We start from the raw sequence: 115,343 nt of genomic DNA, 5'->3' as shown, positions 1-115,343 counted from the left end.
GATGAAGTAAGAAAATTAGCTGAACAAACAGAGAAAGCGCTTCAAGGTGTGTCGCTTCTCGTCACTGATATGCAAAGTGAAATCGAAAAAAGCACAAAATTAATCGACCGTACAGGCCAAATTTTCTATGACCAAATAGAAACGGTTAATGAGACGAAGCAAGCTTTTGAAAATATCCAAAAAGCTATTAAAGAAAATAATACGATGATTCAAAAAGTTACTCAATTAACAGAAACAATTATGTCACAAGAACAAACGATTACAACTCATGCACAAAACATTGTTTCAATTAGCCAGGAAACAGCAGCCGGTACAGAGGAAGTAACAGCATCTGTAGAAGAACAACACGCATCTATGGAGCAACTATCAAATATTGCTGAGCAGCTCGACTCCGACGCTATCAACTTGCAAAACGAAATCAATCAATTTAAGGTCAAGTAAATTTAACTAGGCTATCCAAAAAATGAATCATTATTTTTTGGATAGCTTTTAAATAACATACATTATTTTACCATGCATGAAAATTGATAAATTCCTATCTCTAAATATGTTAAATTTAAACTATGCTTCTTTCCACTCTTGGAATGCAAACATTTCCCATGGCTGTAAATAATCGATCAAAAATATTTCTTCTTTACGAATGCGACCGACGACATTCGTCTTACCAGAGTTTGGCATATCTTTTAAAGCAATCTGAAGTTCTCCTTTATATTGTTGATACAAATCATTTTCAATGATGATATCGCCTCGCTTAATGTCACGCGTATTAAATGGTTTAATAGCGTGTTCACGATATTTAACGCGGCTTTGTGTTGAACGAATCATATAATCTGATATATCTCCCCGATAGAAATGAGGCTCTTTAAGAATAATTGTTCGTTCAAGTTCGCTAATACCTTCTACTAATTCGACATTGAAAGTCATCTTTTCGCGATTTATTTTACTTAATAACTTTAATTCATCATCCGAAGCATAGGCGTTACTGATAATAATGTCATCAATTAATTTTGTAGCAAGTAAATGTTTTGCCTGAACATCGATCGGTAAATCACGATGCATTTCTAATGTAGGTAAACCTTCAATAATTGGCCATGGTCCAAATGAAGCAGCAGAAGAAGAAACAAAAGCAGCAGTCCTTAAGCCATTCGTTTTAAATTTACGACTACTTTCAATAAAAAAATCATAAGATAAACCAGAGAAACGATGTGGATAAAAATTGTGACAACCTATCAATTGGCGACGTTTCGGTTGATAATTTAATATATTTTCCAAATAATGAGTTGCTTGGCTCATATTCATTTCAATTTTTAAGTCGAATGGATTAAATGTCATTTGAGCTTCTTCACGACCAGTAAAACCTAAATCTAAACGAATACCATCGACACCTAAGTCATGGAAAAAACTCAAATCATTATAAGATATATTTAACTCGTGAAATATTCTCGGACTTATATCACAAATAACTTCCATATCTAAATCTTTTGCAAAGTGAATCGTCTGTTTAAATTCATGTAAAATTTGTTCTTTATTACCGTCTACTGACAATAAACATGTAAAAATACGCTTAAACCCGTATGCATGAGCTTTTTTAATATAGTCTTGATCTTCTTCTACGAGTGAATGATTAGGATAAATCGATATGCCAAAAACACCCATCACTCTCAATCCTTTCCTTATATTTCTTTTTCTAATCGATACAATTTCTTTAACATTTTCATCATTTGTTCAATGAGTGATATTTCACTCAGCGCTGCCATAAGATGGTCTTGCGCGTGAACCATTAATAATGACATCGGTACTTTTTCACCGTTAATTTCTGCTGAAATGAGCTTTGTTTGTGTATTGTGAGCTGTTACTAATGTTTGATTAGCTTTTTCGAGTTTTTTCTCTGCTTCAGAAAATTCGTATGCATGTGCCAACTCTAGAGCTTCATAGGCAATCGCTTTTGCATCACCACCATAAGAAATAATATTAAAAATTTCCTTTTCAACATCGAACATAGTATGCCCTCCACTTCATTCACAAAAATGACAAATTAAAATATTTTTTCAATATGTTACATTTCATATTGAATAAATATTTCCTTTATTTTATAATACAATTAAAATGTAAGCCCTTTCAAGTTTGAATATAGCTCATATTCATTATCAATGAGAAAGGAGCGATTTTAGGAGGTGAAAGTATGCGTGTCTTATTCGTCTGTTCTGGCGGCATGTCAAGTGCTATTGTTGTCAACGCTTTAAAATCTGAAGCAGAAAAAAACGGTGTTCATTTAACAGTTAAGGCGATTGGTTCTAGTGAAGTTGCTTTTGAATTAGAAAGTCCATGGGATGTCGTCATGGTTGCTCCTCAAATTAGACATCGGTTTGACAAAATTAAAAAAGAAGCGGATGAAAAAAACGTTCCTTGTGGTGCTATTCCACCACAAGCTTATACGCCACTAGGTGGACCTGTCTTATTTGAAACGTTACAAAAGCTCGTTAATTAATTTTATAATTTGAGGGAGGTTCAGTTGATGAGTAAATTCACGGCGTTCCTTGACAAAAAAGTTTCTGGACCGATGGCAAGATTAGCTGAACAACGTCATTTACTTGCCATACGTGATGGGGTTATTTCCGCGTTACCGTTTATCATTGTTGGATCATTCTTTTTAATTATTGCTTTTCCACCTTTACCTGAATCTTGGTCAATAGCCCAATGGGCAGCTGAACATGCTGGAGAAATTTTAATTCCGTACCGTATGACAATGTTTATTATGTCTTTATATATTGCGTTTGGAATTGGTTATAATTTAGCACAATCGTATAAAGTTGATCCCTTATCAGGGGCACAAATTGCTGTCGCATCATTATTACTAACGATTACACCGACTGCATTAGATGAATTAGGTTTTGTTTTACCGATGCAATATCTCGGTGGAAATGGATTATTCGTTACCATTATCGTATCTATCATATCTGTAGAAATCTTTCGAATCTGTAAGCAAAGAAATATTACAATTAAACTTCCAGAGCAAGTTCCCGCATCCGTTGGTCGATCATTTGAAGCACTCATTCCCGTCAGCATTGTAATTTTACTCATGACACTTATTACGGTCGTCTTAGGAATCAGTTTACATGAAATCGTTCAAAATTTAGTTGCCCCACTTGTTAAAGCTGGTGACAGTCTTTTAGGTGTCTTAATACCTGTTTTCTTAATTACTTTTTTCTGGTCATTTGGTATTCACGGTGTCTCGATTGTCGGAACAGTAGCACGGCCGCTTTGGGAAGTATATTTTGCTAATAACGGTGAAGCGGCTGCTAGTGGAGAAGCTTTGCCACATATTGCTCCCGAACCACTTTATCAATGGTTTATTTGGATTGGTGGTTCAGGTGCCACATTAGGGCTTGTCATTGTTATGCTCATATTTGCAAAATCTGATTACTTAAAAAAAGTAGGAAGAGCAGCTGCTGCACCTAGTATTTTTAATATCAATGAACCAGTCATTTTCGGTGTACCAATCGTATTAAACCCGCTCTTAATTATTCCATTTATTTTGACACCATTAATTACAGCAACAATTTCATATATGGCTACATCTATTGGCTTCGTATCAGCAACGTTCGTTAAACCACCGTGGACATTACCAGCACCAATCGGAGCATATTTAGCAACTGGTGGCGATTGGCGTGCGATTATATTAGTCTTTATTAATATGACAATTTCAGCATTCATTTATCTCCCGTTTTTCAAGATTTATGATAGAAAAATGCTTCTCATGGAAGAAGGAGAAGGTGAAACTAAAGTAGAGGCATCATAATTATTTGGCTGACTATTTGCTTGTTTCATGTTCAAATGGCCATTCGGGAATCCCTCGTGATTCCCTCTTTCATATAAGGAGGAGATAACGATGACAGACGATACACCAAAACTTATTCCTAAGATTAGTTTTAAAGGTGTTTTTATTTTTATGATTATTTTATTTACTGGCACACTATTTATCCCTAAATTCTTTCTACTATTGGCCTTATCGATGAGATTAAGTTATTTCTTAGCGGCAGGAATTTCCGCATCAATTGGGCTCATTTTTGTTTTGACTAAAATCGATGCATCAACAGCGGAAAAACACTTTTTTAAAAAGCGAATCATTATTTCAATCATTGTTGGTTTCGTGACAAGTGCCTTAATCACTTTTGTTTTCGGGAGGGATCTTATTGGCTAATTCAAGTATAAAAATAGTAACGATTGGCGGTGGTTCAAGCTATACACCCGAATTTGTTGAAGGTCTCATTAATCGATATGACGAAATACCTGTTCGTGAACTTTGGCTTGTAGATGTAGAGGAAGGAAAAGAGAAGCTAGAGATTGTTGGCAATCTCGCTAGACGCATGGTCGATAAAGCGAATCTCCCCATCGATATTCATTTAACATTCAATCGTCAAGAAGCGTTAAAAGATGCTGATTTTGTCACAACGCAAATGCGTGTTGGCCAATTAGATGCACGCATTAAAGATGAACGTATCCCATTAAAATACGGCATGATCGGTCAAGAAACTAATGGGGCAGGCGGCTTATTTAAAGCATTACGCACCATACCGGTTATGCTTGACATTGCTAATGAGATAACAGTTTTATGTCCAAATGCTTGGCTCATTAATTTTACTAATCCAGCTGGTATGGTCACCGAAGCCGTATTGAAGAACAGTCCACATAAGAAAGTTGTCGGAGTCTGTAATGTACCTATTAATATGAAAATGACGATTGCTCATTTATTAGAAATTCCATTAGACAAACTTGAAATCATCTTTGCCGGGCTCAATCATATGTCATATGGACTAGATGTCATTATAGATGGTGAATCGAGATTAGATCATGTCCTCACTCTATTAGCCGACCCTAAAAAACAACCAACGATGCAAAACATCACCCCTCTTCCCTGGGAAACATCGTTTATTCGTGGCTTACAACTTATTCCTAGTCCATATCATCGTTACTATTATAAGACAAGTACGATTTTACATAAACAACTCACTGAATTTAATAAAGGTATCACTCGTGCCGAAGTCGTTAAGCGGTTAGAAGAAGATTTGTTTAATTTATATAAAAACCCTGATTTAAATATTAAACCGCCCCAACTAGAAAAACGTGGTGGTGCATATTATAGTGATGTGGCCTGTAACTTAATCTCTTCTATTTATAATGACAAAGGTGATATCCAAACTTTAAATGTTGAAAACAATGGAGCCATTTCGAATTTGCCAAACGATACTGTCGTAGAAGTGAATTGTGTCGTTACGAAAAACGGTCCCACTCCATTAGCGGTTGGATCACTTCCTTATACGATTAACGGTTTGGTGCAACAAATCAAATCATTTGAATTAGTAGCAATCGAAGCGGCCGTGACGGGATCATATGAACAAGCTTTACTGGCGCTTTGTTTGAATCCGCTCGTAACCGATGATCAAACGGCAAAATTCATATTAGATGACATGCTCGAGGCTCATCGTGATTATTTACCACAGTTTTTTAACGAGAAATAAGCGACATATATTGTATGAATGATTTTTCATAAGAGCATCGACGCTCCAACGGGATGTCTCATGTCGGTTTTCCTTCATGAGAGGTTGCATTGAAGACTCAACGTGAGGTCTCAGCTAGCTTTTGCACCACGAGAGAACGCATTAAAGCTCCAACGTGAGGTCTCAGCTAATTTTTACACCACGAGAGGGCGCATTGAAGCTCCAACGTGAGGTCTCAGCTAGTTTTTACACCACGAGAGGGCGCATTGAATAATCCCAACGCGCTATCTATCATCTTCTTGAAACAAAAAAGGGTGTCTCGTATAACGACAAGACACCCTTTCGTGATTATTTGTTTTTCGTTTTTCTTTCCTTTGCGCCTTTACTTTCAATTCCTGTTGGTGAAACAGACGTCACTCCATACGTATAGCGCTTATGTGGATCACGGTCTTTATCAATAAAGACAGCTTGTCCATCGTTATCATAGACAACCCCGATAATATGTTCTGGATTTTCATAGTCTCCACGTTTATTGCCTTCAAAGCGATAAACAATATATTTCCGCACATCTTTACGTTTTTTATTATTAATAACGACTTTAACAACGTCATCCGTTTCTTCTAGCATCACAGAAATGGGTTTCTTAGGAACACGGTTACCATTCCAAGGTGTAGCAGGTGTTAACGCTTTTGTATGATAGATTTCGTCTTGTAAAATATCCGCATAACCTAATGCGTTACGAAAGACGTCTTTCATTGAAAAATGCATTTGCCCTCGAGCAACATCATTGAAGCGATTATCTAAAATCTGTTCTGGCAATTCGTATGGATTATCCCACGCCTCATCAAAATTATCGTTCACTTTATAGTCAGCCATCCCGATATATAGATTTACTGGATGAACTTCACTATAAGTAGTCACTTCTCTACTCCACCAATCTAGTAAAATAGAATAGTTAGCTACCATAAATTGTCTAGACCAATAGATTTGTGGCGTTATATAATCAATCGAACCATCTCTTATCCATTGACGTGTATCGGCATATAGATGATCATAATTTGTTTGCCCTGCTTCTGTATCACTGCCTGTTGGGTCATCAGCGATATTTCGCCATACACCAAATGGTGAAATACCAAACTGAACCCAAGACTTCATCTCTTTTATTGCTTGATTAATTTCATAGACGAGCTCATTAACATTATTTCTACGCCAATCTTCAATGTTTGAAAAGCCTTGACCGTATTTATGAAATGTTTTCTCATCTGGAAATTCTTCTCCAGCTATCTTATACGGATAGAAATAATCATCCATATGGACCGCATCAATATCATAGTTCGTTACTAATTCTTTTACCGTTTCGATCAAATATTGTTGAACTTCTGGAATCCCTGGATTGAAATAGTATTGCTGACCGTATTTCACGACCCAATCTGGATGCTTTTTAGCAATATGATCAGACGCCAAATCATCTAAATCTTGACCCGGCATTGTCAACCGATATGGATTAATCCATGCATGGAGTTCCATGCCATGACCATGGGTAATATCTAACATAATTTGTAATGGATCATATCCCGGATCAGTTCCTTGTTCCTTTCCGGTGATATATCTTGACCAAGGTGCTAATTCTGAAGGATATAACGCATCTGATGTTGGTTTCACTTGAAAAATAACAGTGTTAAAATGCATCTCAGCTAGTCGACCGACCGCATCCATTGCCCATTCAGTAAACTCGGCTTCACTCATTCCTGCTGGCATATCAATATTGACAACTGTCGCAATCCATGCAGCACGCATTTCAACTTTTGGCTGTTCTTCATTTTCTGCAAAAACCGGCGTTTCTAGTGACAGACTCAAAACTAACAGCAATACGACACCAACAATTAATAAGCGTTTTATCAATCATATCACCTTCTCCTTAGCTTAATGAGACCGCTTACATTAATAGTTTGAACTTTCCCCCTTTCTCAATCATTTAACTCTCCCTTATTCTATCACAGCACATGCTGTTAATAAATCTATCAAAAGTCTCAATTTTATAAATTTAAAATTTATAAGAATAACTTTTTAACCCCTTTTTTCCTATATTAAAAACGTCTATCAGTTATACTATTTATTAGTCAACTGATAAACGTTCTTCTTTTATATTTAATAGAGAAATGGGTGCCATATCTTCATTAGCTTTAAAATGTTCTTTTGTCTCTTCTATAATCTCGGCACCTTTTTTAACTGGGACGACATCATTTACACCTTCTACAATTGCTTCAAATGTTCTTTCGTCTCCCCATACATCCTTAGCAAAGTCCATGATATTTTCGATTTGCTTTATAACAGGAACGAGCTTTGGTAATGTATGAACTAATTCTAGCATCGCATCAAAATGTTCTTCACTAAGACGCAATTGTGCAATTTTACGTTCTGTGTCCTCAAAAACCATACTTAATGACTTGCTATCAGTTAGTGCTTCAACAACAACTATTTTTGGTTGAATATCTTGAGCCATATCCATTTCTCCTCTCATTGTGACTGTTCATTAATGTTTCTTACTTATAGCTTACATGGTATGGTACTATTTTTATATACGGTAAAACCCCCATTTTATCAGCATTACAGCAAGAAATAACTAATAAATTCACGTTAGAAAAAGGTTTTTTCTCAACCAAAATGATCACTGCTTACACCTTAATAATCAAATTATCAAATTTGTTTTCCTTCTAAAATTTATCTGATAATATATATATAACAACATTAAAGGAGGGAAGTTTTTTTGCTTCTCTAGAACTAATTGACCAAAATAGTCAGAAAGGATTGGTAGTGATGAAGAAAATTTACACATTTATTTTCGTAGTCTTTTTGCTTGTTGTTCCAACATCAACTGCTTTTGCTAATGAATCGAGTAATGAAGTTCAAAACGATCAAGTCATATTTGAAGAAATTGAACAAACAATTGATCTGTTAGATCCTCTTACGAATGAAGTTGAGCTATCAGATATTGAAAAAAGCAATCAAGACATTATTAATAATTTAAAGCAGAATTTAAAAATAAGAATAAAAAATGAAAGTCAAATTGTTTCAAATGCTGTTGCAACAATTGATGTAACAAAAGAAATAAAACAAAACAAGAAACAAATTAAGCAAGAAATAATTAGGATTCGTTCATCACAAATTGATGTATCGGAAGAGGATTTAGCTAAATTAATTAAACTATCAAAGCAAACGATAAACCATATGAAAACAAGCGATTATGTTGCTGGAAGTGTTGGAAAAGAAACAAAAAACATTGTTAAAAATATAGTCAACAAAAACCTTAGTGGTGTTAAGCGAAGCATGAGTCAATTAATTGAAGCACAAAATAATCGGCTACTATTACTAACAACACTTAATCAAGATTTAGAACATCTTTCTTATACTTTACAAGCCATTAAATAATCATCTAAATAAAAACAAGTGGAAGGTCTACACGCCTCTCCACTATTTTTTATTTAAACATTTACTTTCTGTATTATGATTTATCGCTATTCATATTAACGGTTTCTATTTTATAATTTGGTAGAATAAGAATTTCAACCCTTCTGTTTTTGGCTCTATTCTTTTCTGAATTATTGGGGACAATGGGGTGATTGTCGCCATATCCTTTTGAACTGAAATACGCTGGGTCAAGCTTGTCATTCTGTAAAATAACTTTCATAAAATTCACAGCTCGAATCACGCTTAACTCCCAATTTGATTGAAATTCAGCTGTATGTATCGGTCTATCATCTGCATGACCACTTACAACAATTTGATGTGGTGAATGAGTGACTAAAAAATAGGAAATTTCCTTAGCAATTTGAACACCTTTTGCATTTACCTCTGCACTTCCAGATGGAAAGGTGACATCCGTTAAAATCGTAATCATTAAACCTTCACTTGTTAATACCGTGTCAATCGATTTTTCTAGATTATTTTTATGGATATATTGATTAATATCCTGCTGCAATTCCTTCAACTGTTGAAACTCTATTGTACTCTGGCTCTCAGCTTCTCCATTATCTTCCGCGCTATCCTGATTCTCATCATCAGAAGAAGCCTTTTCTTCGTTTTCTGATAAATCGATTGTGTTTATCTTTTCATTTAATGGACCTCCACCATTAGAAAATTCACTTTTAAATACTTGCGCTAATTGTTCGTACTTTTTCGCATCAAGTTCGCTCATAGCAAATAATACAATAAAAAGTGCTAGAAGTAACGTTAATAAGTCTGCATACGGTAGGAGCCAAGATTGGTCAGCTTGATAATTCTGGTTCTTGTTTTTCCGCTTCATCGAAAGCCTCCCTACTAGCTAACAATTCTTTCTCTGATAAATATGTACTCAACTTTTCTCTAACGATCCGTGGTGAGTGTCCATCTGTAATAGACAGAATACCTTCTACCATAATCTCCTTTATCTGAATTTCCCTTTCTGATTTTTCCTTTAATTTATTGGCAAACGGATGCCATAATACATAACCTGTAAAAATTCCTAATAAAGTAGCAACAAAAGCAGCTGAAATAGCTTCCCCTAATACTGACATATCCTCCATGTTTTTTAATGCAGCTATTAAACCAACAACAGCTCCTAATACACCTAAAGTTGGAGCATATGTACCAGCTTGTGAAAAAATAGCAGCACCTTCACGATGACGTTTTTCCATCGCGTTTATTTTTTCTATCAAAAATTCTCTAATGAATTCTGGTGACTTTCCATCAAGGATGAGTTGCAGACCAGACTTTAGAAAAGGATCATCTTGATTTTCAATCTCTTTTTCAAGTGATAATAGCCCCTCCTTGCGAATTTGATTAGCTAAAGTAGCGAATGTATCAATTATCTTGTTCATATCATATTGCGGTTCTTCTGTAAAAACGATTTTTATTAAATGTGGTATCTTTTTAATCGTTCGCATTGGAAAGGAGATTAAAATAGTTGCAACCGTACCTAATAAAATAATTAATATGGCTGCCGGATTTAGTAAAGCTATCATTCCTACCCCTTTCAAAGCCATACCTAAAACGATAGCAAATATCCCCAAAATAATGCCTAATATCGATGCTTTATCCATAACAATCCTCCATAAATCTAGTAAATTAGGTCTTTATACCTATATATAGACTAAAAAAATAGCTTATTTCATCCTTTCTACGTTTAATAGATGGTATTCACTTATATATTCATCATCGGTTAAATAAAACGTATTTAAATAGGAAATATTTCCTATTTATAAATCTTAAACCTCTATGACATACAAGCTATTAAAAGATAATAAAAAAAAGAAGATGGGCTATTTACTCCATCTTCTACTCTAGCTAACACGTTGTAAAGCGTTTATTGTTTCAATTGATATTTATCTACAAAATCAAGCAAAATCTCTTTTAAATTAGGACTTCCTACTTCCTCTAAATCATAATGGACACGTGTATATGGTTTATTAATATCTATAACTCTTGATAAATCAATCGGTGTTCCAATAATGACCGCGTCACAATCAGTTTGATTGATTGTTTGTTCTAAGTCATTTAATTGTTGTTTTCCATACCCCATGGCAGGAAGAACATTTCCGAGATGGACATATTTTTCAAATGTATCAATTAGTGTTCCGACTGAAAATGGACGGGGGTCGACTAACTCCTTTACACCTAAACGTTCAGCAGCTACAGTCCCTGCTCCAATCGTCATTTCACCATGTGTAAGTGTTGGTCCATCTTCAACGACTAACACACGTTTCCCCTTAATCATTTCTGGATGTTCGACTGTAATTTTTGATTCGGCTTTCACAATCACACTATCTGGACGAACTTTTTTAATATTATTTTCCACAATTTGTATGGAAGCTTCATCAGCACTATCAATTTTATTAATAATCGCCACATCCGCTGTACGCAAACTCACTTCTCCTGGGTAATAGGTCAATTCATGACCTGGACGATGTGGATCTAGAACGGTAATTGATAGATCAGGTTCATAGAAAGAGAAATCGTTATTTCCACCATCCCATAAAATGACATCGCACCCATCTGGATCATTTTCCACCGCTTCTAAAATATCAGCATAATCAACTCCAGCATAGACGATGTTCCCACGATCAACATGTGGCTCATATTCTTCCATTTCTTCAATGGTACATTTATGTTTTTTCAAATCCTCAACGGTAGCAAAGCGTTGCACACGCTGGGCAACTAAGTCACCGTATGGCATTGGGTGACGAACGGCAACGACCTTTAATCCTTTCTCTAATAATGTTTCAATAATTTTGCGTGATGTTTGACTTTTACCAGTCCCAGTTCTTACGGCACAAACTGATATGACAGGTTTTTTACTTTTTAACATTGTACTTTTCGGGCCGAGTAACTTAAAATCCGCACCTGCTGCATTGACTATCGCACTAACGCCCATTACTTCTTCATAATGAACATCACTATAGGAAAACACACATTCATCAACATCAAATTCTTTTATTAATGTCGATAATTGGTCCTGTGGATAAATCGGTATTCCTTCAGGATATAATTCACCTGCTAATTCACTCGGATACTTCCTGTCATCTATATCAGGAATTTGTGTCGCTGTAAATGCCACAACCTCATACTCTTTTTTATTACGATAATACGTATTAAAATTATGAAAATCTCTACCTGCTGCACCAATAATGATAACTTTTTTCTTCATGGCTTTCTCTCCTAGCATTCTAGTTTGAAATAAATATCATATTTATTATTATACTATTATTTGTATATTTATACAAATAATAGTATTGATTATGGATGGACTTTATATATAGGATTTGTTGTTCCCCCCCTCATGCTGTCTTAGAGCAAGCTTTAAACGAGAGACTATATTCACACTTCAACGTGCGTCCTCGTAAAGAGTTTCCTTATCGAGAGTACATATTGAAGCGGAAACGTTAAGTCTCATGACGTTCTTCCTTATCGAGAGTGCATGTTGAAGCGGAAACGTCAAGTCTCATGACGTTCTTCCTTATCGAGAGTGTATGTTGAAGCGGAAACGTCAAGTCTCATGACGCTCTTCCTTATCGAGAGTGCATGTTGAAGCGGAAACGTCAAGTCTCATGACGTTCTTCCTTATCGAGAGTGCATGTTGAAGCGGAAACGTCAAGTCTCATGACGCTCTTCCTTATCGAGAGTGTATGTTGAAGCGGAAACGTCAAGTCTCATGACGCTCTTCCTTATCGAGAGTGCATGTTGAAGCGGAAACGTTAAGTCTCATGACGTTCTTCCTTATCGAGAGTGTATGTTGAAGCGGAAACGTTAAGTCTCATGACGTTCTTCCTTATCGAGAGTGCATGTTGAAGCGACAACGGACAATCTTCTCATCGCTTTTTCACTATAAACTACGGGGGGCACTTTGACGATAGTGCTTAAGCTTATTCTAAGTAAAGGAACATCTTTTCTTATCAATAAGTCTTTTCACTTGCTACATGTTGCAATCTATGTCTAACATGAACTAAAGTGTTGCCTAAGCATAAAAAATTTCAGGACAAACAAAATATAGGAGCGTAAAAATCTATGATTACATTTGAACATGTTTCGAAAACTTATCCCGATGGTACAACCGCTGTTCGTTCAATTAATTTAAATATTCAACAAGGCGAGTTTTTCGTTATTATTGGACCTAGTGGGAGTGGTAAAACGACTGTACTAAAAATGATTAATCGATTGATTCCATTAACAGACGGTTCAGTCTATATAAATCAGAAAAATATTAACGACTATGACATCCATGAATTGCGTTGGCAAATTGGTTATGTGCTACAACAAATTGCCTTATTTCCCCATATGACAATTGAGGAAAATATCGCTATCGTCCCCGAACTTAAAAAATGGCCTCGCAAAAAAACAAAGCACAGAGTGGAAGAGCTTTTAAAGATGGTCGGATTAAATCCAGAAGACTATTTACACCGTAAACCTGCTGAACTATCAGGTGGTCAACAACAACGAATTGGCGTTATCAGAGCTTTAGCGGCAAATCCTAATATCGTTCTTATGGATGAGCCGTTTAGTGCATTGGACCCGATTACACGTGAGAAACTTCAAGATGATATTAAACAAATTCAAAAAAGCATTCAGAAAACGACCGTATTTGTCACACATGATATGCAAGAAGCGCTGAAATTAGCCGATCGTATTTGTTTAATGAAAGATGGTGAAATTGTTCAAGTAGGTACACCTGAAGAAATAGTGAATCAACCGGCAAACCAATTTGTTAGAGATTTTGTTGGGGATCAAGCACCAACATTAAAAGGACACGTCCATCTCGATGAACTGCTTCAGCCGATACAACATAACACATACATTAAACAGTACCCTACAATCAACAATCAAGTTGCAACGATAGAAAACATTTTAGAACACTTAAAAACAAATGACCAAGTCATCATTGAAAAGAATGGTGAACTACTAGGCATCATTAACAGACAAGCCATAATCGACCATCTCGCAAAACAACTCCAGAATGGAGGCAACATTTATGAATGAATTTATAAATATATTTAAAGATCGCCAAGACCAGCTGATACAAGCACTATTAGAACATGTCCAGATTTCATTTATCTCGCTTTTTTTCGCTGTTTTGATTGCCATTCCATTGGGGATCTATTTAACAAAGAAGCCGAAAGTTGCCGAATCAATTATAGGAATAACAGCTGTTTTACAGACTATTCCGTCCTTAGCATTACTAGGTCTTTTAATTCCGCTATTTGGAATTGGTAAAGTTCCCGCCATCATTGCCTTAGTCGCTTATGCCTTGTTACCTATTCTTAGAAATACGTATACGGGGATAAATGGAGTCGATGATTCTCTAATAGAAGCGGCACGGGCAATGGGTATGAATCAAAGAAAGCGACTTATAAAAGTTGAACTTCCGTTAGCTTTACCTGTCATTATGGCTGGCATTCGCACAGCGATGGTATTAATTGTCGGTACTGCAACATTAGCAGCACTTATTGGTGCCGGTGGATTAGGTGATATTATCTTATTAGGGATTGACCGTAATAATACAGCACTCATTGTATTAGGTGCAGTTCCAGCTGCTTTATTAGCACTGCTTTTTGATTTTTTATTAAAACGATTTGAACATATGTCTTATAAGAAATCTCTCATTACCTTAAGCTCTGTTGTCGTCATTGCCTTATTCTTCTTGATTACACCATATATTTTTAATAATCAAGATAACGAAATCGTCATCGCAGGTAAACTCGGCTCTGAACCTGAAATACTTATTAATATGTACAAACAGCTGATCGAAAATGATACAGATTTAACGGTGCAGTTAAAACCTGGATTAGGAAAAACCTCTTTCGTTTTCAATGCTTTGAAATCAGGAAGCATTGATATTTATCCTGAATTTACCGGAACAGCCATTGCCGAGTTTTTAAAAGAAACAGCTGATAGTACGGATAGAGAAGATGTTTATCAACAAGCAAAAGACGGGCTAATGGATACATTTCAAATGACTCTTTTAGAACCGATGCAATTTAATAACACATATGCCTTAGCTGTACCTACAAACTTCGCTGAAGCACATGATTTAAGTGCAATCTCTGATTTAAAGAATGTTGAAGCATCGATAAAAGTTGGCTTTACATTAGAATTCTCTGACCGTGAAGATGGTTATCGCGGGATTCAAAAATTGTACGGCATTCATTTTGATAATCTCGTTACGATGGAACCGAAGCTAAGATATAGTGCGATTGAATCAGGCGATATTCAATTAATTGATGCCTACTCCACAGATAGTGAATTAAAGGAATACGAGCTGACTGTGTTGGAAGATGATAAGGAACTTTTTCCACCTTATCAAGGCGCACCATTATTAAGACAAGAAACGATTGAAAAATATCCAGAAATTGAAACTTCTCTTAATAAACTCGCAGGGAAAATAACGGATGATGAGATGAGAGAGATGAACTATCAAGTAAATGTTGAAGGGAAAAGCCCTGAAGAAGTAGCTAGAGACTATTTAATGAAAGAAGGATTATTGAAATAAACGTTTGTAATAAACTTTTCATATATCATACTTAAATAATAGCGATTGATGATAAACTATGAATAGATTTGTTTTTTAATTACAATATATGAGGTGGACAAAATGAAAGCATATTTAGCAAATGGATTATTTAGCATGGGGGATCGCATACTTAATGAATTATTAGCTGAAAAGATAAGAAAATCAATTCCTAATATTCATTTATACGTCCCACAAGAAAATGCTGCAATCAATGATAAAAATAGCTATGCCGATTCGGTCACAATCGCAAAGGCGGATATGGATAAGTTAAAAGAAAGTGATTTTCTAATCGCAGTCATTGATGGTGTTGAGATTGATAGTGGTGTAGCAGCTGAGATTGGTGCATTTTATATGTTAAACAGGCCAATTTTCGCCTTATATACTGATGTCCGCCAGCAAGGACGTCATAACGATAAAAAAATCCAAGCTTTAATAGACGATGGAACAGAGAATCAATTTATGTATCGCAATTTATTTGTTGTTGGCTTAATTAAACAGACAGACGGTGGGATTTATTCCTCTGTTGAAGAGTTAGTTGAGGCTGTTGAAAATTACACGACTAAATAGAAATCAAAAACCAAGAGGATGTTTTCAATCCTCTTGGTCTTATTCAATCTAATGATATTATTTTTTCGCCTTTAGAATATCTTGCCAAATTAATAATGCAATTGGTTGACATTTTTCATTTGTAAATTGTTCTGTTCCAAACATTTTATTAAAGGTATCTTGAATGATTTCAGCTAAATCATTTTCATTTTGGATTCTTGAAAACTCCTTCACAATCATTTCTACCTCAGTATCATACTCATCATCTGGTGCACCAAGATATAATAAATCGAACGGATCCCAGCGATCAATATGACGTTTAACAATATCAGTAGCGATTTTGTTAATCATCATAACCTCCCACAATTGTCTATTTATTTGAATACTAAGTATATCAAACAAATAGTACCAAATATTCGCCTAAACATTCCTTAAGCTTTAAAATCCACTTGCTTTCCTAAAAAGGGATGTGCCACTTGTTGTTGTGTTGAATCTTGCATCATTTTTAATAGTCCTAATGCATTTGTTTCTGCAGTTGACATCGCTGATTTCATCACAGATAGACTCGCTTGTTGGTTAACCTGTGCTTGTTTCATGACAGTAGATAAAGCAGCAATATCCATTGTATCCCACCTTTTATATATGTAGAAATCTATTATTAATTGCAAACATATCTAAAAAAATTGCTTTAATCTAGCGTTGATAAATGAGTATCATTCAAAAACAGTGAACCTAGGTCTGTTTTACGCCTGAAGCTTAAGTGCCACAAAATGTCTGATATGGAAAATTGGATGGTGGTGGAAGTTCAGTATATGGCTCTTGTTCTTCTGTATGTGCATAAGGTTTTGATAAAATGTCTAACAAACGCTCCATGACACTGTAATCTGCTCTTTCCACCGCAGCTTCAATTGCTTCTTCAACGCGATGGTTACGTGGGATAACAGCCGGATTATGTTCTCTCATGAGCTGTTTAGAATGAGCCTTCGAAACTGGCTGTCTCTCTAGTCTTGCTTGCCACTGTTTGTACCACCTAATAAATCCCTCGCTAAGAGAAAGGTCTGTTTCATCTAAGCGATCAAATGTTAAATATCTAAACGTATTCGTATAATCTACCTTATATCGTTCCATTAAGTGAAGAAGGTCCTTTATGAGCGTCTCATCATCATTCTCTTCATTGGATAAGCCTAATTTCTTTCTCATTCCATTCAACCAATACATCTTATACAACTTTTCATATTTATGAAGCGATTGTTGTGCTACGTTAATTGCTTTTTTCTCTTCGTCATCTATGAGTGGTAATAGTGTTTCAGCAAACCTCGCCAAATTCCACACGCCAATTCCTGGCTGATTACGGTAAGCATAACGACCTTTTATGTCAATAGAGCTAAACACAGTCGCTGGATGATATTGATCCATAAATGCACACGGACCATAGTCAATCGTTTCGCCACTTAATGTCATATTATCCGTATTCATAACGCCATGAATAAAGCCGACGAGCTGCCATTTCGCAATTAGTTTCGCTTGACGCTTTATGACTTCTTCAAGGAAAGCTACATATTTGTTCTCACTTTCTTCGACATATGGAAAATGGCGCTTGATCGTATAATGAGCCAATTCCTTTAATTCAGCGACTGGCCTCCAAGCAGCAACATATTGAAACGTACCGACACGTAAATGGCTAGACGCCAAACGAGTTAAAATCGCACCAGGTAATTCTGTTTCTCTTATCACGGTTTCACCCGTCGTTACGACCGCTAAACTTCTAGTTGTTGGAATGCCTAACCCATGCATGGCCTCACTAATAATGTATTCCCTTAACATCGGTCCAAGCGCCGAACGACCATCACCACCACGGGAATACGGAGTTCTCCCTGAACCTTTTAGTTGTATATCAAACCGCTCCCCTGAAGGTGTGATATGTTCACCGATTAAAATCGCACGACCATCTCCTAACATTGTAAAATGACCGAATTGATGTCCTGCATATGCTTGGGCTAAAGGTGATGTGCCTTCTGGAATTCTATTACCTGCAAGGACTGATACACCAACATTACTTTTTAAAGCTTTGACATTTAATCCTAACGATTTTGCTAAAGAATCATTAAAAACTATTAATTTTGGTGAACGTACTGGAACTGGACGTTGTTTAGTGAAAAGTGCCCCTGGTAATTGCGTATAACTATTATCGAAATGCCATCCTATATTAACTTCGCCATTATTATTTTTCATTGGATCACCTTGTTTTTTCATTTATACTCTTAACGAATACGTGATGCACTTAGTTTTTGTTCCTAATCATTTATTATACCATGGATGAATGTTAGGGTGGTTCAACCATTGGGGTTGTCATTTTGCCTGATTTTAAGTATAAAAGGGATGCGTTTTACCCAACACACCCCTTCTAAGCTTAATTTCCTACATTAATAAACAATTTCCCATCTGCCTGTTTCCGTACTTTATCATTCACTCGATTCTTTGCCCGAACTTCGATAATAGCACCTTCTGCATGAGCATTTTTCCTAGCTGTCCAGAATCCAACATAGTTACCGCTTTTCATCTCCATCATCGGTACTTCAACAGGGCCTTCATCAAGATAAATAACAAATGAGGCTCTTAATCCTTGTTCACTATCAAATGATATCTTGACACTTTGACCCTTAATTATTCGTCATACATGTTTACGAGTTGCCTTGATAGCGTATTATTTAATTTTGCAATGTACTCCCACGCACATTGCATAGGAGTTTTATAGTTATTAACTGTTCTTTTTATGTTTTGCCATTTTAAATGGTGCGTAAATCAATGCCCCGACTAAGAACAGGCCGAGATAACCAATTAATGGATAGAAAAATGCAACCAAATCAGTAAATCCGACAAAGCTTGCGATAAATCCAATCGTAGCAACAACAACAATGAAGATGTTTGCAGACTTTGTACGCATTTCTACAAACCGAGCGGTAAACGCATAAAACATACTTACACCCGTATTAAAAATCATTCCGAATAAGACGAATGACATAAAGACTGCTAGACTCGGTGAAATATCGTCAATGATTTTTAGCATCGGCATGTCAAACGCCGCTACAGTATCAACTTTTGAAAAAATCGCCAAATGACTGAGTAAAATAAGTACACCTAAACCGAAACCACCAAGAAATCCACCAATTGAAGCGACCCGCTCATTTTTTTCTGCGCCACCCATAACGAGCGACATCGCCGCACCGACCGCAATATTAAATGATACATAATTAACGGCAGAAATAAACCAGTTTGGTAATGTCGTGTCTACTTCTTTTGCTACAGGATTTAACTGAGCAAAAGATGAGTCCATTGTTAACAAACTGTACACACTTATAATGATAATCGTCAAAATAAGAAATGGCGTGATACTTCCTATCACTGCAATAACACGTTGTATATTTAACATAACTGTTAAGATAATAAGTATCGTCAAAATCAAACTTCCAACAAATGGTGATAAGCCGAATTGCTGATGTAATATCGACCCCGCTCCAGCAATCATAACAACACCAACACTAAATAACGTAAATATGATAACGTAATCGACTATCACACCGATATGCCGACCACTTACCCAGTAAATCACTTCCTTATGAGAGGTTGTTTGTGTTCGACTACCTAATTTCGTCAAAACCATCCCTAAATAAGCAAAGAAAGCGGTTGCAACAATTGCCGCAGCTGTCCCCATATAGCCAAAACTCGTAAAGTATTGTAATATCTCTTGTCCTGATGCAAACCCTGCCCCGACGATGATACCAATAAATGCACTAGCAATTTTCAAAATCCTTAACATATAATCCCCCTAAACCAATAATCTTAATCATCCGACAATTATCAGACAAAATTTTATAAGATGTTATATATTGTATCAGATTTCTAGCTTATGAGGAAATATGTCTATTATTTTACTTTTAAAAAAGCGGGCTATCTTTCTAAATAAAGTCTCTTAAGAATCGAACAGACACGTAATTTTTTCTGAGATGCGATTCTAATATACGTGGAGATCATTCAGTATACTAAAAAAATCTGAGCATTTACTAAAAACGCCCAGATTTTAATATCGCATATATAATCCATAAAAACATGAAGGCTGCTACGATAAAGCCAATCTCTATAACAGGGATATCCCAGAGAAGAGTTGATTGCCGTACTAAGGCTGATCCGATAATGAGACCCGCCATAAAAATACTAAAAGCGAGTAGCACAATGCTAAATGACAGTCGGTTGCTAATACGATCGAGCTTTTTTAATGAACGATCGAGCTCTGGAGACGTGATTTCCATACGAATTTTTCCGTGTTTAATAATCGACTTTAATTGTCTAATAGAAATAGGTAAGTTAGAAATCAACTCTTTATACTCAACAAAGCTCTTATACATGTCTTGAGCTAATGTTTTCGGATGATATTTTTCTATTAACAACTCACGGCCGAATGGTTCCGCCATCTTTACGATGCTTAGTTTTGGATGGAGTTTCTCTACAATTCCTTCTACCATGAGCAATGTTTTTCCTAATAAAGTTAACTCATGTGGTAAATAAATATGATGTTCATATGATACTGAGAATAGATCCTGAATAGCTTCACCTAAATGGATATCACTTATTGGTACATCATAGTATTTTACTCGGAGATGTTCTAAGTCATTATATAATTCACGCATATCTACATTTTCAGGAAGCATTCCCATCTCAGAAATAGCTTTTATAATACCATCTGTTTGCTGGCGCATTAAGGCGATAACAAATGAAGCTAGATGCTCTTTCATTTCTGGTGTCAAGTGGCCGACCATGCCGAAATCCATGAAAATTAACTTTTGATCCTGTTGGACAAGAATATTTCCTGGATGTGGGTCAGCGTGGAAAAAGCCCTCTTTAAAAATTTGCTGGAACATCGCTTCAACAAAATGTTCAGCTATTAATAAACTATCCATTCCTTTTTCACGAAGCGTCTTCACATGATCCAATTTAATTCCTTCAACATATTCCATTGTTAATACTTTATCTGTTGTCTGTTCCCAATAAACGGTTGGCACATGGATATGGTGATTATTTTGAAACATCTTTTTAATTCTTTCACCATTCCGCGCTTCTTGTCTGTAATCCAATTCTTTCATAAGAAATTTTGCGAATTCCTTAATCATCTCTTTCACACGATAGCGAGCAGCGATTTCTAGCCGCATTTCAGCTAATATAGCTAGATCTTGCAGTATTTCTATGTCCGTCTTTATAGTCGCTTGGATGTTGGGACGCTGTATTTTCACAGCGACACGTTCATCTGTATGAAGAGTCGCTTCATGAACTTGTCCGATTGATGCTGCTGCAATTGGCGTTTTATGGAAAGATTTAAAAGACGTATCTATTGAAACACCCAATTCATTTTCTATTATTTCTCGTACATCTTCATAAGGAAATGGCGCAACATCGTCTTGTAATTTTTTTAATTCAATTATAATAGCATCTGGTAAAATATCAGGACGTGTACTTGCAAATTGGCCTAACTTAACAAATGTCGGACCTAACTCTTCTAAAAATAAACGGATACGTTCTCCAGTCGTTTTCTTTTCCCTTTCAAATGGTTCTTTTGTAAACATCCGTTTTGGGAGGGAAACTAAATCGTAAAGCCCTAATTCATCAGCAATATAACCGAAGCCATTTCGTGAAAAGGCTTTGACAATATCACGATAGCGTTGAATATGTCTTATACGTTTTTGAAAAATTGAAATCCCTCCCTTTGTCATTGTGGCTAGCTCATAGTAGCATAATTTCTACCTATAAATTACAGTTATCTTTATTTGGACTCAGTTTCACCTAAAGCTTTTTCCAATTGCTTTACGCGTTGTTTAAGTGCATCAACTTCTTCTTTTGTCGCTAGGTTTAGCTCATCTAATATTTGCTTTAGTTTTTGCTCAATGCGTTCATCTAAATCTTTTTTCGCTTCTTCACCTTTTACGACTAATTCATCAACAAATTCTTTTGACTCTTGCTTAGTCAATTCTCCTTTTTCAACGAGTTCTTCAACTACTTTTTCAGCTTGTTCTTTCGTTGTAATAGCGAGTCCTAATCCTAAAGTTAAACCTTTTTTAATCATATTCTTCATTTTAGTTCGCTCCTTTTGGAATGGAATGTCTTGAGTCTAAAAACATATCGTTTCTACTTTCAGTATAACATTTTACATTTTGTTTTGCCGACTAACAAATGACATATGAGTAACAAATAAAGTCATTATTAGTCATTTATTTGACAGATGGTGAAAGTTTTCGTAGTATTTATTAAACAAAAGCAGATCACTTTCTGCTTTTCGTTTTAAACAAGAGAATAGAGGAGAGATGAGTTAGAGATGAGTATGAATGAGCAAGTAGCTGAGAAAGGTTTTTTTGGTGAGTTTGGTGGGAGCTTCATACCTGAAGGTTTACAAAAAGTGATGACACAGCTTGATGAAGCATTTGAACTATTTAAAGATGATCGTGACTTTCAGGCAGATTTCCAATACTATTTAACAGAATATGTCGGACGTGAAAACCCGCTTACATTTGCTAAAAATCTAACTAAAAAAATCGGTGGCGCTAAAATATATTTAAAACGTGAAGATTTAAATCATACTGGCGCCCATAAAATTAATAATGCGATTGGGCAAATATTATTAGCGAAACGTATGGGGGCCAAGCGAATTATTGCCGAAACAGGTGCAGGACAGCACGGTGTTGCAACAGCGACAGCAGCAGCGATGTTCGATTTACCTTGTACTGTGTATATGGGAAAAGTCGATGCAGAACGTCAAGCATTGAATGTCTTCCGAATGGAATTACTCGGTGCAGAAGTTGTTTCAGTTGATAAAGGTGAAGGTCGTTTAAAAGATGCTGTTGATATTGCGCTCGAAGATTTGGTGCAAAACTATAAAGACACATTTTATTTATTAGGTTCAGCTGTTGGGCCACATCCATATCCGACGATTGTTAAGCATTTTCAATCTGTTATTAGTGACGAAGCTAAACGGCAAATTTTGAAAAAGGAAGGGAAACTTCCGACAGCTGTTGTTGCTTGTACTGGTGGAGGCAGTAATGCAATCGGAGCTTTTGCACATTTTATTGCTGAAAAAGATGTCCGGCTTATCGGTGTCGAACCAGCAGAAGCCGCTTCATTAACAAAAGGGAAAACCGCTGTCTTACACGGATTCAAAAGTTTAACGTTGTTAAACGAAAACGGTGAACCTAGTCCAACTCATTCCATTGCAGCTGGATTAGATTATCCTGGAATCGGTCCAGAGCATAGTTATTTAAAAACAACTGGACGCGCTGAATATGTAACAGTCACAAGTGAAGAAGCATTGAATGCTTTTCACCTATTGTCAAAAACAGAAGGGATTATACCAGCTCTAGAAAGTTCACACGCTATTGCTCACGCGATAAAACTAGCAAAAGAATTAAACAAAAGCGAATGTATTATTGTTAACTTATCTGGCCGCGGTGATAAGGATGTCGCACAAATATTTGATATGATGAAACAAAAATAATAAATACAGTTCAGAAAGCCTTGCAAAGTCTCAATGATGGATTGCAAGGCTTTTATGATGATTTATTTCGGGGTTGAGATTGCGCTGGTGGCGCTCGATTTCTGGGGCGCGGCGCTCGATTCCTGGGCGGCAGTGCTCGATTTTGCGGTCGCAGCGCTCGATTTTTTAAACCAAGCGCGTTATTAAAATAAGTCCTTTATTCAGTCATTAGTCGAAAATCATAGCTTTATTTTGTACACTAATAGATAGGATAAACAATATTTACCTTAAGGAGTAATAGATGGAACAGTTGATTGAACTACTTAACGAACCACTTATTTTAGTTTTTGTCATTTTATTTCTTGGCTCTTGGTTGGGACAAATAAAAATAAAAGGACTCAGCCTAGGAGCAGCTGGTGTTTTACTTGTTGCTATGGTGTTCGGGCATTTTGGCTATGAAGTTTCACCAATTATCCAAAACCTTGGACTCAGTTTGTTCATTGTCGCCATTGGCCTTCAAGCTGGACCTAGTTTTTTCCGGATGATGCGTTCAAAAGGAATGATTTTCGGAATCATCGCCTTAGTCATCGTTACGATTTCAGTTATCACAACGATTATTGTAGCGAAGACCTTTCATATCTCACCTGCTTTGAGTGTTGGCTTAATGACAGGTGCATTAACAAGTACACCTGGCTTAGCAGCTGCACTTCAAGCGACTGGTGATCCACTTGCATCAGTAGGATATGGGATTGCCTATCCTTTCGGCGTATTAGCCGTCGTATTATTTGTTCAGCTTTTACCACGGATAGCAAATATAGATTTGAAAAAAGATTTACAAAAAGCGAAAGATCCGATTAAAACAGAACAATCACCAGAAATGATTAAAGTTATTGTTACCAATTCAAAATTTCATAAAAAAACGTTACGGGAATTGGACTTTAGTAAGAAGTCGATTGTCATTAGTCGGATTATTCGTAATAGACAAACAATGATCGCCCTTAGTGATAGTGTCATATTACTAGGAGATAAACTAGTTGCTGTTGGAGTGCAACCCGAGCTCGATGCCTTTAGTAAGGAAATTGGTAAAAAAGTTGATGTCGATTTAGAGAACCCGGACAACATTCAACTTCAGAAAATAACCGTTGAATCAGATGAATTAATTGGAAAGAGTTTAAAAGAACTAAATCTTCGGCAAACATACGGAGCAACAGTCACCCGCATTGTTCGGAATGGAATCGAAATCAGACAAAATCCGAACATGCCGCTTATTCGTGGAGATGTTCTTACTGTCGTCAGTACAGAGGACCGTTTAAAGGAAATAGAAAAACTCTTCTCGAAGAAAAAATTAACGGTTACAAATGTCCATATTTTTTCTATCAGTACCATTTTATTGCTAGGTATATTAGTTGGAATGATCCCAATCAACATACCAGGTTTCGGCACGATAACATTAGGTATTGCTGGTGGACCTTTGTTCGTCGCCTTAATCATCGGGCATTTCGGTCGCTTAGGTCCCATTCATGTGCGTTATTATGGACCTGCCAATCAAGTCATTCAAGAGTTAGGATTAGTGCTATTTTTAGCTGGAGCGGGAACGACAGCCGGTCAGGGACTCATTGACGTCATTCAAACTGAAGGATTGAAGCTCGTTCTTGCTGGAACGCTCATCACCATCATACCAATTGTTTTCGGTTATCTTATAAGTAAAAAAATCTTTAAATTGAGCGTTGTTCATTCGTTAGGTGCTTTAAGTGGCGGTATGACGAGCACACCTGCATTAGGAGCACTCAATCAGCTAATTGATTCAGAAGATCCAGCGATTGCTTATGCAGCTGCATATCCATTTGCGCTCATTTTTGTTGCCATCGCTGCTCAGTTGATTGTGTTTTTTCTTTAATTAATGATAAAAAAGCCCGAAAGTACGATACTTTCGGGCTTTTCATTTTTGTACACAGAAATTATTTAAGTGCCAGCTCGCCGGCAGCCTTAACTTTCACACGTGTTGCATTTCCTGGTAAATAAGCTAATGGGACATGTTCCATATCAACTATTTCTACTTTTGTTTCATTAGCACCTGCATTAATTGTTTCTTGAATAGCCATTTGTTGTGCCTTTTTTAATATTTCTTCACGATTTTCTTTATTTATTGAAAATATTTTTTCAATTTCTCCACTAATTTGAGAAATAGCTGAACCAATTGCATTAGCAACATGACCATTATTTGGTCTAAACACTTGTGAAGCTCCTTTTAACTCTGTTGGTAATAAAACATTTCCACCACCAACTAAAACGACTGGCATATCTAATGCACTTGTTTTAACCTTATCCACAGCTTCTTCAACCATTTCAATCATAGATTTATAGATATCTTCTAATAATGATTGCTTTAGGTGACTAACAAGCTCCCGGTTACCTAAATCCAAAAGACCTAGACCGACAACTACATCTGTAGCTGTCAATGTATTTCCCCCAAATATCATTGCTTCTTCGTGCAAACGATGTCCTACACTGTCAGGACCAATTGTAAATGAATCTTCATTAATGTGTATAATTGTCCCGCCGCCAAGGCCGATTGAATTTATATCTGGCATACGGAAGTTAGTACGAACTCCGCCTAACTCCACGGCTATTGAAGACTGTCTTGGGAAACCTTTAACAAGCACACCTATATCTGTTGTTGTTCCCCCTACATCTACAATGATTGCATCTGTATTATTTGATAAGAAAGATGCACCACGTAAGCTATTTGTTGGTCCACATGCAACCGTTAAAATAGGGTATTTTAATGTATAAGCTTTTGACATTAATGTCCCATCATTTTGACAGAAAAATACTTTCGCTTTTATACCGTGCTTTTCTAAAGCATTTTCAAAGCCATCCGCTGTTCTTCTAGCAACATCAATAATAGACGCATTTAAAATCGTTGCATTTTCACGCTCTAATAGACCAATACTTCCTATCTCACTTGATAAAGAAATCGAAATGTCATCTCCCATCACTTCTTGTAAAATGTCTTTTGCTCTTATTTCATGTTCTTTATTTACTGGTGAAAAAATAGACGTAATGGCAATAGAATCTACTTTTCCAATTAATTGTTCACCGATTCTTTTGACCTTATCTTCATCAAAAGAAGCAATCTCCGAACCATTAAATTCATGTCCTCCACGAATAATAAACATATTAGATCCTAAGATATCTTTCAAATCTTGTGGTACACCAGCTAACGGTTTGATTGCTGTTCCAGCTGGAGCACCAATTCGAATAATGGCTACATTATTTAAATTTTTTCTCTCTACTATTGCATTTGTGCATTGTGTTGTACCTAACATCGCAAAATTTATTTCTTTAGTGTCTATCGTTGCTTGTTCAACAATTTTTTCTATCGCACGATAAATTCCCGTCTCTATATCATCAGTGGTAGGAGTTTTGACTGAATAAATCACATTCATATCTTCATCCAATAATACACCATCGGTATTAGTACCACCTACATCAATTCCTAAACGGTATACCACTACTGATCATTCCTTTCATTTAATTTTTCAACTGGAATAAAATCATAATCATAACCAAAATATCTTGGACCTGCAACTTCGATTCCTTTTGGCGTACGCCACTTTTCATCACACGGAATACCAATTAATGTCACGCGTGAACCATAACGCATGCCTTCTGTAGTAATTGGTAAGGCAGTTTCTGAATCCAATACAGTTATTAAATCAGGTGTCATACATAAAATATTTGAATCTGTTTTAGCAATTAGATGTTCATTTTGAAAATTTATATAAGCATTCTCACCTTTGTTTGAATCTAAACCACTAATCTTCGCTTGACCTTTAACAAATCCACCATCCGTTTGACGATCAATATCTACTATTTTTCCAGTAAATAATTTAAATCCATTTAGTAATGTCAACACTTCATCTATAGCATTCAATCCATTTGATTTTGCTTCACGAATGGTACGCCCGATTTTTTCTTCTAACGTTAATGTACGGTATATGGCTGATTGCTTTACTTGTCTACCTGTCATTGGATAGATTGCATTCATTACAGATCCACCCATAACCATTGTGGCAGAACGAGCAATCTTTTCGGCCCACAGCCCATCTATTGTATTTAAAACGAGATTATTACCCTTTTCATCTGCTAGAACCAATGGCGTTGTAGATACTCCTTCTAAATAGAAGGTTACCATTTGTAATTCAGGGAACGCTCTACCCATGCCGTCACCATCTACTACAGGTAAACCTATCCTTGCAGCCAAAGCCAAAGGAAGAAGTGAATTGACACCCCCTGCTTCTATTGGCATGGTTGCTTTTATTTTTTTGTTTAGAACTTTTTCTAAAGCTTTAAATGATGCTAATGCTTCTTCACCACTAGGAATTTTTTCTACCATGACAGTCGGAGCTCCCATCATTGCTGATGGAACAACAATATCATCATCTTCCAGTTCGGTAATATCTAATAATGGTATAGGACCAAATTCTTCTATAGCTTGAATGGCCATTATCTTCCCAATATATGGATCGCCTCCACCACCTGTTCCTAATAAAGCTGCGCCAATTGCTATATTTTCTATTTCTTCAATCCCTAAGTATCTCATACAATGATCTCTCCTTTTTCAGCTGTTCTTCTTTGTCCAATTAAACCTCTAATGAACTGAAGTGTAAAAGCAAATAAAAACGCGTCTACACCCGATGCACCTGTTAATGTAAATAAACCAAATCCTGTTGGTGCAGGCGTTGTCATAAATGCAACGATCGATGCTAATGTCCATGTTAGTAGACTAGATAATCTGATTTTAGGTATCTTGTCTATATTATTAAATGAATACTGCTTATGTCGAAAAATGAAATCAGCTGTGTAAACTCCACCAATTGGTGGTATTAAAATACTTAACACATTTAAAAATGGAATAAACTGTGTGTAAATACCTGCAATGGCAAAAGCCGTTCCTATTAAACCAGCAATGATCGTTAAAACATATTTAGAAACACGTCTAAATACGACTGAAAAGCCTAGTGCTGACGAATATAAATTGGTGTTGTTTGTCGTCCATTGCGCTAAAATGAGTACAAGCATACCACCTGTTCCCCAACCAATGCCAATCATTATGGCAACGACATCAACTTCAGATGTTGCTTTTGCAAGGATCGCCGATATAATTAACACAATACTATATCCGACAAAGTAACCTAACATCGATGAAATGACTGCATCTTTTACTGACTTAGCATATCGTGAAATATCTGGTCCAATGATGGCACCAACAGCCAATGAACCAATCACTACTGATATCCCCATTCCAATTGTTAATGGTGTGCTTGTTAGCGGAGCTGTATTTAGTTCAGCATAAGTAAATGAAGAACTTACAACATATACGGAACCTATTAATAGTATGGCGAGTAACGGAACAGCTAAAACACTTAGTTTTTCTATTGCATTATATCCGATGGTTGCTGTTATAGTCATCAATATTCCACCGATAATCATCAACAAAGATGGAGAAATATTTACATTAAATACATCTAAAATAACTTTATTTAAACTTGAGCCAAACAAATCAAGCTGGACACCAAACCAACCAAATAAAGAAATAGCTATAATAACTGATACAGCCATTGAGCCATACCTTCCTAAAGCAAAAGATGAAACTAATGAAGTTGATAAACCTGTTTTCGCACCGACAATACAACAAATGACACTAATAAGAGATAATAAAAATGTACCAATTAACGTGGATACGATTGCTTCATTAAGTGACATTCCACTACCGAGGGCGCCACCTAAAGCGGTGGCAGATAAGGCGATAATACCTGCAATCCAAACTAAAGTTAATTTTACCCAACCTTTTCTTTTATCATCTGGAACTGGTTCTAACTCGTAATCGTCTATTAATTTATTCTTTTCATTATCCAAAGTATTCCCTCCCAAAATTATCTATTATATATTGATTTATTAAATAATGAGCTTGTTCAATATTTTTTTGCAAACACGTTTCATTATAAATAATGACGCCCCAGAAAAGACCATTACCAATAAAGATGAAGTAATCAATTAATTTACGAATATCATGTCTATTTAATTCAGGATGATTCAATATGATTATGTTCAATAATCGTTTTACGAGCCATGTATGATATGAATCCAAATATGCCATAATAGTTTCTTTTATTTTTGGAATTGGAGCAGTAATCATTGTTACATATGCTCGCGTTTCTTCAGTATAAGTCGTATGATGTTTTACAATCGAATCCAATAAGTTACACAACAGATCATTAATTGGTTTAGCTTTAGATGTTTCAAATGTTCTTTTCATACTTGTAAAATGGTTTTCTAAAATATGTTCTAAAGCTGCTTTAAATAATTCCTCTTTATTTTTAAAAAAATAATAAATGGAAGCTGGCTTAATATCAACGTCTTTGGCTATTTTGGCCATCGTAGCACCATGATAGCCATGCTCAGAAAAATTATTAATTGCTGCTAAAATAAGCTTTTCTCGTGTCATATTCTCACCACCTAACTAATGTTTATTAGGTATCATAGCATTAACATTTTCGTTAGTCAATATTTTCTGTGTATTTATTTAATAATGTTATTTTCGATAGTTGATAATAAAATTAATTCATTCTCACAATAGACTTTTATAAAAGTTCGTATAAACACAACTATTACAAGACAGAAACAGTATTTATTACTTCTAAAATAGATTACGATAAAAATTAAACATACAATCATCTACAGAAAAGTTTTAAAAAAGCGTATGAAATCAACATGAATAAATTTGATCTCATACGCTTCTTTTATTTTTATATGGTTCATTCAATTTTTCATTTCATCATAGTAATTGTCTAATTTCATCTTCAAATGTTGTCGGTTCAACTGATGGTTCAAATCGGTTTACAACTGTCCCCTCTTTATCAATTAGAAATTTTGTAAAATTCCACTTTATAGAATCTCCAACTAACCATTCTGGGTATTCATTAGCAAGACGCATTTTTAACAACTTTTCTTCTATATTTGTTTCATCAAAGCCACGGAAAGGTGCTTTTTGTTTTAAATAACGAAATAATGGATCCTCATTTACACCGTTCACATTAATTTTTGCAAACATTGGAAATGATACACCATAGTTTGCTCGGCAAAATTGTGCTGCTTCATCACTCGTTCCAGGTTCTTGTTCAGCAAATTGATTACAAGGGAAACCTAGTATTTCAAAATCTTGTTTGTCGAACGTTAAATATAACTGTTGTAACTGCTCGAACTGATATGTAAATCTACACTTACTTGCGGTATTTACGATTAAAAGAACTTTATCTTTAAACTGTTCTAAAGTCACTTGTTCTCCTTTTAATGTTGTTACTTTAAATTGATATATAGACATAACATCCCCTCTTTATAATAATTACTATGTAATAATTATTATATAGTGATTATTAAGATTATAAAAGTAAATGCTTATATATTAGCGATTAACGTTGTTAAAACTTTTATATGAAGGGATATTTTCTACTTCTTCTGCAAAAGTAATGGCACGAACAATTGCCTCTTCCATTACTTTTACAGCTATACTACCAATTAAATCAATCGAAGCTGATTGTTTATCTGTTCCGAGTGCAAAAATCGTATCACCGTCAAACATCGTATGCGCTGGATAGATTGTTTTAGCGAAAGCATTGTGAGTCATTTGAGCAATCTTTTTCGCTTCTGCTTTTGTGAGTGTCACATTGGCTGCAACAACACCAATTGTCGTATTGGCTCCTGGCTTTGCAAACGTTTCGGGATTTGATTGCATAATAGCAATACTGTCCATAATTTCATTTGTCTCTGGGTTAATAGGACCAGCTAATATCGAACCATTCTTTGGATCACGAATATCACCAACTGCATTCACAGCAACGATCGCGCCAACAACAATCCCATTTTCAAGACGAATCGAGGCACTGCCTAATCCACCTTTCATACAATGCTTCATTCCAAGTATCTTTCCAACGGTCGCACCACATCCAGCACCTACATTACCAAATGGAAAAGAGCCCTTTCTTGCTTGTTTAGCAGCTTGATACCCCATCGCTTTATCGGGGCGAATCTCAGCATCACCTACTGCCAAGTCAAATAGGACAGCACCTGGTACTATCGGGACTTTCGCGACACCGACATCAAAACCTATCCCCTGCTCCTCCAGATATTGCATGACACCATCTGCTGCTTCTAAACCAAATGCACTCCCCCCAGATAAGGTGATTGCATGAACCTTGTCCACTAAATGAATCGGGTCCAGTAAATCGGTTTCACGTGTCCCTGGTGCAGATCCACGTACATCGACACCACAAACAGCCCCTTCCTCAACCACTAAAACGGAGCACCCTGTTAATCCCTTCGTATTTTCCATATGTCCCACTTTAATACCAGGCACATCAGTAATATTTCCGAAAAACATGAACAACACCTCATTTTTATATCATTTTATTTTACAATTTAATAAAATAAATGGCATATATTTTGAAAATATATCGAGAGAAATGAAGATTTGTTTCTCTTTTATATCAATATATTAACAAATTCGTTTCATTTAGTCCTCGCGAATTAAAAAACATGTCATAACCTGTTATAATTAAAGTAGATTTGTATTAAAGGGGCGATTTTTTATGGAAAAAGTAAAGATGAATGTTCAAACAGCATACCGTGGACAACTACTTCGTTCAGGAAAAGTATATGAAGTAGAAAAAGCGACAGCTAAACGCTGGATTGCTGCGAAACTCGCTGAAAAAGTAGAAAAAGAACATTAAGTCAGCCCGTACATATAAATAAAACCGCTAGCCGATGAGGTTAGCGGTTTTTTGATGACTCTCTCTGTTCAATTATACTTTAAAGCTGTCTATCTATTAGCGAAAAAGTCTTCTGCCTTCTCAAGATAAACTTCTTGCTCTGGTGTGAGATCATATTCTTCAACGATAGCATCAACTGGGCAGACAGCGAGACATGCTCCACAGTCAATACATACGTCAGGATCTATATAAAATTGATCAGGTCCTTCTTCAATACAATCTACTGGGCAGACACTAACACATTCTGCAGCTTTTTCATTTTTGCATGGATCTAAAATAACAAAAGCCATCTATGTAATACCTCCCTAATTTCTTAGTTTATGCATACCAATTATTATGATACACGACATACGAGTTGCAAGCAATTAGCTTGCAACTCGTATTGTATCATCATGTCAGTTTAGTCATTTTTCTTTAACTTTGCTAACGCCTCGGCAAAAGGATTATTTTTAAAGCCATCATCTTGTTTCTTTAAATATCGATTGACATCTTTACGTGATACATGATGTTTTTTCGCATGTTGACGGCGTTTATTAAAAGTTGATAACTTCTCACGATGACCACAACGACAATAAAAAGTTCGCCCTTCACCTTCACCACGTAGTTCCATTCGTTTATGACAATTTGGACAGCGTGCATTGGTCGTTTTCGCAATGTTTTTTCGGTGTCCACATGAACGGTCTTGACAGACAAGCATTCGTCCATGTTTATTTTTGACTTCAAGCATGAGCTTTCCGCAATCTGGACATTGTGTACCGGTAATGTTATCGTGTTTAAATGTTGCCTCACTCATTTTTATTTCATGCACAATCTCTTTTGTATATGATTTGATTTCTGAAATAAAAACTCGTTTACGTAATTTTCCTTGAGCAATTTGATTTAATTTCTTTTCCCATTCAGCAGTCAAGGCAGGTGAACGTAAATCTTCTGGCACAAGCTCAAGAAGTTGTTTTCCTTTTAACGTTAGGTAGATATATTTTCCACGTTTCTCCATGAGGGAACTATTGAACAATTTATCAATGATATCAGCTCTTGTTGCAACTGTACCAAGGCCACCCGTTTCATGTAATGTTTTTGCAAGATGCTGATCTTCTTCATCCATAAAACGTGCTGGATTTTCCATCGCTTTTAGTAAGGTACCTTCTGTAAAGCGTTCAGGTGGTTCCGTTTCACCTTGAGCTATTCGAACATCCACATGTTCAACACGGTCACCTTTCTTCATCAATGGAATTGGCTTTTCATCTTCATCATCATCAAACGAACGATCATATAATGATTTCCACCCGTGTTTTTTCACAAAATTTCCTCGAGCAATAAAAGTTTCACCATCTATTTGCCCTATCAATGTTAACTCTACATATTCATATGGATCGGAAAGGACAGATAAAAATCGCTTAATCACAAGGTCATATATTTTTCGTTCCTTCGCATCCAAATCTTCTAAAATGACCGGCTCTTCTGTCGGGATAATGGCATGATGGTCAGTTATTTTTGTATTATCAACGACTGACTTTGGTAATTGCCATTTTTTTCGTTTTAAACGGCTAGCTGTTGCTGCATACTGGTTCACACCACAAGCATCTAATCTTTCATTTATTGTTGGTACAATGTCCGTCGATAGATAGCGTGAATCGGTTCGTGGGTACGTTAGAACTTTATGACGCTCATATAAACGCTGCATAATCGATAATGTTTCTTTCCCTGAAAAATTAAATATCCGATTCGCATCACGTTGTAATTCCGTTAAATCATATAATTGTGGTGCATATTTTTTACGATGTTTTTTATTAACATCTGTCACAATTAACGGTTTGTTTTTTACACGTTCGAGTATGTTTTCTGCTTTTTCTTTTGAAAAAATGCGCGATTGTTTTTGCTTATTTTGCCATGTCCATGTGACTGTGCGACCTGTTACTGCTTTGAGTTCATAAAATACTTTTGGTTTAAATGAACGGATCACTTCTTCACGCATCGCCACCATCGCTAAAGTCGGGGTCTGTACACGACCACTCGATAACTGTGCATTAAATTTTGTCGTCAGTGCGCGTGTCGCGTTTAAGCCGACATACCAATCTGCTTCTGCTCGTGCAACAGCTGATGCATATAAATTCTCGTATTTTTTCCCTCGTTTTAAGTTGTTAAATCCATCGCGTATCGCTTTATCTGTAACTGAAGAAATCCATAATCTTTTTATCGGTTTACAAGCGTGTGCTTTTTCAATAATCCAGCGAGCAACAAGCTCCCCTTCACGCCCTGCATCTGTCGCGATAACAATCTCATTAACGTCTTTACGGTTAAGCTGTGACTTCACTGTATTAAATTGTTTTCCCGTCTGACGAATAACGATTAATTTCATTTTATCTGGAAGCATCGGAAGATCTTCTAACTTCCAAGTTTTATATTTTTTATCGTAAGCTTCTGGCTGAGCTAATGTAACAAGATGTCCTAATGCCCATGTGACAATATATTTTTTTCCTTCAAAATATCCATTGCCCTTTTTGCCACATTTTAAAACGCGCGCAATATCCCGTCCGACAGACGGCTTTTCCGCTAACACAACTGTTTTACTCATAAAAAAATCCTCTCTTTAAGTCGCTCTTTACAGTTTATCATAAATAGCCGAACATAAGCGATTCCGTAAGTTATTTGTAAAATGATTTAGCGTGTGACCCCGTTATTTAGATGGCTCAATAATCCGCCTTACTTTTTTCCATCTTGCCCATACTAATATGACATTTCACCATACACTATAGGTAAATCATTCAATTTCTTAGTATCTTCTAATCTAGACATATTCAATGTTTTTCCCAATCACTGTCACTGCACAAAGATTCTTACCTATGTTACTTAGATAGGTAATCATGACATAGGCGTTCTACAATAAATTTGTTGTAACTTATAATTTTAATATAAAGGATTGGTTATATGTTATATATAATGGGTTTTTTATTTTTAGTTATTGCAGTAAGTATTGATGGATTTGGAGTTGGAATGACATATGGCATGCGCAAAACTAAAGTACCATTAATAGCTATACTCATTATCATGTGTTGCTCTGGTATTACGGTATTTTTCGCTATTTTAGTTGGTGACTTTCTACAGCAAATAATCACTGCTCAATATACTGAATGTATTGGTGGAATAATCTTAATCGGATTAGGACTGTTTTCTCTCTTCCAAATCTATCGTTCAAAAGCTAAACATAAATTCATTTCTTCTTCAGCAGAAAAAGGGACACTCCACGACGTTAAAACAGTACTAACAACACCAGAAAAAGCCGATCTTGACCAATCTGGTAATATATCAGGGGGAGAAGCTCTACTACTAGGATTTGCTTTAGCAATGGATGCTTTCGGAGCTGGAATCGGTGCAGCAATGCTAAATTATCCACCTTTTATGACATCATTATTCATTGCTGTAATGAGTGGACTTTTTCTCTTATTTGGCATTAATGTTGGACATATACTCATTAAAAAACAATATTTTCAAAAATTATCTTTTTTGCCTGCTATTCTTTTGATTACAATTGGATTAACAAATATTTTATTATAATAAAAGAGTGGCCCGTCCCGGTACAGTGCCACTCTTTTTTCATTCATCTTCTGTGTCGTCTTCATACGGATTACCATTCATTTTTACTGTTTTATCGAATTGCCCGATTTCGTATTTATTTCCCCCAACATTAACGACAATATTATAAATTGTACACTTTGCTCGTTTAGCCCCACAATCAAATGCTTCATACCCTAATTCATTTAATGACGTTTTCATCACATCATTAATTTCTGCAAGACTTAATTCAGCAAATTCGTCTTTAGCATTAGCCATGATTGTATAATTCAAATAGTAGTAATCGCCTTCACGCCGTGTATCCTTCATATCAAAACTAATCGTCCCTAAATAAGGAGCTAAACTCGTTTGCTGAATCCGGTCAACTTCTACTTCAACAAGTGATTCATCTGGATCAGTCCCAGTACAAGCTGTTAAAAATATAACAAGAAATATACTACATAAAGCAAACAATACCCGCTTCATATAATCCCCTTCCTCAAGAGCTGCTATCGTTATCTTTCTTTAATATTTGTAACATAGTTATGAGGAAAGTGCCACAGATTTCTACTCCCTAATAAGCGAAAGTTAAGATAAAATGGTTCTTGATAGAGCATGGCTTCACATATCTCGTCATTATTGACATATTTATGAGAAATAGCATTATAGCGCTTTTACCATGCCGCCATCAACAATTAACGCCTGTCCTGTAATATATGTGTTCGCACCAGAAGCTAAGAAAACTACAGCTTTTGCAAATTCATCTGGTTGACCAAATCGGTTGAAAGGAATAAGCGATTCCTTTTCTTGAATGACTTGCTCAACTGATACACCACGACTTTTAGCATTGATTTCATTCAGCTCTTTTATTCTATCGGTCATAATGGTCCCAGGACCAACAGTATTGATGAGAATTTGATACGGACCAAATTCCTGTGAAAGGCTTTTCGTAAGTCCTAAAACACCCGGGCGCATCGTATTGGATAAAAGTAACTGATCAATGCTTTCCTTAATTGATGAAGAACTTAAATTCACTATTCTCCCACTTTGTTGCCTTTTCATAAATGGTAGCACTTCACGAATCGTTCGAACAAAGCTTAATAAATTTAATTCAAACGCATGGTACCAATCATCATCTGTCAGATCTTCAAACATTCCCGCTGGTGGTCCACCTGCATTATTAATTAATACATCAACTGTTCCATATAATGTCACTGCCTTTTGAACCATCCGTTTAATTTGATCGGATTTTTTCATATCGCAAACGATATATTCAATCGAGTCTTTTCCCGTCTGTTCAATGATTTCTGCCTTTGCCTTTTTTAATGCTTCTTCATCACGACTACTCATGAGCACATGTGCCCCATTCTTAACAAATTCCAGAGCCACTGCTTTACCTAAGCCTTTACTAGCCGCTGTTATAATCACTGATTTCCCATGTAAGTTTAAGTCCATTTAAACATCCTCCAGTTATAATATATTTAACAAAAGTGTTAACGTCAGAACACTCATAACCGTCGTTATTAAAGTAATTGTTGAAACAAGATCCGGTTCGGCATCGAATTCTACCGCAAACAATGTCGTTGTTACAGCTGTTGGCATAGCCGAAATAATAATCATGACGGAGCCAAGTAAAGGATCTACTGAAAAAATACGAACGAATAAAAAAGCCAAAAAAGGTGAGATAAACATCTTCAAAATGACAGAAGTTGATACGACTTGCCAATTCATTTCTAAGCCTTTAATGGATGCAAGCTGCATGCCTAAAACAACCATCATCACTGGAATCGAACCATCAGCTAAAAGGCCAATCATTGAATAAATCGATTCAGTTAGTTCGATTTGGCACTTTTGAAATACAAATGCAAAAAGTGCTGCATAAGTTGCTGGCATCTTGAATATTGTTAGTACGGCTTGTCCAATCGAACGTTTCCCACGTGATGCATAATAGACACCAAATGAATTCATCAATAGAGATTGAACAACCATAAAAAAGATCGCATATGGGAAAGCCTCTTCTCCGAGACCAAAATAAATAATCGGAGCACCGTAATTTCCAGCATTCATAAAGGCTGATGCTAACATTGACGCACTCTCTGTTGCTTTTGACCAACCGAATAATGCGGCAAATATTTTATTCAAAATGATCAATACGATTAACAAACATAATGCAAATAGAAATAAAATGATAAATCGCTGATCAAATGTAGATGCATATAAATTTTTAAAAACGAGTGCTGGTAGAAAAATATAAATCGCCATTGTCGAGATTGATTTCACATCTAAAAATCGAGTACGTTGTAACAAATAGCCAAGTATAAACACAATAATCGTTGGTAAAACTGCACTGAAAAACACACCCATGGTGACATCTCCATATTTCAATATATAAATAAGTTTACCATATTTTAGTGAATATGATTACTGTTCAGTCAATTGATCCAAAATAAAAAAGAGCGGTTAATCGCTCTTTTTTTATCCATTATGCTGCTTCTGCACTTGTATACGCATCAACAATTGATGTTAAAATAAAACCAATTGATGAAGAGAACATGAATGCAATGCCCCAGCCACCAAGACCTGCTCCTAAAATTGTCACTTTACCAACAATTGTTGGGATTGTTGCTAAGATGACACCAGTCGCAAAAATAACCATTCCTGGATAATACGGTAGATATTTAGCACGTGATGATGCTTTTAATAGGCCGATTCCAAGTAAGACTAAGACTATTGTCATGACAGCACCAATTAATAGCACTGATTGTACCATCAAATCACCTCATATAATCATATGTAATAGACCTTCTCAATTACATAATTTTATCCTTCCGATCTATAAAAGTCAATTAAAACAATATTAACATAGTGATAAGATGATTTCGTTTATCTGGAATGAATCAAATGATGAATGAATATATTTTAAACAAGCATGTTGTTCATTTAAGAGAAAGGAGAATCAAGACAATAAAAGGAAAGCAAAATATGTGATTGAAAGGAGGCTTTTCATGACAAAAAATTTTATATGGCAAATTATTGGCGCCTTTATCTTAGCACTCATCGTCGGGATTGTGTTCGGGGAAAAAGCAACTTATGTCGAGCCACTTGGAGAACTATTTTTAAGACTTATTAAATTTATTATCGTTCCTCTTATTTTAACGACGATTATTGTTGGTATGTCAAGTACGAATGACTTAAAAAAACTAGGACGCTTAGGTGGAAAGACAATTTCTTATTATTTAATAACGAGTTTTATCGCTATATCAATAGGTATTTTATCTGGAATCGTCTTTTCACCGGGAAGTGGCACAGACATCAAAACGCCTGAAACAAATATTGAATCAACTGATTCGGATGGAATCTTGAATACAATTTTAAACATCATCCCAACAAACCCTCTCGAATCACTTGCTGATGGAGCAATATTGCAAATCATCTTTTTTGCCATTTTTATCGGTCTTGGAATCTCTTTAGTTGGAGAAAAAGCGATACCTGTTCGTAATTTCTTTAACGGCTTTGCTGAGATTATGTATCGAATAACAAGCATTGTCATGACGCTTGTCCCTATTGGGATATTTGGGTTACTCGCACCTGTTGTTGGAAACTATGGTTTGTCTGTTTTATTACCACTGATTAAATTGATCGTTGCCATGTTAATTGCTAGTTTGATCCATATCTTCATTATTTATTCTATAGCTGTCAAAGCACTCGGTAAAATGAATCCATTACATTTCTTCAAAGGTATTTTTCCAGCCGCTTCAGTTGCTTTCAGCACTTGCAGTAGCTCTGGAACACTTCCGATTACGATGAAGAATACCGAAGAGAACTTAGGTGTATCTAAAGAGACTTGTAGCTTTGTTCTTCCTCTTGGAGCGACGATTAACATGGACGGTACAGCCATTTATCAGGGAGTCGCTGTTATGTTTATCGCCCAATACTTCAATACAGAACTTAGCCTCGCTCAGTTATTAACCGTCGCACTTATCGCAACACTAGCTTCAATCGGAACGGCCGGGGTTCCAGGAGCTGGTATGGTAATGCTGACAATGGTCCTTACCGCTGTTCATTTACCACTAGAAGGAATTGCATTAATCGCTGGAATTGATCGGATATTAGATATGATTCGAACGACGATTAATATTGTTGGTGATGCATCAGCAAGTGTTGTTATTGAAGAATCGGAAAGAAAATGGAGCTAATGCATCATTATACTAATCATTAAAATATGTGATGAACCACCTAAAAAGGAAAGCAAGCGAAGAGATAGTTGCCTATCTCTTCGCTTTATTTACGGATCTTCGTAAATATTAACATGTATAACACTTTATCTTACACTAATTGAAGTAAAAGAAACAGATGAACTCATATTGACACCTTCGACTTATGGCTACTATAAGAATAAAGCTGCGAACTTATTCACGATAAAGTTCCGATTATACAAGTCCATACGAATACTGATTGATATCTCTAGACACGATGCTCTTATGACATTCCACATTAGCAGAATAAATGCCAGTAGATGACTCGTTTCCCCGTTCACAAAATCGATACACTTTCGCTTTAATAGGCCTTTAGTTCTATATGATTACAGCCGATAATATATATAGAGCTATTTTTCTTTTGACTCTAAAAGAAGTTTCATTATATTAAATATGCGTTTCAATGAAACACTTCTTTTGGAAATATATCGTACGGGGTGTGCCAACTAATGAAAAATTTATTTAACTTCAAAAAAATACGTTCTAAACTGTTATTAGCTTTTTCAATTGTTCTTATTTTAATTGTTGTTAACGGAATCATTAATTTAAATACCATTAACAAAATGAACAGGGAAACGGAAGACATGGTTAACAAACATCTTCCTTCACTCATAGCAAGTCATGATATGGCATTTAATGTCGCGCAACGCCTAGGTTTTTTAAGAGGCTTTTTATTATATGGTGATGAATCCTATCGGACGCTTTTTAATGATTATACGCAAGAAATTATGGATATTGAACAGAAGTTAAGAGCTGAATTCTCAAATGAAGAACTTGATGAATTATTTGAAGTAGAGAAACAATGGCTCGATTACGCAAATCAAGCTTTTCTTCTATATGATGAAGAGAAAAAAGATGAAGCGATTGATTTATTAGGTGGAGAAGCAACAGAGCTTGCCCGTGAAATCATGAAACGTTTAGAAGGCTTTTCAGAAGTCACACATGAACATATCATATCCGATGGAAAAGCAAGTGTGAAAGAAGGACAAAAATCCTTTATATACATGTCTATTACCTTTATCATTACGATTATTGTCGGCTTTGTTATTGCATCATATGTTTCTAGGCAAATTTCAAACCCAGTTCAAAAAGTTATGGATCGTTTAAAACTTATTGCCAATGGTGACTTAACACATGATGATTTAACCATTACGACACGTGATGAAACGGGTCAATTAATAGAAACGACAAATATCATGAATACTCAATTACGTGAACTGTTGCAAGAAGTGAATCAAGTATCCGAAACAGTAAGTGCCCAAAGTGAGGAATTAATGCAAGCAGCAGATGAAGTAAAATTAGGGACAGAGCAAATTTCCTCTACGATGCAAGAACTCGCTTCTGGTGTTGAAGAACAAGCAAATCATGCGAGTCATGTTTCTTCATTTACACACACGTTTTCCGATCAAGCTAAAGAAGCGAATGAAACAGGTTCTCATATTAAGAAAGCTAGTTCTCATGTTCTAAAATTAACACATGAAGGTCGAGAGTTAATGCAAGGGTCATCAGATCAAATGCAAAAAATAGACCAAATTGTTCATGAGGCTGTCGAACGGATGAGAGGACTTGATTCACAAACAAAGGCGATTACAGAACTCGTTAAAGTAACACAAGATATTGCTGAACAAACAAATTTACTCGCCTTAAATGCTGCGATCGAAGCAGCACGTGCTGGAGAGCATGGGAAAGGTTTTGCCGTTGTGGCTGATGAAGTACGAAAGTTAGCTGAAGGTGTCGCAAGTTCAGTTGCAAATATAACGGGAATCGCTTCTAACATTCAATTAGAATCCGAGAACGTCACAAAATCTCTAGAGAAAAGTTATCAAGAAGTCGAAAACGGAACAAAACAAATTCAACATACACATCAAATGTTTGAACAAATTAATAAAGCCATTACAGAAGTAGCTGATAATATTGAAATGATTTCAGACACATTGGCAAATTTTGCATCACGAACTGAAGAGATGAACAGATCAATTGAAGAAGTGGCATCCATTTCTGAACAATCAGCAGCTGGTGTAGAACAAACATCTGCATCATCCGAAGAAGTAGCTACTTCAATGGAAGAAGTTGCTGGAAGTGCTTCACAGCTTGCAAAGCTAGCTGAGCAATTAAATAATCTTGTCCGACAATTTAAAATATAGTCACTGCCCTTATTTTTCGGTATAATACGAGATATAGGAAGAAACGATTCTTCTCCTTCCTATATCTTTTATATTTTTTTAGGCATTTATCAATTGGTCATGAATGGTGACATAGTTAAAAAAGGGAGGCATTTTATGTTAAAGTTTTCAGAGTATACTTATGAACGACCAAATGTTAAAGCTGAAAAAGAAAAAGCACTTCAGCTCATTCAAGCATTTAAAGAGGCATCATCAGTCGAAGAACAAATGAACGCAGTAGAAGCAATCAATAAAAATCGCAACCGGTTATCAACACTAAGTAACCTTGCATTTGTAAGAGCATCAATTGATACTCATGACGCATTCTACAAAAAAGAGCGTGATTTTTGGGATGCTTTTTCTCCAGAAGTTCAAGAATGGAATACGTTATTTTATAAAGAACTACTACAATCGCCATATCGCAATCAATTAGAAGAAAAATGGGGCACGCAATTATTTAAGCTAGCAGAATATGAATTGAAGTCTTTTTCACCAGATATTATTCCGTTATTACAAGAGGAGAATAAATTAGTATCCGAGTATTCTAAGCTAGTCGCTTCTGCTCAAATCGAATTCCAAGGTGAAGTTTACACATTAGCACAACTTGGGCCATTTTTACAACATGAAGACCGCACAATTCGTAAAGAAGCATTGGATGCTAGAACGAGGTTTTTTGAAAAGCATCGTCATGAATTCGATTCAATATATGACAAGCTTGTTAAATTACGTCATAACATGGCTCAGAAGCTTGGATTCAAGAATTTCGTCGAACTCGGTTATGTACGCATGTCACGGATTGATTATAATAAAGAAATGGTCGCCCGTTTCCGTAAGCAAGTTGAAGAAGTCGTCGTGCCACTTGTCACAAAATTATATGAACGACAAGCAAAACGAATTGGTGTATCCGATTTTAAATTTTATGATGAAAGTTATCATTTTAAAACGGGAAATGCAACTCCAAAAGGATCACCTGAATGGATTATTGAAAACGGAAAGAAAATGTATGAAGAACTTTCTCCTGAAACAGCAGCATTCTTTAATTTTATGCTCGAACGTGAATTGATGGATTTGGTCGCGAAAAAAGGAAAAGAAGCTGGTGGATATTGTACGTTTATCGCTGATTATAACGCACCATTTATTTTTTCAAACTTTAATGGAACATCAGATGATATCGATGTATTAACACATGAAGCTGGACACGCCTTCCAATTTTATTCTAGTCGCGATTTAGGTGTTCCAGAATACTTAATGCCAACTAGTGAATCAGCTGAAATTCATTCCATGAGTATGGAGTTTTTCACATGGCCATGGATGGAGCTGTTTTTCAAAGAGGATACAGAGAAGTATAAATTCTCACATTTAGTCAGTGGACTAACTTTCCTCCCATATGGAGTTGCTGTCGATGAATTTCAACATCTCGTCTATGAAAATCCAGATTGGACGCCCGCGGAAAGAAATGCAGCATGGAGGAAATTAGAAGATAAATATATGCCACATCGTGATTATGATGGTCAGCCATATCTTGAAGCAGGTGGCTTATGGCAACGTCAGGGGCATATTTATCAAGTTCCATTTTACTATATTGACTACACTTTAGCGCAAATTTGTGCTTTTCAGTTTTGGAAAAAATCACGGGAAAATCACGAAGAAGCGTGGAAAGATTATCTTAAGTTATGTCAATTAGGTGGCTCTAAATCATTTCTTGGCCTCGTTGAATCAGCAAGACTTGACTCACCATTTGAAGAAGGAACAGTTGAGTCTATCATTCAGTCAATTGAAGCTTGGTTAGATCAAGTTGAAGATGATAAGCTGTAATAGCTGAAAAAGTGATAGAATAGCACAAACTATCGTAAGCAGTTAGTTTGTGCTGTTTTTTTCATCGGCATAGCAAGCATGCGATCATATCATTTAATAATATAAAGTTAACTGCAAAAAGCGATTGACATTGCAAATCATGGTAAAGCAGTCCAAATACGATTTTTAATTTTCTCTTGTTAAATGTTCGTATAATCTGCAATAAAATCTAGAAAACTCATCCAGACCAAAAGTCTTTCTGAAGCAATTCCGAATACAGAAATAACTCGTACTACTAAAAAAACAGCAAAACATCGCCTGTCATTATGCCATCATATCGTGTAACTGGCTTATATCGACATTGCCACCTGAAATCACTGTGACAATCTTTTTATTTGTTACTTGTAGATGACCAAACATTGCCGCTGCTATTGTCACAGCACTTGAAGGTTCGATCAGTTGCTTCATCCGTTCCATTACGAATAACATCGCTTGCCGAATTTCTTCTTCGCTAACGAGTACAAGATCATCAATATATTTTTGGACAATCGGAAAAGTTAATTCGCCTGGTTGACTCGTTCTTAAACCGTCAGCAATCGTTTTGGTTTGACCAATTGAGGTAATTTCACCATTTTTTAACGAAAGATATGTATCTTTAGCAAGTTCCGGTTCAACACCAATAACTTTTACACTTGGCTTTGTTTCTTTAATAGCTGTTAAAATACCAGAAAGTAATCCACCACCACCTACAGGTACAACGACAAGATCAGCATCTGTTACTTGCTCTAATATTTCTAATCCGATGGTGCCCTGTCCTGCCATGATTAATGGGTCATCATAAGGTGGGATAAAGACCCCTGCTTTTTCTTCTGCTATAGCTTTCGCCCGTGGAATACGTTCTTCTGAAGTAAAGCCACATTTTTCAACATGTCCCCCATAAGCTTTAATCGCTGCTACTTTGCTGCGATTCGCATCTTCTGGGACAACAATCGTAGCAGGAATATGTAATTGACTTGCTGTAAAGGCGACAGCTTGACCATGATTACCTGATGAAGCTGCTGTAACTAAGGTTGCACCTTCTTTTACAGCTTGTTTCACTTTATTCATCGCACCGCGAATTTTAAAAGATCCCGTTTTCTGTAAATGTTCTGCTTTTAAAAACATTTGATTTTCACATGCTTCGGACAGCTTTTTCGAAGTCATGATCGGTGTATGATGAATATCTCTTTGAATGGTCTCATATGCTACTTTAATTTGTTCAAGTTTTAACATCATTAAGCTTCCCCCTTACGTTCATTATGACTGTTTAAACCAGCCTTTCTCTTTATAATGTGACACAGCTTCAATTCGATTGCTCACTTCTAGTTTATCTAAAATAACAGATACATAGTTTCTCACTGTGCCATATGATAGATGGAGTTCATTTGCGATGTCTTTCGTACTTTTCCCTTCAGCAATTAAATGAATCACTTGTTGCTCACGATCTGTTAATGGATTACCTTTATCAAAAGCTAAGTCAATCAGTTCAGGAGCATAAATTTTTCTTCCGTCCATTATTATCCGTATCGAATTGGCAAGTTCTTCACTTGGACTATCCTTTAATAAATAGCCACTTACTCCTGCATGGCGTGCACGTTCGAAGTATCCATTACGTGCAAATGTTGTCAAAATAATAACTTTACAAGAGTTGTCTTTTAAACGATCTGCAGCGTCAAGACCACTCATGACTGGCATTTCTATATCCATAATACAAATATCTGGTTTTAATTGTCTAACTAAACGAAGAGCTTCTTCGCCATTTTTCGCTTGACCGACGACTTCCATATCATCTTCTAAATTAAGAAGCGCAGCTAAAGCCCCACGTAACATCGTTTGATCCTCCGCAATGACGATGCGAATCACATTACCGCCCCCTCTATCGTTATTCTGATTGTTTAATGACATTTGGAATTTGAATCGTTAATTGTGTTCCTTGTTTTGCGTCAATTTTCAAACTTCCATTAACAAATTCTAACCGTTCACGCATCCCTTGAATGCCATTGTTCATATGGTTCAAATTTTCCTCTGTGATTCCTATGCCATCATCTTCTATACACATCAACCATTGTTCTGGAGAATGAACGATTCCAATTTTACAAAACGTAGCTTGACTATGTTTTACAACATTTGTAATCGCCTCTTTTAAACACATCACCAATGTGTTTTCCACAAGAAGTGGTGTATTTTTCAATATAACATCCCCAACAACCTGACACTCAATTCGTGCGGCTTTTAATAATTGCTTAACACCAATCAGCTCTTCTTGAAGCTTTTCTCCCTTCATATTGTATACCATTTCACGGACTTCTTTTAAGGCAATGCGTGCGGTTTGTTGAACATCCGCTATTTCCTCAATTGCTTGTTTTGGATTTTTTGCCACCAAGCGTTTCGCTAAATCGCTTTTTAGTCCAATTAATGATAGCTTCTGCCCTAATGTATCATGTAAATCTCTAGCAATTCGGTGTCTTTCTTCTAAAACGATGAGCTCTGAAATTTTTTCTCGTGCTGATTTTAATTCTTCTTCAAGCCGTTCACGCTTATTACGGTTATACATATTTAATGGTAACAGAATAACGCCTAAAATACTGAAGATAATAAATGGCCATTGCGAAAAGAGAATATCTCTTTGAATAAAAAAACCAACCCCGACAGCAATGATAGTCGTGACAAGATGGATCATATAAAACGTGATAAAACGTCGTTTTTCCTGGATATTTCCGATATAAAAAGCTAGGAATAACGAAAAATAAACATAGCCCAATAATATCGTCATTACAATACTAATCGCCATTTCTACACTAACAGCAACATGGGCAATCCAACCACTTGATAAAAATGATAATCGATAGGCTGTAAAAAACAGAACGACCATCACAATTCCAAAAATAATCCCAGCTGTTGATGCTGTTTTAAAAACAAAATATAATGGGAGAATACAAAAAATGACCCAGACATAAGCACTTAAACCAGTGTTTTTAGGAATAATATGATACCAATTTTGCCTTTTATTTTCCATATCATTCTCCTTTTCTCATATTTTCCATAGTATCAGTATATCACGTGTATATCATACAGAATTAAAAAGCCTCCCAAATAGGAAGGCTTATTTTTCTTGTATACTTGATTTTAAAGGTATGTTTTTTCGCATCGCTTTCAAGTCTTTAAACGTTATAAATGATCGGCTATCTTCATCATATAAGCGAAAACGAATGGCTTGTAAGCTTGACGTCAATGTAATTGTCGTTGCTTTTTGTAATGGTGGAACTGTTTCATGAACATCTTCAAGATAATAATTTGGCACTTTTGGACTAAGATGGTGAACATGGTGAAAACCAATATTTCCAGTTAACCATTGTAATATTTTTGGTAATTTGTAGTATGAACTACCATCAACTGCCGCTTTAACGAAATCCCATTGTGCTTCAGTCGCAAAATAAGAATCTTCAAATTGATGTTGCACATAAAACAGCCAAATGCCTAATGACCCTGCAATTAACATAATCGGCAACTGAATCGCTAAAAATGCTTGCCAACCAATTAACCATATAAGTATTGTATATAATAGGACAATTAACAGATTGATTAAATACGTATTAAAACGCTCACGACGATGCGCACCTTTTCGATTAAAACGGTTTGAAATCAAGTATAAATACAATGGACCTAATCCAAACATAATAAACGGATTGCGATATAAACGATAAGCGATTCGTTTCCATATTGATGCGGATACATATTCATCGACCGTCATAATCCATACGTCCCCTGTACCAAGTTTATCCAAATTACCACTAGTTGCATGGTGAATTGCATGGTTTCGCTTCCATTTCTCAAAAGCAAAATGAGTAAGAACACCTGTGAACGTTCCAACAATTCGATTCCATTTACTACTATTGAAAAATGATCCATGCGTACAATCATGAAAAATAATAAACGTCCGTATTAAAAATCCCGCAGCAATCATTAGAAGCGGTAATGTTAACCAATAAGAAATCACCAAACTTTTATAAGCTAAATACCAGAGAATAATATACGGAACAACAGTGTTCAACAACTGAAAAACACTTGATTTCACATCTGCTTTTGCATAAGGTTGCACACTTTTTCTCAATTGCGCTTGTTTTTGTTTATGTTTCATCTTATGACTTCCTCCTAAACAGATAGTCATTGTTAGTATAGGTAAAATCACAAGATAAAATAAGTCATAAATGTCAGTAGTTCATATGACAAATGTCACATATATTAAGCTTATTCCATTAAAAAATGTCGCACCGGTTTCCCAGCACGACATTCTTTTATGACTATTTAAATACGCGCGCCGCTTCAACTGCCTTAAGCCAACCACGATATAATTTTCCCTTTTCTCTTTCATTCATTTTAGGTTCAAAGATGTGATCGACTTTCCACTGTTCACCTATTTCCTCTTTATCTTTCCAATAACCGACAGCAAGACCTGCTAAATAAGCTGCTCCTAAAGCAGTTGTTTCCTGAACGACTGGTCGTTCCACTTGGACGCCAAGCATATCGCTTTGAAACTGCATGAGAAAATCATTTTGTACCATACCACCATCTACACGTAACGCTTTTAAATGAATATCTGAATCAGCTTTCATCGTATCAAGAACATCTTTTGTTTGATAAGCGATTGCTTCTAATGTCGCACGAATAAAATGTTCCTTCGTTGTTCCACGTGTTAAACCAAACACAGCCCCTCTTGTCTCACTATCCCAATACGGTGTTCCTAACCCGACAAAAGCAGGAACAACATAGACACCTTCAGCCGAGTCGACACGTGTCGCATATGTCTCACTTTCTGATGCCTCTCTAAACATGCGCATCCCGTCTCTTAGCCATTGTACAGCAGAACCAGCAACGAAAATACTGCCTTCTAAAGCATATTCGACTTTTCCATTTAAACCCCAGGCAATGGTCGTTAATAATCCACGTTCAGATGTAACCGCTTTCTCCCCTGTATTCATTAACATAAAGCAACCGGTACCATACGTATTCTTTGCCATTCCACTTTCAAAGCAAGCCTGCCCAAATAAAGCTGCTTGCTGATCACCTGCTATCCCAGCAATTGGAACTCGTTCTCCAAAGAAATGATAATCCACTGTCTCTGCATATATTTCTGAAGACTCGCGAACTTCTGGTAGCATTGATTGAGGCACTTGCAAAATATTTAGTAGTTCATCATCCCATTTTAAGTCATGAATATTAAACATTAATGTTCTAGAGGCATTTGAATAATCGGTGACATGTGCTTTTCCACCAGATAATTTATAAACGAGCCATGTATCGATTGTTCCAAACATTAGATCACCGTTTTCTGCCTTTTCCCTTGCTCCATCAACATGGTCTAAAATCCACTTCACCTTTGACCCAGAAAAATACGGATCCAATAATAACCCAGTCTTTTGCCGAAACGTTTCTTCATAGCCAGCATCACGTAATTGCTGACAAATATGCTCTGTTTGTCGTGACTGCCATACAATCGCATGGTAGATCGGTCTACCTGTATGTTTGTCCCAGACAACTGTCGTCTCTCGTTGATTTGTAATACCGATTGCTGCTACTTGTTTTGCTTCAATATCTGCTATCCGTAAAGCCTCAGCCATACAAGCTAATACCGACGTCCAAATCTCATTCGCATCATGTTCAACCCAACCAGGCTCTGGAAAAATTTGCTCGAATTCTTGTTGAGCTACCGCTTTAATCTCTCCGTGGTGGTTAAACAAAATGGCTCGTGAACTCGTCGTTCCTTGATCCAACGCTAATATATATTGTTCACTCATCTATACTCCCTCCATTGATTTTCGTTCTATCTTGGATTAACCTATTTTATATTATACGCCGATTCACCTTCATGACCAACCCTATTTTTTCATTTGCTTGCTGAAGAACAGTTAATAAATATTTTACTATTACTCTAACCCACCTCAAGTTTATTTTTAATAAACATTCAATATACTGTATGTAGAAAATCATCATACAATAAAAGACCAATCCATGCTGAAACATGGAACAGTCTTCACTAGACCGAACCCCATCAAGATGGACCGCGCGGGTGCGGGATAATTAATAACCCTAAGGTCTGCTAAGCATATAGGGGATTGTTTTTATTGTCATGATTGGACAGACGCCACCAACATTCCAAATGAAATGATTTATAACACTTGGATGTGTATTCTCAAACAGCCACATTCCACAAGTATTTATTCAAAATTGTTCTTATTAACTTAACATATCTGTTTATTTTATAATAATATTAAGGTATACTATATATAGAAAATCATAATATAATAAAAGACCGATCCATGCTGGTACATGGAACGGTCCCCAATAGACCGAACCCCATCAAGAGGGGTGGCGCTAAGAGAAATAATCCCTCAGAGCCTCGCTATAAGCACATGAGGGATTATTTTTTATTGTTATGATTGGACATCATATACGCCACCAGCATCCCAAATGAAACCATTAAGGACAAGGTGAAATACATTGTTTCGTCCATAGGCATCACCCCCTTCTTGGAAACCCAAAAAGGTAAATGGTGCGCCATCCCTCATGTGAAGCCGATCTATTGTAACTTCAGTATACCATAACAACCATTATGATGAAATAATCTTCTAATAATTCCTATGTTTCAGGTAAATGAGGGCCATTTTATATTGTATAAGGAATTGCATAAGATCCGCGGAGTTAACTTTGCTAATCCTTATTTTGCGTGGTATAAGGAGAATAAACTACCTTATTTGTTTCGTAAATTTCATTTCAGACTAGCGCTAATGAAGATATACTTATGCCACACTTAGTCCGGGTAATCATGGAATATGTAAAGAGTTTAGATTGCTACCCAGCATGTTGTTGAAATCATCACACGATTAACGTGGGGTAAAACTCGCTACTCAACACTTAGTTCCAGTAATCACGCTGTTCGTGTGCGGTGCAACACCTAATTTTTTTAAAAATTTCAATAAAAGGCAAATGAAGTAGTGAGTAGAGCATTCTACCAGATGCGGTTGAGCGAAAAAGGAAGTAACCTGAACGGGTAGTGAGCCACACTAGATGTGGATTCAAAAAAAGAGAGCCACGCGATAGTTGGATCTCTTTCTCCATATCATTTTAAAAAGGTGCTCCAGAAAAGGGAGCACCTTTTTATGCCTCATCATTACGAGAGACTAACTTCGTCCTCTACGTTGGGCCATTGTTTCTTCGGCGATTCGGATCATACGCTTTACCATTTCGCCGCCCACTTTTCCGTTCTCACGTGCAGTTGTATCGGCACCTAGCTCAACATTCATTTCATTAGCAATTTCTTCTTTCATGTTGTTGATCGCGTTTTCCGCTCCAGGGACAAGTAATTTATTATTGTTCCTGCGTGCCATTTGTGATCACTCCTTGTGGGATTGAATAGTTTCCTATTCAGCCTTACGATATGGAAAATTTGCATGTTTATACATGGAAAATAAATAAACCTTTTTAGAGACCTGGACGATGATCTAGGAAGTTTTGATAAGCAAATCCACGAACTTCATCTTCTTTGTAATGTTTTAATAGCTCGTTAATAAAATTTTCATATTGACCGGCATGTTCCAACTGGTCAACATAATAACTAATTCCGTCAAAATCAGAACCAAACCCGATTTGCTTCACCCCACCCAATGCACATAAATGGTCGATATGCTTGATCAAATCAGCAATTGTCGCCTCTTTACTATCCTGCTTAATAAACGGCGGATTGAACACAACATGAATAAGACCATTTTTTTCAAACAACGCTTTAATTTGATCATCATATAGATTTCTCGGATGATCGCAAATTGCTCGAGCATTAGAGTGACTTGCGATTGGGTAATCAGCTAACTCAATCATATCCCAAAATCCTTTTACTGTAGAATGTGACACATCTGTAAATACATGATGTGCATTGTTTAATTTAACAACTTCTTTACCGAGTAAAGTTAACCCACCACCACGTGGTTCACCGGCTCCGTCAGCACAAAGGTTAGCGTGATTCCACGTCAGACCAATTGATAAAATACCTTCACGATAAAGCTGTCTTAACTTCACTAAGTCATTACCGAACGGGTCTGCTCCTTCAAGTGTTAATACAGCCCCGATTTGATCATCTTCTAACTTATCGATATCTTCCCATTTTTTAATATGAACCATCTCTGGGTTATTCGCTAAAATCTCGGAATGAAATAAATCAATTTGCTCCAATAAATAGTCCCATTTTTCATATGTCGGGATATTAGGCTCTAAAAATAATGCGAAAAACTGTACCATATAGTTTCCTTGTTTTAAACGGTTAAAATTCGTATCTAACGAAGGACTGTTTTTAAATTGTAATGGCTTCACGCCGTATATCTTTCCCCTTTTAGAAAGTTGTAGTTTATATAAAGCATCACAATGAGCATCAATGATTTTCATATTACTATACACCACCCTTGTCTATCTCTATTAAGAAGTCCATGCTTAATGACGCTTTTGGCATGCATTGATAAACGCTTTGAAAATATTCCATGACGCCTCATCATCCACTGCAATCATATTTTCAGGATGCCACTGTAAACCTAATACAAAATGGTGCTCTTTACTTTCAATCGCTTCGACTATTCCATCACGTGCTGTACCACTTACCTTTAATGGTGAGCGAACAACTCGATTTGCTTGATGGTGACGCGTATTCACACGTAATGTTTCAAGACCGGTAATTTGATGTAGTAAACTACCTTCTGTGACATCAACATAATGGGCGCCATGACTAAGCGGTGCTTTCTGATTATGTTGTAATAAATCACGATCTTGACATTGTGCATAAATATCTTGATACATATCACCACCAACTGTGACATTTAAAATTTGACTCCCACGACAAACCCCAAGAATCGGTTTATCTAATTTAAGCATTTCTTCAATAATCAGTTTCTCAAAATGATCACGCTTAGGAATGACTGTTCCTAAATTCGGATGCGGTTCTTCACCAAAATATGTCGGATCAACATCATATCCGCCTGTCGCTAACAGACCATCAATTTCACCAACTATTTGTGTCACATCACTCATTTCCTCAAAATATGGTAACACAACAGGAATACCACCTGCTTTTAATATCGCTTTAATATTCGCATTGGCTACCTTATAATATGTTTCGTCCACTTCCATCGATGGTGTAATCCCAATAATTGGCTTCATATAAATCTCCCCTATTCTTATTATGAAGTTTAAACATTTCATAACATCATTATCTATTTAAAAATTAAAACTTATAAAAAATTTAACTGGAATTGCGTGACAATTTTACCAATTTTCTCATCTCGCGCATTTAAGACCGCTTCTTCAACATATGGCTCTAACTCGTTTCTAATCGACTCGTCACCAATATCTAATTGCTTTAATACTTCCATCGCCGTGACACGTGTTCCCCTTGCGTTTCCATCTTCTACTTTAATGGCTACACCAAGACCTGTTTCTTTATCTCCAAAGCAATGCACAGCCTCCGCCCCCCCTTTAGCAACAAGTCGCCCTTTAAACACTCGCATTAAATCTGTATCAAACTGGTTTGTACCAGCAACCATTTCCGGATAATCGACCATTGCTTGACAAATTCTGGCTAAACTATGTTGGCGTGACTCGTTTTCGGTATGCCAATTTTCCGGATTAGCTAAACGAGCAAATAATAAAGCGACTTTATCTAGTGGCAAACGATGCACAGGGACACCACATCCATCAACAGATGTAACTATTTTTTCTTTTGAATACCCGCTCACATCTGAAATAACATCGATAATTTGCTGTTGATAAGGGTGCGTTACATCTCGATATGTATCTAATGAAAAACCTTGCTTTTTACAACCTGCTAACATGCCCGCATGTTTCCCCGAACAATTACTAAATAATGGTGTAAGTTTTCCTCCTTTTTTAATAAGCTGTTCGTAACTTTCTTTATGTCTCGGAATATGTATGCCACATTGTAAAGATGTCTCCTGAAGATCAAGCTTTTTTAATACAGTGGCAACCGTATCTCGATGATATCTCTCTCCTATATGACTAGCACAAAATAAAGCCAACTCACGTTCTGTTAAATGATACGCTTCCATTGCACCCGACTCTACAACTGGAACCGTTTGAAGCGCTTTCATTGATGAGCGTGCAAACGTAAGCCGATGTGGATTCCCGTAATAAGCAACCAATTCACCTTTCGCTGACATAACAGCGATATGGATTTGGTGTGTACTTTCAATATAGTCCCCTCGATAAACGAGAACAGGGGCATTTGAATGATTCATGCTGTGCTTCCTCCCCACTCCATTATGTGAAATTTATGTAAATTATACCAATAATCGATTACAAAAAGCAAAACATCTCCTTATAGAAAATATTTTTTTGATATTATCTATGAATTAATAATGCTATCTTAAGTCATATCAGAAGGAAAATGTTTATCTCTGCTACTAACATAGACATATTAAAAGAAACGATTGCCAATCCTTATTCAATAATATTTCTTCATCTTTTATATAAAAAGAATACTACTACATGAAAAAACAGCCAATTACGATCTTGGAAGTTTATAGATTAAAAAGACTTTAAATTACTATAATGGTTAGGTCTATTTATTCCTTAGTCGATCATCCATTCACATCAAAACAAAATTCCCGAGATTCATAATTAGGACTTTCAGCATTTATTAATAGTAAAAACATTACTATAGTGCTAAAATTGTTTATGAAGCATAGTTTTTTAAATACGCTTCATACTAAATAATAAAATTAGCAGAAAGAAGGATAAACATATGTATGATTTTTTTATGCCTAATGTAAACTTTTTCGGACGTGGTGCTGTAAAAGTAACTGGTGAACGGTGTAAAATTCTTGGAGGTAAGAAAGCACTTATCGTAACAGATGGTTTCTTACGTTCTTTACCTGGAGGTCCTGTCGAGAAAGTAACAGAATCATTAGATGAAGCAGGAATTTCATATGCATTTTATGATGAAGTAGAACCAAATCCAAAAGACACAAATGTTAAAGACGGACTAAAAGTATTCCAAGATGAAAATTGTGATTTAATTGTCACTGTCGGTGGCGGTAGTGCACATGACTGTGGAAAAGGAATTGGAATTGCTGCAACACATGAAGGCGATCTTTATGAAAACTATGCTGGAATTGAAACATTATCAAATCCTTTACCCCCAATTGTTTGCGTAAATACAACAGCTGGTACTGCAAGTGAGGTAACACGTCACTGTGTCATTACAAACACAGAAAAGAAAATAAAATTCGTTATCGTTAGCTGGAGAAATACACCGCTCGTATCGATTAATGACCCAGAACTAATGGTTGGTAAACCTGCTGGCTTAACAGCAGCTACTGGTATGGATGCTTTAACACATGCGATTGAATCATATGTATCTCTCGGTGCTAACCCAGTAACTGATTCTATGGCAATCCAAGCAATTAAATTAATTTCAACTAACTTACGACAAGCTGTTGCCTATGGTAAAAACATTGAAGCACGCGAAAACATGGCTCATGCGTCACTATTAGCTGGTATGGCCTTTAACAACGCTGGTTTAGGATATGTACATGCAATGGCTCATCAATTAGGTGGTCTGTATGACATTCCACATGGTGTTGCAAACGCTGTGTTACTTCCACACGTTGAAGAATTCAATATTATCTCTAATCCTAAGAAGTTTGCTGATATTGCAGAATTCATGGGTGAAAATATTGAAGGCTTATCTGTTCGTGAAGCAGCTGATAAAGCAATTGCCGCTATCCGTAAATTATCTGAAGATGTTAACATTCCATCTAATTTAAGAGAATTAGGTGTAAAAGAAGAAGACTTTGAAAAAATGGCAAAACTTGCCCTTGAAGACGGAAACGCAGTAAGTAATCCAATTCAAGGTAATGAACAAGATATTATTAATATTTTTAAAGCGGCATATTAATAGCATAAAATTTATAAAAGGGACATCCTTCTAAATGAAACAAGCAAAGAACCTGACAGTTTTCTTTGCTTGTTTTTTGTATATTGAGCTTATTTTATCGATTAATTTACGAAGAAGTATATCTTATGTGAATCATTATAATTTCTCGTTCACGTTCGTATTTATACTTTAGCCTAATACCTATTGGAGGATTATCTCGTGAGTGTTCATCAGCGTTGCAATGCAAGGTCTCAATTTTAAAACGAGAAGTTAGAGGAAATTAATTTATGCAAGTCTTAACTATGGAATTTATAAGAAAACTTAAGGAGGCTGGACATACTGTAGAGCTACTCGATTTATATAAAGAAGAATTTAATCCAGTTATTTTTGAACAGGATGAGCCCGATTGGAGTCGTGACGGCTATGAATATTCTCCAATTGTTCATCGAGAAATTGATCGTATGAATCGTAACGAAGCTTTAGCCTTTATATTTCCTGTGTTGTGGTATAATATTCAAGCGATGTTGAAAGGTTATATCGACCGGGTTTGGAATTACAATTATGCATACGGAAACAGTAAGCTTCCACATAAAAAAGCACTATGGATTGGCTTAGCTGGTGGCTCTAAAGCACACTTTGCTAAACGTAAATACGATACAATGATCGAACATTATTTAAATGTAGGACTAGCAGGCTATACGGGTATCTCCAATTCAAAAGTTGAAATCATGTATGATACCCTTTCTGAAAAGGCGCTCGATCCAGCACAATTCCCAGAGTTCCAAAAAGAAATACTTGAAAATGCATATAAACTAGGACTTGAGTTTGCCACATTATAAGCAAATCTATTGCATATCGAGATTTCTCGATTTATAATGAGATTAAAATGATATGTGGTGATATAATTGGATCTTATACGTATTTATAAAGCCCTGTCCAATCCAACACGGATACAAATTTTACAGTGGTTAAAAGAACCTGAAAAGCATTTTTCAGAAGTGTATCCAGAAGGTGTATGTGTTAGTGATATTCAAAAAAAAGTCAAGCTATCTCAATCAACCGTTTCGCTTTACTTGTCTATTATACAGGACGCTGGTTTTATTCAATCAACCCGCCAAGGTCAGTGGACCTATTACAAAAGGAACGAAAAACAAATCGAAGAAATCAAACAATGTATGATGGATTTATAATAAAAGATCCACTCATAACCACGAATCATTTTAATAAGGATATCATAAATCGATATTTCTCGATATATAAAAACATGAGGAAAAGGTATCTAATTGATACCTTTTCCTACATATAAAAATAAGGAGAGATAATATGAAAATACTCGTTGTCGGTGCAAATGGAAAAATAGGAAGACATATCGTTCGTCATCTAGCAGAAGAAGAAAACGTTACTGTAAAAGCAATGCTTCGTAAACAGGAACAAATCGAGCAGTTTAAGCATTTAGACGTAGAAACAGTTATAGCAGACTTGGAAGCGGAAGATGGCGTTTTTAAAGCATCTCAAGACGTCGACACAATCATTTTTACAGCTGGTTCAGGCGGCCATACAGGTGCCGATAAAACGATGCTCGTCGATTTAGATGGCGCATTTAAAACGATTGAAGCCGCTGAAAAACACAATATCAAACGCTTTATTATGATTAGTGCCTTACATTCTGATACCCCAAAAAATTGGAAAGAAGGTATGGAACACTATTATACGGCTAAAAAACGCGCTGATGAACGTCTCCGTCATAGTCACTTGAATTATACGATTTTACGTCCAGGTTGGTTAACAAATGATGAACCAACGGGAAAAATTGAAGCGCGCCTTAATTTAGGAAAAGATGGAAGTATCACTCGCCAGGATGTAGCGATGACAGTCGTTAAAACACTACATCTTGAAGAAACATTCTACAAAACGATTGAAATCATTAATGGTGACATTCCGATCGATAAAGCCCTAACAAATATAAATTAACACATATTGGAGTGATTGGTTATGGAAACTTTCCATAACAAGCAAGGATACAAACGAATTTTTAAAGAAAATAAACTAACACTCGGATTATTCATTCCGATTGAAGCGTATTCAGGAAGCATTCCGTCAATGGAAAAACATATTCAAATGGCTCAAAAAGCTGAGGAATTGGGATTTGGAGCTTTATGGGTAAGAGACATCCCACTATTTGATCCCTATTTCGGGGATGTTGGACAAATCTATGATCCATGGATCTATTTAGGCTATTTGACAGCTCATACAAAGAAAATCACACTAGGAACTGGGAGTATTGTTTTTCCATTAAGACATCCGATTCACCTGGCAAAAGCTGCTACATCGATCGATCAACTATCAAAGGGAAGACTTGTTTTAGGCATTGCATCAGGTGACAGACAGGTGGAATTTCCTGCATTTAATATAAATATTCCATCTCGTGGTGAAGCCTTTCGGGAAACCTATTATTATTTTAAGCAATTATTAAACGAGGACTTTCCAATGATTGATAGTCAAGTTGGACAAATTCACCGTAATGCTGGGGTATTACCAAAGCCCTATCATAGCAGCGATATCCCATTGATTATAACGGGATCAAGTCGCCAGCCATTTGACTGGATTGCAGCAAACGGAGATGGTTGGATGTACTATCCAAGAAGTATTCATCAACAATCTTTGTCTGTACAAGCATGGCGTGAAGCAACATCTACATTCAAACCGTTTTTACAATCATTGTATATTGATTTGACAGAAGATCCTGATACGGAGCCATCACCAATCCATCTCGGATTCCGTCTCGGTAGAAAACATCTCATTCATTTCTTAAAGTCATTAGAAAAAATTGGCGTTAACCATGTGATGCTTAACTTAAAATATGGTCAACGCGATGCTGAAAAAGTCATGGAAGAATTGGCTAACGAGGTATTACCACACTTCCCATCCTTCGATTAAAAGATGTTTTAAAAGTGAGATTAAAACGCGGTTAATCTATATAGATTAACCGCGTTTTTCATAGATCAAATAATCGTCCAGCAAGAGCTAAAAAATAGACTTCACAATTTACTCAATCACGATATCATTTAATTCCATTTTAGTGGCGTGAGCAATTGTATCGCCAACTGGACATGTTTTTTCAATAAATGATACGAATTCTTCTACCTTTTCACGAGATGCATCTGTTTTAATATGGATGTCATATTCGATTGATTGAAAGCCTGGGCGAACATCATCAGCTTTATGTAGAAAACCGTCTGTGTCTAATTCTCCAGTTAATTCGACCCAAAAATCTTCAAATTCAATTTCAAATTTCTTAGCAAACATTCTTGCTACAATTGACTGACAAGCTCCTAATGCACATAACATAAGCTCGACTGGATTCATCCCTGTATCAGTTCCACCGAGTTCTTTTGGTTCATCAATTGTCACTTCAAAATGTCTTGATTGTACTTTTACTTGTACGCCTTCTTGTAAATAAGCTTTTGCATGAAATAATGATTTAGCCATCTGACTTGCTCCTCTCTTTTTTGTAAATGGTTTACTTGACAACTTTAGTATACGAGAAAAGCGACTTGATAAATTTGAACGTTTTGTGAAACACTTCACAAAACGTTCATTATTAGCCTCTATTTCAGTCTCATCAATGGTTCAAGGTAGTTTTTGAACAAAAGTTAACAAATTATATGTTAGAGTATGTGAAGTTCGTGTGATAATATGTGAAGTGAACGTAGTGAGTGGAATGTGACATGGGTTCATCAATCTGTCAACAAATAGTCAACGCTCTGTAACACGTTGTGAACGAATTAACCAATTCATCCTTTATACTATAAGTAAGGTGATTTTCACTATGCAGACGTTGTTAACTCCAGTTCACAAATGAAGAAATTACATCATAAAGGGGAGAATAACAAAATGGATCCACTCTGGTTAGCAAGGCTTCAATTTGCTTCAACGACGATTTTCCATTATTTCTTTGTTCCAATGTCAATTGGTCTTGCGTTAATTATCGCTATTATGCAAACGATGTATGTCGTTAAAGATGACGAAAGATATAAACGCATGACTAAATTTTGGGGAACGTTGTTTTTAATTAACTTTGCCGTCGGTGTTGTTACTGGTATTTTACAAGAATTCCAATTTGGTATGAACTGGTCAACATATTCACGATTCGTAGGTGACGTATTTGGCCCGTCGTTAGCTATTGAGGGATTATTAGCGTTTTTTATGGAATCAACTTTCATCGGACTGTGGGTATTCGGCTGGGATCGTTTATCAAAACGCGTCCACTTACTTTCCGTCTGGCTCGTATCAATTGGAACGATCTTATCCGCGTTTTGGATTTTAACAGCTAACTCATTTATGCAGTCCCCTGTTGGATATGAATTTGCTGATGGACGTGCACAAATGGTTAGCTTCAAAGAAATTATATCAAATCCACACTTATGGGTACAGTTTCCACATGTGCTCATCTCTTCTTTTGCAACAGGTGCCTTTCTTATTGCAGGCATCAGTGCATGGAAGATTTCTAAAAAACATGATATCGATATCTTTAAAAAGTCCTTTAAAATATCTATTATCGTAGCAGCTATTTCATCATTATTTATTATCGTAACTGGTCATAACCAAGCACAACATTTAGTTCAAACACAACCAATGAAACTTGCTGCAGCAGAAGCTCTCTGGGAAAACAGTGGCGATCCTGCACCGTTTACTCTGATCGCTAGTATTGATAGTGAAAATCAAAAAAACAACTGGCAACTCGATATCCCATATGCTCTCAGTATCTTGTCATACAATAAGTTTAGTGGGTCTGTCCAAGGGATAAATGAATTACAAAAAGAATATGAAGAAAAATATGGTCCAGGAAATTATGTACCACCAGTGAAGACTTTGTTCTGGAGTTTCCGTGCTATGGCGCTTTCTGGAACATTGATGTTAATTTTAGCCATTTATGGTTGGTTCGCAACAAGAAAAGACCAACTTGAAAAACATACCCGTTTCTTAAAATTAATGGTCTGGTCAATTACATTACCATTTATTGCAAACACAGTTGGATGGTTAATGACGGAATTAGGTCGTCAACCATGGGTTGTCTTTGGCATTATGAAAACCGAAGACGCTGTATCACCAACTGTTACAGCAAACGAAGTACTCTTCTCACTTATTTCATTTAATACGATCTACGCTATTTTAGGTGGCGTGTTAGTATATCTGTTCGTACAACATATTAAAAAGAATGGAGAAGACAAAGAGCAAGCACCTATCACAACTGATCCATTTAGTAAGGAGGGAACCGAAATTGTCTCTTAATGAAATATGGTTTATCTTAATCGCCGTTTTGTTTACAGGTTTCTTTATCTTGGAAGGTTTTGATTTTGGTGTTGGCACTGTCGCTCGATTTTTAGGTAAAAATGATGTAGAAAAACGTGTCTATATCAATACGATTGGACCGTTTTGGGATGCAAATGAGGTGTGGCTCATTACAGCAGGCGGTGCGATGTTTGCCGCATTTCCACATTGGTACGCGACAATGTTTAGTGGGTTTTATATTCCACTCGTACTTATGTTACTTGCTCTTATCATACGTGGTGTAGCCTTTGAATTTAGAAGTAAAGTAACAAATCCTAAATGGCGTCATACGTGGGATTGGGGAATCTTTATCGGTAGCTTTTTACCTCCTATCTTATGGGGAGTCGTACTTGCGAATTTTATGACGGGAATGCCAATCGATGCTGATAAAGAAATGGTCGGAGGATTCCTACAGTTTTTACACCCGTTTGCCTTACTCGGTGGTGTTATGTTCTTACTTGTCACAACACAACATGGGCTGCAATTTCTCACCCTTAAGACAGAAGGGGATTTACAAGAACGTGCACGAAAAGTTGCGAATAAATTAGCACCCATTACACTATTTGTCGTATTACTTTTCGCAATAGTAGGGTATATTAAAACAGATATATTCACATATCATGGGAATTTTTGGGTGATTCTTCCCATCTTAACATGGGTAGCTCTACTGTTTGGCACCATGCTTAACCGTAAGAAAAAAGATGGTCTTGCTTTTACAATGACGAGTTTGACGATTTTATTTTTAAGTGCAAGTATTTTTATCGGGATGTTCCCACGTGTGATGATCAGTTCGATTAATGACATGTATAGCTTAACTGTTCAAACTGCTTCATCAGGTAGCTATACTTTAAAAACGATGCTGATTGCCACAATTATCTTTTTACCATTTGTGTTAGCTTATCAAACATGGAGTTACTACGTCTTTCGTAAACGAGTAACGAAAAAGGATGTCACTTACTAATGAAACGGCAAAAAGGTCTTCCAAATTATCCTGGTAGTAAAATTTCATACATTTTATTAGGAAGCCTATCTATCCTTGAAGCAATAGGTACGATTGCCCAAGCCATTTTCTTGGCTCGGGCAATTACCTATTTATTTAAAGGGCAGGCATTGACTGATGTTATAACAGATTTCTTATTCTTTTTTATTGCCTTCACATTAAAACATTGCATTTCTCTCTTACAACAATATGTAGCGGAAAAATTTGCCGAACGAATCGGTAAAAAATTACGAGCTGAACTTATTCAGACATATGTCAAAAATGGTCGCGGTTTCGTTCAAAGATTAGGCACGGGGCGGTTAGTCACACTAGCGATTGAAGGAATTGACAACTTAAAAAATTATTTAACTTTAGCTATTCCGCGCATCATTCGTACAATGATTGTCCCCCTCCTTATTGTAATATATATTTTTACACTTGATAAAAAGTCAGCCGTCATTCTAATTGTAACGGTACCGATTGTTATCGTGTTCATGATTTTACTCGGCATTGCTGCTCAAAAAATGGCCGATAGTCAGTATGCGACATATCGTGTTTTATCTAATCATTTTATTGATTCATTAAAAGGATTAGAAACATTAAAATATCTTGGGCAAAGCTTAAAACATGAAGCTAAAATCGGTCGTGTCAGTGAACAATACCGTAAAGCAACGATGCGCACCTTACGTGTCGCCTTTTTATCATCATTTGCACTCGATTTTTTCACAAGTTTATCGATTGCTTTCGTTGCTGTTAGTCTCGGTTTTCGATTAATTGATGGTACGACAGATCTATTACCAGCTCTAACGATACTTATATTAGCACCAGAATATTTTTTACCCATTCGTCAAGTCGGTAAAGATTATCATGCAACTTTAGATGGACAAGTGGCGATGGATGAAATGGATACGATCTTATCTCAACCTATTGAAAAAGAACATATAACAAGACCAATGAAATGGGACTCATCAAGTACACTTGAACTTAAACAAGTACGTGTTGAAAAAGATGACCATGTCTTATTAGATAACGTCAGTTTCTCCTGTTCTCATCGTGGAATGATTGGGATTGTTGGAGCCAGTGGTGCTGGTAAATCTACACTTATCCATGTTCTTTCAGGCTTTATTAAACCGACAAATGGCACGATGATGGTCAACAGAGAATTACTACATTCATTTAATCGTGACGATTGGTTAAGTCATATCGCCTATATCCCACAACACCCGTATATTTTTCCGATGTCACTAGCAGATAATATTCGCTTTTATGAACCAGAAGCTACGGATGAACAAGTAACTAAAATAATTGAAGAAATTGGACTTTCATCTTTTGTTCAAGAGCTTCCTAATGGGATTCATGAGAAGATAGGTGAAGGAGCTCGTGAATTAAGTGGCGGACAAGAACAGCGGATTGCCATGGCACGTGCCTTACTTAGTAAAAAGCCTATTTTACTATTAGATGAACCAACTGCACATTTAGATATTGAAACAGAATATGAAATTAAACAATTAATGCTTCATCTTTTTAAAGATAAACTTGTTTTCTTAGCGACACATCGTTCACATTGGATGAAGGATATGGATCATCTCCTTGTCATTAACAATGGGAAGTTAGTTGAACAAGGTTCACATGATGAATTAATTGCTATGAACGGTCATTATGCTGCATTAACGCGGAGGGTGAATTAAGATGCAAGATTGGGTAAAGCCTTATATGAAACAATATAAAGGGAGGATGTTTCTTGCCATATTACTTGGAGCATTAGGAGTTGCTTCTGGAACAATGTTACTCTTTACGTCTGGCTATCTTATTTCCAAATCTGCTCTCCAACCTGAAAATGTCATGCTCGTATATGTTCCAATTGTTGCTGTGAGAGCTTTTAGTATCGGGCAAGCTGCGTTTCCTTATGCAGAAAAACTCGTCAGCCATGATTTAGTTTTACGTATTTTAGCTCATATGCGAAAGCGACTTTATCGTATGGTTGAGCCACAAGCATTGTTTTTACGTTCACGTTATCAAACTGGTGATCTTTTAGGCGTCCTTTCGGATGATATTGAACATTTACAAGACCTTTATTTGCGTTCGATTATTCCGAGTGTCATCGGTGTTTTTATTTATACGATCTTCATTATCGTACTCGGTATATTTGATGTTGCTTTTGCATTTATGATGCTTTTTTTACTCGGGGTGATTGTCTTTTTAATTCCGTGGATTTCATTAATATTAACGCAAAAACATCACCGTAAGATAAAGAAAGTACGCCAAACATTATATAGTCAATTAACAGATGCGATTTTTGGATTAACAGATTGGCAAGCAAGTGGACGTACAACTGACTTATTGCAAGCCCATAAACAAAACGATGCAAAGCTACTTAAAACAGAACGACAAATTCAAAGCTGGGAAAGAATTCGCAATGCACTCATTCAACTCATCATTGGTGTGGCAATCATCTTTATGATTATTTGGGCAAATAAACAAGCTGGGCTACAAACGATTACACCAACATTGATAGCTGCATTTACCTTAATGGTGATGTCTATTACTGATGCGATTGCACCGATATCTGATGCCGTTGAACATCTACCAAGTTACACTGATTCACTTGAACGAATCAAACGTTTTGAAGAAAGCCAGCTGCCACTTATTTTTCCAAAAAATAACACATGGACTCAATCACAAGATACAACGATTGTTCTTGATCATGTTAGTTATCAATACCCAGATACTAAGAAAAAAATCATTGATTCCCTTTCATTAACGATTGCTCCTGGAAAGAGAATCGCCATCTTAGGTAAAAGTGGTACTGGAAAATCAACTTTATTAAAGCTTTTGGCTGGGGTGTTAGAACCCACTCATGGAAAGATCACAATCGGTGGTCATCCTATGCAAAGTGGACTACTCTCGCAAGCAGTATCCGTTTTAAATCAAAAACCACATCTGTTTAATACAACAGTTGAAAATAATATCCGAATTGGTAACCCACATGCAAGTGACAAAGACATACAAGACGTCATCGAACAAGCACAACTCACTGAACTTATTGATTCGTTACCAAATGGATTACAAACATCCGTTGAAGAGTTAGGTAACCGATTCTCAGGTGGCGAAAGACAGCGAATTGCTTTTGCCCGTGTTCTTCTTCAAAACACACCGATTATATTAGTTGATGAAGCTACTATCGGACTTGACCCGCAAACGGAAAGGGAATTGTTGGAAACTGTTTTTAAAGCTACGACGAATAAAACCGTTATTTGGGTTACCCACCATTTAGCTGGTGCACATATGATGGATGAAATACTATTTTTACGTCATGGTAATATTTATATCCATGGTAGCCATACAGAGTTATTATTAACGAATGATTATTATAAAAAACTTTATGCCATGGACATTGGATAACAAAAAAGCACGCCTTCTAGTAAAATGCTCATGTTAACTAGAAGATGTGCTTTTCACTTAAAATGGAAAGAAAAATGGAATTGCGATGATCATTACGACAGTTAGAACGAGTTGCAGAACGAGACCAATTTTGACAAAATCTTTAAACGTATAGCCACCTGCATTCATAACGAGAGCATTCGTTGGAGATGCAACAGGTGTCATAAAGGCCATGCTTGCTGAAATCGCAACAGCTATCACAAACGGATAAGGACTTACACCTAGACTCACTGCTGTCGCCATTGCAATCGGTGCAAATAAAACAGCTGTTGCTGTATTACTAATAAATTGACTTAATGTCATCGTTAATACATAAAATCCTGCTAAAACAGCATACGGACCATAGTCCCCTAATATATTGATGATGGTCTCACTTACAACAAGCACACCACCTGTTTTTTCTAAAGCTGTCGCCACTGGAAGCATGGCTGCAATTAGAAGAACAGATTCCCAATTAATCGCTCGATATGCATCATTTGTCGAACGAACACAGCCTGTTATAATCATTAAAAAAGCCGCTAATAGTACTGAAACAACAGGATCCAACCGTTCAAAAGTCATTAGGGTAAGCATCATTAACATAATTGCAGCAGCAATAGGTGCTTTTCCCTTCGCAATGGCTGATGTTGCTTTTTGTGATACATTTCCAACAACAACGACATCATGAATCATTTCTGATAATATTTCCATATCATCCCATTTACCATAAACAAGTAAAGCATCTCCAGGGCGTAAGCGCTGTTTAGCTGCATCTTTTAATATATAATGTCCACTTCGATTAATAGCAAGTACATTACAACGATATTTTTTACGAAAGTGGAGGTCACGCAATGTTTTATTTTTAAATTCTGATTGTGGAGCAATTAATATTTCAGTTAAGCCGAATTCCCGAGATAAGAAACGCTCTTTTACTTCCGTTCGCTCTGTCAGATCATGTAAATCATATGCATCAATCAACGCCTTAGCTTGACCGAATACGAGGACTCGATCTCCAGGTTGAAATGTTGTATGTGTTTTCGGTACGACAACATGGCTCCCATTACTGAATAGTTGTAATCCGTCAGTTTCTTTCCGTTCAATGGATATAACAGTTACATCAAATCTCCCTGTTAAATCAAGCTCAATTAATGATTTTCCTATAATGGATGATGTATTTGGCACCTCGATTAAATAGAGTAAATGGTTGATATTATAAATACCAACAAGTTCTTGCCCTGTATGCTCATCATAACGATGCTGTTGTATATGCTCATGATTCGGTAACATCCGTTTACCAATCCATGCCATAAATATAATACCTGTTATAAAAGCGACAAGACCAATTGGTGTAAAACCAAAGAAATGAAGCGGTTCATAACCATGTTCTTTTAATAAATCGTTGACGACAAGGTTAGGTGGCGTTCCAATCATCGTTAAAACACCACCTAAACTGCTAGCAAAAGCGAGTGGAATTAGAAATTTGGCTGGGCTAGTCTTTAAACTTACTGCCATACTCATAACTACCGGAAGTAACACAGCAACTGTTCCAGTATTACTCATAAAAGCACTGAAAACACCGACTGTTACCATGATAATGACAAGTAAACGCCCTTCATCTTTTCTACCAAATTTTAATAATTGATTGCCCATCATTTTAGCTAGTCCAGTATTAAAAATACCTGCTCCAACAATAAATAAACCTGCAATCATAACGACGACAGAGTTTGAAAAGCCAGCTAACGCTTCAGTTGGTGTAATAATATCTGTTATGACAAGAATAAGTAAGGCTCCAATAGCAACTAGATCTGAGCGTATTTTTCCATGAATAAATAAACCAGTAGCCAATCCTAAAACAGAAAAGGTTATCAGCATATCTGTATACATTTTTTCCCTGCTTTCTTAATCAATTAACCGTTTTTGTATGTAATACCTACATTATTATATTCGGCTTAACTGAAGAATCATTAAGGATCTAAAATATGTGACTCTTATCACTCAACATGTTACAGTTTAACTATACCATTTTCACAGGATTGTTTTATAGGAGAGAAAAATATGAAACTAATTGCTACAGATTTAGATGGAACGTTATTAAATGAACGTGGTGAAGTAAGTAAGGAAAATGCTCAAGCGATTCATCAAGCATTAGATGCTGGTATTGAGGTCGTGGTGGCAACTGGAAGAGCATATGAAGCTGCAGTTAAAGAACTAGAAGCTGTTGATCTCCATTTGCCAATGATTACGTTAAATGGTGCAGTGATTTTTTCAGAGAAACATGAAATGATCAATCATATCCCACTTGATAAAGATGTCGCACGGCAAATTGCAAAGAACTGTCAGGAAAATGATATTTACTTTGAAGTTTTCACAAATAAAGGTGTCTTTTCAACGAGTCGCGAATATTTCACACAAGTCATCATTGACATCGTTAAAACGTCAAACCCAGACATTTCAACTACAGAAATTAAAGAACGCATTGAAGAGCGCTTTATTGTAGAAAATGTTCAATTTACTACGGACTATGAATCGATTCTTGAACAACCTGATTTTGTTATTTACAAACTACTTGCCTTTTCACCAGATGATACAAAATTAGCTCAAGTAAAAGATGAACTACAACATATTGATTCATTAACCATTACTGCATCTGCCAGTGTCAATCTTGAATTTAATCATCGAGAAGCACAGAAAGGTAGCACATTAAAAGCATTTGCTGAATCTAAAGGTATTGATATGCAAGACGTCATGGCGATTGGCGATAATTATAACGATCTTTCCATGCTAAAAATTGCTGGGTATAGTGTCGCTATGGAAAATGCCAATGACGAGATTAAAGCTCATTGTGATTTTATTACTAAAAGAAATAATGAAAATGGTGTAGCCTATGCAATTCAAAAGATACTAGAGTAGAATGAATTCCAGCATGAACGACTAAGTATGAGCATGAAATGTTACCATTGTTTTCATTTCTTTACCTGAATTGCAATAGATAGATCCCTACTCGTTACAGAATACAGATCCAATAAATCACTACATAAGATTAAAAAAGTAGACCGAAACCAGTTATAATTGGCCTCGGTCTTCTTAATTTATATGCTCTTTAATTACTACTGAGACACACGAACAGTAAAGTCTGCTAATAGACGTGTGCCAAATCCTGTAGCAGAATTTCCATAATAGCCTTTTTCTGTGCTTTCCATAACCCCAGCGATATCAACATGGGCCCATTTTGTATTTTCTGGTACGAAATGACGTAAAAATAATGCTGCAGTAATCGAACCAGCTTCACCTTTGTTACTAATATTACAAATATCGGCATAATCGCTTTTCAAATAGCTTTCATAAGCATCGACGAGTGGCATTGGCCAGTTGAAATCACCGTTTTCATCACCTAGCTCTTTCAACATGACTTGTAATTCGTGTTCACCAAATACACCTGCCATTTTTGAACCTAATGCTGCCCAAATGGCACCTGTTAATGTTGCGATATCAACGACATAATCGGCCTCTAATTCACCTGCACGGATTAAACCATCTGCTAAAATGAGACGGCCTTCTGCATCGGTATTACCGATTTGCACAGTTTTGCCATTTTTATATTTAATGACTTCACCTGGTAAGACGGATGACTGATCAATATTATTTTCAACCATTGGAATAAGACCAACGACATTAACTTTGGCTTCTGATTTAGCAAGCAACTTCAACGCTCCAGAAACTGCAGCTGCCCCACCCATATCCATCCGCATATCACTAAGATTTCGTGAGCCTTTCAAACTAATTCCACCCGTATCAAATGTCACACCTTTTCCAACAAGGGCTACTAACGGTTTGGATGAATCATTACAATACTTTAATTCAACAAAGCGCGGTTCATATTGACTACCTTGTCCAACCGTTAAGACACCATTCATTTCACGTTTTTCAAGTTCAGATTTATCAAATACTGTCACCTCAACGGCTGTATCTTTAAATTCCTCTTGTAGTCGCGTTGGAAATGTTTCTGGATTTAACACATTTGATAATTCATTCATTAAATCTCGGGCAAACGAAGTCGCGTCAGCACGAATCTCTCCCACTTCAACAACTTCATGGCTACTACCGTTAACAGATAAAGTCGGTTTGACGATATCTTTTTTAGATTGATATGTATTGAATGAATAATTTCCTAAGTGCCACCCCTCTACAAAAGCAATAACCACTTGTTCATCTGCTATATTAATATATTCACTTAATACAGATTGCTCAATAACTGCTTCAGTTATCTTCTTTTTACCGAGATCACGCGCAATTGAACCAGCCGTCATACGAACATGTTCTGTCGTTTTTTTCTTTTCATCGACTGCTTTTAAAACAACGAAGACACCTTCAGGAAGTGTTAATAACACATAATCTCCTGATTGATTCGTAACATAATCTTTTAAAACTGGTCGCTTATAAACACGTTCATCCGTTTCCAAAATAATCTGAGCTTTCATTGTAAACTCCTCCCCTTACATGATCATCTTCTAGTATATACTATTTCGTTTTCCGAATAAATAAATTTAGTCTCATAAAATAGATATTTTTTCTATATGATTATGTGCTACAATGGTTGTTGTGAAAAATATTTGCAAAGTCTTTCTTTTACATTTAAAATATGCTTCTGTAGTTCGTTATCAATATGAGCGTTCATAGGAGGGATGAAAGATGGCAAAAACAGTCAGAGATATGGCATTAGTCATCATTGGTTCATTCATATTTGCCTTTGGAATTAATTATTTCGCCATTCCAAACCGCTTGTCCGAGGGCGGTGTTATTGGAATTACGATGATAACTTATTATTTATTTACATGGTCGCCCGGGATTGTAAACTTCGTATTAAACGCCACACTCTTGGCAATTGGTTATAAATATTTTTCTAAACGAACGATGTTTTACACAATTATATCCATCATCTTTTCATCTATATTTCTCCACTATACAGTTGATATTGGAAAAGGAATTAATGATGACACATTATTAGCTGCTCTATTTGCTGGCGTGACAGTCGGGTTTGGTCTTGGCTTAATTTTCCGTGCTGGCGGTACATCAGGTGGTTCTGCCATTCTCGCACAATTAGGAAACCAATTTCTCGGCTGGAGTGTCGGTAAAGGTATGTTAATTATGGATATTCTAGTCATATTCTCATCTGCTTTCATCATTGGACAAGAGAAAGCGATGTACACATTAGTATCGGTATACGTTGGTGCTAAAATTATTGATGTCGTGATAGAAGGGGCAAATACGCGAATTGCTGTCTTAATTATTTCCGCAAAGCCAGAACAAATCTTAACAGAAGTAACGGATAAAATGGCCCGTGGATTAACTGTTTTAGAAGGAAAAGGCGGTTACTCTAAGATGAATAAAGAAGTACTTTACATTGTTATTAATAAGCAAGAAATTGTCCAACTGAAAAAGATAATTGAAGAGATTGATCCAAATGCTTATATTACGACTCATAATGTCCAGGAAATCGGACGTGCCGGTTATAAAGGAGCAAAATAATTATCCCGCGACGATGTAACTGACCTAAACAGTTAGCATCATGCGGGATTTTATTAAGCGATAATAGGCCATTCTTTTTGTTGCGCTACTTTTTCAATATCTGATTTAGGATTAACAACGACTGGATAATGGGCAAATTCAAATAACGGCAAATCACTCTTACTATCTGCATAAGCCCATACCGTATCATCTGTTAACAAGCCTTGTCGTTTTTTATGAAACATCCATTCTCTAACTTTCCTAACCTTTTCATCTCCGTTAACAATTGTACCAATTTCACCTGTACAAATACCGTTAGGATAATATTCAAGTTCTGTACCGATAATGTCAACATCGAGACCAATTTTTTTAACGAAAGCTTTCAGAAATGGTCGCAATGCTCCAGATAAGATAACGACATGATCTCCTTTTTTCTGATGTTTACGCACATGTTCAACTAAGCCATAATGGATATCTTTCTCTCCTAGGTCAACTAACTTTTCAAAAAAACGATCAAGCTCTGCTTCTGTTTTACCTTTAAATGTTTTCGCAAACCCTTTAAAAAACTGATGACGAAACGCATTTTTTCCCTTTGTAACTCCTAAAGCGAGCGCCACTGTCAAATGACGATAAACGGTTGTCCACTCTTTATATGTAAACTCCTTTTGTCCTGCTTGAAACATAACATTAAACGAATTCCCTTGATAAAGGGTCCCATCAAAATCTACGGTGACGACAGCCATTTTTCCACTCCTTTGCATATGATTTCTTGTATTATAAATCATCCTAACAAGATTAAGGCCGAACTGCAATGAAAAAAGTTCGCTATTTTCTGAAATACATTATTAAAAAAGGATGCGCTTCAGCGCACCCCATACAGTTAATCAATTATAGCAATCAAAGTCATCATAGCAAAGATAATCGTCAAATATTGTAAAGATGAACGAAACATCATATTCGCCCATTTCATATCGTCTCTCATAAAAAAACCTTTAATTGCCAGATATAACCACCAAACATTTAACACCGTCGCTATAATGACAAATGGCATTCCGAGAGATGTTAAGAAAAATGGAATGGGAAGTAATGTAATAATCCAAACAAGCATTTGCCTTTTAGTCACTTCAAAGCCTGCGACAACTGGAAGCATGGGCACACCAGCGGCTTTATAATCTTCGTAACGGCGCATGGCGATGGCAAATGTATGCGGAATCTGCCAAATAAATAACAAAATGAACAACATAATTGGAACAATATGATAGACGGATGTAACAGCTGCCCAGCCAATGAGTGGTGTTACTGCTCCGGATACACTGCCAATGATTGTATTTAAAGTATAACGACGTTTCGTCCAAAATGTATATAATACAACGTACGTAAACCATCCAATAAATGCAAACAAGACAGCAGACCATGTTGTAAACAGAAGAAAACCAAATCCAATCAAGGTCGAAATCATTCCCATTACAAGGACTGTCCTTAAAGAAAAATGACCGGTAACCGTTGGTCGGGCTTTCGTACGTTTCATATGTTTATCAAGGTCAACTTCATACCAATTATTTAAAATCAGTGCTCCAGCAATAATGAAGAAACTACCAACCAAAGTGAAAACAAAAGAAGAGATATGATTAGAGAGGGCTTCTTCTGTAAAATACAGTGCTAGGACATAACCAGTTAGAACAGGCATTACATTAATGATTAATACAACAAATTTAAGAAGTGCTTTAAGATCTTGTAAAAATGTACGCACTTTTGATTGCTGGTGATGTGATGTTTGATTTAATAGATTCATCTACTCCCCTCCCCTTAATAAAATAAGACAGATATACAATATCATAGCATGAAACACTTTATGATTCTAGCAATTAAATATCAACAACAGTAAAAAGTTAGAAAATGAAATCATCATGTTTACACCTTTGCTAAAAATCACACTATATATGTAAGATTTTAATATTTTTTTGTACCTTGTGTTAAGTACCCACTAAGAAGAGGGGTTACATGTCTTATTATTATATTACGTCAAGACGAGACATGCTTTCTATTATCGTTGAAAATTTCCTGGGTAATATAATCGGTCTACAATTAATATACCATGCATATATTAACAACTGGTCATTCATTTTATATTTTTATAGGAGGTATGTCATGTCTAATATTGATTATCAAATGACATTAGCTTTGCCACTTCAAGAAGTTTGGTCTTTTCTTAATGATTTCAATAACTGGGCTAATTGTGTTGATGGCTACATACATCATCGTGAAATAACTCCACTACAATCTGTTTGGACATTGAAAGGTGAACTCGGTTTACTTGAAAAAACAATCCAACTTCATGTTAAACGTATGAAAACAGCTACCCCTTATCATATGGTCATAAATTTTTCTAGCTTACAAAATAAATTATTAGGAAAAGCTTGTATTTATGTAAAAGATTACAGCAAAAACGAAACGAAAATAGAAGCCACAATTGAATTAAAAGTGAAAGGTTTACCTAATGCTTTTGTTCGACCAATTCTCAAAAACATTTTGCCGAAAATGCTTCACCAATTTGGGCAGCGAATTAAATTAGAAATCTTAAAGAGACAGCCGACACCGATGACGTAATTGTTCGGATTTTTAAATACATTTAGTAAAAATATCCATTTGTAATCGCTTTCTATTGTTTAGAACGAAAAATATTCGCTTTTAAATTGAACGATATTAAGAAAAATGTTATTATTGTTCGTGTATGGTGCATGAATAACATGCTAAGAAGATTGGAGTTAAGACGATGGAAACGTATGAAATAACAATAGCAGGAATAACACGGCAACTACCGATAATTAATGTAACAGAAGATTTACAAATCGCTAGTTTTGTTCTATTAGGCGATACTGAAATGACTGCAGCAGCAGCAACATTACTAAGTAAGAAACTTCCAAAAGTTGATTTACTTGTGACAGCTGAAGCAAAAGGCATTCCGTTAGTTCATGAACTAGCTAAACAGTTAAATATGTCGAGATACATCGTTGCTAGAAAAAGTGTTAAAGCTTATATGCAACAACCTTTCATTAGTGAAGTAACTTCTATGACAACTCAAAGTAAACAACTTCTCTGTCTTGGAACTGATGATGTCAATCGCATTAAAGGTAAGCGCATTGCTTTAGTTGATGATGTTATTAGCACAGGTGATTCGATTCGAGCTTTGGAGGATCTCGTTACTAAAGCAGGAGGAAAAATTATTGCAAAAGCAGCTATATTAGCAGAAGGTGAAGCAGCTAATCGGGATGATATTATTTTTTTAGAAAAATTACCACTCTTTGGCGAAGCATCATTATCTTTAAATAAAGAGTGAGAAGCTTAGATGACAAAATGTATCTACAATTGATCTAGTGACTGTTCTAATATCGTATAAACAATGAGAATATAGAAATGCCTTTAATATTTTAGATAGATAAATGATTAAAATTTACAATAGTCAAAGCATACCCCACCATAATTAAAAAGTAAATGTTATAAAAATAGGTGCTCAATACCATCATGAGCACCTTTTCTTATTTTGTGATGGTTCTATTTAGTTGCTATCAATATGTTACTTTTCCTTTAAGATAAGCAAAACTCTTATATTAGTTATAGCAATCTATTAAAATTTACTCTTTCCTAATCATAAATTAATTTTTTCCAAAAAACACATGCTTAATCATTTGATTTTACATTTATATTGTGTAAATTATGGATAGAACATAGATTTGGGGGAATAAGTTTGAAGCGCTATTTGACAATATTAATTACGTTCATGCTCTTTATGACGGGATGTCAATTACAAATTGATGAATCGATTCATTCGAAAGATAAAGCTGATGAAACAAAAATCGAGACTGAAGAACAAAGTGTTCAATCAGACAAAGAAGCCATACATCAAACCAATCATAATGAAAGCAAAGAAAAAACAAAGAAAAAAACATCTTCTCATAAAAAACATTCTTTATCACCATTGACGATTCATTATATTGATGTTGGACAGGCAGATGCGACATTATTTACGTTTGATGAACATGCAATTTTATTTGATACAGGGGACTGGAAACGAGATGATACGATTGACTATTTAGAACAATTAGGCATAACAGATCTCGATTTAATTATTATTAGTCATCCAGATGCAGATCATATTGGTCAATTGCCGGAAATCATTGATACATTTCACGTCGAAGAGGTTTGGATGTCAGGTAATGAAAGTTCCTCTCAAGTATTCCAACGGTCTATTGAAAGTATATTAAATCATGATATTAACTATCATGAACCACAAGCTGGTGAATCATTTGCGATCGGTGATTTGGAGATGGAAGTCGTTTACCCACTAAATAAAACTGGACAGACAAATGAAGAATCACTATCTGTTTGCTTTACTTATGGCAGTCATCAATTTTTATTTACGGGTGATGCTGATTCAAAAGCTGAATCAGAGATGCTCCAAATGAATGAAAACTTAAGAGCTGATGTCTTACATATTGGTCATCATGGATCAAACACATCAAGTGAACGATCATTCATTCATGCGATAAAACCTAAGATTGCTATCATTAGTGTTGGAGCTGATAATTCTTATGGTCATCCACACCCTGATGTATTAAATCGATTAGAAAACGCAAGTATTCGTATATATCGAACAGATCTTCATGGAACGATTCAATTAACGACAGATGGAAATAACTATTCCATAAAAACAGTGAAAGCAAAAACAACAAAGAAACAAGCACCATCATCAAAGAAAGAAACAACAAACTTCACTAAAAAGAAAACGACAACTAAGAACTGTATTGATATTAATAAAGCGCCAATAAGCGAGTTACAACAAATCATACATATCGGTTCAGACCGAGCAGCACAGATCATTGAATTACGGCCATTCTCATCAGTTGACGAATTATCAAAAGTGACTGGAATCGGACCAAGTCGCTTACAAGACATTAAAAATGAAGGCTTAGCCTGTACAAATTAAGGGAGGACTTATGAAATGAAAGGAATTCTTGATCGCTTTGAAGGGGATTTAGCTGTTATTTTAGTTGAATCAGAAAAAGTAGAGTTCACTGTGCCCAAAAGTAACTTACCTACGGGAAGTCAGGTAAATACATATTTTGATATAGAAAAAGACGGACCATCCTATAAAATTATTAAAATTTCGGAAGCAACAACAATAGCTGAAAAACAAAAGACGATTAATCTCATGGCAAAATTACGTGCTCGACAAACTGAAAGTAAGTATAAACGGTAGCTCCCCTTCAACCACTTTAAATGATAATGAGTGCCTACGGTTACGTCATCATCTATTTTGATATTGACGTAACTGAGGTGAGCTACTTACAGGTCTTTCAAAAAATGAATCTACCATTTCTGTATCCATAACACGCACCATAACGCCACTTTATATACAATTTTCGTCCATCTTTATCATTCATGTGTTTCTTTTTATTCGACGAAATAAAAGAATACCCACTAGTAATACGATCACGATACCTATCAGTAAATAATTGGACATATTTGTGTTCGACAGTTTTTTCCCTGTTTGGCTTTCTTCATCAGCTTGAAAATTAGACTTTTTCATAGAAGTAAAATCAAAAACCGATCCCTTACCTGATTGATATCTTTCATAAGCGAGTAATGCTAAGAAAGCTTGTTCTGTTGCTAATACATTCGATTCTTCATGAATCACATGTTTAAAAGCACCGTCATTCGCTCGATATTTAAATAAATGTTCCAACAAATGACCTCCTGCTGTTGTATAAGTATCACTTGTTGGATCTATCCCTAAAGCGGTTAGCGCTATAATTACTTGTGAGGTCGTCTCACTTGGATAACCACTCCATTCATCATAATATCCACCAATTTCTTGTAACTCTTCTTGTAAAAACTTCAGTGCATCATCTATTGCAAGCTTAACATCTTGCTCATCTTGATATGGAGCGAGCGCTTGTAAAACCATCGCTGTGATGTCAGCAGTTGATACATCACCAGTCCAAGCCCAACCACCATCAGATAGTTGATTTTGCAGGAGGATATCAACAAGATGTTTACGTATATCGTCATTTGCATCATATGCCCGACTATCTAATGCAATTAACCCATAAATAACAGAATTAATGGATGGTGACGCTTTTTCAAACTCTTCATGTCGTATTAATTGATTAATTAAACGATGGCCATTAAAATTAGCAGCATCTTCACCTAATGCCGATAAACTTATAATTATTTTTTCTAGTTCAAAAATGTCCTCTATCACATAGTGATCTTCAAGTAATTCTTTCATGCTATCTAAATAAGTGTTGGAAATATGTTCATCTGCATGGGCTAACCCCCAAATCAACCATTCATCTCCATATTGTAACTCGCCCTGACGCTTAAAAAATGATAGTGTTTGCTTTATTTGTTGTTGGAGAAGTGACTTAGAAAAAGGAGGTACTTTCTTTAGTAATTCTTTTTGTTTTAACACATCTTGTGAAACATGTGCTTCGTTTATTTCCGTTTTTGCATCATGTGTTTCCTTCCTTTGTTTAGCATTAACTTGTACAGATTGGTCATCCTGCTGTTCTAAAGCAGCTTCGATTTCAATCTGGAGCACATCCTCATCGGAAACTTGATACGTCATCTCCTTTTCTTCGATAACATCATCATGAATCATGATAGCTGAAATGAAATATGTATCCAGTATATAAGACATATAACCATCATCCATGCGAACGACAAATGGCTTTTCTGTTTCTAATGATAATTGATATATCACATCATAAACAGTTGCATCCTTTGAGACCGTGATGTCAGTCATAGGAACGATGGACTTACCGCTTTCGTCAGTCACTGACACATGAACATGAACAGATGGAGCAAAATTATCTAAGTCTCTTAACACTAACATGAGATGGTCGCCATGTTTTACATCGTACGCCGATAGACCAGTATCCGATTCTTTTCCATTAATTACAAATGACCAAAAATATTTATCAGTAGCTTTTATATGCGCAACTTCTTGAATAAAAGCGCCTTGTTCGGTATCTTCATAACGAATATCAAAATGATGTTCTTGCGCACCAGCTAGCCAGATATCAAATGCTGTATCCCCTTTAGACATTGGAACAGCCGTAACAGGTACAATAACCTTACCGCTTTCATCAACAGCTGAAATCATAACCACTTCATCATACGTTTCCGCAATAACAAAATACGGTCGTAAAAAAGAAAACTGACTTATAATCAAGAAAAACGTAAATATTATGGCGTAACTTTTTCTCAATGGATAGACCTCCTAAGACTTAGGGTACATTGTTAGAAATTGTTCCACTTCAAGTGCTGTCGGCATACCGCCTTGAGCCCCCATCTTTGTGACTGAAAGTGCCGAAGCTGCATTAGCCCTTCTAATGATTTGTTCAATCGGTTGCTTATTTGCTAATTGATGAGCAAAAGCACCATTAAATGTATCACCTGCACCTGTTGTATCAACAACTGGTACAGAGAAGGCAGGAATCATCATATCATCTTTCATAAAATGTACGCCGCGTTCACCTAATGTCATAACAATTTTATGTTTTATATCGATATCAAGTTTTGTCAAACCCATCGCTTCTGCTTCCGTTTCATTCGGTGTTAAATAAGTTACTTTACGTAAAATATGCTCTGGCAAAGTCTGAAACGGTGCAGGGTTTAATATAATATCGTTCCCCAACTCATACGCTAAATCGACTGTATAAGCAATCGTTTCGAGAGGAATTTCTAGTTGTAAAAGAACGACATCACTTTGTTCAATCAATTTCCGATGTTGTTTAACGACCTCTGGTGTCACATGATGGTTTGCTCCTGGTGCGACAATGATACGGTTGTCGTTATTAGTTAAAATAATATTCGCAACACCTGTAGGAACGTTAGGTATGACTGTAATTCCTTCAGTACGTATACCTTCTTCACTTAAATGTGTCAGCAAATCATGACCGAAAACATCATCTCCAACAGCTCCAATGAGTGTAACATCTGATCCTAACCTAGAAGCTGCTACAGCTTGATTTGCACCTTTTCCACCAGGATATGTTCTAAAATCTTTTCCTAAGACTGTTTCACCTTGCTTTGGCATTTTCCTAGTCGTCGTGACAACATCCATATTAATACTGCCAACGACACAAACACGATTTTTCTTATTCATCATACCTTGCACCCTTTCAGACAATAATTTGCTAAATAATATGACATTCCCACTAAATATAGTGACATCTGACAAATAATTTTCGCTTTTTTTTCATAGCTTTTTCATTATGGTTCCATTATAATATATATGTTGTCTTAAATGATTCAGATTGTATTTTTCAATAACTCATTTTATTTTTTCTTTTATTCATTTTGAAAACCTTTTCTTTTTTTATGAACAAAGAAAGGCATTTCACCTTATAGAACATCATGAATCATAAACATTATAGCAAATTTGGAGGTAAGTTAAATGAGTTGGATTAAAAATTTCTTTCTGTATTTATCAGAAAATCAAATGTTGAACAAAGGAGCTAGACGTTGGGGGCTTAAATTAGGAGCACAGTCTGTTGTTGCCGGTACAAACATACCAGAAATGATAGAAAGTATTAAAAAGCTGAATCAGCACGGTATTTCATGTACAATTGACAACCTAGGTGAATTTGTATTTGAAAAAGAGGAGGCAACTCAAGCGAAAGAAGAAATCCTTCGTGTGATTGAAGCCATCCATGAGCATGAGGTCGATGCTCATATTTCATTAAAGCCGACACAACTTGGTTTAGACATTGATTATGATTTTTGCTTAGCCAACTTAAAAGAAATAATGGAAAAAGCAAAATCATATGACATCTTTGTTAATATGGATATGGAAGATTACGACCATTTACAACCATCATTTGACTTGTTAGACGAACTTTCTAAAGAATATGATAACATTGGGACTGTTATTCAAGCTTACTTCTTTGAATCTGTTGATAATATTCAAAAATATAAAGATTATCGTTTACGTATCGTTAAAGGCGCTTATAAAGAATCTGAAACGGTCGCCTACCAAGATAAAGCAGATATCGATGCAAACTTTTTAAAACTTATTGAATATCATTTATTAAATGGTAAATTCACATCTATCGCCACACATGATCATCATGTTATCGATTATGTGAAGAAATTCGTTAAAGAAAACAACATTTCGAATGACAAATTTGAATTCCAAATGCTCTATGGTTTCCGTAAAGATTTACAAATAGAGTTAGCCAATGAAGGTTATAAATTCTGTACGTACGTGCCATTTGGTGAAGATTGGTACGGTTACTTTATGCGTCGCCTAGCTGAACGACCACAAAACCTGAGTCTCGTAACGAAACAAGTATTTAATAAAAAGACAAATACAATTCTTGGTGTCGCAGCAGGTGCGTTCTTACTCGGCAGATTAACGAAAAAGAGCAAAAAGAAAGAAGACTAATTGAGATTAAATAAAAAGATTGTTCCTTTTTATAGTGGAACAATCTTTTTTTATAAAAAAATCTCCTGGCTACCACCCCAGGAGATTTATGGCATTTGAATAACCTAATATATTTTAAACGCTTTTGATCTTTTTGCGTTTAAAAACAGTTCATTAACCTTTTCCCAATTTACCGTATGCCACCAGTTTTCAACGAATTCTGGGCGACGGTTTTGGTATTTTAAGTAATATGCATGTTCCCATACATCAATGACTAACAGTGGCTTTTTGCCAACAGACAAAGGTGTATCTTGATTAGCAGTACTCATAACAGATAGTGTACCTTCTTGATCTATAACTAACCAACCATAGCCACTACCAAATCTTGAAATAGCAGCATTCGATAATTCATTTTGAAAATTCGTGAAATTACCAAAATACTTATCGATTTCTTTAGCTATATCATGAGTTGGCTCACCACCACCATTAGGAGACATCACTTCCCAAAATAATGCGTGACTATATGTTCCACCACCATTATTTCTCACTTGAGTTCGAATTTTCTCAGGAATAAGGTCCAAATTTCCCAAAAGTTGTTCTAATGATTTTTCCTGTAAATCTTCGTAACCCTCTAATGCTTTATTTAAATGATTAACATATGTTGCGTGATGCTTTCCATGATGTATCGCTAACGTCCTAGCATCTATATAAGGTTCTAAAGCTTCTAAATCATAAGGTAAGCTTGGTAATTTAAATACTGACATGTTTTCCCTCATTCTTTCTTTAATATAAAAGTTTTGCTCATATACAACTTATATGGTTTTGGTGAAACTCGTCAAGTGTTTTAAATAAAAAAACCTTCCCATTTAGAGAAGGTTTTTAGAAATTATTAGTTTAATTGAAGTGATTTCTTAGCGTTCATAATTGCTTCAATGACATAATCAGCTTTTACAACTTCTGCTTCTTTTAATAAGCTATCTTTTGATACATCGTTATGTTCCATACAAGAAGAGCATACTTTTAACTTACCGCCTTTGGATAAATATGCAGGTAGTAACTCTTTAACTGGCAAGAACGGTTCGCCGATATCAATTTTATCTGCATATCCGTCTGCTGCTAAATGAACAGCATCAGATAATAATAAAATTTCTACGGAATGACCTTGTTCTAAAGCCTTTACTCCCATTGTAAATGCAATCGTCACATTATTGGCATCTCTTTCATGTGCTGTTAATGTAATTAATAAATCTGTTTGGCTCATTTTAAAAGACCTCCATTATTTTTAAATACCCTTACAGGTATATAATGCATGAAAACATATGTGAAAATCAATTATTTTGCCCGAGAATCTTTTTTAGCATATATCATTTACATAGAAAACATACCATCCCAAGTAATCCGTTCGTATTGAACAGGATCGGTATTTCCTTCTGTATTTATGAATAATATATTTGCTTCTATATTGAGGGATAATTGTTCACGTAAAGATACATATTTATCATTACGAATGATTTCAGTAAAGGCACCAAATGGAGCAGCACCTGATTCACCTGCAATAATTCTTGGATCTTTATCAAGAGGCTGTCCTAATATACGCATACCTTGTGCAGCAATTTCATCAGGAGCCGAAATAAAATAATCAACCGTGTCTTTTAATACATTCCAGGCGACTGGATTCGGTTTACCACATGATAAACCATCCATAATCGTCAGTAAATCACCTGTCACGATTTGCGCTTCTCCATCCTGATGACATGCCGATTGGTAAAAGCAATTCGCAGCATGCGGTTCAACGAGAATAATTTTTAACTCGTCGTCACCATAATATTCAAGGAAAAACTGCACCATCGAAGCAGCAAATGATCCCACACCAGCCTGTAAGAAAATATGAGTCGGTCGCTTGTCGCCTAGTGAATCGACAATTTCCACAGCAATCGTCCGATAGCCTTCCATAATCCATCGCGGAAGCTTTTCATAACCGAATGAAGCCGTATCTTGAACGAATACCCAATTATTTTCTTCTGCGCGTTTTGCACAATATTCAACCGTTTCATCATAATTCATATCTGTTACGTATGCTTCTGCACCTAATCGTCTTATATGATTGACTCTTAAATGTGATGCTCCTTTTGGTAAATAAATGATTGCTCGATGTCCCAATTGCTTAGCAGCCCATGCTACACCGCGCCCATGATTACCATCTGTCGCAGAAATAAATGTCAATTCTCCTATTATGTCTTTAGCCTGACGTATTTTTTCAAATGTCATTTGTTGGAAATCCTCGTCTATCCGTTCAGCAATATATTTTCCAATCGCATAAGTTGCCCCCAGTACTTTAAAAGCTTGTAAATTAAAGCGTGATGACTCATCTTTTAAAAAAATATTTCCTACTCCGAAATGTTCACTTAACTGATTAAGTCGATAAAGTGGTGTTGCGACATATTTAGGTATCGTCTCATGATAACGCTTAACGAGCTGACTCACTCGTACAATGTCAGAATGATTTCCTAAATACTTCCGAACTCGATGTTTATTATCTATCCATTTCAATTTAAAATTCCTCCTTATACAAAAGTTTAATCTTACCTTTCCATATGCCATTTGACGAGATCAATAACTGACTTAAAACATAAGAAAAGCGACTCTTATAAGAAGAACGAACGTATTTAGACTTAAGAAATAATTTCATATAGGAAGACTCCAATCATCATCCAGAATAACCATACAAAACGTATACCCGAATAAATCTAAATGTATACATTGATTTTTACCTAAATATATATGGCTTATCCCTTATATGCTTAGTCGCTTCTAAATAATAAATAAAAAAGATGTTCTTCCGTTTTCTAAATTTTAACGAAAAAACATCTTTTCTGCAATTAGGATTCAAATTCTGAAAGCTCATTTTCAGCATGAAGTTCGAGCGTTTCAACCGTTGAACGAAGACTTCTTCTAATATGTGCGCGCATCGCTTCTTCAACATTCTCTGTCTGTTTTGCCTGGAGTAATGTCAATATTTTCCGATGTTCTTGTAAAACTACTTCTGGCTCATAACTTGGATTAGCATAACTACTAATGCGACGATATCTTGCAATTCGACTTTCTAATTGATTGAGAAAATGGATAGCGACATCATTAGCACTCGCCTTTTGTAATATTTTATGAAATTCTGCTCCGTATTTAACCAAGTCTTCTTTTCGCTTCGATTTTGCCGCAGCTTCCATTAATACAAGAACATCTTCTAACGCATGAAAATCACGTTCTGTTAACTTATAAGTGGCATCTTTTGCGACAAGACCTTCTAGCACTTCACGCACCTTGAAAACATTTTCCGCTTCTTTAATGGTGATGGGGGCAACAATCATTCTACCATTCGGCTGTTTAATAACTAATCGCTCAAGTTCAAGACGATATAAAGCTTGCCTTAACGGTGTTCGACTTACTTCAACTTCTTTCGATAATAATTCCTCTACTAAATGTGTATTCGGAGCATATTCTAATTTAATAATTTTTTCTTTAATATGTTGATATGCGACATCACTCGCTGATGCGCGGCGATTAAAATGAACCATACATCTTCCTCTTTCTATATAACTACTCCCTACTATTTTACACGAAAAGCTTTATGATAACATCTTTATGCTTTATTTATGCTCCAAAGTCGGGATAACCGTTTTAGCAATTGTTTCATCAAGTGCCTCATATTCGAAATAATCAATGATATTGTACAATTCTTCTCGTGTTTGCATGTCGTTTAAAACATCTTTTTGTGTTCCTGTTTCGAATATTTCTGTAAAGATGCGTTCATATGCCTTAGCAGCAGCACGTAAAGAAGTAACTGGATAAAGTACCATTTGATACCCTAATTCCGAAAATTCATCTGCCGTATAATACGGTGTACGACCAAATTCTGTCATATTAGCAAGTAACGGCGCATCAATTGCTTTAGAAAATGCTCTAAAATCTTCCTTCGACTGCATCGCCTCAGGGAAAATAGCATCAGCGCCTGCTTCAACATAAGCCTTGGCACGTTCAATTGCTTTATCTAAACCCTCTACACTTCCAGCATCTGTACGAGCAAGAACGTATAAAGTAGGTGACACTTGTTTAGCCATTTTTATTTTTTCGACCATCTCCTCTGTGGAAATAAGCTGTTTACCGTTTAAATGACCACATTTTTTCGGTATTTTTTGGTCTTCAATTTGCACAGCAGCTACTTTAGCCTCAACTAATTCTCGCACAGTCCGAGCAACATTTAATGGTCCACCAAAACCATGATCAGCATCAACTAATATAGGAAGATTAGTTGCACGCACAATTTCACGGGCACGCTCTGCCACTTCTGTTGAGTTCAATAATCCAATATCGGGGATACCTAAGCTTGCAGTAAATGCACCACCAGATAAATATAACGCTTGAAAACCGACCTTTCTAGCGACTAAACCTGCCATCGCATCGTGTGCACCTATAATTTTTAGTATGTTATCTTGTTCAACGAGTTGTCTAAATTCAATACTTAATTGCTCTTGTGTTTTCGGTTGACTTGTTAACCATGTCATCTTTTTTTGCTCCTCCTTTAAACAAATGGAAATGTCTCTTCGTTTTAACACATGAAGAGACATTTTTACTAAATTTAAATAACCATTAAATCCATAAATGCGTTAACATCCGTTTCCATTAACTTATCATGATCATTTAACACATCGAAAATCTGTTTCGCTTGTTTTTCTGGAAAACGGGTTTTGACATTTTCTATAAACTTCTCAATCAATAAAGGAATCCCTTCATCTCTTCTTCGACGATGACCAATCGGATATTCGCGTTCAACTAATTCAGTTGTTGTGCCATCTTTGAAGAAAACTTGTACAGCATTTGCAATTGAACGTTTTTCAGGGTCTAAATAATCTTTACTATACTGTTTATTTTCGACTACATCCATTTTATCGCGTAATTCATCGATCATTGGGTTTTTCGCAAAATCATCTTCATAACTATCAGCTGTTACATTGCCAAATAATAAGCCAACTGCTGTAATATATTGTAAACAATGATCACGATCTGCAGGATTGTGAAGTGGTCCTTTTTTATCAATTATTCGGATAGCCGATTCATGGGTTGTAATTGTTACTTTCTCAATTTCATCTACCCGTTCTTTAACGGCATCATGTAATTCAATGGCACATTCTAAAGCTGTTTGTGCATGGAATTCAGCTGGATAAGATATTTTGAATAAGATGTTTTCCATGACGTATGCATCTAAATCCATTGCTAATGTTATTTCTTTCCCATCCATAACAACATCTTCAAAGCCCCAGTCTTTAGCTGTAAGTGCTGTTTTATATCCCATTTCTCCTTTTAATGTTTTAAAAGCTAAGCGAACAGCACGTGCCGTCGCATCTCCAGCCGCCCATGATTTTCTGGATCCTGTATTAGGCTCATGGCGATATGTACGTAGGGCACCTGTATCTATCCAAGCATTAGATAAGCAATTAATAACTTCTTCTTTTGTTCCACCAAGTAAATGTGTTACAACGGCTGCTGAAGCGATTTTAACAAACATAACGTGGTCGAATCCAACTCGATTTAAACTATTATCTAAAGCAAGTACCCCTTGAATTTCATATGCTTTTATCGCTGCTTCTAACACATCTTTCATCTTTAACGGTTCTTTTCCTTCACTAACACGTTTACGGCTCACATAATCAGCTACAGCTAAAATTCCACCAAAGTTGTCTGATGGGTGTCCCCATTCTGCTGCTAGCCAAGTATCATTATAATCTAACCAACGAATAAGCGTACCGATATCAAAAGCACCTTCAATCGGATCTAAGTAAAAAGATGTTCCTGGCACACGCGTACCAACTGGAACCGTTGTTCCTGGCACAACCGGTCCTAAATGTTTCGTACATTCTGGATAACGAAGGGCTAAAAAAGCAACTCCTAAACTATCCATTAATGCATAGCGTGCTGTTTCAAAAGCAATCTGACTCGTAATTTCCTTATTGACAACATAATCGGCAATGGATTCTAACACATGGTCAGTGACTTGAGTTCTGTCCTCTACAACTTTCTCCATCATAATCCCTCCACCTAATGTTTTCTATGTATAATTGTATACAAAAATACATAAAAAGTCAAACGATTTTGTTAAACTTATAAAGGTATGTAAAAGATACTAGAATATGGGGAGAAATGAATTCCACGTTCACATCCTTTTCAATGGTTACATAGTAAATAAGTATCGTAATTGACATTTAGACAAATACGTTTAAACAGCCTGAACAAAAGGGTTCACGATTTCATACAAAAAAATCTGTCTAAAAGCTAACAGAAACTTTTTAGACAGATTGTTCCTTTTTTCGATTACAAACGTCATACCTCTCTAAAAATATAAGGGCGCACAAAGACAAATAAGCCAATCGCAACAAATGCCTCTGTTATCGGTAAAGCTAACCAAATACCATACACATCAAAGAAGTATGGTAAAGCGAAGAGCATTGCGATTAAAATAACAAATCCACGGCATATCGTAATAATAATTGAAGGGCGTGCCTGACCAATCGCTTGGTAATATGTCATATATACGAAGTTAATTCCCATAAATAAATATCCGATAAAAAACAATTTAATGCCACTTGTTGCGAGACGGGTAATGTCATCGGAGGATACACCGAAGACTTTTACTAAATAGTCAGCTCCTAACCAACCTATTATAAAAAAGAATAATCCAAGAAGGACAGCTGTCATTTCAGCTACTTTAATCGTCTCTTGAATCATCTGCTCTTTTTTAGCCCCATAATAATAACTTATTAATGGCTGAACAGATGAGCCGATACCAATAAATGCTAAGAACATAAAAGTATGTAAATAATTGATAACCGAAAACGCAGCTAATCCATTCGTACCAACATAATAAGACATTGCCAAATTATATCCGATAACAAATACACCGACCCCTACTTCAGATAAAAAGCTCGGAAAACCGATTACACTTATTTTTGCTAATAGACTTCTATTCCATGACATACGGACAAATCTTAAACAAGAACCCTTTCTAAAAAACTGCATCATTAATACGATAAGCCCAATTGCAGTAGCAATGACAGTCGCAAAAGCTGCACCTTTTACTTCCATTTTTAAAATAAATATCATCCAATAGTTCAAGCCTACATTAAATAATGCTGATACAATAAGTGCCATCATAGCTAAGCGCGGGCCACCATCGTTTCGCACGAAAATACTTAATGCCGTTTCCCACGTTATAATGAACGAAAACAGAAGCAATATTCCCATATAGTCTAAAACGTAGCTCATCGTTTCGTCATTAGCACCAAAAAGGTAAGCGATCGCTTCCATATTAAAATAACTTAAGCCACTGACAACAGCGGTCATAACTGTGACAAATACGATAGCTGACGTAAAAATAGACTTTGCTTGATCATATTTCCCTTCACCTATAGCAATGGAGTAAAGTGTTCCGCCACCTACTCCAATTAATAACGCAATCGAAATAATAATAGAAAAGACAGGAACAGCGATATTCACACTCGCTAATGCAACCGCCCCTATTCCATTTCCAACAAATATACCATCAATAACAATATTGACAGACATCAACATCATACCGAATAAAGTTGGTAAAAAATATTGAAAGAAACTTTTTATAACAGGCTGTATTGCTAACTTATGATGTAAGGAAGACAATGAACTCCACTCCTCTTCCACTAAGTTACTCACCACTTAACGAAAAGTAAAAGTGGGAGACAATGAATTAAAAGATGCATCCATTTCATTTTAAATTGTGAACGACCAAAAGTCCAAAAAGAAATTGGGACAAAACCTCTGAAAGATGAAAAAACTATTTTTTTGTTCACTTTTTCCTTATGTATCAGTCTCCTTCTCCTAATGATCATGACAGTAAATGATCAATAGAGCGATAAGTTTTATTTAAATAGTAAAAAGATAATACAAACTATTTTCGAGTATTATTTGCTATCGTTTGAACATTTGGATTTGGATGAAATCATGTGGAGTAGAGAGGGAGCTACTCTACATGGATTCTAAGATTTACACGTAACCATGTAAGGTAGAGCTAACTACTCTGCATGGATTTGAAGATTTATGCGTAACCATGTGGGGTAGAGAGAGCTACTCTGCATGGATTTGAAGATTTGTTCGTAACCATGTGGGGTAGAGAGAGCTACTCTGCATGGATTTGAAGATTTGTTCGTAACCACGCGGAGTAGAGCTAGCTACTCTGCATGGATTTGAAGATTTGTTCGTAACCACGCGGAGTAGAGCTAGCTACTCTGCATGGATTCAAAGATTTATGCGTAACCATGTGGAGTAGAGAACTTTACACGTTACCAATTTAGATTTTTGTATGTTATCATCTAATAGATGATAACAAATATAAAAAACGTAAAATAGACGTTGGACCAGTTTTGGTTTCCTGAACTGAAGGCTCATTTGTCTTTCTCTCGATTTTCCGCTAGTGAAAAAACGAAAGTAAAAAATGAATGAGCATGTGCATTAATGGCGATATACTTCTTAAGTCTACCGTTAAAGTTCGAAACAAAAAAATTGCGGAAACAACATTTGAATGTTGATTCCGCAATTTTTGTCATTTAAAACTGTTTTTATCCCAGTCCGATTACCATTATTCTTCTTCAATTCCATAAAACTTCCATAACAAAAAAGTAAATAGAGAAACAGAGAAAATCATCCCTGACAGCCAGATGGTTAGCATCGTGTTAATCCACATAAATATCCCTCCTTATAACATGAATGAACTGCCTTTATGCTTCGACTGGACGCTTAAAAATATTAGCAAGAAGAAACATAGCAACAATTCCAATCAATGTCGCCCAACCACCGGCTGCTAGTGGACTTGACTCTACACCGGTGAAAACAATGATTAAATAAGCAGTCATTCCTATAATCATCGACCCTTCTGCTGCACGTGGTGATGCCTTCTTTTTACCAAAAACGGCATACATAATTGGACCTAGTGTTCCTGCTGAAACTCCTGATATACCGACCCACATAAGATCAGCTAAAAATGATGGCGGATTGAGTACGAGTAAAGCAGCGGCGACTCCTACACCTAAAACAGCAATTCTACTAATTTTCAATGCAATTTTATCGACGTTTTCTTCTTTTACTTTAATAATATTTCTTTTGACGAGCACTTTTTTGAAAATATCATTTGCAAATACGGTTGACATAACAACGAATAAACCATCTGTCGTTGATAATGCCGCAGCTAAAATAACGACAGCGACAAATGCTGCTAATACAGCAGGAAAACCCCAAGCGACATATTCTAACAATGCTAAATCAGCCGCTTCTAAACCTGGGACAGCTACACGAGCGTATAAACCACCGAATAAAACAAATAAACACATCGCTGCCGCAACAATATAAACGATAATCATTTTTCTTAGGTCACGACGTCTTTTTAAAGATAATACTTTATTAAATAATTGCGGCTGTGCTGAAAATGAGAATTGAATAATTAATAAACCAATAATCGCTGAAAAGGCATAATAGTTTGAATCTGGATTAAAGACTTGTAATAATTTTCCATCTTGTTCGGCTAAATTATCAGACACATTTTTTAATGCGGAAGTAATACTGCCATCACCAAAAAATATGATTCCTGAAATAAATACAATCACACCGGTAACAGCCATCATGACCGCTTGTACAGCATCAGTATAAACATCAGCATACGACCCACCGACATACACATACCCGACAACAATGACTGCAATTGCAATCAATCCTGTTAAATAATTAACACCTAGCATGTTTTGGAAAATTTGTGCCCCTGCTGAAAATTGTGCTGCAATATAGAATAAATTAAATAACATAATTAACCCTGAACCGACGCGTAAAAAATCACTATTGTAATAGTCTCCTAGCCAATCCGGGAGAGACAATGAATTTTGAAAGTCATTTTGTTTATGAACAGTTTTAGCAATGGTTATAAAACCGAGTGGTGCTGAAATAAAAATGGCTAAATATAACCATAAATTACTAAAACCCCAGGCATAAGAATATCCTGGATAGCCCATAAATGTTGCTGCACTAAATAATGTTGCCGCAAGCGATAATCCGAGTACATAAGGACCTAGACTTGCCCCACTTATAGCAAAATCCTCCATTGTTTTCGTTTTTCGAGCGGCATAGATACTCACACCGACCATGATTAACATAAATAGTGTAAATTGAATCCATAACCATGTGCTGACCACGATATCATCTCCTTTTTAACTTGTATTTGCTCCCATTTACATTTACTTACATTTTATTTTTGCGCATAAAAAAAACGTTCCACATCTAACAAAATGAGAAACGTTTTGTATACTCGATATTTAACTGAAAACGCCATCATGTAAATGGACATTTTTTATAATACTATATATTTATTTTTATTGCAACTAGAACTTTTATTTTTTACAAATCCTTATCATTTAGGTTCATCATTTATGATAACTGAACCAGTTGATCTTATTCAGCGAAAGATGTGTACCACATGTCACACAAGCTCTAATCTATTTTTTTAAAAACTAAAACCAGTAAATAGTTGACAAATGGAAAAATATAAGATACGATACATTACAATTTGAAAATTAAATAGACACCTTCGTTAGGTGAGACTCCTATATAGAGATAAGCTACTGCCCAAAAAGGTCGAGAGACTCCAATGGGTCAACAAGAATCATCGAGATAAGGTGATTTTTAACGTAGCTGGAATCATTCCTATGCTATATAGTGTTAAAACTAAACGAATGGAGGATATTAAAATCGATTGGCTTATATTTAATTAAGCATGTCGTTTATTTGTGAATGGTAAACACCTTCATTCGTTGAAGGTGTTTTTTATTTTTTTGTCGGGGGTGATGGAATGGATAGTCATAGGTGTATTGATGTAGATGATGATTGGCGAATACGAAAAAACATAATCATATTGTCCACTTCCATCACTGAAGTGGCCAAACAAAAAAAGGAGACTGTTAAAAATGAGAACGGATGTATTTAAAAAAGATAGTGTCGGCCACTTAATGACACAAGCATCCATTACATTACATGAATCTTTTACTGTAGACCAAGCGATTACACATGTTAGGAAGCATGTACGTGATAAGGAAAATATTCATTATCTCTATATTACAATGCATGACAACACATTAACAGGTGTTTGAATTGCTAGCTGCTCATGGCGGGGCTGAATTACGTGACATTATGAAAACAGATCTTCATACTTTACCTGTTGATTTAGACCAAGAAATAGCAGCCGAACGATTCCAAGATACAGATTTAGTATCTATGCCAGTGATTAATCAAAAAGAACAACTGCTCGGCGTTGTCCATGTTGAAGATATACTCGATGTCATAGAAGAAGAAGTAACTGAGGACTTTCAAAAAATGGCACCTGTATCCACTTTAGAGGAAGGAATTAGAGATGCGAGTATTTTTACCCTGTATCGGAAACGAATTGGCTGGCTTGTCATTCTTGTCTTTATGAACGTTTTCTCTGGAGCAGGGATTGCTCACTTTGAAGATGTCATAGAATCACATATTGCCCTTGTCTTCTTCTTACCACTCTTAGTCGATAGTGGTGGAAATGCAGGTTCACAGTCTGCCACATTAATGATTCGCGCTATGGCGACTGGAGATGTTACAGTTCGTGACTGGGTAAAAATGTTTACAAAAGAATTTTCCGTCGCCATTGCTTTAGGTGGAACGATGGCTTTAGCTGTTGCAACTGTTGGCCTATTTAGAGGCGGTCCTGAAATTGCTCTCGTCGTTGCTTTAACAATGGTATTCATTGTCATTGTCGGTAGTTTAATCGGCATGAGCTTACCTTTTATATTTAAAAAGCTTGATCTTGACCCTGCAACAGCTAGTGCACCACTTATTACTTCAATCGCTGATATTGTAGGTGTACTGATTTACTTTTCAATCGCAGCTTGGTTATTAACATTATAAGAACAGCCTCTCTCATTCGAGAGGCTTTAGGAGGTGTAAGAAAATGGCATTTATCGGAACAGACCAACAACCATTAGTTGTCTTTTTTGAAGATATGGCAGTAAAAGATGCTATGTTATTAATACATGAGTATGCTAAAGCTGATTATCCATTAAATCCGTTGTTTCTAACCGACCGTCAAGGACGATTAGCTGGTATGGTTAATTTAAACAGCGTCTTATCTGCTGACGATGCTACACAATTATATGAGCTGAAAGAAGATGAGTGCCTAGCGCTCTATGCCGATACATCACAAAAAGATACTAAAACATTATTTCAAGTAACTTCTGCTCACTTCTTTCCAGTCGTTACAGAAGAGCGACATTTAATCGGAATCGTTCACCAAGATTCGTATTAATTAAGAAAGTCTAGATAATTTGATATGAAGGTTTTCGAATAACTTCTTAATCAATTTCTCTCATAATAGAAAGTGTTTTGTTATAATGGGACATGTACGTTTTAAACTATTTTCAAGAGATGGAGGATTAGCATGATGCAAATCAATTTTCAAGAACGACTCGATACGTTAAACAATTATTTACAAAAAGAAGAAATAGATCTCGCACTTATTACGACCCCATCTAATGTTTTTTATTATACGGGCTTTCAGTGTGAACCACATGAGCGATTTTTGGCATTAGTCATTGATCGTCGTCAGAATAAGACATGTCTATTTGTGCCTGCCCTTGATAGAGATATGGCAGTTGAACAATCTTATATTCAAGACATTATCGGTATTTCTGACGAACAAAGTCCTTTCGATGTCTTACAAGAAAACTTAACAACTGATTCAGCTTCAGTAGGCATTGAAATGAAAACGATGACTGTTTTCCAATATAAACATCTACAAGACATTTTCTCTAAAGCTTTGTTCACTGATGTTGGACCACAAATCAATCGTCAACGCCTAGTTAAATCACGTGCAGAAATTGATTACATGGTCGAAGCTGTTGAGATTATAGAAAAAGTAATGGCTGAAGGAATTAAGAAGCTAAAGCTCGGTATGACAGAGGCCGAATTTGTCGCTGAGCTAGAATATTTAATGCGTAAATTCGGTGCAGATGGCCCGTCATTCTCAACTATTGCACTCTTTGGCGAAAAGTCAGCATTACCACATGGTTCACCAGGTGACCGTAAACTTCAAAATGGTGACTTTGTATTAATCGATATGGGTGTTGTCAAAAACGGCTACTGCTCAGATACAACACGTACATTTATTTTCGGTGAAGCAAGCGAGAAACAAAAAGAAATTTATCAAATCGTTCTTGAAGCGACAAACAAAGGAATTGAAGCGGTTAAAGCAGGTGTCCCATTAAAAACATTTGATATTGCTTCACGTGATGTCATTAAATCATACGGTTATGACGAATATTTCAATAATCGTGTTGGGCATGGACTTGGAATCGATGTTCACGAAGAACCTTCCATCCATGAAAACAATGAAGATATTGCACGTGAAGGATATGTTTTCACAATTGAACCTGGCATTTATATCCCTGGTTTTGGTGGCGTAAGAATTGAAGATGAGGTCTATATTAATGAAAAGGGAGAAGTAGAAGTATTAACTTCTTTCCCGAAAGAACTTAAAATTATTAAATAAGTATGTTGCTTTAAAGTAAAAAAGGGCATCCGATACACGGACGCCCTTTTTATAATGATGCTACAAATAGATTTAGTACTCATTGAATAAAAGAATACTAGACGTTAGTGTTCATTAAAAGCACTAACGTCAACTATTAAAGCAAAGAGAGGACTTAGTATGCCTATTGACAGCTTTCATTCTCTTACTATGTTATACAGTCACTGTTATTCCAAACTGTTTTTCTTTTGCTGCGCGATAGACACCTTGTGCCACGGCCATATCGAAGTAAGCCGCTCCAACTGATTTAAAAAATGTAATCTCATCATCAGTTTCACGATGAGTCGACTTCCCTAATAATTGTCTAAGCTCACCATAAATCTTATCAAATGACCATGCACCCTTTTGAGCGGCATCGATTAACTCTCCAGCCTCTTCTTTAGCACCGTGCATATCATCTACTACAATTTTATCCGATTTTAATATCGTTTCTTCATCTACTTCACGCATCGATGGTAAATATGATCCGACACCATTTATATGTGTTCCTTTTTTAAGTAACTTTCCATCAAATACTGGTGTATGAGAGCGTGTTGCACAATTAATAATATCTGAAGCTAAGACAACTTCATCCACATGGTCAACAACGACGATGTCTTGCTTCACACCAAAACGTTGGAGTTTCTCTTTGAACTTGTCTGCTTTTTCACGTGTTCGATTAAACATAATCAATTTCTCGATTTCTCTAACCTCAAGAACTCCTAAAACTTGTTCAAAAGCCATACCACCTGTTCCAATCACCCCAAGAACACGGGCATCTTTTCGTGCTAATCTCTTCGTTGCAACACCACTTAATGCCCCAGTTCGAAGACGTGTTAAATAAGAGGCATTCATTAAACAAACGTGCTCACCATTTCGTGTATCCGTTAATAGCAATACACCTTGTGTTGTTGGCTTTCCAACTTGTGTATTTTCTGGAAAAATCGATACGGTTTTTATCCCTGCTATTCGTTCCTCTTGATTCGAACTTGGCATATATAAAATTGATGCATGTTGTTCTGGATATTCTATTACAGTTCGATGTGGATTATCAATTTTCCCCTCATTCATCGACATTAAGCCTGCTTCCAAATCCTGAACTGCTTCCGACATACGATAATGTTTCATAATTTCATGTTCAGATAAAATAATCATGCAAAATCCCTCTCTATTTTTTTTCAAAATAAGCCTCATCCAATTCTTCCTTGTATCTGTCTTTAATAGGTAAAACAGCTAGTAATGAAATCAATGCAGTGAAAATAATATATATCGCCACAGGTATATATGAATAATTAAACTTCATTAATAACGCGGTTGCCACGAGTGGCGCTGTTCCACCTGCTACAGCTGCACCAATTTGATATCCTAAAGAGACCCCTGTATAACGAACTTCTGGGCTAAATATTTCTGAAAACATCGTTCCGAGTACAGCTGTAATCGGTGCCCAAATGATACCAAGACCTATAACTGTAGCAACAATTAATAATATATCCGATCCTTGATGAATAAGCCAAAAGTAAGGGAACGCATATAATATCATTAAAATTGAACCGCCGACATAAAGTTTTTTACGACCGACTTTATCAGATAAACTTCCCATAACTGGTATTAACAAAGTTGTAACGATAGTTCCAATTGTCACTGCATTTAACGTCGTCGTACGACTAAAATCAAGTTGTTCTGTTGCGTAAGATACGATAAATGTTCCAAATATATAGAATGGTGCTGTTTAGCTCCTGTTGCAATCAACACTTCTTTCCAATGATATTTAAATGTAGCAACAATCGGTAACTTAGCAATTTCACCTTGTTGTTGTGCTTTTTGAAATGATGGTGTTTCTTCTATTCCTTTACGAATCCATAAACCAAACCAAACGAGTAAAGCACTTAGTAAAAATGGAACACGCCAACCCCAAGTTAAAAAAGCTTCCTCAGGCAATAATGTCATAATTGATAAGGCAATTGTCCCCATCAACATTCCTATCGTAACCCCCATTTGGGGCACACTACCGAATAAGCCGCGCTTTTCTTTTGGTGCATATTCTACAGCTAATAGTAAGGCACCGCCCCATTCGCCTCCAAGCCCTAATCCTTGCATTAAGCGTAAAATAATGAGTAAAACAGGTGCCCATATACCTACCATATCATAAGTAGGCAAAATTCCCATTAAAAACGTGGACACGCCCATCAAACTTAATGTCATGACCAATGTTTTTTTACGACCAATTCGATCACCAACATGACTAAAAATAATGCCACCCAATGGTCTAATGAAAAAAGCTAAGGCAAACGTAGCAAACGCATACAATGTCCCGAACGCTGGATCATCTGTTACGAAAAATAATTGGTTAAATACGAGTGCTGCTACCGTCCCATATAAGAAATAGTCAAACCATTCAACAGCACTTCCGACGACACTAGCGATAAGTACTTTTCTTAAATCTTTCGTCATCTATTTCTCCCCCTGTAATGATGAATCTAATCTACCTACTAGAAATTTTTTTATTCGAATTGGTATCGTTAAATATAAGATTAATTGTATGCCACTCCCCTTTATTAAACGCTTACAATTGTTCTCTTAGGAATTTTAAAATAATTTATGGTAATATATTAGCAAATTTATAACATGTGTCAATCTCATAGAGTTAAGAAAATGATATTGACATCTTTTCCATATGCTATATAATATATGTTAACCATAACTATAATTAGTTAACATATATCGTTAAAAGGGAGGAGGCTACACGATGGAACAATCAAATGATAGGTTACGTATGATGATACTCACAGCACTATTTACTGCTATTATATGTATTTTAGCTCAAGTAACAATTCCATTACCATTAGTGCCAATTACGGGACAAACATTAGCAATTGGACTTGTCGCTACTATTTTAGGGTCTACATATGGTGCTCTTGCATCACTTTTATATCTTATTATTGGCGCTGTTGGGCTGCCAGTTTTTTCTAGCTTTTCAGGTGGACTAGGTGTACTTATCGGTCCAACCGGTGGCTTTATCGTTGCCTTTATTCCAACGGCTTTTTTTATAGGATATTATTTAGAAAAAACGAGTTTTACTGTGTTTAATGCAATTATCGCTAATATTATAGGTATGTTTATAACATTATTTATTGGGACAGCATGGTTAAAATTTGCAGCAGACTTGTCGTGGAAAGCTGCTTTTCTAGGTGGGTTTACACCTTTTATTGTTGTTGGAATTATTAAAGCTGTATTAGCCGCTTGGTTCGGAATTGTTGTTAGAAACCGGCTGCATACAGCTAAGTTAATCGTAGCCTAACCTAATGTGATTATATCGAACAATTGCTAACCCTCTTTATGATACGATGCCAACATAGGTCCCCCCATTTTCCTATGTTGGTATTTTTATATCGTCATGCGAAACGGAAAGACCGTATGGATTCACTAGACTTTCTTTACTTTTCTCATGTTTACTAAATGAAAACAAAAAACAGTCAGGCTATACAATATAACCTGACTGCTCGACTTATTATTCATAATCTGTAATCATTTTATGAACTTTTTCAATCTCTTCATCTGGAACGATTAAGTAATAGACACCTTTAATTTTTTGACCTGAACCTTGTAACATATATTCTTCGACTTGATTGTTGGCTTTTCGATAGTTATTAAATAACTTTTTCATATCGTCGAAATCCATATTCGTTAATACATTTGTACCGAGGATTTCCATTGTTCGATTTATTTTTGGAATGGATCCGACAGAAGCACCACGGTCAATGATCGCTCCAATCACTTGGCGTTGTCGCTTCGTACGACCAAAATCACCTGATGGGTCTTGTTTACGCATACGAACATAAGCCATTGTCATATCACCATCCATCGCAAGTGGGCCTTTTGTAAAATGATACTTACCATCTTTCCATTCAATTTCATTATGAACAGTGATATTTCCTAATTCGTCAACCAATTCTTTTAAACCTTCCATATTCATACTAACATAATAATCAAGCTCTATCCCCAGCATTTCTTCTACAGTAGCGACAGACATATCTGCACCACCAAATGCATAAGCATGATTAATCTTATCTTCTATCCCTTTACCAACTATGGTCGTTCGCGTATCCCTTGGAATACTGATTAATTGTGAGCGATTGTTTTTAGGGTCAAGGGACAAAATAATCATTGCATCCGAACGGCCCTTATCACCTTCTCTTGCGTCAATCCCTAGTAGTAATATATTTAATGGTTTCATATTAGCAAGCTTTTTCTTCGTTTGGGTAATATCAATAGATTCTACAGGTTCGTTCATCTCTTTATCAACGGTATTTTTTACTTTAAAATAAAAAGACAAAACATATGAACCGATACTTAAAACAAGCACAATAAAGATTGTAAGTGGAATGACAATCCACGGGTTACGCTTTTTTTTCGGTTTGTTTTTTGCCATCATTGACACCTCATATTTCCCAATATTTTCCTAGAGTATATTCATCTATTTATGAAGTGTACCATATTTTTCCGATTTCATATAGTTATTTCGTCATATTTTTCAAAAAATATAAAAGCTGTTTTGTTCTCTCATATAATAAATGTTGTGCATTGCTGATCGCCCTATCAAGTGACATCGGTTTTTGTATGATTGAGAAGCAACCTGTAAACGTTTGCTGGAGAAGAGTTAAGTCACCCGTCAAACTACCTGATATTAAAAAGATCGGAACTTTATGCTGTTTAGCTCGTTTTGCTACATAACTAGGGGCTTTTCCCGCCAATGTCTGTTCATCACTTCTTCCTTCACCTGTTAAAACAAGATCCGCTCCCTGAATAACTTTATCTAGCTGTAAAATATTAGCCATATATTTCGCACCGGGAACAACCTTTCCACCTAAGCTGAGAAATGAAAATCCTAATCCACCTGCTGCTCCTGCACCTTCAGCATCGCGAACATGAATGGCGAGTTCCTTTTGGATGAGCGTGCTAAAATAGTTGAGAGCTTGATCATACTGTTGAACTTGCTCATCTGTCGCACCCTTTTGTGGTCCAAATATATAACTAGCACCATTTGGACCACATAATGGATTCATAACATCACTTATAATCGTTATTTTTCTCTTAAATATACGTTCATCAAATGTAGCAAAACTTAATCGGCGCACATGTAATAAATCTATACCGTACGGACCTAGTCGTTTTCCATTTTGATCCCAAGCTTCTAACCCAAGTGCCATAAGCATACCTAAACCGCCGTCATTTATAGCACTACCACCTAAGGCGATTACAATCTCTGGACATCCTCGATCAAGTACGTCACTTAATACTTCTCCTATTCCAAATGATGTTGTATGATCTGGATTTCGTTTTTCTTTAGGTACAAGTGTTAATCCAGCAATTTGAGCACATTCTATATAAGCGGTCTTTTGATCTATACTGACAGCATAATATGTCCGATGCGCTTCACCTAATGGCCCCGAGCATGTAATCGGAATTTTAATACATTTTGAAGCTTCAATTAGAAGATCTAAAGTCCCTTCACCACCATCTGCCATCGGTTTTAAAACTGTTTTAGCATTAGGAAATACATCTAAAGCTGCTCGAGCCATCATTTTAGAAGCTGTTAATGCCGTCATACTACCTTTGTAAGAGTCAGGCGCAATAACAATATTCATGTATATCATCTCCTCTTAGAAAGATGTTATGTAAAAAACAATTGTACGACGGCAATGTAAACAGCTCCTAGGAAAAAAGCGACGCGACCCCAACAAATTTGTGAAAAGAATCGTTTAATTGTTCCTTCGTCTTTTTTAATGGTAGAACAATTTTTACAAGTAAATAGTTGATGTTGTCGTTTCATTTACATCATTCCTAAACGTTTTATTTACTTGTATCGTAACATGAATCTTGCGATATCGAAATGATTACAACGCTTTTCTCCAAATTTTATGAGTAAGGATACTCACGACGAACGTGCTGAATAGATATCCATTTAAAAGTTGTAAATGCATCAAGACTCCACGTACCGTTTAAGCGTCCGACACCTGAGTTTTTCATCCCTCCAAAGGCAACATTAGGTTCATCATTAATCGTACCGTCATTAATATGAATCATACCTGTATCTAGTCTTTTAGCTATTTCTGCTCCACGTTCAACATTTCTCGTATGAATAGCACCACTTAAACCATAATTTGTATCATTTGCAAAAGCAATGATTTCTTCATCGTCTTTCGCTTTCATGATTGAAATAACTGGTGCGAATACTTCTTCTTGAGCAAGAGACATTTCAGGTGTCACATCAGTAAAGACGACTGGTTCAATAATATTTCCTTTTGTTTCACCTTTAACAATCGCTTTGGCACCTTCTGACAAGCCTTTTTCTATCATTTTCTCTGTGTTTTTAACTTGACGCTCATTGATTAACGGACCAATAATCGTTTCTTCATCACGTGGATCTCCACTAGTGAGACCTTTCACTTTTTCTACATACTTATCTACAAAACTGTCATATATTTTCTCATGAACGATTAGTCGATTAGCTGACATACAAATCTGTCCTTGATGAGTAAATCTACTGAATACTGCTGCACTAACTGCTAGTTCTAAATCTGCATCATCTAGAACAATTAAGGCGCTGTTACCACCTAATTCTAAATGAACTTCTTTTAAATGTTTCCCTGCTACAGCACCTATATGTTTACCTACCACTGTGGATCCTGTAAAAGATATGGATCGTGGCACTGGATGTTCAATAAATGCATCACCAATTTCGGAAATTTCTGTCGTAATAACATTAAGTACTCCTTTAGGTAAACCCGCTTCTTCAAAAATCTTAGCAATTAATGTACCGCCAGTTATAGCCGAATCTTCATGCGGCTTTAGAACAACCCCATTTCCCGTTGCTATAGCGGGAGCGACTGATTTCATAGAAAGAAAGAAAGGGAAATTAAATGGGCTAATAACACCAACCACGCCAACAGGCACGCGATATACTCGATTTTCTTTATGATCTATCGGTGAAGGTAATATTTTTCCCTCCATTCGAAATGGGAAGGTCGCTGCTTCTTTTAAAATATTTATGACTAAACCGATTTCAAAATCCGCTTTTAAACGTGTACCGCCCAGTTCTTCAATGATGATATCAATTATTTTTTCTTTCTTTTCCTCCACATACGATACAGCATTTTCTAAGATACTTCTTTTCGTAACAGGATTTACATGTTCCCATTGTTTTTGCGCGTTCTGTGCTGCTTCATATGCTTCATTCAAATCTTCTTTAGTCGCTGCTTTATATGTTGCAAAACATTGTTGAGTATATGGGTTTATATTTTTCATTTTTGTATGACTGTTTCCATCTCGCCAAACACCGTTTATATATTGTGGTAATAAGTTTTTAAATGCATTCATTTAACCTCACCTTTTCATTATTTATCAAATGTAATATTTTCTTTCGCCATCGTGGCTAATGTATGAACGTTGGCATTAATTTCTTGCATCGTTGCAGACAGTTCTTCGATAGCGGCTGACTGCGAATCTGACTCCACATTAATGTCTTGAATGTAACGATTTAATGTATCAATAACTTGACGAATTTCGCTCGTAATAGCTTGTATTTCATTCACTTGATCTTTTGAATGATTAGCCATTTTACGAATTTCATCTGCTACAACAGAGAAACCACGGCCATGTTCGCCAGCTCTTGCCGACTCTATAGCTGCATTAAGTCCAAGAAGGTTACTTTGATCAGCTATTTCTTTCACAACATTAGATACTTTTTCAATCATTTCAGCACTTTCTGATACATCTGTTGCTTTTTCTGAAACACGTGTAATATTTTCTGCTAATCCTGTAATTGTTTGTGCCATATCGGTAATTGTATCTGTTACATCATTAACAACTGACGATAGATTTTGAGATATTTCTGATAGTTTTTGTGCATGTTCAATATTTGCACCTACACCTATCCCGCCAATGACACGCCCCTGTTCATCTCGTAACGGAATCGCTCGTGCTATTAAATGGACCCCGAATAGTTCTGGGGGAACAGGTGAAATCATTGGTCTATTTTCACGGATAGCTTGTGTAATAATATCACCTTCTACTAATGGATCACCTGGCTGGACATTTAGTTGGAATTCTTTTGCCGGAAAATTGATGATTAACTTTTCCGTATCATAAATTCCAATAGTCGTATCATCATTCATAAGTTGTTGAAACAATGGCGCAACTTCAATAATCGCTTCAATTAATGGATGATAGCTTTGTGATTGCTTTTCAGTCTCTTGCATATCCTTTCTCCTTTCAATTGTTTTAACATGATTATTATCGGTTTAACTTTTATTATATTAAATTTATAGTAATAAAGTCCTAGTTAGATATATTCTATTTGATTTTTTAAAAAAGGAGCAGTATAATTACAATTTGTGTTGATATGTTTTAAATGTATAAGCTGATAAAGGCAAACTATCTCGAAAGAATAGGACGCAAAGCCAAGGGTCTAAAGCAAGATTTATGCCATGATCGCCTGGTTACCAAATAGAATATATCATTTGGCATATTCAGGCTATCCATTTTTAGATTGGTAGCTTTTTTTATTTTTTAACTGTTTATAAAAGCGAGGTGAATTGTATGAACCATATTGGAATCATTTCAAATAACCTAAGTAAAATGGAACAAAAAGTACACACATTACAAAAAAAATCAAGGCAGCAATCTTTTCATGTCCATCATCCTAGACAATTACAACAATTTAATCTAAAAAAATATGACCTTCTCATCACAAGTAGTGCATACATTGATGATGTTATGAACCATGCTCATCATCTTACTAAAATTGCTGTCTGTATTTCACATGTCGCTGAAGATCAAGTGGAACGCCTTTTACAAATGAATTTAGACGGTTATTTGACCCCGAATATGACAAATTCTGAATTAATTCACGCGATCAATATGATATTACAGGGGGATGTATATGTTCACCCTAGATTTTCATCAACCTTATTACATTCATACCGTACATATATTAAGATTAAAATCGAACGACCTCTTAATCTTTTAACTAAAAAAGAATGGCTGGTCCTAGAACATATAGCCAATGGTTCTAGTAATCAAGTCATCGCGAAGAAAATGGGTATATCTAGTAGCACAGTAAAAAATCATATTAGCTCTATCTTTAAAAAGTTTGGAGTGAATAATCGAACGGATGCTGTTTTAAAGGCAATTAAAAATAATTGGATCATCGTATAATTTAATTTATGTATGATGCATCAAATCTCAAATTAAATATCTGAATTGAGCGAATAATATCCTTAGTTGTATCGTTTTATAAGCAAATAAAATGACATAAATCATATCTTTATGTATTATTCTATACAAATATATTATACCTATATATGTATTTGTGAGGGGAATGTATGACAAACGAAAACAGATTAAGATATTTTCCTATTATGTTATTTGCAAGTGTCATGGGGTTAGCTGGAGTCAGTATTGCAATGATATATTTTGAAGAAGTGAATCAATTTCAACCACTCATTTCACGGTTGTTTTTCTTTATAACGTGTGTATTATTAATCATTAATGGTGGCATCTTATTGTTTCGTTCTATACGTTATAAAGAGGACGTCATCAATGATTTTAATCATCCTATTAAGGTAAATTTTTTCGGAGCCATCTCTATTAGTCTACTATTAATAAGTGTACCTTTACTAAATAGTTATAGTTCTCTATCGTATTTTATTTGGGTAGCTGGTGCATTTTTACAACTGATTATAACATTAATCGTGTTATCTAATCTCATATGGAAACACCAATTTCAGATCCAAGCTTTTAATGCCACATGGTTTATTCCTTTGGTAGGAAACATCGTTGTACCACTTGCTGGTGTTGAACATATCAGCTTATCAATTAATTGGATATTCTTTAGCATCGGTATATTATTTAGCATAATTTATATGACGATTTTTATCTATCGTGTATACTTTCTTCCAATGTTTCCAGAACCATTAAAGCCAAGCTTCTATATATTATTAGCTCCTCCAGGGATTGGCTTTAGTTCCTATATGAGACTGACAGGAGAACTTGACGGATTTGCTTGGTTATTATACGGCATTGCATTCTATTTAGGTTTACTTTTTCTCATTCAATTTAAACATTTTTTTACAGGAAAATTTTATATTTCATGGTGGGCATTCTTGTTTCCAAGTGCAGCGGTAACAAATGCAACCTATATATTATATAGAGAATTAAACGACATCTTATTTCTTTATATTTTTCAGCTTCAAAGTATCGGTTTAATTGTGTTAAGTCTGTTTCTAATATGGAATACAATTTTGTTAATTATAAAGCGCAAACTGTGTTTACCAGAGCCTTGACCAAAATCAATATAAAAAATCATGCCATGTTGTGGCATGATTTTTCTATTAAATATTATCATCTATCTTTTTCGCATTTACAAAGTTGCGAAATTCTATTTACTCACCATATCATTCGTAATTTAGTTCAGCTTTTCAATATCGGTTATCGTAAAGTTATTATCATCAAGTGCCTTAACGACTTTCTGCATTAATGGTTCATCGACTTCTTCAGGTAGAACTATACATACTCTTCTTACATATTGTGAATTATTGTTTAACGATATGACACTTTGAACATTACAATACTGATTAACGACGCCTAACATTTTCTGTAAAGCGCCAGCATATTCAATCGTTCCGACAGTAAGTGAGTAGCTCCCATTGTGTACACCCCAAGCATTTTCTAAAACTTGAATCACATTACCATTCGTCAATATACCAAGAAAATTTTTATCTTCATCAACAACAGCTAAAAATGGTAGTTGCTTAATGGATTTAAACACTTTAAAAAAAGCATCTTCTTCTCTTACATAACTATCCGTACGATCAGCAATCAATTCATTAAGAGGGGCATCAAGTGAATGTTCTCTTTCATGTTTTAATAAATGGACTTTATAAACATTTCCGACATACTTTTCCCCTGACTCATCTAGCACAGGGATACAACGATAACCAGATTTAATTAATTTGTCCATTACATCTTGCATATTGTCATTTTCCTTTACGTAAACCACATCTGTTTTATTAACATAATCATTTTTAACTAGCATCCTAAAACCCCCTATTAATCATCTTATATATCTATTTTCTTATATTCCACCTTTAATTGCAATACAATTAATATTCACTATTTTTGTGATGATCAAGAACACCTTATTGAGTAAAAACTTTTAATAATTGTATTTTAAATAATAGGGTTTACAACTCATATATATAAATGATAATGTATGTCATTGTGAACCCTAATAAAAAATAATCGGCTCTTTCTTATAAAAAATTAAATTTATTCTCCACCACGGTTAAATTTCAAATCTAAATCATCCCATCATATGCGTTTTTCATATCTTTCACATGATTAGCTATCAATCATAAAACGCTTGCAAATAAAATTCATACAAAGGAGATGTAACGATGTCTTTCACACCTTGGGATTTTTTCATCGATTTTGGATTGGCAGCCGTGCTATTAATAGCTGGGACTATTTTACGTGCGAAAGTAAAATCGATTCAAAAATTATTTTTACCAGCTAGTATTATTGCTGGCTTCCTTGGCTTATTACTCGGTCCGAACGGATTAAATATACTACCTTTTTCTAATCAAATCAGTACTTATCCCACTATTTTAATTGCTTTTATCTTCGGAGCCATTCCCTTAACCGCAAATGCTATTAGTTGGAAAAAAATGAAAGGCCGAATCGGGAGCATGTGGGCTTATTCACAAAACTCGATGATTTTAATGTGGGGAGCGGGGCTGTTATTTGCACTATTATTTATTAATCCATTTTGGGATCAACTTCATGCTGGATTTGGGCTTATACTAGCCGCTGGTTTTGTTGGTGGACACGGAACAGCAGCTGCTGTTGGTGATATGTTTAGTAAGCATGGCTGGGAAGATGCAACATCTCTAGCCATGACTTCGGCAACTGTCGGTGTACTTGCGGCAATTTTATTAGGTGTTCTATTTATTAAAGTTGGAGCGACAAAAGGGTATACATCTTATTTAACTGATTTTAAAGACTTGCCTAATGAACTAAGGACAGGCTTAATTCCATCCCATGCACGACAACCTGTTAAAATGGATACCGTTTCACCGATTTCCATTGATCCGTTCGTGCTCCATTTTTCATTAGTTATTTTTATAGCGATGGGTGGTTACTACTTAAGCAAATGGGGAGAAGCCCTCTTCCCACAAGCGTCCATCCCGATATTTTCTTTAGCTTTTATCGTCGGATTATCCGTGAAAAAAATCCTAAATCATACCCATTCGGACCAATATATTAACGCTCATGTCGTCAGTCGAATTAGTGGAAGTGCGACTGACTTTCTCGTTACATTCGGAATAGCATCCATTAGTATTTCTGTTGTATTAGATTACATCACGCCGTTAGTCATTCTACTATGTTTTGGATTAATCATTGCTTTTATATTTTTTGCAGTTATATCGAAAAAGTACTTTCCTGATTATTGGTTTGAACGTGGAATATTTAATTGGGGATGGACAACTGGAACCGTCGCAATGGGGATTGCCTTATTACGTATTGTTGATCCACATTCAGAAAGTAAAACACTTGATGATTACGGTTTAGCCTACATTCCAATTGCGCCAGTAGAAGTCCTTTTAGTTACATTTGGACCTTTACTCGTAATCCAATCGCAGTCCTATCTCTTTGTGTTCGTCACATTGTTAGCCTCGGCATTTATATTTTCGATTTCTTATAAAAACAAATGGTTTAAAAAGAAAGCGACAACAAAATCATAATAATAAGCCTTTTATATGATATGAACAATTGGTGAAAACACTCTTCGTTTTTCACCAATTGTTTTAAAGTCCATTTCTGTATGATTTATTGGAACTTGAAGTATTAGATATACCATGTCTCACAGTGAGATCATAGAGCTAAAAATTACACCACTCTTAAAAAGATATCCCGTGATAAATGTACGATAATTATAGGCAACGACTCTCTTAAATAGTCAAATAGATATCTAACCGCATATAAAAAAAGCTCCTCCAATCGAGCCATGTCGATTGAAAGAGCGAGCTGTTTCAACTACTTTTTATTTACATATTGACGCATATGATTTTTAATTCCTGCTAGACAAATCGGTGCTGGATCCTCTGTTACATCCAATTCCAATGTAGACCCATCCACTGGAAGTACCTGTTCAAAAATCTTTTCATACTCTTGGATTGAGATTTCCTTACGTCCAGCTAATAATTGTGTATGTTTTTCAATAAATAAATGTTCTCGATAACCCAGTTGTAAAATGCCAGAGAAAAATTCACCTACCGCACCAGAACCATAACTAAAAAGACCAATTCGTGATCCTGCTTTTAATGACTTTTGTTCAAGTAAAGATAATAAACTTAAATATAGCGATCCTGTATAAATATTTCCGACACGACGATTATAGATGGTGCTTGCCTGATAGTAGTCGATTAGTCGTTCCTTATCCTCTTCTGTCCCATCATCATAAATCGTACGCAATGCTTTTAGGCCCATTTTTGTATAAGGTAAATGGAAGCATAGAGCTTCAAAGTCACCTAAAGTAAGACCTACTTTGTCCTTATATGCTTTCCATACTGACGAGAAGAAGGATATATATTTTTGATTTGAATATTTACCGTCTACATAAGCTATATCAGAATAAACAGGACGCCAGAAGTCCATAATATCGTCTGTTTGGAATGTGCTTTTTTCTTCTAAAGCGATGATTTTAGGTTCCGCACTAATAACAAGTGCAACAGCACCTGCTCCTTGTGTTACTTCACCTGGTGTATTTAAACCATATCTTGCTATATCTGAAGCAAGAATGAGCACTTTGCTTTCCGGATTAAGTGCGATATGACCTTTTGCCAACTGAATAGCCGCTGTTGCCGCATAACATGCTTGCTTCATTTCAATTGAACGCGCTTCTTGTTTCAATCCTAGCAAATGGTGCACATAGATAGCAGCTGATTTTGAATGATCAATACCCGATTCAGTTGCAAAAATGACAAAGTCAATTGCCTTTTTATCTTCTTCATCTAAAATATTTAAAGCTGCATTCGCTGCTAATGTGACCGGATCTTGTGTTATCGGTGCCACAGCCATTTCGTCCTGACCAATTCCAATCGTATATTTTTCTGGCTCTTCATCACGCGCCAATGCCAATTTATTCATATCAATATATAAATGTGGTGTGAAAAAGCCTATTTTATCAATTCCTATTTTCACTGTTATGATGCTCCTTTATTTTTTAAAACATAATTTATTGTGCGACACATTATAAGCTTAGGTTTAATCATACTTACATATTTTCGCATATTCATTAGGAAAATGAAAGTGTTGTTACTTTTTTTATATGGAATTAATGATGCATGGACTACTTTCAAAAGCCAAAATTAAAATCGAATCATTCTCTTTTAACAATAAAACCATATAAAATCAAGGTTATGCTTCTTCAATTCATACTGATAACTTGTTTTTAAATAAAGTTTATCACTTTAATATGTATTAAAATAGTGCTGTACTTTCTGATAATCATCAGTCATAGAGATAGCGAGCATAAGTAAAATTCTAGCTTTCTGTGGTGTTAAGTTATCACCAGCAATTGTTCCTAATCCTTCATAAGCAGCAATATCTACAACAGAACCTTGTCCGCCACGGCTACTTCGAACGACAAATAGGCCTTTTTTAATGGCATGACGAATAGCATGTTCTTCATCTTTAGAAAAGCGTCCTGCTCCCACACCTGCAATGACTAGTCCATTATACTTACCAGTGGAAGATATATAATCAATCAAATCACCATTTGCACCTGCGTATGAATACACGATGGCTACTCGTGGCAATTGATTCACTTTAAGACGATTAAATACTGAATAAATTGTGTGTTTTCTTGTTGGCTCACGGTAAAACTCTACTGTTCCGTTCGGATTGATCCAACCTAAATAACCGAGCTCATCCGACTGAAATGTTTCGACACGATACGTATTCACTTTAGTGACATCACGTGCACAACTTATTTGATCATTGGCAACAACAAGGACACCCTTTCCTGTTGATTGCTCGTCTACTGCAACTCGAATCGCATTCAGAAAATTTAAGGGTGCATCTGTACTTAAAGCCGAGAATGGTCTTTGTGCTCCAACTAATACAACAGGTTTATCTGAAGCAATTGTTAAATGTAAAAAGTAAGCTGTTTCTTCTAACGTACTCGTCCCTTGTGTAATGACAGCTCCATCAAAGTCTAACTCATTTAAATATCGATTAATTTCACGCTGTAATATTAACCAATGCGTTTCTGTTAAGTTCGTACTACTAATACGATCAATTTGCACCGGATGGACTTCTGCAATCTGATTGATTTCTGGAAGAGACTTCAAAAGCTCTTCACCTGTTATCTTTCCAGAAATATAGTCTTTTAAATCTAACCTATTCTTTCCCTTCGCTGAGATCGTTCCCCCCATAGAGAACAAAGCAATTTTTTTCATATTTAATACCTCCAAGACGTCTCCATCTTATATAATATACAAAATGAATTCACTTTACTAAATTATACGTTCAGTATAATCCTAAAGAACGATTTATTTGGTTAATTATTACAAATATATTAAATTAATGTAAAAAAATGATTGATTGTATTTTATTTTTATTTATCAATTGTATAATATTTATACATTTTATGGTAAAGGAGTGTTTTTGATGGACCGTTTCTTTAGTTTTGACAAAATGATCACACCTACTATTATTAAAATTTTATTTTGGATTGGACTTGTATTCGTAGGTTTAACAGGCTTAGCCTTAATTATTTCAGGACTTAATACATATGCTGGTGGATTTATTACACTATCTGGTATCGGCTTTTTAGTCGTTGGTCCTATCTTTGTAAAAGTATATTGTGAGTTACTCATTGTCATGTTTAAAATGCATGAAGCATTAGTCGAAATACGAGACGAATTAAGACAATCTAAGCAACAAAGAATTTCCTAACATTAAAGCAGCTTTACAAATAGCTCATCATATGATAACTTTTTACACAAGTGAATCATATAGGAATCTACTAGGGGTGTCCAATCAGCTTGGACTGAGAGAAGAGCGCGCTTTAAGCTCTTTAACTCTTAGAACCTGATCTGGTTTGTACCAGCGGAGGGAAGTAGTCTACATACATGTGTCCATTAGGGATACATTGTTTTGTAAGTCTATGCTTTTATGTAGGTCATAGATCGGGTTCTTATAATAGAACTCGATTTTTTTATTGTTAAACCGACTTACTTTCTTCCTATACCTCGACAGTATTCCGAATATTATCTGAGGGAGGAATGATTCATGAAACAAATTAATCAAGTAAACATCGATTTTAAGAAACAATTTCCAGCAAGTAAGAAAGTTTATGTAAAAGGCTCAAGACCTGACATACGTGTACCAATGCGTGAAATCACATTACACACTACTGAAACAGAAACTGGGATATTTCATAATGAACCTATCCGTGTATATGATACGAGTGGACCTTACACTGATCCGTCCTTTAATCCAGACGTCTATAAAGGATTACCCGAACTAAGAAAAGAGTGGATTTTAGAGCGTGATGATGTTGAAGAATATGAAGGTAGAAAGATGAAACCTGAAGATAATGGACTTGTGAAACATCATCGGAAAACAGTCCATCTACCATTTAAGCGAAAGCCACTTCGAGCAAAAGCTGGAAAAAATGTCACTCAAATGCATTATGCTAAAAAAGGAATCATTACACAAGAAATGGAGTTTATTGCCATACGAGAAAACTTAGATCCTGAGTTTGTTAGAAATGAAGTAGCTGAAGGGCGGGCAATTATTCCAGCGAATATTAACCACCCTGAATGTGAGCCAATGATTATCGGCAGGAATTTTCACGTCAAAATTAATGCCAATATTGGAAACTCTGCTGTGAGCTCTTCAATTGAAGAAGAGGTAGAAAAGATGACTTGGGCAACATATTGGGGAGCCGATACGATTATGGACTTATCAACAGGTAAAAATATCCATACAACGCGGGAATATATTATTCGCAATTCTCCAGTTCCTGTTGGTACAGTTCCCATCTACCAAGCACTTGAGAAGGTAAACGGAATCGCTGAAGATTTAACTTGGGAAGTTTACCGAGATACTTTAATTGAGCAAGCAGAACAAGGTGTCGATTATTTTACAATTCATGCAGGGGTTCTTTTACGTTTCATACCTATGACGATTAACCGGACTACTGGAATTGTATCACGTGGCGGTTCAATTATGGCACAATGGTGTCTTGCTCATCATAAAGAAAACTTTTTATATACACATTTTGAAGAGATTTGTGAAATCCTTAAAGCATACAATATATCTATATCACTTGGCGATGGACTAAGACCAGGATCCATTGCCGATGCTAACGACGAAGCACAATTTTTAGAGCTCAAAACGCTCGGTGAATTGACAAAGATCGCATGGAAACACGATGTACAAGTGATGATAGAAGGACCAGGGCATATTCCGATGCATAAAATAAAAGAAAACGTCGATCGTGCCAGTGAAGAATGTCATGATGCGCCTTTTTATACACTAGGACCATTAACAACTGATATAGCACCTGGATATGACCATATTACTTCGGCAATTGGAGCTGCAATGGTTGGTTGGTATGGTACAGCCATGTTATGTTATGTCACACCAAAAGAACATCTCGGGCTTCCTAATCGTGATGATGTTCGTGAAGGGGTCATCGCCTATAAAATCGCTGCTCATGCTGCTGACCTAGCTAAAGGGCATCCAGGTGCACAAATTCGTGATGATGCGTTATCAAAAGCTCGATTTGAATTCCGTTGGATCGATCAATTTAATTTAGCACTTGATCCTGAAAGAGCGAGAGAATATCATGATGAGACGCTTCCAGCTGAAGGTGCAAAAATAGCCCACTTCTGTTCTATGTGTGGTCCTAAATTCTGCTCCATGAGAATCTCACATGATTTAAGAAAAATGGCTAAAGCAACAGGTCAAACCGAATCGGAAATAAGAAGAGAAGGTATGAAACAAAAGTCAAAGGAGTTTATTGAACATGGATCGTCTATTTATCAATAACACGAGAAAGAAGCAAGCTAAACAGTTGATAAATGAGATGACCATATTACGTCATGAACTCATACAACTCGAACAAAAACTCGAGCATATCCAAAGACAATGTCATCATCAATTTCTTGAAACAACAACGATGAGAAAATGTAAAATCTGTCATTATACAGAAAGCTTGCATTATTAATATACATTTTTCGAATAGGTTGCCGAGATAGTCGAAAGGACGCCGCATGAAGCTACCGTTTCATGCGGTTTTTTATGCAACTCGCACACTCTTATCGATTATATAAATTGGATTACTTCTGTGTGAGTGTTAACCAAAGCGTTAGAGCGTTGTTCCCTTCAGCTAAACAACATGCTTTTAAACTTATAGGTATTTTTTTTAGATTTTTTAATATAATAATAGCGATTTTTCTCACTTTACTTGTACGATTTAGTTACATGCCATAACATAAAAGTAGCTATAACACGTTACGTAAGGATGAGGTAAATGACACAGATACTAAAGAATGACTGGGCACCACTATTAAACGATGAGTTTTCAAAACCTTATTATTTAAAGTTACGAGAATTTTTAATAAAAGAATACAGGACACAAACGATTTATCCAAATATGTTCGATATTTTTAATGCATTACACTACACACCTTTTCGTGATGTAAAAGTCGTCATACTCGGGCAAGATCCCTATCATGGACCGAACCAAGCACACGGACTGAGCTTTTCAGTGCAACCAGGTGTGAAGTGCCCACCATCTCTAATAAATATTTTCAAAGAATTAGAGAGTGACCTTGGCTTTAAAGCGCCAAATCACGGCAATCTTGTTAAGTGGGCCAAACAAGGTGTACTCCTTCTGAATACGGTCTTGACAGTTCGTGGCGGACAAGCTCATTCTCACCGAGGCCGCGGGTGGGAAAACTTTACAGATCAAGTGATCAACATATTGAATCAAAAAGAGGAGCCGGTTGTTTATATTCTCTGGGGCAGAGCGGCTCAAAATAAGCAAGCTTTAATCGATTTGGACAAACATTTTGTAATAACAGCTCCACACCCAAGCCCGCTTTCAGCCCACCGTGGTTTTTTTGGTAGTCGCCCATTTTCAAAAACAAACACCATTCTTAAACAAACTGGCCAGGAAAAGATTGATTGGCGAATTGAGTGAGGGAGGATCGGCATACTCTCTCCCTCCCATAAGAAAGACTGCACTAACTCTTTCGAACGGTTTTTGCGAAGTAAGGAGCATACTTTTTTCCCCATTCAAGCTAAAAGGTGATGCGCATTCCTCCCCTAGCAAACTTGATTCCACTCTCTTTTTAGCTTAATATCTATATAAAGTTCACTCAATTTAGATAGTCTTTTTACTAGACTGAACCTTGTCGCATTTACGCCCCACAAATATTGTTCTTTGGACGAGTAACCACTCTACTGGTCGTTTTCCTAGCACTTTATCTAATTTTCCCTACCTGTTGGCATCTAATCATATCAGCAAAATAAAAATGAATAGAAAGGATGATATTATGAAAGACGTTCAGCAAAAACTAGTCATACCAAAAGATTTACAAAAAAGACGGATTCTTTTCGCTCGCATGAACCTTTCAACACAAGAGAAACAACAATATATTCGCCTGTTAAAAGGACATGAAGGAGAAAAACAATTCTATCAATTGATAAAAAATAACCACACAACAAACTCTATTTTTCTCCACGATCTTCTACTCCAAAGTAACAACTCCCTTTTCCAAATCGATCATATACTCATTCATGCTCAAACCATTTTTTCATTCGAAGTAAAAAATTATGAAGGTGAATTTATAATAGAAAATGGTAATTGGTATGTGAAATCAACAAAGCAAGAGATTCGAAATCCACTCAATCAATTAAACAAAAGCGACTATTTACTGCGCCAGCTCGTTATAAACCTCGGTTATAATCTACCCGTAAAATCATATCTCGTTTTTATTAACCGAGACTTTACTTTATATCAACTTCCACCTAATCTACCTATCCTACTTCGAAGCCAATTAAATCGATTCATTCAATTCTTGAACAAATCACACGTCCCGCTCAAGCAAGAGCATCATCAGTTAGCACAGGATTTAAAGAAGGTTCAAATAACTGATTCATCCTTTGAAAACCTTCCAGACTATGACTTCAAACAACTACGAAAAGGCATCACCTGCCCGGAGTGTTATATGTTTTTATCGAGGGAGAGACAAAGCTTTTTATTATGCGATAACTGCGGATATACTGAGACATTAGAAAAAGGGATATTGCGGAACGTATTTGAGTTCCATCTACTATTTCCAGATATGAAAATAACGACCAATGTCATTTATGAGTGGTGTCATATATTTCGGTCACCTAGAACCATTAGAAAAGTACTATCAAAGCATTTTATCTTCATTCAAAATGGGCCTTACTCTTATTACGACATAAGGCCATAACATTAATTATTTTGCTGTTCTTATCTGGTGATCTACTCTTCATGTTTTTCTATTTATAACAGAGTTCGGGCAGAGTGGAACACTTTACTCCGTATCGATTGATATCTTTAACAGTATCCGTGCGGAGTGGAACGCTTTACTCTGCACCGATTGACATCTTTAACTGAGGCCGTGCGGAGTGGAACGCTTTACTCTGCACCGATTGATATCTTTAACTGAGGCCGTGCGGAGTGGAACGCTTTACTCTGCACCGATTGATATCTTTAACTGAGGCCGTGCGGAGTGGAACGCTTTACTCTGCACC

105 protein-coding genes, 1 pseudogene and 3 riboswitches (1 of these 109 only partly in view) are annotated in these 115,343 nt (G+C 36.0%); of the genes and pseudogenes, 46 read left to right on the top strand and 60 right to left on the bottom strand.

The annotated features are described in order from the left end of the window. Positions 1 to 441, top strand: partial view of a methyl-accepting chemotaxis protein gene (locus HNQ35_RS01670; protein ID WP_146934591.1) — the 3' end only. 1,557 nt of this gene lie to the left of the window's left edge; the window shows 441 of its 1,998 coding nt (coding positions 1,558-1,998); its start codon lies beyond the left edge, outside the window; the stop codon is at positions 439 to 441. A gap of 120 nt (positions 442 to 561) precedes the next feature. On the opposite strand, the gene HNQ35_RS01665 is transcribed toward HNQ35_RS01670, so the two are convergent. Both HNQ35_RS01665 and HNQ35_RS01660 read right to left on the bottom strand, forming a co-directional pair. Further along, a complete protein-coding gene (locus tag HNQ35_RS01665) occupies positions 562 to 1,656 on the bottom strand; it encodes a DUF871 domain-containing protein (RefSeq protein WP_146934594.1) in 1,095 nt (364 codons plus the stop codon). A gap of 17 nt (positions 1,657 to 1,673) precedes the next feature. Beyond that, the gene (locus HNQ35_RS01660; RefSeq protein ID WP_146934597.1) at positions 1,674 to 2,000 is read right to left on the bottom strand and encodes a PTS lactose/cellobiose transporter subunit IIA; all 327 of its coding nucleotides are present in this window, start codon (positions 1,998 to 2,000) and stop codon (positions 1,674 to 1,676) included. A 182-nt stretch (positions 2,001 to 2,182) separates the two neighbouring features. Between HNQ35_RS01660 and HNQ35_RS01655 the strand changes: the two genes are divergently transcribed. The 4 genes from HNQ35_RS01655 to HNQ35_RS01640 all read left to right on the top strand — a co-directional run bounded on the left by HNQ35_RS01655 (position 2,183) and on the right by HNQ35_RS01640 (position 5,519). Beyond that, positions 2,183 to 2,488: a PTS sugar transporter subunit IIB gene (locus HNQ35_RS01655; protein ID WP_146934601.1), complete on the top strand. Its 306-nt coding sequence runs from the start codon at positions 2,183 to 2,185 to the stop codon at positions 2,486 to 2,488. Between the two features lie 27 nt (positions 2,489 to 2,515). Further along, complete coding sequence (locus tag HNQ35_RS01650; RefSeq protein ID WP_146934604.1) at positions 2,516 to 3,799, top strand: PTS sugar transporter subunit IIC; 1,284 nt, start codon at positions 2,516 to 2,518, stop codon at positions 3,797 to 3,799. Between the two features lie 90 nt (positions 3,800 to 3,889). After that, positions 3,890 to 4,201, top strand: coding sequence for a hypothetical protein (locus tag HNQ35_RS01645; RefSeq protein ID WP_146934607.1), 312 nt, complete (start codon positions 3,890 to 3,892; stop codon positions 4,199 to 4,201). Then, positions 4,194 to 5,519, top strand: coding sequence for a 6-phospho-beta-glucosidase (locus HNQ35_RS01640; protein ID WP_221261398.1), 1,326 nt, complete (start codon positions 4,194 to 4,196; stop codon positions 5,517 to 5,519). Before HNQ35_RS01645 ends, HNQ35_RS01640 begins: the two co-directional genes overlap by 8 nt. A 327-nt stretch (positions 5,520 to 5,846) precedes the next feature. On the opposite strand, the gene HNQ35_RS01635 is transcribed toward HNQ35_RS01640, so the two are convergent. Next, positions 5,847 to 7,397, bottom strand: a complete 1,551-nt coding sequence (locus HNQ35_RS01635) for a glycoside hydrolase family 10-like protein (protein ID WP_146934637.1) — start codon at positions 7,395 to 7,397, stop codon at positions 5,847 to 5,849. Positions 7,398 to 7,614: 217 nt separating this feature from the next. Beyond that, the gene (locus HNQ35_RS01630; RefSeq protein WP_146934610.1) at positions 7,615 to 8,001 is read right to left on the bottom strand and encodes a hypothetical protein; all 387 of its coding nucleotides are present in this window, start codon (positions 7,999 to 8,001) and stop codon (positions 7,615 to 7,617) included. A 314-nt stretch (positions 8,002 to 8,315) separates the two neighbouring features. Between HNQ35_RS01630 and HNQ35_RS01625 the strand changes: the two genes are divergently transcribed. Further along, positions 8,316 to 8,927: a hypothetical protein gene (locus HNQ35_RS01625; RefSeq protein ID WP_146934614.1), complete on the top strand. Its 612-nt coding sequence runs from the start codon at positions 8,316 to 8,318 to the stop codon at positions 8,925 to 8,927. 73 nt (positions 8,928 to 9,000) lie between these two features. On the opposite strand, the gene motB is transcribed toward HNQ35_RS01625, so the two are convergent. The 3 genes from motB to HNQ35_RS01610 all read right to left on the bottom strand — a co-directional run bounded on the left by motB (position 9,001) and on the right by HNQ35_RS01610 (position 12,180). Next, on the bottom strand, positions 9,001 to 9,801 hold the full coding sequence (motB, locus tag HNQ35_RS01620) for a flagellar motor protein MotB (protein ID WP_146934618.1): 801 nt from the start codon (positions 9,799 to 9,801) through the stop codon (positions 9,001 to 9,003). Then, a complete protein-coding gene (motA, locus tag HNQ35_RS01615; protein WP_146934621.1) occupies positions 9,764 to 10,576 on the bottom strand; it encodes a flagellar motor stator protein MotA in 813 nt (270 codons plus the stop codon). Before motA ends, motB begins: the two co-directional genes overlap by 38 nt. 263 nt (positions 10,577 to 10,839) lie before the next feature. Beyond that, positions 10,840 to 12,180 carry a cyclic 2,3-diphosphoglycerate synthase gene (locus HNQ35_RS01610; RefSeq protein WP_146934626.1) on the bottom strand — a complete coding sequence of 447 codons (1,341 nt, stop codon included), beginning with the start codon at positions 12,178 to 12,180 and terminating at the stop codon, positions 10,840 to 10,842. 857 nt (positions 12,181 to 13,037) lie between these two features. On the opposite strand from HNQ35_RS01610, the gene HNQ35_RS01605 reads away from it, so the two are divergent. The 3 genes from HNQ35_RS01605 (at position 13,038) to HNQ35_RS01595 (ending at position 16,104) form a co-directional block, all read left to right on the top strand. Beyond that, positions 13,038 to 14,006 (top strand): ABC transporter ATP-binding protein, encoded by a 969-nt coding sequence (locus HNQ35_RS01605; RefSeq protein ID WP_146934642.1) that lies wholly within the window; start codon positions 13,038 to 13,040, stop codon positions 14,004 to 14,006. Then, positions 13,999 to 15,516: an osmoprotectant update ABC transporter permease/substrate-binding subunit OpuFB gene (opuFB, locus tag HNQ35_RS01600; RefSeq protein ID WP_146934645.1), complete on the top strand. Its 1,518-nt coding sequence runs from the start codon at positions 13,999 to 14,001 to the stop codon at positions 15,514 to 15,516. The genes HNQ35_RS01605 and opuFB overlap by 8 nt, the downstream gene beginning before the upstream one ends. Positions 15,517 to 15,618: 102 nt before the next feature. Further along, positions 15,619 to 16,104, top strand: a complete 486-nt coding sequence (locus tag HNQ35_RS01595; protein ID WP_146934648.1) for a nucleoside 2-deoxyribosyltransferase — start codon at positions 15,619 to 15,621, stop codon at positions 16,102 to 16,104. Positions 16,105 to 16,161: 57 nt separating this feature from the next. Here the strand turns inward: HNQ35_RS01595 and HNQ35_RS01590 are convergent, their stop codons facing one another. The 7 genes from HNQ35_RS01590 to HNQ35_RS01560 all read right to left on the bottom strand — a co-directional run bounded on the left by HNQ35_RS01590 (position 16,162) and on the right by HNQ35_RS01560 (position 22,204). Further along, a complete protein-coding gene (locus tag HNQ35_RS01590; protein WP_170226543.1) occupies positions 16,162 to 16,434 on the bottom strand; it encodes a DUF1871 family protein in 273 nt (90 codons plus the stop codon). An 80-nt stretch (positions 16,435 to 16,514) separates the two neighbouring features. Further along, entirely contained in the window at positions 16,515 to 16,706 is a 192-nt protein-coding gene (locus HNQ35_RS01585) for a YjfB family protein (protein WP_146934657.1), read from the bottom strand. Positions 16,707 to 16,839: 133 nt separating this feature from the next. Beyond that, positions 16,840 to 18,315 (bottom strand): protein adenylyltransferase SelO, encoded by a 1,476-nt coding sequence (locus HNQ35_RS01580; protein WP_146935085.1) that lies wholly within the window; start codon positions 18,313 to 18,315, stop codon positions 16,840 to 16,842. Positions 18,316 to 18,493: 178 nt separating this feature from the next. After that, the gene (locus HNQ35_RS01575; protein WP_170226545.1) at positions 18,494 to 18,649 is read right to left on the bottom strand and encodes a hypothetical protein; all 156 of its coding nucleotides are present in this window, start codon (positions 18,647 to 18,649) and stop codon (positions 18,494 to 18,496) included. A gap of 192 nt (positions 18,650 to 18,841) precedes the next feature. Beyond that, complete coding sequence (locus HNQ35_RS01570; protein ID WP_146934660.1) at positions 18,842 to 19,900, bottom strand: YkvI family membrane protein; 1,059 nt, start codon at positions 19,898 to 19,900, stop codon at positions 18,842 to 18,844. Positions 19,901 to 20,144: 244 nt separating this feature from the next. After that, a complete protein-coding gene (locus HNQ35_RS01565; RefSeq protein WP_221261396.1) occupies positions 20,145 to 21,845 on the bottom strand; it encodes an ABC1 kinase family protein in 1,701 nt (566 codons plus the stop codon). Positions 21,846 to 21,895: 50 nt separating this feature from the next. Next, positions 21,896 to 22,204, bottom strand: a complete 309-nt coding sequence (locus HNQ35_RS01560; RefSeq protein ID WP_146934663.1) for a phasin family protein — start codon at positions 22,202 to 22,204, stop codon at positions 21,896 to 21,898. 240 nt (positions 22,205 to 22,444) lie between these two features. Between HNQ35_RS01560 and trpB the strand changes: the two genes are divergently transcribed. From trpB to HNQ35_RS01550, 3 genes are all read left to right on the top strand, one after another. Then, entirely contained in the window at positions 22,445 to 23,617 is a 1,173-nt protein-coding gene (gene trpB / locus HNQ35_RS01555; RefSeq protein ID WP_146934666.1) for a tryptophan synthase subunit beta, read from the top strand. A gap of 54 nt (positions 23,618 to 23,671) precedes the next feature. After that, the gene (locus HNQ35_RS14155; RefSeq protein ID WP_260173484.1) at positions 23,672 to 23,803 is read left to right on the top strand and encodes a hypothetical protein; all 132 of its coding nucleotides are present in this window, start codon (positions 23,672 to 23,674) and stop codon (positions 23,801 to 23,803) included. Between the two features lie 94 nt (positions 23,804 to 23,897). Then, entirely contained in the window at positions 23,898 to 25,493 is a 1,596-nt protein-coding gene (locus HNQ35_RS01550; RefSeq protein WP_221261395.1) for an aspartate:alanine exchanger family transporter, read from the top strand. 61 nt (positions 25,494 to 25,554) lie between these two features. On the opposite strand, the gene HNQ35_RS01545 is transcribed toward HNQ35_RS01550, so the two are convergent. From HNQ35_RS01545 to HNQ35_RS01520, 6 genes are all read right to left on the bottom strand, one after another. Continuing rightward, complete coding sequence (locus HNQ35_RS01545; protein ID WP_146934669.1) at positions 25,555 to 27,111, bottom strand: ROK family protein; 1,557 nt, start codon at positions 27,109 to 27,111, stop codon at positions 25,555 to 25,557. Continuing rightward, positions 27,111 to 28,202, bottom strand: a complete 1,092-nt coding sequence (locus HNQ35_RS01540) for an S-methyl thiohydantoin desulfurase family protein (RefSeq protein ID WP_146934672.1) — start codon at positions 28,200 to 28,202, stop codon at positions 27,111 to 27,113. Before HNQ35_RS01540 ends, HNQ35_RS01545 begins: the two co-directional genes overlap by 1 nt. Beyond that, the gene (locus tag HNQ35_RS01535) at positions 28,199 to 29,518 is read right to left on the bottom strand and encodes a purine-cytosine permease family protein (protein WP_146934675.1); all 1,320 of its coding nucleotides are present in this window, start codon (positions 29,516 to 29,518) and stop codon (positions 28,199 to 28,201) included. The genes HNQ35_RS01540 and HNQ35_RS01535 overlap by 4 nt, the downstream gene beginning before the upstream one ends. Then, positions 29,511 to 30,107, bottom strand: coding sequence for a TetR/AcrR family transcriptional regulator (locus HNQ35_RS01530; RefSeq protein WP_146934679.1), 597 nt, complete (start codon positions 30,105 to 30,107; stop codon positions 29,511 to 29,513). Before HNQ35_RS01530 ends, HNQ35_RS01535 begins: the two co-directional genes overlap by 8 nt. A 330-nt stretch (positions 30,108 to 30,437) precedes the next feature. Then, positions 30,438 to 30,983 (bottom strand): glutathione peroxidase, encoded by a 546-nt coding sequence (locus HNQ35_RS01525; protein ID WP_146934683.1) that lies wholly within the window; start codon positions 30,981 to 30,983, stop codon positions 30,438 to 30,440. A gap of 81 nt (positions 30,984 to 31,064) precedes the next feature. Next, positions 31,065 to 32,039 carry a P1 family peptidase gene (locus HNQ35_RS01520; protein WP_146934686.1) on the bottom strand — a complete coding sequence of 325 codons (975 nt, stop codon included), beginning with the start codon at positions 32,037 to 32,039 and terminating at the stop codon, positions 31,065 to 31,067. A gap of 208 nt (positions 32,040 to 32,247) precedes the next feature. Between HNQ35_RS01520 and HNQ35_RS01515 the strand changes: the two genes are divergently transcribed. Then, the gene (locus HNQ35_RS01515; RefSeq protein ID WP_170226546.1) at positions 32,248 to 32,388 is read left to right on the top strand and encodes a hypothetical protein; all 141 of its coding nucleotides are present in this window, start codon (positions 32,248 to 32,250) and stop codon (positions 32,386 to 32,388) included. An 89-nt stretch (positions 32,389 to 32,477) separates the two neighbouring features. On the opposite strand, the gene HNQ35_RS01510 is transcribed toward HNQ35_RS01515, so the two are convergent. Both HNQ35_RS01510 and HNQ35_RS01505 read right to left on the bottom strand, forming a co-directional pair. Continuing rightward, the gene (locus HNQ35_RS01510; RefSeq protein ID WP_146934689.1) at positions 32,478 to 32,717 is read right to left on the bottom strand and encodes a ferredoxin family protein; all 240 of its coding nucleotides are present in this window, start codon (positions 32,715 to 32,717) and stop codon (positions 32,478 to 32,480) included. A 110-nt stretch (positions 32,718 to 32,827) separates the two neighbouring features. Further along, a complete protein-coding gene (locus HNQ35_RS01505; protein WP_146934693.1) occupies positions 32,828 to 34,999 on the bottom strand; it encodes a DNA topoisomerase III in 2,172 nt (723 codons plus the stop codon). A 353-nt stretch (positions 35,000 to 35,352) separates the two neighbouring features. Here HNQ35_RS01505 and ytaF point away from each other — a divergent pair, with 353 nt between their 5' ends. Further along, positions 35,353 to 35,979, top strand: coding sequence for a sporulation membrane protein YtaF (ytaF, locus tag HNQ35_RS01500; protein WP_146934697.1), 627 nt, complete (start codon positions 35,353 to 35,355; stop codon positions 35,977 to 35,979). 39 nt (positions 35,980 to 36,018) lie between these two features. Here ytaF and HNQ35_RS01495 read toward each other — a convergent pair whose 3' ends face one another. The 4 genes from HNQ35_RS01495 to HNQ35_RS01480 form a co-directional block, all read right to left on the bottom strand. Continuing rightward, complete coding sequence (locus HNQ35_RS01495; RefSeq protein WP_146934701.1) at positions 36,019 to 36,462, bottom strand: hypothetical protein; 444 nt, start codon at positions 36,460 to 36,462, stop codon at positions 36,019 to 36,021. 177 nt (positions 36,463 to 36,639) lie between these two features. Next, positions 36,640 to 37,431, bottom strand: a complete 792-nt coding sequence (locus tag HNQ35_RS01490; protein WP_146934706.1) for an SDR family oxidoreductase — start codon at positions 37,429 to 37,431, stop codon at positions 36,640 to 36,642. 15 nt (positions 37,432 to 37,446) lie between these two features. After that, on the bottom strand, positions 37,447 to 38,340 hold the full coding sequence (locus tag HNQ35_RS01485) for an AEC family transporter (protein WP_146934709.1): 894 nt from the start codon (positions 38,338 to 38,340) through the stop codon (positions 37,447 to 37,449). Between the two features lie 118 nt (positions 38,341 to 38,458). Then, positions 38,459 to 38,746 (bottom strand): hypothetical protein, encoded by a 288-nt coding sequence (locus tag HNQ35_RS01480; protein WP_146934714.1) that lies wholly within the window; start codon positions 38,744 to 38,746, stop codon positions 38,459 to 38,461. A gap of 235 nt (positions 38,747 to 38,981) precedes the next feature. Between HNQ35_RS01480 and HNQ35_RS01475 the strand changes: the two genes are divergently transcribed. The 3 genes from HNQ35_RS01475 (at position 38,982) to HNQ35_RS01465 (ending at position 44,209) form a co-directional block, all read left to right on the top strand. After that, positions 38,982 to 40,172, top strand: coding sequence for a dicarboxylate/amino acid:cation symporter (locus tag HNQ35_RS01475; RefSeq protein WP_146934717.1), 1,191 nt, complete (start codon positions 38,982 to 38,984; stop codon positions 40,170 to 40,172). 509 nt (positions 40,173 to 40,681) lie between these two features. Beyond that, positions 40,682 to 42,376, top strand: coding sequence for a methyl-accepting chemotaxis protein (locus tag HNQ35_RS01470; protein ID WP_146934720.1), 1,695 nt, complete (start codon positions 40,682 to 40,684; stop codon positions 42,374 to 42,376). Between the two features lie 135 nt (positions 42,377 to 42,511). Next, entirely contained in the window at positions 42,512 to 44,209 is a 1,698-nt protein-coding gene (locus tag HNQ35_RS01465) for a M3 family oligoendopeptidase (RefSeq protein ID WP_146934723.1), read from the top strand. Between the two features lie 303 nt (positions 44,210 to 44,512). Here HNQ35_RS01465 and HNQ35_RS01460 read toward each other — a convergent pair whose 3' ends face one another. The 9 genes from HNQ35_RS01460 to HNQ35_RS01420 form a co-directional block, all read right to left on the bottom strand. After that, positions 44,513 to 45,460: a threonine ammonia-lyase gene (locus tag HNQ35_RS01460; protein ID WP_146935093.1), complete on the bottom strand. Its 948-nt coding sequence runs from the start codon at positions 45,458 to 45,460 to the stop codon at positions 44,513 to 44,515. 24 nt (positions 45,461 to 45,484) lie between these two features. Next, positions 45,485 to 46,090: a response regulator transcription factor gene (locus tag HNQ35_RS01455; RefSeq protein WP_146934726.1), complete on the bottom strand. Its 606-nt coding sequence runs from the start codon at positions 46,088 to 46,090 to the stop codon at positions 45,485 to 45,487. A gap of 19 nt (positions 46,091 to 46,109) precedes the next feature. After that, positions 46,110 to 47,243 carry a sensor histidine kinase gene (locus HNQ35_RS01450; RefSeq protein WP_146934728.1) on the bottom strand — a complete coding sequence of 378 codons (1,134 nt, stop codon included), beginning with the start codon at positions 47,241 to 47,243 and terminating at the stop codon, positions 46,110 to 46,112. Positions 47,244 to 47,330: 87 nt separating this feature from the next. Next, on the bottom strand, positions 47,331 to 48,365 hold the full coding sequence (gene desA, locus HNQ35_RS01445; RefSeq protein WP_146934733.1) for a Delta(5) desaturase DesA: 1,035 nt from the start codon (positions 48,363 to 48,365) through the stop codon (positions 47,331 to 47,333). 163 nt (positions 48,366 to 48,528) lie between these two features. Next, on the bottom strand, positions 48,529 to 50,022 hold the full coding sequence (gene glpK, locus HNQ35_RS01440; RefSeq protein WP_146934736.1) for a glycerol kinase GlpK: 1,494 nt from the start codon (positions 50,020 to 50,022) through the stop codon (positions 48,529 to 48,531). A 1,383-nt stretch (positions 50,023 to 51,405) separates the two neighbouring features. Next, positions 51,406 to 51,612 (bottom strand): alpha/beta-type small acid-soluble spore protein, encoded by a 207-nt coding sequence (locus tag HNQ35_RS01435; protein WP_146934739.1) that lies wholly within the window; start codon positions 51,610 to 51,612, stop codon positions 51,406 to 51,408. 94 nt (positions 51,613 to 51,706) lie between these two features. Then, entirely contained in the window at positions 51,707 to 52,660 is a 954-nt protein-coding gene (locus HNQ35_RS01430; protein ID WP_146934742.1) for a dipeptidase, read from the bottom strand. Between the two features lie 45 nt (positions 52,661 to 52,705). Continuing rightward, positions 52,706 to 53,425, bottom strand: a complete 720-nt coding sequence (locus HNQ35_RS01425; RefSeq protein WP_146934745.1) for a gamma-glutamyl-gamma-aminobutyrate hydrolase family protein — start codon at positions 53,423 to 53,425, stop codon at positions 52,706 to 52,708. A 71-nt stretch (positions 53,426 to 53,496) separates the two neighbouring features. After that, complete coding sequence (locus HNQ35_RS01420) at positions 53,497 to 54,519, bottom strand: asparaginase (RefSeq protein WP_146934749.1); 1,023 nt, start codon at positions 54,517 to 54,519, stop codon at positions 53,497 to 53,499. Positions 54,520 to 55,025: 506 nt separating this feature from the next. Here HNQ35_RS01420 and HNQ35_RS01415 point away from each other — a divergent pair. From HNQ35_RS01415 to HNQ35_RS01395, 5 genes are all read left to right on the top strand, one after another. Beyond that, complete coding sequence (locus HNQ35_RS01415; RefSeq protein WP_146934752.1) at positions 55,026 to 56,180, top strand: iron-containing alcohol dehydrogenase; 1,155 nt, start codon at positions 55,026 to 55,028, stop codon at positions 56,178 to 56,180. Between the two features lie 266 nt (positions 56,181 to 56,446). Continuing rightward, on the top strand, positions 56,447 to 56,998 hold the full coding sequence (locus tag HNQ35_RS01410) for an NAD(P)H oxidoreductase (RefSeq protein ID WP_146934755.1): 552 nt from the start codon (positions 56,447 to 56,449) through the stop codon (positions 56,996 to 56,998). 66 nt (positions 56,999 to 57,064) lie between these two features. After that, the gene (locus HNQ35_RS01405) at positions 57,065 to 57,349 is read left to right on the top strand and encodes an ArsR/SmtB family transcription factor (protein ID WP_183330112.1); all 285 of its coding nucleotides are present in this window, start codon (positions 57,065 to 57,067) and stop codon (positions 57,347 to 57,349) included. 133 nt (positions 57,350 to 57,482) lie between these two features. Beyond that, positions 57,483 to 58,130 carry an SDR family oxidoreductase gene (locus HNQ35_RS01400; RefSeq protein WP_146934761.1) on the top strand — a complete coding sequence of 216 codons (648 nt, stop codon included), beginning with the start codon at positions 57,483 to 57,485 and terminating at the stop codon, positions 58,128 to 58,130. A 21-nt stretch (positions 58,131 to 58,151) separates the two neighbouring features. Next, a complete protein-coding gene (locus tag HNQ35_RS01395) occupies positions 58,152 to 59,096 on the top strand; it encodes an LLM class oxidoreductase (RefSeq protein WP_146934764.1) in 945 nt (314 codons plus the stop codon). Positions 59,097 to 59,204: 108 nt separating this feature from the next. Here the strand turns inward: HNQ35_RS01395 and HNQ35_RS01390 are convergent, their stop codons facing one another. Next, positions 59,205 to 59,648 (bottom strand): OsmC family protein, encoded by a 444-nt coding sequence (locus HNQ35_RS01390; RefSeq protein ID WP_146934767.1) that lies wholly within the window; start codon positions 59,646 to 59,648, stop codon positions 59,205 to 59,207. 405 nt (positions 59,649 to 60,053) lie between these two features. Between HNQ35_RS01390 and HNQ35_RS01385 the strand changes: the two genes are divergently transcribed. From HNQ35_RS01385 to cydC, 4 genes are read left to right on the top strand one after another with little or no spacing between them, the layout of a single operon-like run. After that, a complete protein-coding gene (locus tag HNQ35_RS01385; protein WP_146934772.1) occupies positions 60,054 to 61,451 on the top strand; it encodes a cytochrome ubiquinol oxidase subunit I in 1,398 nt (465 codons plus the stop codon). Positions 61,452 to 61,455: 4 nt separating this feature from the next. Continuing rightward, complete coding sequence (gene cydB / locus HNQ35_RS01380; protein WP_246118019.1) at positions 61,456 to 62,451, top strand: cytochrome d ubiquinol oxidase subunit II; 996 nt, start codon at positions 61,456 to 61,458, stop codon at positions 62,449 to 62,451. Beyond that, positions 62,451 to 64,157, top strand: a complete 1,707-nt coding sequence (gene cydD, locus HNQ35_RS01375; RefSeq protein ID WP_146934779.1) for a thiol reductant ABC exporter subunit CydD — start codon at positions 62,451 to 62,453, stop codon at positions 64,155 to 64,157. The genes cydB and cydD overlap by 1 nt, the downstream gene beginning before the upstream one ends. A gap of 1 nt (position 64,158) precedes the next feature. Then, positions 64,159 to 65,871 (top strand): thiol reductant ABC exporter subunit CydC, encoded by a 1,713-nt coding sequence (gene cydC, locus HNQ35_RS01370; RefSeq protein WP_146934782.1) that lies wholly within the window; start codon positions 64,159 to 64,161, stop codon positions 65,869 to 65,871. 57 nt (positions 65,872 to 65,928) lie between these two features. Here the strand turns inward: cydC and HNQ35_RS01365 are convergent, their stop codons facing one another. Beyond that, positions 65,929 to 67,773: an SLC13 family permease gene (locus HNQ35_RS01365; protein ID WP_146934785.1), complete on the bottom strand. Its 1,845-nt coding sequence runs from the start codon at positions 67,771 to 67,773 to the stop codon at positions 65,929 to 65,931. A 171-nt stretch (positions 67,774 to 67,944) separates the two neighbouring features. Between HNQ35_RS01365 and HNQ35_RS01360 the strand changes: the two genes are divergently transcribed. Beyond that, positions 67,945 to 68,799, top strand: a complete 855-nt coding sequence (locus HNQ35_RS01360; protein ID WP_146934788.1) for a Cof-type HAD-IIB family hydrolase — start codon at positions 67,945 to 67,947, stop codon at positions 68,797 to 68,799. A gap of 197 nt (positions 68,800 to 68,996) precedes the next feature. Here the strand turns inward: HNQ35_RS01360 and HNQ35_RS01355 are convergent, their stop codons facing one another. After that, on the bottom strand, positions 68,997 to 70,367 hold the full coding sequence (locus HNQ35_RS01355; protein WP_146934791.1) for a leucyl aminopeptidase family protein: 1,371 nt from the start codon (positions 70,365 to 70,367) through the stop codon (positions 68,997 to 68,999). A 211-nt stretch (positions 70,368 to 70,578) separates the two neighbouring features. On the opposite strand from HNQ35_RS01355, the gene HNQ35_RS01350 reads away from it, so the two are divergent. After that, positions 70,579 to 71,415, top strand: coding sequence for a YitT family protein (locus tag HNQ35_RS01350; RefSeq protein WP_146934794.1), 837 nt, complete (start codon positions 70,579 to 70,581; stop codon positions 71,413 to 71,415). A 53-nt stretch (positions 71,416 to 71,468) separates the two neighbouring features. Here HNQ35_RS01350 and HNQ35_RS01345 read toward each other — a convergent pair whose 3' ends face one another. Beyond that, positions 71,469 to 72,137, bottom strand: a complete 669-nt coding sequence (locus HNQ35_RS01345) for an HAD family hydrolase (protein ID WP_146934797.1) — start codon at positions 72,135 to 72,137, stop codon at positions 71,469 to 71,471. Between the two features lie 137 nt (positions 72,138 to 72,274). After that, on the bottom strand, positions 72,275 to 73,186 hold the full coding sequence (cyoE, locus tag HNQ35_RS01340; RefSeq protein ID WP_146934800.1) for a heme o synthase: 912 nt from the start codon (positions 73,184 to 73,186) through the stop codon (positions 72,275 to 72,277). Between the two features lie 356 nt (positions 73,187 to 73,542). On the opposite strand from cyoE, the gene HNQ35_RS01335 reads away from it, so the two are divergent. From HNQ35_RS01335 to HNQ35_RS01320, 4 genes are all read left to right on the top strand, one after another. Continuing rightward, positions 73,543 to 74,001, top strand: coding sequence for an SRPBCC family protein (locus tag HNQ35_RS01335; protein ID WP_170226548.1), 459 nt, complete (start codon positions 73,543 to 73,545; stop codon positions 73,999 to 74,001). Between the two features lie 166 nt (positions 74,002 to 74,167). Continuing rightward, positions 74,168 to 74,731 carry a phosphoribosyltransferase family protein gene (locus HNQ35_RS01330; RefSeq protein ID WP_146934807.1) on the top strand — a complete coding sequence of 188 codons (564 nt, stop codon included), beginning with the start codon at positions 74,168 to 74,170 and terminating at the stop codon, positions 74,729 to 74,731. Between the two features lie 408 nt (positions 74,732 to 75,139). Continuing rightward, positions 75,140 to 76,378: an MBL fold metallo-hydrolase gene (locus HNQ35_RS01325; protein WP_146934810.1), complete on the top strand. Its 1,239-nt coding sequence runs from the start codon at positions 75,140 to 75,142 to the stop codon at positions 76,376 to 76,378. A gap of 15 nt (positions 76,379 to 76,393) precedes the next feature. Further along, entirely contained in the window at positions 76,394 to 76,651 is a 258-nt protein-coding gene (locus tag HNQ35_RS01320) for a DUF3006 domain-containing protein (RefSeq protein ID WP_146934814.1), read from the top strand. Positions 76,652 to 76,831: 180 nt separating this feature from the next. Here HNQ35_RS01320 and HNQ35_RS01315 read toward each other — a convergent pair whose 3' ends face one another. Beyond that, on the bottom strand, positions 76,832 to 78,664 hold the full coding sequence (locus HNQ35_RS01315) for a DUF4430 domain-containing protein (protein WP_146934817.1): 1,833 nt from the start codon (positions 78,662 to 78,664) through the stop codon (positions 76,832 to 76,834). A gap of 12 nt (positions 78,665 to 78,676) precedes the next feature. Beyond that, entirely contained in the window at positions 78,677 to 79,564 is an 888-nt protein-coding gene (gene rbsK, locus HNQ35_RS01310; protein WP_146934820.1) for a ribokinase, read from the bottom strand. Positions 79,565 to 79,855: 291 nt separating this feature from the next. On the opposite strand from rbsK, the gene HNQ35_RS01305 reads away from it, so the two are divergent. Further along, positions 79,856 to 80,845, top strand: coding sequence for a proline dehydrogenase family protein (locus HNQ35_RS01305; RefSeq protein WP_146934823.1), 990 nt, complete (start codon positions 79,856 to 79,858; stop codon positions 80,843 to 80,845). A gap of 104 nt (positions 80,846 to 80,949) precedes the next feature. Here HNQ35_RS01305 and HNQ35_RS01300 read toward each other — a convergent pair whose 3' ends face one another. From HNQ35_RS01300 to HNQ35_RS01265, 8 genes are all read right to left on the bottom strand, one after another. Next, a complete protein-coding gene (locus HNQ35_RS01300) occupies positions 80,950 to 81,588 on the bottom strand; it encodes a superoxide dismutase (RefSeq protein WP_146934826.1) in 639 nt (212 codons plus the stop codon). A gap of 125 nt (positions 81,589 to 81,713) precedes the next feature. Then, positions 81,714 to 82,085 (bottom strand): DsrE family protein, encoded by a 372-nt coding sequence (locus HNQ35_RS01295; RefSeq protein WP_146934829.1) that lies wholly within the window; start codon positions 82,083 to 82,085, stop codon positions 81,714 to 81,716. A gap of 107 nt (positions 82,086 to 82,192) precedes the next feature. Further along, positions 82,193 to 83,374, bottom strand: a complete 1,182-nt coding sequence (locus HNQ35_RS01290; protein WP_246118010.1) for a diaminopropionate ammonia-lyase — start codon at positions 83,372 to 83,374, stop codon at positions 82,193 to 82,195. A gap of 329 nt (positions 83,375 to 83,703) precedes the next feature. Next, a complete protein-coding gene (locus HNQ35_RS01285) occupies positions 83,704 to 84,396 on the bottom strand; it encodes a GntR family transcriptional regulator (protein WP_146934835.1) in 693 nt (230 codons plus the stop codon). A 72-nt stretch (positions 84,397 to 84,468) separates the two neighbouring features. After that, positions 84,469 to 85,383 carry a methylisocitrate lyase gene (prpB, locus tag HNQ35_RS01280; protein WP_146934838.1) on the bottom strand — a complete coding sequence of 305 codons (915 nt, stop codon included), beginning with the start codon at positions 85,381 to 85,383 and terminating at the stop codon, positions 84,469 to 84,471. 74 nt (positions 85,384 to 85,457) lie between these two features. Further along, a complete protein-coding gene (locus HNQ35_RS01275; protein ID WP_146934841.1) occupies positions 85,458 to 86,900 on the bottom strand; it encodes a bifunctional 2-methylcitrate dehydratase/aconitate hydratase in 1,443 nt (480 codons plus the stop codon). Between the two features lie 296 nt (positions 86,901 to 87,196). Next, positions 87,197 to 88,528, bottom strand: a complete 1,332-nt coding sequence (locus tag HNQ35_RS01270; RefSeq protein ID WP_246118011.1) for an MATE family efflux transporter — start codon at positions 88,526 to 88,528, stop codon at positions 87,197 to 87,199. Between the two features lie 1,094 nt (positions 88,529 to 89,622). Then, positions 89,623 to 91,083 (bottom strand): sodium:solute symporter family protein, encoded by a 1,461-nt coding sequence (locus HNQ35_RS01265; RefSeq protein ID WP_246118012.1) that lies wholly within the window; start codon positions 91,081 to 91,083, stop codon positions 89,623 to 89,625. A 384-nt stretch (positions 91,084 to 91,467) separates the two neighbouring features. Further along, positions 91,468 to 91,632: riboswitch (M-box (ykoK) riboswitch) on the top strand. 219 nt (positions 91,633 to 91,851) lie between these two features. Here HNQ35_RS01265 and HNQ35_RS01260 point away from each other — a divergent pair. The 4 genes from HNQ35_RS01260 to HNQ35_RS01245 all read left to right on the top strand — a co-directional run bounded on the left by HNQ35_RS01260 (position 91,852) and on the right by HNQ35_RS01245 (position 94,460). Then, the gene (locus HNQ35_RS01260) at positions 91,852 to 92,034 is read left to right on the top strand and encodes a hypothetical protein (protein ID WP_146934844.1); all 183 of its coding nucleotides are present in this window, start codon (positions 91,852 to 91,854) and stop codon (positions 92,032 to 92,034) included. A 1-nt stretch (position 92,035) separates the two neighbouring features. Beyond that, complete coding sequence (mgtE, locus tag HNQ35_RS01255; RefSeq protein ID WP_218026180.1) at positions 92,036 to 92,821, top strand: magnesium transporter; 786 nt, start codon at positions 92,036 to 92,038, stop codon at positions 92,819 to 92,821. Positions 92,822 to 92,864: 43 nt separating this feature from the next. Further along, positions 92,865 to 93,218 carry a CBS domain-containing protein gene (locus HNQ35_RS01250; protein ID WP_146934847.1) on the top strand — a complete coding sequence of 118 codons (354 nt, stop codon included), beginning with the start codon at positions 92,865 to 92,867 and terminating at the stop codon, positions 93,216 to 93,218. 135 nt (positions 93,219 to 93,353) lie between these two features. Continuing rightward, the gene (locus tag HNQ35_RS01245; RefSeq protein WP_146935104.1) at positions 93,354 to 94,460 is read left to right on the top strand and encodes a M24 family metallopeptidase; all 1,107 of its coding nucleotides are present in this window, start codon (positions 93,354 to 93,356) and stop codon (positions 94,458 to 94,460) included. A gap of 192 nt (positions 94,461 to 94,652) precedes the next feature. Here the strand turns inward: HNQ35_RS01245 and HNQ35_RS01240 are convergent, their stop codons facing one another. After that, positions 94,653 to 95,633 (bottom strand): ornithine cyclodeaminase family protein, encoded by a 981-nt coding sequence (locus HNQ35_RS01240; RefSeq protein WP_146934850.1) that lies wholly within the window; start codon positions 95,631 to 95,633, stop codon positions 94,653 to 94,655. A 13-nt stretch (positions 95,634 to 95,646) separates the two neighbouring features. Further along, positions 95,647 to 96,929: pseudogene (locus HNQ35_RS01235) on the bottom strand (MFS transporter). Positions 96,930 to 97,224: 295 nt separating this feature from the next. Between HNQ35_RS01235 and HNQ35_RS01230 the strand changes: the two are divergent. Beyond that, positions 97,225 to 97,776 carry a biotin transporter BioY gene (locus tag HNQ35_RS01230; RefSeq protein WP_146934853.1) on the top strand — a complete coding sequence of 184 codons (552 nt, stop codon included), beginning with the start codon at positions 97,225 to 97,227 and terminating at the stop codon, positions 97,774 to 97,776. Between the two features lie 210 nt (positions 97,777 to 97,986). Here the strand turns inward: HNQ35_RS01230 and HNQ35_RS01225 are convergent, their stop codons facing one another. From HNQ35_RS01225 to HNQ35_RS01205, 5 genes are all read right to left on the bottom strand, one after another. Next, positions 97,987 to 98,907 (bottom strand): LCP family glycopolymer transferase, encoded by a 921-nt coding sequence (locus HNQ35_RS01225; RefSeq protein ID WP_307724213.1) that lies wholly within the window; start codon positions 98,905 to 98,907, stop codon positions 97,987 to 97,989. Positions 98,908 to 98,992: 85 nt separating this feature from the next. Next, positions 98,993 to 100,123 carry a glycerate kinase gene (locus tag HNQ35_RS01220; RefSeq protein WP_146934860.1) on the bottom strand — a complete coding sequence of 377 codons (1,131 nt, stop codon included), beginning with the start codon at positions 100,121 to 100,123 and terminating at the stop codon, positions 98,993 to 98,995. A gap of 26 nt (positions 100,124 to 100,149) precedes the next feature. Next, positions 100,150 to 100,308, bottom strand: a complete 159-nt coding sequence (locus HNQ35_RS01215; protein WP_170226550.1) for a hypothetical protein — start codon at positions 100,306 to 100,308, stop codon at positions 100,150 to 100,152. A gap of 86 nt (positions 100,309 to 100,394) precedes the next feature. Continuing rightward, positions 100,395 to 101,855 carry an aldehyde dehydrogenase family protein gene (locus tag HNQ35_RS01210; RefSeq protein WP_146934863.1) on the bottom strand — a complete coding sequence of 487 codons (1,461 nt, stop codon included), beginning with the start codon at positions 101,853 to 101,855 and terminating at the stop codon, positions 100,395 to 100,397. A gap of 17 nt (positions 101,856 to 101,872) precedes the next feature. Next, positions 101,873 to 102,736: a methyl-accepting chemotaxis protein gene (locus HNQ35_RS01205; RefSeq protein ID WP_146934867.1), complete on the bottom strand. Its 864-nt coding sequence runs from the start codon at positions 102,734 to 102,736 to the stop codon at positions 101,873 to 101,875. A 159-nt stretch (positions 102,737 to 102,895) separates the two neighbouring features. Next, positions 102,896 to 102,984, top strand: a riboswitch (cyclic di-GMP riboswitch). A gap of 92 nt (positions 102,985 to 103,076) precedes the next feature. Here HNQ35_RS01205 and HNQ35_RS01200 point away from each other — a divergent pair. Continuing rightward, positions 103,077 to 103,694 (top strand): response regulator transcription factor, encoded by a 618-nt coding sequence (locus HNQ35_RS01200; RefSeq protein WP_146934870.1) that lies wholly within the window; start codon positions 103,077 to 103,079, stop codon positions 103,692 to 103,694. 167 nt (positions 103,695 to 103,861) lie between these two features. Further along, positions 103,862 to 104,821 (top strand): SLAC1 anion channel family protein, encoded by a 960-nt coding sequence (locus HNQ35_RS01195; RefSeq protein ID WP_146934873.1) that lies wholly within the window; start codon positions 103,862 to 103,864, stop codon positions 104,819 to 104,821. A 122-nt stretch (positions 104,822 to 104,943) separates the two neighbouring features. Here HNQ35_RS01195 and cbpA read toward each other — a convergent pair whose 3' ends face one another. Continuing rightward, entirely contained in the window at positions 104,944 to 105,573 is a 630-nt protein-coding gene (gene cbpA, locus HNQ35_RS01190; RefSeq protein ID WP_146934876.1) for a cyclic di-AMP binding protein CbpA, read from the bottom strand. A 361-nt stretch (positions 105,574 to 105,934) separates the two neighbouring features. Between cbpA and HNQ35_RS01185 the strand changes: the two genes are divergently transcribed. Continuing rightward, a complete protein-coding gene (locus tag HNQ35_RS01185) occupies positions 105,935 to 107,281 on the top strand; it encodes a sodium/glutamate symporter (protein WP_146934879.1) in 1,347 nt (448 codons plus the stop codon). Positions 107,282 to 107,573: 292 nt separating this feature from the next. Here the strand turns inward: HNQ35_RS01185 and HNQ35_RS01180 are convergent, their stop codons facing one another. Beyond that, positions 107,574 to 108,740 carry a hydroxymethylglutaryl-CoA synthase gene (locus HNQ35_RS01180; protein ID WP_146934882.1) on the bottom strand — a complete coding sequence of 389 codons (1,167 nt, stop codon included), beginning with the start codon at positions 108,738 to 108,740 and terminating at the stop codon, positions 107,574 to 107,576. Positions 108,741 to 109,009: 269 nt separating this feature from the next. Further along, the gene (locus HNQ35_RS01175) at positions 109,010 to 109,999 is read right to left on the bottom strand and encodes an asparaginase (RefSeq protein WP_146934885.1); all 990 of its coding nucleotides are present in this window, start codon (positions 109,997 to 109,999) and stop codon (positions 109,010 to 109,012) included. Between the two features lie 211 nt (positions 110,000 to 110,210). Between HNQ35_RS01175 and HNQ35_RS01170 the strand changes: the two genes are divergently transcribed. From HNQ35_RS01170 to HNQ35_RS01150, 5 genes are all read left to right on the top strand, one after another. Continuing rightward, complete coding sequence (locus HNQ35_RS01170) at positions 110,211 to 110,498, top strand: DUF4282 domain-containing protein (protein ID WP_146934888.1); 288 nt, start codon at positions 110,211 to 110,213, stop codon at positions 110,496 to 110,498. Positions 110,499 to 110,560: 62 nt separating this feature from the next. Further along, positions 110,561 to 110,677, top strand: a riboswitch (TPP riboswitch). Positions 110,678 to 110,834: 157 nt separating this feature from the next. Then, complete coding sequence (thiC, locus tag HNQ35_RS01165; protein ID WP_146934891.1) at positions 110,835 to 112,601, top strand: phosphomethylpyrimidine synthase ThiC; 1,767 nt, start codon at positions 110,835 to 110,837, stop codon at positions 112,599 to 112,601. Then, positions 112,579 to 112,779, top strand: a complete 201-nt coding sequence (locus tag HNQ35_RS01160; protein WP_146934894.1) for a hypothetical protein — start codon at positions 112,579 to 112,581, stop codon at positions 112,777 to 112,779. The genes thiC and HNQ35_RS01160 overlap by 23 nt, the downstream gene beginning before the upstream one ends. A gap of 306 nt (positions 112,780 to 113,085) precedes the next feature. After that, the gene (locus tag HNQ35_RS01155; RefSeq protein ID WP_146934897.1) at positions 113,086 to 113,757 is read left to right on the top strand and encodes a uracil-DNA glycosylase; all 672 of its coding nucleotides are present in this window, start codon (positions 113,086 to 113,088) and stop codon (positions 113,755 to 113,757) included. Between the two features lie 355 nt (positions 113,758 to 114,112). Beyond that, complete coding sequence (locus HNQ35_RS01150) at positions 114,113 to 115,039, top strand: nuclease-related domain-containing protein (protein WP_170226552.1); 927 nt, start codon at positions 114,113 to 114,115, stop codon at positions 115,037 to 115,039. Positions 115,040 to 115,343 lie beyond the last annotated feature (304 nt).

Origin of the sequence: Cerasibacillus quisquiliarum, assembly GCF_014202495.1 — a bacterium.
In the GTDB taxonomy this organism is placed as follows: Bacteria; Bacillota; Bacilli; order Bacillales; family Amphibacillaceae; genus Cerasibacillus; species Cerasibacillus quisquiliarum.
Note: the sequence above shows the minus strand (reverse complement) of the source record. Positions and strands in the feature narration are given on the sequence as shown.

Bases quoted from the DNA above. Each gene is read 5' to 3' on its own strand.
- HNQ35_RS01450 (WP_146934728.1), bottom strand. From the start codon at position 47,243: ATGGAAAATAAAAGGCAAAATTGGTATCATATTATTCCTAAAAACACT.
- HNQ35_RS01245 (WP_146935104.1), top strand. From the start codon at position 93,354: ATGCAAATCAATTTTCAAGAACGACTCGATACGTTAAACAATTATTTA.
- HNQ35_RS01160 (WP_146934894.1), top strand. From the start codon at position 112,579: ATGGATCGTCTATTTATCAATAACACGAGAAAGAAGCAAGCTAAACAG.
- HNQ35_RS01485 (WP_146934709.1), bottom strand. From the start codon at position 38,340: ATGGGTGTGTTTTTCAGTGCAGTTTTACCAACGATTATTGTGTTTATA.
- HNQ35_RS01475 (WP_146934717.1), top strand. From the start codon at position 38,982: ATGACAAAAAATTTTATATGGCAAATTATTGGCGCCTTTATCTTAGCA.
- trpB (WP_146934666.1), top strand. From the start codon at position 22,445: ATGAGTATGAATGAGCAAGTAGCTGAGAAAGGTTTTTTTGGTGAGTTT.
- HNQ35_RS01435 (WP_146934739.1), bottom strand. From the start codon at position 51,612: ATGGCACGCAGGAACAATAATAAATTACTTGTCCCTGGAGCGGAAAAC.
- HNQ35_RS01205 (WP_146934867.1), bottom strand. From the start codon at position 102,736: ATGCAAGAGACTGAAAAGCAATCACAAAGCTATCATCCATTAATTGAA.
- glpK (WP_146934736.1), bottom strand. From the start codon at position 50,022: ATGAGTGAACAATATATATTAGCGTTGGATCAAGGAACGACGAGTTCA.
- HNQ35_RS01230 (WP_146934853.1), top strand. From the start codon at position 97,225: ATGGAACAATCAAATGATAGGTTACGTATGATGATACTCACAGCACTA.
- HNQ35_RS01605 (WP_146934642.1), top strand. From the start codon at position 13,038: ATGATTACATTTGAACATGTTTCGAAAACTTATCCCGATGGTACAACC.
- HNQ35_RS01565 (WP_221261396.1), bottom strand. From the start codon at position 21,845: ATGACAAAGGGAGGGATTTCAATTTTTCAAAAACGTATAAGACATATT.
- HNQ35_RS01390 (WP_146934767.1), bottom strand. From the start codon at position 59,648: ATGGCTAAATCATTATTTCATGCAAAAGCTTATTTACAAGAAGGCGTA.
- HNQ35_RS01520 (WP_146934686.1), bottom strand. From the start codon at position 32,039: ATGTTTTTCGGAAATATTACTGATGTGCCTGGTATTAAAGTGGGACAT.
- HNQ35_RS01525 (WP_146934683.1), bottom strand. From the start codon at position 30,983: ATGTCTATATATCAATTTAAAGTAACAACATTAAAAGGAGAACAAGTG.
- HNQ35_RS01570 (WP_146934660.1), bottom strand. From the start codon at position 19,900: ATGTTAAGGATTTTGAAAATTGCTAGTGCATTTATTGGTATCATCGTC.
- HNQ35_RS01625 (WP_146934614.1), top strand. From the start codon at position 8,316: ATGAAGAAAATTTACACATTTATTTTCGTAGTCTTTTTGCTTGTTGTT.
- HNQ35_RS01345 (WP_146934797.1), bottom strand. From the start codon at position 72,137: ATGGCTGTCGTCACCGTAGATTTTGATGGGACCCTTTATCAAGGGAAT.
- HNQ35_RS01420 (WP_146934749.1), bottom strand. From the start codon at position 54,519: ATGAATCATTCAAATGCCCCTGTTCTCGTTTATCGAGGGGACTATATT.
- HNQ35_RS01305 (WP_146934823.1), top strand. From the start codon at position 79,856: ATGAGTTGGATTAAAAATTTCTTTCTGTATTTATCAGAAAATCAAATG.
- HNQ35_RS01650 (WP_146934604.1), top strand. From the start codon at position 2,516: ATGAGTAAATTCACGGCGTTCCTTGACAAAAAAGTTTCTGGACCGATG.
- HNQ35_RS01350 (WP_146934794.1), top strand. From the start codon at position 70,579: ATGGCAAAAACAGTCAGAGATATGGCATTAGTCATCATTGGTTCATTC.
- HNQ35_RS01630 (WP_146934610.1), bottom strand. From the start codon at position 8,001: ATGGCTCAAGATATTCAACCAAAAATAGTTGTTGTTGAAGCACTAACT.
- HNQ35_RS01240 (WP_146934850.1), bottom strand. From the start codon at position 95,633: ATGATTATTTTATCTGAACATGAAATTATGAAACATTATCGTATGTCG.
- HNQ35_RS01170 (WP_146934888.1), top strand. From the start codon at position 110,211: ATGGACCGTTTCTTTAGTTTTGACAAAATGATCACACCTACTATTATT.
- HNQ35_RS01295 (WP_146934829.1), bottom strand. From the start codon at position 82,085: ATGAGCCAAACAGATTTATTAATTACATTAACAGCACATGAAAGAGAT.
- HNQ35_RS01460 (WP_146935093.1), bottom strand. From the start codon at position 45,460: ATGTTAAAACTTGAACAAATTAAAGTAGCATATGAGACCATTCAAAGA.
- HNQ35_RS14155 (WP_260173484.1), top strand. From the start codon at position 23,672: ATGATGATTTATTTCGGGGTTGAGATTGCGCTGGTGGCGCTCGATTTC.
- HNQ35_RS01515 (WP_170226546.1), top strand. From the start codon at position 32,248: ATGGAAAAAGTAAAGATGAATGTTCAAACAGCATACCGTGGACAACTA.
- HNQ35_RS01425 (WP_146934745.1), bottom strand. From the start codon at position 53,425: ATGAAGCCAATTATTGGGATTACACCATCGATGGAAGTGGACGAAACA.
- HNQ35_RS01470 (WP_146934720.1), top strand. From the start codon at position 40,682: ATGAAAAATTTATTTAACTTCAAAAAAATACGTTCTAAACTGTTATTA.
- prpB (WP_146934838.1), bottom strand. From the start codon at position 85,383: ATGACATGGTTAACAAGTCAACCGAAAACACAAGAGCAATTAAGTATT.
- HNQ35_RS01595 (WP_146934648.1), top strand. From the start codon at position 15,619: ATGAAAGCATATTTAGCAAATGGATTATTTAGCATGGGGGATCGCATA.
- cyoE (WP_146934800.1), bottom strand. From the start codon at position 73,186: ATGAATCTATTAAATCAAACATCACATCACCAGCAATCAAAAGTGCGT.
- HNQ35_RS01385 (WP_146934772.1), top strand. From the start codon at position 60,054: ATGGATCCACTCTGGTTAGCAAGGCTTCAATTTGCTTCAACGACGATT.
- HNQ35_RS01575 (WP_170226545.1), bottom strand. From the start codon at position 18,649: ATGGAGATGAAAAGCGGTAACTATGTTGGATTCTGGACAGCTAGGAAA.
- HNQ35_RS01215 (WP_170226550.1), bottom strand. From the start codon at position 100,308: ATGAAACGACAACATCAACTATTTACTTGTAAAAATTGTTCTACCATT.
- HNQ35_RS01220 (WP_146934860.1), bottom strand. From the start codon at position 100,123: ATGAATATTGTTATTGCGCCTGACTCTTACAAAGGTAGTATGACGGCA.
- motA (WP_146934621.1), bottom strand. From the start codon at position 10,576: ATGGATAAAGCATCGATATTAGGCATTATTTTGGGGATATTTGCTATC.
- HNQ35_RS01300 (WP_146934826.1), bottom strand. From the start codon at position 81,588: ATGTCAGTATTTAAATTACCAAGCTTACCTTATGATTTAGAAGCTTTA.
- HNQ35_RS01510 (WP_146934689.1), bottom strand. From the start codon at position 32,717: ATGGCTTTTGTTATTTTAGATCCATGCAAAAATGAAAAAGCTGCAGAA.
- HNQ35_RS01560 (WP_146934663.1), bottom strand. From the start codon at position 22,204: ATGAAGAATATGATTAAAAAAGGTTTAACTTTAGGATTAGGACTCGCT.
- HNQ35_RS01580 (WP_146935085.1), bottom strand. From the start codon at position 18,315: ATGAAAAATAATAATGGCGAAGTTAATATAGGATGGCATTTCGATAAT.
- desA (WP_146934733.1), bottom strand. From the start codon at position 48,365: ATGAAACATAAACAAAAACAAGCGCAATTGAGAAAAAGTGTGCAACCT.
- HNQ35_RS01495 (WP_146934701.1), bottom strand. From the start codon at position 36,462: ATGAAGCGGGTATTGTTTGCTTTATGTAGTATATTTCTTGTTATATTT.
- HNQ35_RS01225 (WP_307724213.1), bottom strand. From the start codon at position 98,907: ATGGCAAAAAACAAACCGAAAAAAAAGCGTAACCCGTGGATTGTCATT.
- HNQ35_RS01540 (WP_146934672.1), bottom strand. From the start codon at position 28,202: ATGAGATACTTAGGGATTGAAGAAATAGAAAATATAGCAATTGGCGCA.
- HNQ35_RS01285 (WP_146934835.1), bottom strand. From the start codon at position 84,396: ATGGTTCATTTTAATCGCCGCGCATCAGCGAGTGATGTCGCATATCAA.
- HNQ35_RS01275 (WP_146934841.1), bottom strand. From the start codon at position 86,900: ATGGAGAAAGTTGTAGAGGACAGAACTCAAGTCACTGACCATGTGTTA.
- HNQ35_RS01550 (WP_221261395.1), top strand. From the start codon at position 23,898: ATGGAACAGTTGATTGAACTACTTAACGAACCACTTATTTTAGTTTTT.
- HNQ35_RS01210 (WP_146934863.1), bottom strand. From the start codon at position 101,855: ATGAATGCATTTAAAAACTTATTACCACAATATATAAACGGTGTTTGG.
- HNQ35_RS01250 (WP_146934847.1), top strand. From the start codon at position 92,865: ATGGCATTTATCGGAACAGACCAACAACCATTAGTTGTCTTTTTTGAA.
- HNQ35_RS01185 (WP_146934879.1), top strand. From the start codon at position 105,935: ATGTCTTTCACACCTTGGGATTTTTTCATCGATTTTGGATTGGCAGCC.
- cydD (WP_146934779.1), top strand. From the start codon at position 62,451: ATGAAACGGCAAAAAGGTCTTCCAAATTATCCTGGTAGTAAAATTTCA.
- thiC (WP_146934891.1), top strand. From the start codon at position 110,835: ATGAAACAAATTAATCAAGTAAACATCGATTTTAAGAAACAATTTCCA.
- ytaF (WP_146934697.1), top strand. From the start codon at position 35,353: ATGTTATATATAATGGGTTTTTTATTTTTAGTTATTGCAGTAAGTATT.
- HNQ35_RS01505 (WP_146934693.1), bottom strand. From the start codon at position 34,999: ATGAGTAAAACAGTTGTGTTAGCGGAAAAGCCGTCTGTCGGACGGGAT.
- HNQ35_RS01490 (WP_146934706.1), bottom strand. From the start codon at position 37,431: ATGGACTTAAACTTACATGGGAAATCAGTGATTATAACAGCGGCTAGT.
- HNQ35_RS01410 (WP_146934755.1), top strand. From the start codon at position 56,447: ATGCAAGTCTTAACTATGGAATTTATAAGAAAACTTAAGGAGGCTGGA.
- HNQ35_RS01360 (WP_146934788.1), top strand. From the start codon at position 67,945: ATGAAACTAATTGCTACAGATTTAGATGGAACGTTATTAAATGAACGT.
- HNQ35_RS01645 (WP_146934607.1), top strand. From the start codon at position 3,890: ATGACAGACGATACACCAAAACTTATTCCTAAGATTAGTTTTAAAGGT.
- HNQ35_RS01365 (WP_146934785.1), bottom strand. From the start codon at position 67,773: ATGTATACAGATATGCTGATAACCTTTTCTGTTTTAGGATTGGCTACT.
- HNQ35_RS01200 (WP_146934870.1), top strand. From the start codon at position 103,077: ATGAACCATATTGGAATCATTTCAAATAACCTAAGTAAAATGGAACAA.
- HNQ35_RS01660 (WP_146934597.1), bottom strand. From the start codon at position 2,000: ATGTTCGATGTTGAAAAGGAAATTTTTAATATTATTTCTTATGGTGGT.
- HNQ35_RS01530 (WP_146934679.1), bottom strand. From the start codon at position 30,107: ATGACACGAGAAAAGCTTATTTTAGCAGCAATTAATAATTTTTCTGAG.
- HNQ35_RS01415 (WP_146934752.1), top strand. From the start codon at position 55,026: ATGTATGATTTTTTTATGCCTAATGTAAACTTTTTCGGACGTGGTGCT.
- HNQ35_RS01335 (WP_170226548.1), top strand. From the start codon at position 73,543: ATGTCTAATATTGATTATCAAATGACATTAGCTTTGCCACTTCAAGAA.
- HNQ35_RS01150 (WP_170226552.1), top strand. From the start codon at position 114,113: ATGAAAGACGTTCAGCAAAAACTAGTCATACCAAAAGATTTACAAAAA.
- HNQ35_RS01175 (WP_146934885.1), bottom strand. From the start codon at position 109,999: ATGAAAAAAATTGCTTTGTTCTCTATGGGGGGAACGATCTCAGCGAAG.
- HNQ35_RS01395 (WP_146934764.1), top strand. From the start codon at position 58,152: ATGGAAACTTTCCATAACAAGCAAGGATACAAACGAATTTTTAAAGAA.
- rbsK (WP_146934820.1), bottom strand. From the start codon at position 79,564: ATGAATAAGAAAAATCGTGTTTGTGTCGTTGGCAGTATTAATATGGAT.
- HNQ35_RS01655 (WP_146934601.1), top strand. From the start codon at position 2,183: ATGCGTGTCTTATTCGTCTGTTCTGGCGGCATGTCAAGTGCTATTGTT.
- HNQ35_RS01610 (WP_146934626.1), bottom strand. From the start codon at position 12,180: ATGAAGAAAAAAGTTATCATTATTGGTGCAGCAGGTAGAGATTTTCAT.
- HNQ35_RS01430 (WP_146934742.1), bottom strand. From the start codon at position 52,660: ATGAAAATCATTGATGCTCATTGTGATGCTTTATATAAACTACAACTT.
- HNQ35_RS01585 (WP_146934657.1), bottom strand. From the start codon at position 16,706: ATGGATATTGCTGCTTTATCTACTGTCATGAAACAAGCACAGGTTAAC.
- HNQ35_RS01665 (WP_146934594.1), bottom strand. From the start codon at position 1,656: ATGGGTGTTTTTGGCATATCGATTTATCCTAATCATTCACTCGTAGAA.
- HNQ35_RS01260 (WP_146934844.1), top strand. From the start codon at position 91,852: ATGAGAACGGATGTATTTAAAAAAGATAGTGTCGGCCACTTAATGACA.
- HNQ35_RS01480 (WP_146934714.1), bottom strand. From the start codon at position 38,746: ATGGTACAATCAGTGCTATTAATTGGTGCTGTCATGACAATAGTCTTA.
- HNQ35_RS01590 (WP_170226543.1), bottom strand. From the start codon at position 16,434: ATGATTAACAAAATCGCTACTGATATTGTTAAACGTCATATTGATCGC.
- HNQ35_RS01330 (WP_146934807.1), top strand. From the start codon at position 74,168: ATGGAAACGTATGAAATAACAATAGCAGGAATAACACGGCAACTACCG.
- HNQ35_RS01465 (WP_146934723.1), top strand. From the start codon at position 42,512: ATGTTAAAGTTTTCAGAGTATACTTATGAACGACCAAATGTTAAAGCT.
- HNQ35_RS01195 (WP_146934873.1), top strand. From the start codon at position 103,862: ATGACAAACGAAAACAGATTAAGATATTTTCCTATTATGTTATTTGCA.
- HNQ35_RS01155 (WP_146934897.1), top strand. From the start codon at position 113,086: ATGACACAGATACTAAAGAATGACTGGGCACCACTATTAAACGATGAG.
- HNQ35_RS01400 (WP_146934761.1), top strand. From the start codon at position 57,483: ATGAAAATACTCGTTGTCGGTGCAAATGGAAAAATAGGAAGACATATC.
- HNQ35_RS01320 (WP_146934814.1), top strand. From the start codon at position 76,394: ATGAAAGGAATTCTTGATCGCTTTGAAGGGGATTTAGCTGTTATTTTA.
- HNQ35_RS01355 (WP_146934791.1), bottom strand. From the start codon at position 70,367: ATGAAAGCTCAGATTATTTTGGAAACGGATGAACGTGTTTATAAGCGA.
- opuFB (WP_146934645.1), top strand. From the start codon at position 13,999: ATGAATGAATTTATAAATATATTTAAAGATCGCCAAGACCAGCTGATA.
- cbpA (WP_146934876.1), bottom strand. From the start codon at position 105,573: ATGCTAGTTAAAAATGATTATGTTAATAAAACAGATGTGGTTTACGTA.
- cydC (WP_146934782.1), top strand. From the start codon at position 64,159: ATGCAAGATTGGGTAAAGCCTTATATGAAACAATATAAAGGGAGGATG.
- motB (WP_146934618.1), bottom strand. From the start codon at position 9,801: ATGAAGCGGAAAAACAAGAACCAGAATTATCAAGCTGACCAATCTTGG.